This is a genomic window from Jeotgalibacillus soli (genome assembly GCF_000829435.1).
Lineage (GTDB): Bacteria > Bacillota > Bacilli > Bacillales > Jeotgalibacillaceae > Jeotgalibacillus > Jeotgalibacillus soli.
Window position 1 is genome coordinate 56565 of the sequence record NZ_JXRP01000017.1, and the last position, 114649, is coordinate 171213.

Here is a 114649-nt window from a genome sequence, read left to right on the forward strand (position 1 = left end):
ATCGGGTGATCGGCTAATGAATGGTGACGTTTCAATCGATCCATATGAATTCAAGAAAAGAACACCTTGTCAATTTTGCTCGTACAGATCTGTATGTCAATTTGATCCGGCATTAGAGAATAATGAGTACCGTCGATTAATACCTAAGAAACCAGAAGATTTGCTCATGACGGTAAGAGAGGAGGAGTGGCAGCTTGATACCAATTAAACCGGCAGACGCCACATGGACAGATGATCAATGGAAAGCGATATGGGCAAAGGATCAAGACATACTGGTAGCAGCAGCTGCCGGCTCCGGTAAAACGGCGGTCCTTGTCGAGAGGATGATTCAAAAAGTACTGTCGCAGGTAAGCCCCATCAATGTAGATGAGCTATTGGTTGTGACGTTTACGAATGCATCGGCAGCAGAAATGAAACACCGTGTTGGACAGGCACTTGAAAAAGCCATCGAACAATTTCCTGAATCAAAACATTTAAGAAGGCAAGCGAGTTTGTTAAATAAAGCATCAATCTCAACTCTTCATTCCTTTTGTCTGGAAGTCATTCGGACTTATTACTATTTAATTGATATAGACCCCGGCTTTCGAATCGCGGATGATGCGGAGGCTGAGCTCTTAAAAGATGAAGTAATGGAGGAAATGCTTGAGCAGGAATACGGTCAGGCAGAAAACGAGCCATTTTTTCGCTTAGTAGATGCTTTAACAAGCGATCGAAGTGACCAGGACCTGCAACAGTTAATTAGAAAGCTTCATACTTTTTCACGGTCGCATGCAGACCCGGATGGCTGGTTGGATGAGCTCGTCCAGTTGTATAATGTTCCCCCGGATACCAAAATCGATGATCATCCATTAGCGCATTTTCTGCTTTTTCATATCCAGCTTGAGCTTGAAGGTGCTATTCAGCTGTGTAAACAAGCGTTGGAAACGACCAGAGTGTCTGGTGGTCCGTACCCAAGAGCGGAAAATTTTGAAGATGACATCAGACAGCTTGAGTCTCTAAAACAGACAGCTTCATGGTCCGATTTATACGATCAGATACATGCAGTCTCTTTTACTCGTTTAAAGGCTTGTAAAGGAGACGAATTTGATGAAGGGCTGCTGGAGCAATCAAAAAAATGGAGAGACCAGGCGAAGAAAATGGTGGATTCCATTAAGGATTCCTTTTTTATCCGAAAACCTGAAAACTATTTTCAAGACATGAGAGAAATGACGGACCAGCTAAAGCCTCTTGTTCAGCTCGTTAAGCAGTTCCATAAAGGATTTAGTATGGCAAAGGCGGAACGAGGCTTAGTAGATTTTGCTGATTTGGAGCATTTTTGCCTGGCAATTTTAATGGAGCAGGGGAGCAAAGAGTCTGTTGCATCAGAAGCTGCGATGCATTACCAGCGTAAATTTAAAGAGGTACTGGTTGATGAATATCAGGACACCAATATGGTTCAAGAAACCATCCTTCAGCTTGTAAAAAGCGGAAGCGAAAAAAACGGGAACCTATTTATGGTGGGAGATGTCAAGCAGTCCATTTATCGCTTCCGGCTGGCTGAACCAAATTTATTTCTATCAAAATACCGTGCCTTCTCATCCTCTGAAGGAATGGACACGGGATTAAAAATCGATCTTTCCCAAAATTTCCGGAGCCGTCCGGCGGTATTGGACGCAACGAACTATTTATTTAGACAAATTATGGGCGTGAGGGTAGGAGAGGTAGCATATAACCGTGAGGCAGAATTAAAAAAGGGTGCTCCTTATCCGGAAGACGTCGTTATGCCAGTTGAAGTGGCGATGATCGACCAGTCCTCGGACTCAGGTGACACAGAAGAGGCATTTGATGTGCCAGATGAAGTAATGGACGAAAGAGAGCTTGAGAAATCACAGCTTGAAGCAAGATATATGATTAAAAAAATTAGGAACCTAATTGATCAAGAAACGCTTGTCTACGACATAAAAAGCGGCCGTCATCGTCCACTGGAATATCGTGATATTGTCATCTTAACTCGGTCGATGACGTGGACACCTGATACGATGGAAGAATTTAAGCAAGCAGGGATTCCTCTTTATGCTAATGTCTCAACAGGGTATTTTGAGGCTACAGAAGTAGCAATCATGGTCTCATTGTTAAAGATTATTGATAACCCTCATCAGGATATTCCACTCGCATCCGTCCTTCGCTCTCCGATTGTTCGATGCAGTGAAGAACAGCTTGGAAATATTAGAACAGCAGCTTCTTCCGGAACTTTTTACGATGCTTTGCAAGCATATGCAATGACAGGTGGAAAGCAGGAGGACGATTTATTAAGAGGAAAAGTAGAATGGTTTATTCATCGTCTGAATGAATGGAGGAAAATGGCAAGAAGCGGAGCGTTAGCAGAATTGATTTGGCAGCTATATCGTGATACACAATTTTATGACTTTGTTGGCGGACTTCCTAGTGGAAAACAGAGGCAAGCAAATTTACGAGCGCTATATGATCGTGCTCGTCAATATGAGTCCACCTCTTTTAGGGGATTATTTCGATTTTTGCGCTTTGTGGAACGGATGAGGGAACGCGGTGATGACTTGGGTGCAGCAAGAGCATTAAGTGAACAAGAGGATGTCGTTCGGCTTATGACAATCCATTCAAGTAAAGGGCTTGAGTTCCCGGTTGTTTTCATATCAGGAATGGCACGGCCCTTTAATCAGATGGATTTGAGGAGCAAGTTGTTACTGGATAAAGATTTTGGACTGGCATTGCCCTATGTTCAGGCTGAAAAAAGAATCAGCTATGACTCTTTGCCGCAGCTCGCATTAAAAGAGAAAAAAAGACTGGAAAATCTTTCAGAAGAAATGCGTGTGCTGTATGTCGCGATGACACGTTCAAAAGAACGTCTCTATATGGTGGGGACGCTGTTAAACACAGCGGCATCAATAAAAAAATGGAATGCAGTAAGCAATCATTCGGAATGGCAGCTCCCGGACTATACGAGGAAAGCTGCAAAATCTTACTTTGACTGGATAGGACCGGCTTTAGTGCGTCATCCGCAAGCGTCAACCTTACGAGAAGGATTTACACAAAACGATCTTTCAGAAGCGTCTGATGATCCATCAAAATGGCTGGTTCAGGTGATACGTCCTGATGAATTAATACTTGATACAGCGATAAGTGGTCATGAGGCAGAATATCTTGATCTTGTGTCGGCCCATCACGAAGTTCCGGTGGAAAGCGACGATAAGGAAGCTATTTTACGTCGTTTAACCTGGAAATATCCATATCGGGCAATGACAAGTAAACGATCTAAACAGTCTGTTTCTGAAATAAAAAGAATGAATGAGGTCCAGGATGAACGTAGTGCTCTCGATTTGATGAAACGTTCGCAGAGAAAAGCATTTGATCGTCCCTCATTTTTACAGGAAACAAAAATGACTGCAACTGAAAAAGGAACGGTTATGCATGCAGTAATGCAGCAAATTCCTGTAACACATACTCCATCAGCAGAAGAACTTACTCTCTTGCTAGAAGACATGATTACAAGAGAACTAATCACACCGGAACAAAAGCTGGCGGTTAATCCTGAACAAATTTTAGCCTTCTTTGAAACAGACATTGGAAGACGAGTGGTGCAAGCCCAGTCGGTACAGCGTGAAATCCCATTTACTTATGCAACAACCTCTTCTGAGCTGGGGCTGCTGAATGAAGGGAATGACCCGCTTGATCAAGTTATTATTCAAGGGATCATCGACTGTTTGTTTGAGGATGAGAACGGTCTGGTTCTATTGGATTACAAAACAGACCGAATAACGGATCGGTTTGAAGGAGGGTTTGATCAGGCTAGACGAGTGATGGAGAGAAGATATACGACGCAGTTAAAAATGTACAAAAATGCCCTTGAGAAAATATTAGGCAGAAAAATTAATCAAACGGTTCTCTTCTTTTTCGATGGTGCACATGTCTTAGAGCTTTCTGAACTTTAAACCACCCTGTCAAAAACAGGCACAATGAAAATGAATTTTCATTGTGCCTGTTTTTTATGTTGGTCCAACAATGGGTTGGTCAATGCCGTTTATATCAAAGGTTTGATTGAGGCTAAAGCCGTTGTTGTTAACGTGAAATGGTCCGGTATTGAAACCGCCGGAACCGCCAGTACTTTTAGTTGAGCTTTTGGGAGCAACAATAGCGGCATCGCCGAATTGAATAACGCCTCCGCCGATATTAAGAATTTGTAAAGGGCCTATAATGGCAGGCAAGGTGATCACTTCTTTCTATTATTTCTTAAAACCATCTGGTGTATGATAAAACTGTCGAATATGTTTTGTTCGCGAAACCATACGAACATGGGAGCTGTCACCCACATGTAAAACGGATGAAGCAGATATCCCGACGATATTAATTGTTTCAGCATGATTTTCGGTTGGGTGAAGCAGGTGGTTGATCATTGTTAAACGTCCAGCAGCAGAAGGGCGATAGAAAATTGAATAGTGTTCAAAGGGAGCCTCCTGCCCGAAAAACACTTCAACCTCACGATGGACCGCGATAATATTTGAATGGCTGTCAATCAAAGCACTGTCACCAATTTGAATGACAGATGAAAAAGACAATGTATTGATTAAAACATGATTAACCGTTGAAGTCATATTTACCCTTCAGGTGTGAGAGGGACAAATGGACCGACAATAAGTGACTCAGGTGGCGTATCAAATGCTGAGTCGAGCTGGATTGATCCAATGTCACCAACATGTACGAGTGAGGATGATGAAACACCGATAATGTGAATAAGCTTGACGTGATTTTCCAGGTGTTGAATATACACTTTATTATTCTCCTTTCACATTAGGCTGCTGTGCATGGAGGGACTGAAGAGCGTGTGATAAATCTCGTTCAATAAGTGCTTTTAATAGCTCGTCTGATGGGGGAGTTTGTCCTTCGTGATTGGCTTTAAGGTGTTCGATCCGTCCTGGGAGCTGATTCATTAACTGGTTAATTAGCACATCCTCAGATAGTGGCGATCCATTTGGATCTACAATTTGACTATGCTCAGAAAATACGATGGGGATTTGCTCGGTCAAATAATTTCTTGCATGAGAGATCAACTGATCTTGTTGTACAGATTTTATCGGCCACCCTGGAATTTCAACATTTTCATGGTTTGATAGGTCAGAAGGTGATAATCCGATTGATAACGTCCCTTCGAGCGTTTCAATCTTTAATTGATCAAAATTATATTCTATTTTTTCTATGTGGATAGGAGGAGTGGAAGCGGACTGTCCCTGAAGCTTTTGTTCAATTTCTTGCAGACGCTTCGTGCAGTCTGCGAGCTGCTGCTGGAGTACGGAAAGCTGATAGTATAATTGCTGAATAACAAACACCTCCAGGGTGATTAGGGATTTGTTAGTGGAACAAAGACATCTTGAACAGCTGGCGTTAGTGAAGGAGCGGGCTTTGTGAATCCGCCGCTGTTGGATAGTTCGGCTCGAGCTTGAATCGTGCCGACAGTTCCGATCTGTAAAATGGATGAATTAGCCATACTGCCAATTTTAATCATATTGATCGTGATATGCTGATGAATGATCCAATTAGGTTCCATTTTTACCTCCAGCCAGCAAAACTTTGGTCAATTTGATCTTGATCCCAAGTATTGGTTACGGATTGATGATTTTCTACATATAAACCATCGCCAGTGTTAAACGATCCCGCACCCGCAAAGGTTTTAGTAAAAGATAGAGGCTGTATTGAGAAGCAGTCACCGATATGCATAACTCCGCTTGAACCGAGAGAAGTAATATGAATAGCTCCAACAAATGCTGGCATTAATGGCACACCCTTTCGCCAAATAAACGAAATGATGATACATTATATGAGTGAACGAACGAAATGTGCAAAGAATAGTTGAAATGGAGGAGTAGACTTGAATGCAATTCAACCTGTAGATGCAACCAGCAGGATCGCATCCTTAGATGTTATGAGAGGTTTTTCTCTATTAGGTATTTTAATTGTAAATATGATTGCTTTTCATTCACCCATGTATTATTACGACCCTTATACATGGTGGGGGGATACAGCTAATCGTACAGTATATTGGTGGATCGATGTTTTTGCCCAGGCAAGCTTTTACCCATTATTTTCAATGATGTTTGGATATGGGTTGGCCATACAATATCGCCGGTCTGTTGAAAAAGGTTCGAATTTTATGCCATTTGCTATAAAGCGATTATTGATTTTACTTGGCATTGGAATCATTCATGCTTTTGTTATATGGTCGGGGGATATACTCATCAGTTATGCTGTAGTTGGATTGCTATTGATATGGATGCTGAAACTTGATGGGAAATGGCTTCTGATCTTAGGGTTAATCTTATTTTTGCTGCCTCAGGTGTTGCTCTCAGGCATTATGATTCTAGCGTCATTCATTGATCCAACAGGCATTACCTATTTTTCAGCGCCGCAAGCAATACAAAGCTCGATAGAAGCATATGGGTCTGGAAGTATTCAGGCGATTTTTGAACAAAGAACGAGCGACTGGATGTATGCAAATAGTCCGGCAGCATTTGTCACTCTTATGATCACGATTCTGCCTTTAATGATGATAGGAGCAGGTGTATCAAAGCTCGGTTTGCTTGAAAAAGCCAAGGAAAAGAAAAAAATGCTCTGGACCATTGCGCTGATTACGCTAACGGCTGCATTAGCACTAAAAACAGCTCCTTACTGGGGAGAACAAAACCTGGCATATGTATTTATTCAAGACTTTGTGGGCGGGCCCATTTTATCGATGTCGTATATGGCATTAATTGCTCTTTATATGACAGGAGAAAAACGAGCTGCTCTTTTAAGACCAATCGCACAGGTCGGAAGAATGTCATTAACCAATTATTTAATGCAGTCGATCATTGGTACGCTTATTTTTTACAATTATGGACTTGGACTTTATGGAGAAGTAAATCTTAGCACGAGTGTTCTACTTGCACTTGGGATTTTTGTTATTCAAGTGATCCTTTCAGAGCTTTGGCTCGCAAAATATAAACGTGGTCCGATGGAAACGCTGTGGAGGAGGTTATCATACGGAAAAATGTAAAATAACAGTACACGAGCACCTTAAAGAATGTATAATAGAATAATAATTCAGACTTTAAGGAGTGTTCACCTAATGAAATTTCTATCTTTTCGTTTTGAAGACAAACTGCTCTACGGAGTGAAAGTGAAAAAGGAAGAGGCCGCATGGAATATTGTACGTATACATAAGGAGCTCCTTCCAAATGAAAACGTCCCAGCCAGTCTTCTAGAAGGCATTCAAAACGGAATGGAGCTGCAGGAAACAGTACGAAAATGTATCAGAGCAGCAGAAGAAAGTGATCATGTGTCACGCTATAAAGTGAAATTTACCGACTTGGTTTGGGAAGCCCCAATTCCAAGAACTCCTAAAAATGTTATTTGTATCGGTAAAAACTACCGTGATCACGTGATGGAGCTCGGCGGTGATGGAAATGTACCAGAAGCGATAGTTGTATTTACCAAAGCAGCCACATCGATTACAGGTGATAATTCTCTGATCCCTTCCTATGAAGAGATCACTAAGGAACTAGATTACGAGGGAGAGCTTGCGATCGTAATCGGTAAAAAAGGTAAAAACATCCCGAAGCAGCAAGCCATTGATTATGTATTTGGCTATACAATAGTTAATGATGTTACGGCAAGAGATCTGCAATTAAAGCATAAGCAATTTTTCCTTGGGAAAAGCCTGGATGCAACATGCCCAATGGGACCGTATCTTGTATCAAAAGACGAAATCCCAAATCCAGGTCAGCTGAGTATTGTTACGAAGGTGAATGATGAAATTCGTCAAGACGGTAATACGAGAGATATGCTGTTTTCAATTGAAGAAATTATTGCAACGCTTTCAAGAGGAATGACGCTCGAGCCAGGCGACGTTATCGCTACGGGAACACCTGCAGGCGTTGGAAAAGGGATGAATCCACCTGAATTTCTTAAAAAAGGGGACCAGGTCAAGATTTCGATTCAAGGAATTGGAACTCTATTTAATGAAATAGGGGAATAATGATGATAAGGCCGCTAAATGCGGCCTTTAGTATATAGACAAAGGAAAATTACTCCCCCTTCAGGCTGTTGAAGGCAGTAAGGGGAAGTTTTTGAAATAGACAAGGTTTGTGATTATCTCCAAGTGAAATTATGGTACGATAAGAGCAGAATGAAGATAAACAGATAGGAGGTTTACAATGCTTGATTCAACACATTTGCACATCACATCATGGGTGATCGCCCTTATTCTCTTTTTCGTAGCGCTGGCACTACATAATAGCGGACAGGCAAAAGGAAATAAAATTGTCCATATGGTACTTCGCTTGTTTTATGTGGTCGTCATCTTTACAGGAGGGTATCTTTTCTTTGAGTACTCGGATATTAATGCAGCGTTATATGGCGTGAAGTTCCTGTTGGGTGTATTGGTTATTGCTTTTATGGAAATGATCCTTGTACGCCTGAAAAAAGGAAAATCAACGAAAGTAATGTGGATATTATTTGTCATTTCACTTCTTTGTACGCTGTATCTTGGATTCCGTTTACCAATAGGATTTAACTTTTTTATGTAATAAAAGAAAGAGGATAATTTGTTTAAACTGGTACCTATGTCAAGGACACAGTAAAAAAAAGAGATTAAGCAGCTACAAGATGATTCCTATATTGAATAGGGGTCATCTTTTTTAAATTCCATTGATAGCGGTAATTGTTATAGTAAACCATATAATGATTTATTTTCGACTTCAATTCATTTAATGTTCTTGCCGATTTATAATCGACGTCATCCTTCAAATGGCCAAAGAATGACTCTTGAGGGGCGTTATCCCAACAGTTACCTCTCCGTGACATGGGCTAGCCTAGACCATATTTTTTTAATAGCTTCTGGTAACGTGGGCTTGTGTAATGACTACCTTGGTCCGAGTGAATGAAGGCATCTTCATGAAGTGTAACTTTCTTGTTGTTCATCAATTTTTGAATAGTCTTGGTTGCGATATCCAAAGTAATGCGATCAGACACATGGTAAGCCAGGATTTCATTGGTGGATGTATCTTTAATGATCGACAAATAGGCCATACTATTACCGTTATATGGAAAATAAGTGATGTCCGTTAGTAACACTTTTCCGGGGACCCCTTGTTTAAATTCCCTATTTAATTTGTTTGGGACGACCTGATGCTCTTTGGTTGCTTTTGCGATCTTTTTATAAGGATTAGGCCTTCTATGAGGGCAGATAGTCTCATATTTCATCATGATCCTTTGTATCTTCTTACGGCTGAAGACAATATTGAAATCGTTCTCTAAAATCATTTTGATTGAACGTGACCCTTTCTTGTACCCCCGTCGATCAAATGCCATTAATATGATTTCCTTCGCTTCCAGGTCTAATTTCTCTCTTGCTTCCCGGCTGGTGGAGGACTTTAGGCAGCTGTAATATCCAGAATGGGAGACGTCTAAAAGTTCACAAAAATATCTGGTCACTCGTTTGAATCCATTCTGCTCAATGGTCTCATAAATCAATTGATATGCTTTATTTGGATTTAGATTTTCGCTTTCGTTTAACAGCCTCCTTTCTGTCACTTCTAGCTTTTTTAACAGCTCTACCTGCCCCTCTAAAAGCTTGATTCTGGCATTCTGCCTTTCAATTACTTCAGATGGTGTAAGTTCTCGTCTCAAAGGTCTTCCGGAAGCTGTTTTCCTCGAATCTGTAAGCCCGATCAACCCTTTGTCTTCATACGCTTTCTTCCATCGGAAAGCTGATTGTTCAATTCTTTTCATTCCAATCATGTCAGTGTCAAATCCGTTCTCCGCGAAAATTAGCCGAGGCAATTTCCCAGCCAGATATTCATCCATAAATTTATTTTTAAAAGCATCCGTATAAGTAATCGATTTTTCGCTGACACGGTGAACATTTGGATTCTTTTGAAGTAATTTTATCTCTGTAGTTGAAAAAGTTATTTTACTCATATTTTCTCCTAAGCCCTATCTTATGAAATATAAGTATATAAAAAATACCTGTAGGTGAAACACTCTTTTTCGAGTGTCCTACCTACAGGTACCAGTTTAAATAGAGGCTCTTTCTTTTTTTTAGATAAAAGATCAGTAACGAAGCTATACGGTTTTCCTAGCTTTTGGATTTTGTACAGAGGAACCAAGCTGATTAAGACGTTCAACCAAATCTCCTCCATTTGTTGCAGTTTCCGTTAATGTTGGAGATGAGAGGAGTTCTTTAAACTCGTAAGCATTCGATCCGTGCTCAGCAAAATCAAGACCAGCAAGCTCCTCTTCTCTTGTAACACGAATGCCCCCAAGAGATTTCATCACCCAAACAGTAGCTCCTGCTGCTAGTGATACCCATGCAATAACAGCTAATACGCCAATCGCTTGAACACCTAACAGTGAAGCTCCGCCGCCGTAGAACAGGCCATTTGCTGAATCAAATAATCCTACAGCTATGGTTCCCCAGATTCCACATATACCATGGACAGCAATTGCTCCAACAGGATCGTCCAGTTTTAGTACAGTATCAAGTAGACGGATGCCTTCGACAAGAATCACACCTGCAATTAAGCCAATAATCATTGCACCGACTAGCGATACATTTGCTGTACCAGCAGTAATCCCAACTAGTCCGCCTAACGCACCATTAAGTGTAATAGATGGATCAATCTTTTTAAAGCGAAGCTTCGTGTATAAGGCAGATGAGATAATACCACCAGAAGCTGATAATAGAGTAGTAGATAATACCACAGGTACAAGTGTAGGATCAGCTGCCAGAGAGCTTCCTCCGTTAAATCCAAACCAGCCAAACCATAAAATAAATACGCCTAGTGCACCAATCGGAATGTTATGACCAGGAATAGCGTTCACCTGTGTGCCTTCGTATTTACCAAGGCGTGCTCCTAAGAAGATAACGGCCATTGTTGCTCCGACAGCTCCTGTTAAGTGAACAACCGTAGAGCCGGCAAAATCAACAAAACCTAGTGATGAAATCCAGCCCCCACCCCAAACCCAGTGGCCGACAACAGGATAAATAAAACCAGCCATCATGATTGTTAAAAGAACATAGCTGCCAAGCTTCATACGCTCCGCTACAGCACCTGAAATAATTGTAGCGCAAGTTGCGGCAAAAACAGCCTGGAATAAGAAGAAACCAATATCTTCTACTCCATTTAAGGCAAACCCGCTAGTTCCCATAAATCCATTCGAGTTACCGAACATGATTGCGAAGCCGACTAAGAAATAAAGAAATGATCCGATTGCAATGGTTAGAACGTTTTTCATTAAAACATTTAATGTATTTTTAGCTCTGCTAAATCCGGATTCAACCATGGCAAACCCTGCATGCATAAAGAATACAAGCATAGCCGCGATCATAACCCACATTGTATCTAATGAAAATTGGACACTTTCAGCTGTTACTGGTGCAGCAAATACAGAAGTTGAAAGCATGCTGCCTACGATAACGATGGATCCGATTTTCTTTTTCATTGGAGCACCTCCGGTAAAATAATAAATAATTTAATATTCCGATTTATAAAACGGCTTCTTTTCCTCTTTCTCCGCTTCGAATACGAATCACTTCTTCTATAGGAGAAATAAATATTTTTCCGTCTCCGACTTGGCCGGTGCCACATGCCTCAATGATAACGCTAATGATCTCATCTACTTTATGATCCTCAGACACCATTTCGACTTTGATGCGCGATACTAGCGGCAATTCGTACGTTGTTCCGCGAAAAGCCCCTTTTTTCCCTTTTTGGTTGCCGCATCCAGCAGCTTCAAAAACAGTTAATCCGCTTATACCGATATGAACAAGTGCTTGCCGAAGTTCTTGAAATACCTCAGGCCTGATCACTGCTTCAATCTTCTTCAATAAGACCACTCCTTGTGTTATGTTTTATAACATCGTCTTCTACACATCTAATAATATTCAGAAAATTAATAAATTGCAACACTTTTTTTATAAATAAACAAAATAATGTTAGGTTTTATAACATGGAAAAGGGTCTGCACCTATGCAGACCCTTTGTTTTCATTATGTTTATAAGGTTGAAGAAGATTTTTCATCATGTACAAAATGTTTCTTCGACCAGACTCTGGATTTCCATCTTCTCAGCATCAGTAAGCCTCGAATCCATTCGTCTAAAATAAATGAAATCCACACGCCGATTAATCCTAATCCAAAAACAATACCAAGGACATAAGAAAGCATTACACTTATTCCCCACATAGAAGCAATTCCGATATAAACAGGGTAACGTACATCTCCTGCAGCACGCAAAGCGTTAATAATAACAAGATTAAAGCTTCTTCCAGGCTCGAGAACAATGGTGAGCAGAATTAAAATGGTTCCCAGCGCAATAATGTCAGGATTGTCTGTAAATATTCCAAATAATTGACTAGAAAAGAGTGAGAAGGAAATGGCCATGATCAGTGAAATAGTCATCGCGAGCTTAAGACTGCGAATACACCGCCTGTACGCCTTTTCATATTGCTTTGCACCTATCATATGCCCAATTAAAATCTGAGTTCCTTGTCCAATCGCAACAGCAAATAAAAAAATGAACATCATGATATTTTGTGTATACACCTTGGTCGTAATGGCTTCGGTCCCAATCGCTGCAATAAACGCGGTGATCATTAACTGTGATCCATTATATGATAAATGTTCTCCGGCAGAGGGGATTCCAATTCTTAACAGGTTTTGTATATGTGCTTTCGGTAATGAAAATAGTTCTTTAATTGGCAGTGCATTTGGCATCCGCCTAAACAAAACGATTAAGATAATGATAAGGCCAATGAGTCTGCTGACGCCAGTGGAAATGGCTACTCCCTGCACACCTAATATAGGAAATCCAAAAGGCCCGAAAATAAAGAGATAGTTACCTACTATATTAATCACATTCATGCCAAGTGTTACGTACATGGCATCTTTTGTATACCCATAGCTTCTTAGAATTGCGCCTGTTGTCATGATGAGTGCCTGGATAAAGGATAGCCCGCCTACAATTTGAAGATAAGTGGTGGCTTCAGGCATAAGCTCCGCGGGGATATCCATAAAATGTAACAATTGCTCATCAAAAATAAAGAGTAATACGCTTAACAGAATACCGAATCCAAGGTTCGCAGCCAAGGAAATAACAGAAATTTCTGCTGCGCTTTTCGGTTTTTCTGCTCCTATATTTTGAGCGATCAAGATCGCAGTACCCGTAGCAATAAAGCCAAACATAACAATAATCAAGGAAAGAATCTGATTGGAAATTCCCACGGCAGCTACGCTATTATCGGAATATTGACTGAGCATAAGGGTGTCCGCATTACCCATCAGCATATGTAGGGAGATTTCGATGAAAATCGGCCAAGTTAAGGCAAACAATGTTAATTTTTTTGTTGAGTTATTTTTCACTTGTCGATCTCCTTGTTGAACCAACATATAAAGGGCTGACAGTGTGAGGCAAGAGAGGATTGCCAGCCCTTTATTTGCTTGTTATGAGTGTATTTTTAACAATACAAAGTCCATAGCGTCAATTTTTATTTTTCCTTTTTTCCACTTGTGCCCGTCACCGGTACGTAAATTTGTGACCTTCTTTTCACCAATTACAAGTGGAAGCTTTACTGTTTCTTTTTTTGAAGAGCTATTAATAACGACAATAATCGTATCCTCACCGTCTGTACGTGTGTATCCAAAGCATTTCTCACTAAAATTGGCAGGAAGGAATGCGAGATTTCCATCATTAGCGAGGAGAGGCTCTTGCTTTCTGAGCGTCAGTAATTGCTTAACATGCTCACGAAGATCGGTGTTTTGCTTTGTTGGATCCCATTCCATACATTTTCTGCAGCCAGGATCCTGTGTACCTGTTATGCCAATTTCATCTCCATAATAGATGCATGGGGTCCCGTAAAAGGTGAGCAGGGTAGTGAAAATCTGTTTTAGTCTCTGCACATCCTCCTGGCACTCTGTCAAAATTCTCGGGGTGTCGTGACTGCCAATTAGATTAAAGGTCACCTGATTAATATTTTCTGGATACATATGCTGAACCTTTGTCATGTTCTCAACGAAATGCTTGACGGATAAGTCCTGCTTAGCAAAAAGACGAAGTACGTTATTCGTAAACGGATAGTTCATAACGGCATCGAATTGATCGCCTTTTAACCAAGGAATTGAGTCATGCCATATTTCACCGAGAATATAGAGATCAGGGTTAATGACTTTTACTTCTTTACGGAATTCTCTCCAAAAAGCTTGATCTACTTCATTTGCCACATCAAGCCGCCATCCATCAATGTTAAATTCACGTGCCCAATATCGTCCGGCCTCCAGTAAATAATTCTTTACTTCAGGATGCTCTGTATTAAGCTTAGGCATCATGTAGGTAAAGGCAAATGTGTCGTAGTTAGGCTGCGGTTTTGTTTTAACAGGGAAATCCCAGATATGAAACCAATCTTTATAACGTGATTCTTCGCCTTTTTCTAAAACATCTTGAAAAGGAGGGAAGAAGAAGCCGCTATGATTAAACACGGCATCTAGCATGACGCGAATATTTCTTTTTTTACACTCATCTATTAATGTACGAAAAACCTCCTTATCACCAAAATGCTGATCTATTTCGAAATAGTCGATTGTGTCATATTTATGGTTGGAGGTTGCTTGGAAAATTGGTGTGAAATAAATGCCGTTAATACCTAGTTCTTGTAAATAATCAAGATGATGAATGACCCCTTGAAGATCACCTCCGAAAAAGCTGTCCACTTTAGGATCTTCGCTGGCCCAAGGTTTTGTGCCTTCGGGATCATTGGATTGGTCGCCGTTTGCAAAACGTTCCGGAAAAATTTGATACCATACCGTATTTTTCACCCAGTCGGGCGCAGCAAAGATATCGGCGCGATTTAAATAGGGGAAGCAGAAGTAGTTGGCAACGTCTTTTGGGGGAGTATCAAAAAAGCCTTTTTCACCAAAGAAAACGTTTTCTTTCTTATTGTATAGATGGAAGCCATATCGTAATCTTTTGAATTCCGGCTCAGCAACGGAAAACCAATAATCAAACAAATCATCTGAACCGCTAATCGTCATATTTACACAAGTGTAATTCCACGAATCACCGCTCCAATCGTATGGATCTCCAATTAGAAGTTTAACCTTTTCTACATCTCCTTTTTTTGTTTTCAAACGAATGTGAAATTCTTTTTCATTCATCGCGTACGCATCTACTCGATCAGCACGGTGTTGGATCGCTTCTTTTAACATATGAACAGCTCCTTTTCGGCATTCTAAAAACAGGTTAGTAATAGAGTAATAAAATAGTTAAATTGTAGCAGAAAATGATTATAACCAATCGTATTCCAAACGAATTACGAAGTCAATGCATGGTACTGATTTCATTAGAACGTTTATATTTGATGAAAAAATCTAAAAATATACAAAAAAGTATTGTAAATTGGTGAAATATGATTATAATAAAAATAGGTTATGCAATCGTTTTCACAAAAATTGAAAACGCTTTAATGAATGCGGGTACATGAGCTTCATTTTTTTTAATAGATTTTGTGCAAACGTTTGTTCAAACCGCGGAAAAAACTTTTAGGAGGGGTTAATTTGAAAAAATATCTATCCATTTTAGCTATGGTACTGCTTTTAGTTGGCGTTCTGGCAGCCTGTGCACCTGATCGAGAAGAATCTGGTGAATCAACAGACAGTGGAGGAGATTCAAGTTCTGATGCAGCCACTGAAGGTGATCAGCCTGAGGTGTTAAAGGTTTGGGTGAATGATGATGAAGATCAGACAGCAGCAGCAACGCAGGTCTTCGAGAAATTCACAGAAGAAACCGGAATTGAAATTGAAGCAACACCGATGAACATGTTAGATGCAGTTCAAGCACTAGATCTTGATGGACCTGCTGGTAACGGACCGGATTTATTCTTCCAGCCTCATGACCGTATCGGTGATCTTGTTAACCGTGGACTTGCAGCACCAATTGATCTTGGGGATGCAGAAGGGGAATATTCTGAAACAGCGATTAAAGCGGTTACGTTTGATGGTGCAACATACGGAGCACCTCTAGTCGTTGAAACATATGCTACTTTTTACAATAAAGATCTAGTTGAAGAAGCGCCTGCTACAATGGACGAGCTAATGGCAATTGCTAAAGAGCAAACAGATGCATCCGCTCAAACTTATGGATTCTTAATGGAAGCAGCAAACTTCTATTTCTCATATCCTTTCTTTGGCGCTAATGGAGCTTACGTTTTTAATAATGAAGGTGGAACGTATGATGTTACTGATATTGGACTTAATAACGAAGGCGCTGTAGCAGGCGGCCAGTTAATCCAATCATGGTATGAAAATGAATACATTCCTGTTGAAATTAATCCAGATATTATGAACGGTCTTTTCACAGATGGAAAAGTAGGAGTAGTAATTTCTGGACCGTGGAGTATCCCGACATATAGTGAGGCTTTAGGCGACAGCCTTGGTACAGCGATTCTTCCCACTGTTGACGGTACTAACGCAACATCATTTGTAGGGGTTAAATCTTGGATGGTTTCTGAATACTCTGAACATAAAGAAGCGGCAACTGAACTTGCATTGTTTTTGACTAACGAAGAGAATTCAACATTGTATTACGAACAAGCTGGTGAATTACCTGCAAACCAGGCTGCACTGGAAAGCGAAGCGGTTACATCTAATGAACTAATCGCTCCATTCGCAGAGCAGATTCAATATGGCACACCAATGCCTTCAACACCTGAAATGCAGCAAGTTTGGGAACCGATAAATAACGCCCTTCTGTTTATAGCTCAAGGTGATGACGTTCAAGAAGTACTTGATGAAGCTGTACAAACAATTCAAGATAATATCGAAATGTCTCAACAATAGATCTACATTCATGACCGACAGTGGATAGAAGGATTCCCTCCTTCTATCCACTGCATTTATAGAATAGAAATTGTAATATTCATCTTGAACCTCGCTAGGAGGCGATGACATGTCAACTGCAAATCCAACAGCTAAACATAACCATAACCCCAGAACAGCAATTATTTTATCTATTTTACTCGCTGGTTTAGGTCAGTTGTACAACCGCAGGTATATAAAAGGTTCGATTTTTATCCTTTTAGAAATCTCTTTTATTCTGACACTTGGTGAGTTTTTAAACTATGGAATTTGGGGAATTCTGACGTTAGGTACACTTCAAGGTGTAGACCATTCTATTTTCCTATTAATTTATGGTTTAATTTCAATTATTTTAATTGCTTTTGCGATTGTACTTTATGTAGCAAATGTTAAAGATGCGAAGAAAGACGCGATTCGACTTCGTAATGGAGAGAAAATTCCTACGTTTAAAGAAGCAGTGAAGAATATTTGGGACGTTGGCTTCCCTTATTTTTTTGTTACTCCGGGTCTTATTATGCTGGCGTTTATCGTAGTTTTACCATTACTATTTACAGTCGGGCTTGCCTTTACAGATTACAGTCAGAGTAATCAGCCACCACGTAATCTATTAAATTGGGTCGGATTTGAGAACTTTGGAAGACTTTTCTTTGAAACAGGTGGAGCCGGAAATAATATTTGGCAGGATACATTTATTAGTGTATTTACATGGACCATTGTTTGGACACTTGTTGCTACAACATTGCAAATTGCGCTAGGTTTATTTTTAGCGTTAATCGTTAATGATCCTCGAATTAAATTTAAACGCTTAATTCGCACGATTTTAATTTTGCCTTGGGCAGTACCTGCATTCGTTACAATTTTGGTATTTGCTGCTATGTTTAACGACCGATTTGGTTCTATAAATACGGATATTCTAGCAATTTTCAATCTTTCAATCCCTTGGTTGCAAGATCCTTTCTATACGAAAATTGCGTTAATTATGATACAGACTTGGCTTGGATTTCCATTTGTATTTGCACTCTTTACTGGTATCCTTCAAAGTATTTCGAAGGATTGGTATGAAGCGGCAGACGTGGATGGAGCGAGCCGGATGCAAAAATTTAGAAGCATTACGCTTCCGCATGTTCTTTTTGCAACAGCTCCATTATTAATTATGCAGTACGCGGGTAATTTTAATAACTTTAATATTATTTATTTATTTAATGAAGGCGGACCAGCTGTTCGCGGGCAAAATGCAGGTGGGACCGATATCTTAATTTCATGGGTATATGACTTAACATTTGAATTAAATCAGTATAGTATGGCCGCTGCCATTACGATTATTCTTGGTTTAATCGTAACTGGATTTGCCGTCTTCCAATTTAGGAGAACGCGTGCCTTTAAAGAGGAGGAGATCTAATGAGCCAAAAAGCAAAATCCCGTTTAGAGGTTACATTAATCTATTTATTCCTGGCGTTCATGGCTGTTGTGATTGGATATCCACTTCTTTGGACAGTTGGAATGTCATTAAATCCAGGAACAAGTCTTTATTCAGCCCAATTAGTTCCAGATAACTGGTCGCTTGTTCATTATAAATGGCTATTTACGGATCCGGCGAGTAATTATCTGATATGGTACAAAAATAGTGTTATCGTAGCGATTGCTAATGCCTTTTTCTCCGTTGTTATTACATCATTTGTGGCCTACGCGTTTTCACGCTATCGTTTCGTTGGTCGCAGATATGGTTTATATGCATTTTTATTGCTTCAAATGTTCCCGGCAATCATGGCCATGGTTGCGATTTACGTTATGTTAAACATGGTTGGCTTGCTTGATTCACTATTTGGACTAACTTTAATTTATATTGGCGGGCAAATTCCGTTTAATGCTTGGCTAGTTAAGGGATATTTTGATACAATACCACGTGAGCTAGATGAAGCGGCACGTATTGATGGAGCAGGCCATTTAGGTGTATTTTTCAAAATCATGCTCCCGCTTGCGAAACCTATTTTGGGCGTTGTGGCGTTATTTAACTTCATGGCACCATTCGTTGACTTCCTACTCCCGCGGATTATATTACGTGATCCAGAGAAGTTTACATTGGCCCTTGGGTTATTCAACTTTATCAGCAATCAATTTGATAACAACTTCACACGATTTGCAGCAGGCTCAATTTTGATTGCAATACCGATCGCACTCGTATACCTTTTATCCCAGCGTTTCCTCATTGCAGGACTAACGGCTGGAGGTACGAAAGGGTAGAGAGAAAAGCGCAGGCGGCTCCTACAGCCTCGACAAGCAGCCTAAGATGGCGGTCCAACATAGTCAGAGTGGCTTATGACCTAGAGGGGCTAGCTGGTGGAGCTGGACAATGAAAGTAAAGGAGGGGCAGGGATGAGAAGAGTAAACGGAGCTCTTTTTCTCATCACTATCCTCCTTTTTAATAGCGTTTTTGCTACAAGTGCTGGCGCTGTTGAAAAGGAAGAGAGAAAATGGCAGGATGAAACAATTTATTTTTTAATGGTGGACCGTTTTGCAAATGGTAATTTTTTAAACGATGACAACGTAAATACGCAGGATCCGCTCGCTTACCACGGCGGTGATTTTCAAGGGATCATTGATCGTTTAGATCATATTGAGGAGATGGGATTTACCACAATATGGATGACTCCCGTTTTTAAAAATGATGATTGGGGATATCACGGTTACTGGATTAATGATTTCTATGAAACGAATGAGAATTTTGGTACGATTGAAGAATTTAAAAAGTTGGTCGATGAAGCTCATAAGAGGGATATTAAGATTATCTTGGATTTTGTCGTCAATCATACTGGGCCAAACCATCCATGGGTCAATGATCCGGAGAAGGAAGACTGGTATCATGAAGAGCAGGAAATTTTAGATAACAATAATCAAGAACAAATTCAAAACGGATGGATCTATGGACTGCCTGATTTAAATACAGAAAATCCAGAGGTCAAAACGTATTTATTTGATGCAGCAAAGTGGTGGATAAAAGAGACCGATATTGATGGTTATCGTCTTGATACGGTAAAGCACGTCCCTGAAGAATTTTGGGAGGAATTCTCTGCGGAAGTGAAATCTGTTAAAGAAGATTTCTATTTGATTGGGGAAGTGTATGACACCGATATTCGTAATATAGCTGCTTATGCAGACACTGGAATCGATGGCTTTGTCGATTTTCCACTAGCAGAACAGATGCGCTCAACCTTCCAGGATGTTGATCTTAATTCATCACGATTATTCAGTTATTGGGATTATAATCAGCAGTTTTTTAATAATCCTTATTTAATGGGAAATTTCATTGATAATCATGATATGTCACGTTTTACAAGACTATCAGTAGAAAACAATATGTTTCCAGGAACACGCTGGCAGCTGGCGTTAACTTTTATGTACACGGTACCTGGAATCCCGATTATGTATTATGGGACGGAGATCGCGCTTGATGGCGGTGAAGACCCGGATAATCGAAGACTGATGAACTTTAATGAAGATGAAGAATTAAAGAATTTTATTTCGGATCTTGGACGTCTTCGTCAGGACCTGCCTGCACTGACACGCGGCACACTTGAAGTGCTGCATAATGAAAACGGGCTGCTTGTTTACAAAAGGGAATATAAAGAAGAAACAATTGTGATCGCCATTAATAATACGAGTCAAACGCAGTCATTTTCGATTTCAAACGAGGAGCTTCGTGAGAATGCAGAACTCCGCGGTTTACTTGCAGGAGATTTAGTGCGTGAAAATAGTGGAGATTTTCAAATTGTGATTGAACGGGAAGAAGCTGAAATCTATGCTCTTGCTGATAAGACAGGAATTAATTATGGATTAATTTCAGCGATTGCAGCTGTGTGGATCTCGTTTTTTATTCTTCTATATATCATGCGTAAACGCAGCAAGAATAAAAAATAGAGAAATCTTCTTAATATAAAGCTATGTTTAAGTCCATTGTTGATTTTTGCACTGCGTTGATTGTAGCGGATACGCGAGACTCCTGAAGCGGGACAGGTGAGACTCAAGCAGGTGCGTCTGCGACCTGGGAGGCTCAACCGCTCACCCCGCGGAAAGCGAGCTCCTGCATTCTGCAATCAACAGACACGCTTAACAAAACCTAATATAAAAAATAGCCCATACTTGAAATTCAAGATCAGCTATTTTCCTTATTAATTTGGAAGCGTAATCATGGCGGGAGTGGTTATATGTCTATAACAATTAAAGATGTTGCAAAGTATGCAGATGTAGCGCCTTCAACCGTGTCTAGGGTAATTGCTAACAACCCTCGTATAAGTGAGAAGACGAAAGAAAAGGTTCGCGCAGCGATGGATGAGCTTGGCTACCATCCGAATTTTATTGCAAGAAGTCTAGCAAATCAGTCTACACAGGTGATCGGTTTGGTCACACCGGGGTCTTCCGATGTATTCTTTCAAAATCCATTTTTCCCTACCGTTTTGAGAGGGCTTAGTGAGGGAGCGCATGAAAAGCAGTATGCACTTCAGTTAGTCACAGGACAAAACGAAGAGGAAATTTACAACGGAGTCGTTCAAATGGTACAGGGCGGCCGAGTGGATGGAGTGGTTTTACTCTATTCGAAGGTAGAAGACCGCATTCTCATTTACCTTAGGGATCGTAAATTTCCTTTCGTTATGATTGGTAAGCCTTTTAATTTTGTAGATGAAATTACTCATGTGGATAATGATAATTTTCAGGCAGCGAAAGAAACGACAGAGTATTTAATTGAAATGGGGCATGAAAGGATTGCTTTTATTGGTGGAGATAAAGATCTTGTTGTAACGGTTGAGCGGCTACTTGGATATCAGGGTGCTTTAAAGCAAGCAGACATCGACCAAAAAGAAGAGTATATCCTTCATCAGAGCTTTTTACGTGAAGGCGGTCAGGATGCAGTGTGCGAGCTGATGGAACTACCGTTAGAGTTCAGACCTACAGCAATGATCGTTGCGGATGATTTAATGGCTCTGGGAGTTTTAAATACACTAAATGAGCTTGGGATTTCAGTTCCAGAAGATATTTCAATTATTAGCTTTAATAACGTGCTTATGTCAGAAATGTCTCGTCCTCCACTCAGTTCGGTGGATATTAATATTTTTGAACTGGGTTATGAAGCTTCAAAAAGCTTAATTCAGCGAATTGAGAAGCCCGATGAACCATTTAAGAGAGTCATTGTTCCGCATAATATAGTAAAACGCTTTTCAAGCGGTTTTATAAAATTATAAAATCATCGGTTTGTGATAAATGTTGTTTCACAAACCGGTGATTTTATTTGTTTTTTACGATAGGATACGCTTTATAGCCAATCATGTTAATCGGATCCTTTGGAGCTGAAAATGGAGGGGCATAAGCAACTTCTATTTCCTGCAGGTCTGTGACAGAAAGTCCTGCTTTAATTGCGGTTGATAAAATATCCATTCTTTTATCAACACCATCTTTTCCGATTATTTGTACCCCGTAAATTTTCCCATCCTCTTCTGAGAAGTGAACCTTTATGGTTAGTTTCTCAGATCCAGGGTAATAGCCCGCATGCTGTCTGGAGTAGTGTGTAATCGTTTTAAAAGGAATACCCTGTTCAGTAAGCGACTGCTCGCTATGGCCTAGCATTGAAACCGTCAGATCAAAAACTTTGCAAATAGATGTACCTAGTACTCCTTTAAATGGTAGCGGCTGCTCAGTGATGTGACGTGCCGCTATATAGGCCTCTCGATGGGTCACCCAAGCGAGAGGAACACGCTTAGGTGCATGAGTAATAAAATCAATCGTTTCAATTGCATCACCTACTGCATAAACATCGGGGTCACTCGTCTGCATAAAGCTATTTACCTTTATTCCGCCTGTTATGCCAATTTCAAGATTACTTTGCTCAGCAAGGGCTGTGTTAGGCTTTACTCCTACAGCCAGAAGTAAAAAGTCTGTATGAATAGTAGCTCGGTTCGATAGATGCATGGTTCGTCCATTATTTTCGATCTGCTTGATCGTCGTGTCTGTATAGACATGAACACCTTGATTTACAATTTCTTTTTCAATCATTTCTCCCATGTCGTTGTCCATAATTTTCATAACATGAGAAGAGCGTTCGAGAAGAAAGACCTCGAGGCCCCGGGCTTTAAAATTTTCAGCCATTTCAAGGCCGATAAATCCTCCGCCCACGATACAAACGGATGAGAAGTTATTCTCTTTTATCTGTTGATCAATCCGGAGCATGTCTTCGAAGGTGCGAAGTGTGTAGCAGCGAGCATGTGCAAGACCTTCTATTTCTGGTACAACTGGGGTGGCTCCTGGAGATAAAATAAGCTGATCATACGTTTCTTCATATCGGAGATTTTTAATATGATCCTGGACTATGATTTTTTTTGCAGGACGATCGATTTTGATGATCTCATGTCGAACTCGCACTTCTATGTTTTTATTTTGTGAAAATGATTCTGGTGTAGCAGCAATTAATTGCTCTTCTTTTTTCACGACGCCTCCCAAGTAATAGGGAAGGCCACAGTTGGCGAAAGACATTGTACCATCCTTCTCAAAGACAATGATTTCGGCTTCATCGTCAAGGATGCGCAGCTGTGAGGCAAATGTTGCACCTCCAGCTACACCGCCTATAACAAGTACTTTCTTTTTCATAAGATCCTCCTTCAATTAAGAAGAGTGTTGTTTTGGCAGTTCATTCAGGAAGAAGATTGCAAGTGTTCCTGTACCAGTATGTGCCCCGATTGCAGAACCTATCATATTGACATAAAATGATTCGACGCCGAATTCTTCTTTAATCATCACAATCATTTCATTTGCTAGCTCTTCATCATCTCCATGGCTGATTCCAATCATTTGCCGATCAAGAGAAGCGCCTCGGTCTCTCATTACTTCTATAATTCTCTTAAGCAGCTTTTTACGCCCGCGCAGCTTTTCAAGAGGAACAAGCTTTCCATCTTCAACATGAAGCAATGGTTTGATATTAAGTAGTCCACCTATAAATGCCGAAGCTTTTGACACACGGCCTCCACGTGCTAAATAGTCCAAGTCTCCTACTGTAAAAAGATGCTCCATATGCTGACAATGAAATTCCGCATCCTCTACAATAAGATCTCGTGACTTTCCTTCTTTCGCCAATTGAGCGGCTCTGTGAACAACTAATCCGTAGCCGAGTGAGGCACACATCGAGTCAATAATCACAAGGTCTAATGATGGATGCTCTTCCTTCACTTGATCTCGTACCATCACAGCTGTTTGATAAGTCCCTGATAGTTGGGAAGAAAATGCTATATAAAGTCCAGGGTTACCCGATAAAGCTAATTCAGTAAAGTATTCTTGCATTTGCTGAGGACTAGCTTGTGATGTCTTAGGCTGCTGTCCGCTTCGAATGGCGTCAAATACCTGTTTTGATTGGATTGTGACCAAATCTTCATGTTCTTCATCATCGATATGTACACGCAGCGAGAGTAAGGCAACCTCGTTTTCTTTAAAAAATTCTTTTGGTAAATCCGATGCACTGTCAGCAAATAATTGCAGTTTCATTTTACATCACCCTTTTTCTTTTCATTATTCTTTAAGTGTAGCGATTTCAAGAGGATTTTACAATCATATGGTGTAGCAGAAGAAAGAATAGGTTATGTAATAAAGGAAAGAATGATAAAAAGGAGGGCTATGCGTGCCAAAGAATTCAAAAAAATTCAGCTTATCGAGTGTATCAAATGAAACACTCTGGCTCGAAACTAGAAAAATGATGATCATCATTATTGGAGCGGTATTAAATGCAGTCTCACTTAATTTCTTTTTAATTCCTGCGAATGTCTTTGCGAGCGGTTTCACAGGACTTGCGCAGCTCTTATCCAATATTTTAAGTGAATTTACTCCGTTCTTTCTTTCAACAGGAATCCTGCTCATTGTATTAAATATACCAGCGTTCATTCTTGGATGGCTTAAGGTCGGAAAGATGTTCACAATTTACAGCATAGTATCTGTTGGATTTACGACGCTATTTTTATCCATCATTCCAATTATGGAATTGTCATCTGATATTTTACTCAATGCGGTGTTTGGCGGTGTGATTGTCGGTGTCGGTGTTGGCTTCACGCTTAAGTGGGGAGCTTCAACAGGCGGGATGGACATTATCGCAATGGTTTTGTCACGCATGCATGATAAACCAGTTGGAATATACTTTTTTAGTATGAACGCTGTGATTATCGGGACAGCCAGCTTGTTATTCGGATGGGAAGAAGGTCTGTATACACTGGTTGCACTATACGTGTCTACACGTGTGATCGACTCAATTCATACACGTTATGAAAAGCTGACTGCAATGATAGTGACAAAGAAATCGGAAGAAGTTAAACAAGCCATTCATGAAAGGCTTGTTCGCGGAATTACCATTGTACCGGCAAGAGGTGCATTTACGAATGAAAACAAGGAAATGCTTATAATTGTTATTACTCGCTATGAATTGTTTGAACTGGAACGAATTATTCATAAGGTAGATCCACATGCTTTTACAAACATTGTTGAGACTGCTGGGATTTTTGGTTTCTTTCGTAAAGAACAATAAAAGCTGGCTTTCTTGCCTATCTTTTGTGCAAGAAAGCCAGCTTTTATTAGGTCAGCTCTGGTAATGAACGAGCCGTTTTGTGTATTAAAGATTTAGTTTTTCCTCAAGGAAAATAGCAATTCCATTTTCTTCGTTGGAAGCCGTGACAGCATTTGCGATAGATTTTACCGATTCAATTCCATTTCCCATCGCAACACCAGTTCCGGCGTATTTCAGCATCTCCAAATCATTATCCTCATCCCCAAAGGCAATAATATGATCTTGAGAGATTTGCATAGATTCAGCTACTTTTTGTATCCCAACTGCTTTATTCAAGCCGCTTTTTACAAGCTCGATTACATGCCACGGAGCACCCCATCTGCGGTGATCAATTACCTCTGCATGGACATCACTTAAATGCTGGCGGATGTCCTGTACATGCTCTTCTTCTGCATGGATAAGCAAGCTGGTGGGATTACCAGGAAGATATGTGCGAAGATCTCCGGTTTGAATAGAAGGATTGCCAAAATTAAAGATTTCTAATAGTTTTTCATCATGATAATGCAAATACACATCATCTAAAATCTCTGCAATAATGTTATGAAATTTAAAATCCTGGCAGGCTTCGATGATTTCTTTTACAACATCAAGACTCATTGGTTCATGATGAATGCCCCATTGTGTATTTAGCGGATTATGAACGAACGCTCCATTGAAATTGACAATGGGTGTGGACAAGCCAAGTTCTTTATAATATTGCTCGCTCGCACGATAAGGACGTCCCGTCGCAATCATCACTTCATGTCCGTATTCTTTCGCTTTTAAAAGCGTGCGTTTTGTACGCTCGGAAATCATTTTTTCTTCGGTCAATAATGTTCCATCAAGATCGAGTACAATTAGATGCTGTTCCATTTGCTAGGTTCTCCTTTAGTCGCTAGTAATATAGTAAAATTTGGTATTAAATTTATTCGATTTTTCTTTCATTTGTATTGTACCATTTTTATGGATGTTTACGCATTTCCCCTGATTTATACATGTATGCGGCATGCCAGAAATTGTCTTTTATGATAAGATGATTGAAATGTAAGTGCAGTAATGAAAGGAGTAAAAAAGATGATCACGGTGGAGAGACAAACCATGCATACGATTCCCTATTTACATATTGTGAAAAATGAAGCTCGATCAAGGCAGAAACCAACGATCTTTTTTATACATGGTTTTACTAGTGCAAAGGAGCACAATCTGCATTACGCTTATTTATATGCAGAGAAAGGGTACAGAGTCATTCTGCCGGATGCGCCTCTGCATGGTGAACGCGATGAAGGACTAGATGAGACCACACTGAGTACTCGATTTTGGAACATGGTCATAAAAGCGATTCATGAGGTAGAACTGATTAAAAATGAATTATGTAGACAAGAATTAATTGATGAGAGCCGTATTGGACTAGCAGGTACGTCTATGGGCGGGATCATAACGCTTGGAGCGCTTACTCAATATGATTGGATCAAAGTAGGTGTCAGCCTTATGGGATCACCTGCTTATGTAGGATTTGCACAAGCACAGATCGATCACTTTAAGAAAAATGGGTTCACGCTTCCGATGTCAGAGGAAGAAATTCAGCATCAGCTTCAAACTCTTGCTTCCTATGATTTAAGTCTTCATAAAGAAAAGCTCAACAATCGCCCGCTTCTTTTCTGGCATGGTACGGCTGATACGGTTGTCCCATTTGGCCCAACCTATGCGTTTTATAAGTCGATCCTTCCAGATTATGAATCACATCCAGAGCACCTTCGTTTTATCACAGAAGAAGGGGAAGGACATAAGGTATCGAGAGAGGGGCTTCTTCAATCGGTAACGTGGTTTGAACGCTATCTTTAATCCATAACGTTTTGACTGTGGGTGTAAGTCTGATATGATAGCTATATAGTATATGCATAAGGAGTGATAACATGGATCAAGAAATAAAAGACAGCATTATGGGTGCGCTTGAACAAGTAATCGATCCTGAGCTGGGTATCGATATCGTTAACCTTGGCTTAGTTTATGATGTTAATATGGACGAAAATGGAAATACCGAAGTCAAAATGACGCTTACTTCCATGGGTTGTCCATTGGCTCCGGTTATTGTCGATCAGGTCAAAGCAGCATTAGCGGATGTTCCTGAGGTGAAGGAAGTTGACGTAAACATCGTTTGGAGTCCACCTTGGAATAAAGACAATATGTCACGCTACGCAAAAATTGCATTGGGCATTACCTGATTGAATAGGGGGGAGATCACGCCAAATGGCGTGATCTCTTTTTTATTTTTTAAATTTTTATCGAGGCTCAGTGGTATTTATCGAAGCGCACCAAGTCAGATGTTCAACACTATCCTTTCACCCGAAAAATAGATAAACTTACATAAAAAAATAGACTGCGCTACCAGCGCAGTCTATTTTTTTATAGGTTAATTACTAATAGCACAATAGGACCTACAATTAAGCAATAGATCGCAAAATAAATCAGGTTGCCTTTGGCCATAATACCCATAAACCATTTTAATGAAAAATAAGAAGCAATTAGAGAGGCTAGGAACGCTAGTACATAAGGCAGCCACAGTTCAGCTAGTCTAGGGTCATTAATGAAATCGGAGATACTTAGGATCATTCCCCCAAGGCTTACCGGTATAAACAATAGGAAAGAAAAACGAAGAGCCGTTTCTTGATGAATGCCTCTTGCGATTGCGGCAATCATCGTTGCCCCGCTTCGACTGATACCAGGTATAAGCGCAACCGCTTGTACAAGACCAATTATAACAGCATCCTTCATTGTTAGTCCGGCCTCGCCCCGATTGCCTCGCATATTTCGAATGATAAACAGGGCGATCCCTGTAATCATTAGTGTTATTGCGACAACGGTAACAGTGGAAAATCGAGAAATATCCTCATTGAACAGTAGACCCAATACACCTGCTGGAATTGTTCCGATAATCAAAAATATAATGAAATTGAATTCTTTCTTATCTTCAGGGTTACGCGTTTTAACAAAAGAAAGTCCCCTTACGACTAGACGAGAAATATCGTTTCGGTAAATGATTAGGACGGCAATTAATGAAGCTGTATTTACAAGTAATTCAAAAGTAAATGAATCTCCACCAATATCAATTCCTAAAAAATGCTGTGCGAGCTGTAAGTGCCCGCTTGAAGAGATGGGGATTGGTTCGGTAAAGCCTTGCAATAACCCCAGAAACACGTATTTTAAAATTATGTATAGTTGTTCTAACTCCATAAAAACCTCCATTAATCATGATCTCAAAATAAACACTAATCCTAATTTAATCATCTAACTTGTATCATGTAAAGTTAATACTCTTTACAATTTCGTGAAGAAGATGATACGATATTCAAAAGGTCAAAATAGGTCAAAGAGGTGATAATATGAATCCGGAACAAATGACGATGAAGGTTCAGGAAGCATTTACAAACGGTCAAAAGCTAGCTGTTGAACATCGACACACGATCATTGAAGTCGAACATTTATTTCTCGCCATGTTACAAGATTCAGACGGACTCGCTCGTCAAATTTTAAATAAACTCCAAATAGAAAGCTCTGATCTTATCCAATTTATTTTAACAAAGATAATGAATCTTCCCGTAGTAAGCGGTGAACAAGTGAAATATGGTTCGCATGTATCAAATCAGGTTCAACAATGGTTTCATTACGCGACGGAGGAACAGCAGGCATATGGGGACGAATATGTTTCTGTTGAACATATGATGCTTACACTAATGAAACTTCCCTATACATCACCCGTAAATTATTTAAAGAAACAGAAGATTGAAGAACATCAAATACGAGAAGTAGTTAATGCGATTAGGGGGAACCGGAAAGTGACATCACAAAATCCTGAAGTTACATATGAAGCTTTGTCTAAATATGGACGTGATCTCGTTGAGGAAGTACGTCTTGGCAAGGTGGATCCAGTCATCGGACGTGATGCAGAAATCCGTCATGTGATAAGAATTTTATCGAGAAAAACAAAAAATAATCCTGTCTTAATTGGTGAACCAGGTGTTGGGAAGACAGCGATTGTTGAAGGATTAGCCCAGCGAATAGTGCGAAAGGATGTACCGGAAGGACTTAAGGGGAAGACCGTGTTTGAATTGGATATGGGTGCACTTGTAGCAGGTGCGAAATTCCGAGGTGAGTTTGAAGAACGATTAAAGGCTATACTCGCAGAAGTCAAAAACAGCAATGGTCAAATTTTATTGTTTATTGACGAGCTTCATACCATCGTTGGTGCAGGGAAAACGGAAGGCGCAATGGATGCAGGAAATATGCTTAAGCCAATGCTGGCCCGAGGAGAAATTCACTGTATCGGGGCTACAACATTAAACGAACATCGTCAATATATTGAAAAAGACCCTGCTCTTGAACGCCGCTTTCAGCAGGTGTTGGTTCAGGAGCCTAATGAAGAGGATGCCATTTCAATTTTAAGGGGATTAAAAGAACGTTTTGAAATTCACCATGGAGTCAATATACATGACCGTGCATTAGTTGCTGCTGTATCGCTATCTAACCGATACATTACCGATCGTTTTCTCCCCGATAAAGCCATTGATCTGGTGGACGAAGCATGTGCCATGATTCGTACTGAAATTGACTCCATGCCTTCAGAGCTGGATGAATCTACAAGAAGGGTCATGCAGCTTGAGATTGAAGAGGCGGCCCTGTCAAAAGAAACAGACCTGGCAAGTAAGGAAAGATTAGTTGCTTTACGTAAGGAATTAGCCGATTTGAAAGAAAAAAGCGACGCAATGAGAGAAAAATGGGAGCATGAAAAGCAGTCTCTTAAAACACTTCAGCAAAAAAGAGAAGAACTCGAGCAATTAAGAAGAGAGCTGGAGGAGGCGGAGGGAGATTATAACTTAACGAAAGCTGCTGAACTAAAACATGGCCGTATTCCTATTGCTGAGAAGGAGCTTGCAAAATTTGAACAGGAAATTTCACAGCATAAAGGGGAAGACAGACTTGTACGTGAAGAGGTGTCTGAGGATGAAATTACAAGTATCGTAGCAAGGTGGACGGGAATTCCAGTTGATCGATTAATGGAAGGTGAGCGTCAAAAGCTACTTAAGCTTGAGGAGCTTTTAGCCCGAAGAGTGATCGGTCAGCCTGAAGCAGTTCAGCTTGTTAGTGAAGCCGTTATTCGAGCACGTGCCGGAATAAAGGATCCAAATCGTCCAATTGGTTCTTTTATCTTTTTAGGACCTACCGGAGTTGGAAAAACAGAACTGGCAAAGACGCTTGCGATGACGCTTTTTGACAGTGAGCAGCAGATGATTCGCATTGACATGTCCGAATATATGGAAAAACATGCGGTGGCCAGATTAATTGGGGCACCTCCTGGATATATTGGGTACGAAGAAGGCGGCCAGTTGACTGAAGCGGTTAGAAGAAAACCGTATTCTGTCATCCTTTTGGATGAGATTGAAAAAGCCCACCCGGAGGTTTTTAACATTTTACTTCAAATGCTGGATGATGGTCGAATTACTGATTCGAAAGGAAGAACGGTCGATTTTCGCAATACCATTATCATAATGACTTCGAATCTTGGCTCGTCCTATATGCTTGAAAAGCCCGGTGAAGAAGTTTTATCTGCAGTACGCGATCAAGTGATGGCAGAACTTAGAAGGCATTTTAGGCCTGAGCTGTTAAATCGAATCGATGATATCGTGTTATTTAAACCATTGTCGACTCAGCATATGAGTGGTATTGTTCAAAAGCTCGTAAATGAATTAAGCACTAGGCTTTCTGAACAGCATATTAACTTAGTTGTTTCTGATGAAGCAGCAGCATTTATTGCTGAAGCTGCCTACGATCCTGCTTTTGGTGCAAGACCATTGAAGCGATACATTCAACGGGAGCTTGAAACGGTTCTTGCTAAGGAATTAATTAAGGGGAAGATCCAATCTCATCAAACCGTCTATGTGGAACTTGGGAATAATGGCCTGACAGTAATGCCGAAAGATAAATAAAAAGCCATGATTCCGCTTAATCAAAAGCGGGATCATGGCTTTTTTAATGTTCTTCTGCTTGTGGTGCTGGGATGATCGCTCCAAGAACGAAAATCATCACCGTCGTGAGAACAGAAAGAATAAGACCTGTCATAAAATCAAACGGCACTCCGTTCATAGAACTTACAACATATGTGGTCATCTGAATAAGTAGAAATGACCAAATAAATGTCCAAATATACGGCAAGGAAGTCACCTCATTTCTTATTCCTGCTATAGCTGGGTAAAATACTCGTCTCTTATTTTATCACAAGTTTGATCAAAAGAAAGAACGACAATCGTAAAAAATGAAAACCTTTTCGCTGTTTTGTGACAATATTCGTAAGCTTCGTCAGGAAGTAACTCTATCTAAAATCAGTAAGCACTAGTACAATATACTTGAATAAATGGGAATTAAATGTAAGGGGTCTACAAATGAATTTATTTAAATGGTTCTTTATGCTGATATTCGCTGTATGGTTGGCAGGCTGCTCTTCAATCTCGTCAATTAACGAACCACAAGCGGTTGGCTTATTAGTTCCAGGAACAATCGATGATCAAGTGTGGGGTGAAAAGGGCTATAAAGGATTACTTTCCATTTAAAATCAATACGGTCATAACATTTATTATAAAGAAAATATGACATCAGAAGAAGGGGTTCGTCACATCGTTGAAGAATATTCAAAAATGGGCGTCTCAATTATATTTGGTCATGGTGAAGAATATGTCTCTCCATTCAACAAAATTGCAGTCGACTACCCGGATATCCATTTCGTCAGCTTTAACGGTGAAGCAACAGAAGAGAATACTACAACGTTAAACTTTGAAGGATATGCAAGGGGATTTTTTGCGGGAATGGTCGCAGCACACCAATCAAACAGCAAGCAAATAGGTGTGATTGCGGCTAAGGAATGGCAGCCTGAAGTGAAGGCTATATGGATGGAGCACAAAAGCAACATCCTTCCATAATGGTATCCATTCACTATACAGATGACTGGGACAATCAGGAAGCAGCGCTAAATGCCTTAGAAAATATGAAGCAAAATGATGTTGATGTTGTTTATCCAGCAGGGGATGGTTTCAACATTGAAGTTATCCAGCAATTAAAAGAAGATGGTCTTTTTGCGATTGGTTATGTGGCAGATCAAGCTGAACTTGGAAGTGGAACGGTATTAACCAGCACTGTTCAGCATGCAGGAAAAGTGTATAATTGGGTTATGGAAAGACAAATGAATGGTACTTTGCCGTCCGGTTTGTTATCGTTTGATTTTGAGGATGATATGATTACACTTGGAGCATTCAGTCCCGAGGTTGATCAAGCCTTTAAGGAAGAAATCCTAACGGCCGTAGAGCATTACCGTGAGACGGGGCAATTGGAAGCCTCCGCTGTTCGTCCATAATTATTAAAGCAGAAAGGTGAGAATAGAATGTCACAAGATAAAACAATGGAATTTATGGCAATTGCAATGAAATATTTGCCTGAAGCAAAAGAGAGAATGGAACAAGCAGGCATTGAAGTATCCATTGAAGCACTGCAGCCGTTTATGGGTATATTTGCTAAAGCAATGAACGATGCCTATGAACTAGGTCGTAAAGAAGCAACAAAATAATGAATATGTTTAGAGCACAAGGCTATAGATCAACTTTGGAAAAGGGGAACAAACCGAATTGATCAGATGAGCTTTGTGCTCTTTTTTTGATATACAGAGTTGAAATAAAGAACAGGATCATATAAAATTAGGACCAAGTCATAATAATTGATAATAGTTTTTTACTATACATCATTTAGGCTTGGTCCTAAATGGGAGAAAGAAGGAATTTGTATGCGAGCAGGCGTACTGGGAATTGGGCGCTATCTTCCGGATACCGTTGTAACAAACCTTGATCTTGAAAAAAAAATGGACACAACAGATGAATGGATACGAACACGTACAGGGATTGAGGAACGCCGTATTGCTGGAGACGATGTAAACACTTCAGATATGGCCTATGAAGCAGCTTTAAAAGCGCTAGAAGATGCAAATGTTCAGCCAGAGGAACTCGACATGATTCTAGTCGCAACTGTTACGCCTGATAAGCCGTTTCCATCTGTTTCAAGTATGCTGCAGGAACGATTAGGGGCAAAAAAAGTTGCAGCCATGGATTTATCAGCTGCATGCGCAGGCTTTATGTATGGGATGGTAACAGCTAAGCAGTTTATAGAAAATGGGGCTTATAACAAGGTGCTAATTATAGGCGTTGAAAAGCTGTCTAAAATTACAAATTGGGATGACCGTAATACAGCCGTTTTATTCGGAGATGGTGCGGGGGCAATGGTCATGGGTCCAGTTAGTGGTGATCGAGGTGTATTGTCGTTTGAACTAGGAACAGATGGTTCCGGCGGTAAGGAGCTTTACCAGGGTCCAGATGGTATTGTGATGAATGGGCGGGAAGTCTTTAAATTTGCTGTTCGCCAAATGGGTGAATCAAGCATTAATGTCATAGAAAAAGCGGGTTTGACAAAAGACGATGTAGATTATTTAATCCCCCATCAGGCAAATATTCGCATTATGGAATCTGCTAGACAACGACTCGACCTCCCTGATGAAAAGATGTCAAAGACCGTTCAAAAATATGGAAATACATCATCTGGATCTATTCCGATATCGATTGTTGAAGATCTAGAAAATGGGAAAATTAAAGATGATGATGTGCTGGTAATGGTAGGTTTTGGCGGAGGACTATCGTGGGGAGCGGTTGTACTGCGTTGGGGTAGATAGACAGGAAAAGCTAGGCTATATAATAGGATAAGATGATCAGAAAATAATGGTAAGGAGATGACGGTAGAAATGTCTAAACGGCGCGTAGTAGTCACTGGTTTAGGAATGGTTTCTCCATTAGGTAATGATGTTGAATCTACTTGGACTAATATCATTGCAGGAAAATCAGGAGTCGGTGAGCTAACAAGATTAAATAGAGATGATTTTCCTGCGAGAGCAGTGGCAGAGCTAAAAGACTTTAATATAGAAAATTATATGGAAAGAAAAGAAGCACGTAAGATGGACCGGTTTACTCAATACGCAGTTGTTTCCTCGAAAATGGCTGTTGAGGACGCAAAACTCGAAATCAATGAGTCAAATGCAGAAAGAATCGGTGTTTGGATTGGATCTGGAATTGGTGGGATGGAGACATTTGAACAACAATTCGAAACCTTTTTAAATCGAGGATATCGTCGCGTAAGCCCATTCTTTGTCCCAATGATGATACCTGATATGGCAGCAGGACAAGTGTCGATTGCCTTAGGAGCCAAAGGGATGAATTCTTGTACGGTAACTGCCTGTGCAAGCGGAACGAACTCAATTGGAGATGCGTTTAAGGTCATCCAGCGTGGTGATGCAGATGCCATGATTACGGGTGGAGCAGAAGCACCAATATCACAAATGGCGATGGCCGGATTTATAGCAAATACTGCGCTGACGTTAAACCAAGATGTGTCTACTGCAAGTCGTCCATTTGATTTAAACCGTGATGGCTTTGTAATGGGAGAAGGGGCCGGTATTCTCGTATTAGAAGAGCTTGAGCATGCTGTTAAGCGTGGTGCTCCTATTTATGCGGAGATCGTAGGGTATGGATCAACCGGAGATGCCTTTCATATTACGGCCCCATCTCCAGGAGGAGAAGGCGGCGTTCGCGCAATGAAGCAATCTCTTGAAGATGCTGGAATCAATCCTGAAGAAGTAGGCTATATTAATGCCCATGGCACTAGCACTCCTTATAACGATAAATATGAGACGATGGCAATTAAAGAAGTCTTTGGAAAGCACGCGAGAAAGCTTCCGATAAGCTCAACCAAATCAATGACTGGACATCTTCTTGGAGCGGCTGGAGGAGTAGAGGCGATTTTTACCATTCTAGCTTTGAAGGAAAAAATTCTTCCTCCAACCATAAATTTGGAAACACCGGATCCGGAATGTGATTTAGATTATGTCCCGAATAAAGCAAGAAAAGCCGATATTGACGTAGCAATGAGTAATTCTCTCGGTTTTGGCGGACATAATGCAACGATTGTATTTAAATCCTATTCAAATTAATAGATAAAGACATATATGTAATAACCGGGATGCAACTAATGTTGCATCCCGGTTTTTTCTATGAATGGATATTCATACATTCTATTGTAATATAACTCCAAAGTTTTACTCTATTCAAAACAACAAGTTAATATATTAACGATTTAAAGCTTTTATGCACAAAAGTGAAAGAAATTCATAATTTAATTTATCGAAAGCCCCCAATATTACCAAGGGTTTCATTTGGTTGAATAGTATTAATTTTAAAAATTATCAAAAAAAAGTTGAAAATGTAATCTATTTGTAATAGTATTTTATACAAATAATATAAATTGTTTGAAAATAAGAAATATTAGAGGTGTTCAAATGGCTAGACTAACTTCAGTACAGAACGATACACCACTTCTAGAAATAAAGGACCTTCAAACTGGTTTTAAAATAGGCAAGAAATATTATAATGCCGTTGAAAAAGTGTCGTTTAAGGTTGATCGGCGAAGAATTGTCGGAATAGTCGGTGAGTCCGGATGTGGAAAAAGCGTTATGTCACTGTCCATCATGCAGCTCCTTCCAAAGGGTATTGGCGAGATTCGCGGAGGAGAAATAAAATTTGAGGGTAGAAATATCGAAAAGCTATCTGAACGCGAAATGAATAAAATGCGCGGTAAAGATATTTCAATGATTTTCCAGGAGCCAATGACGGCTTTAAACCCAGTATTTACAATCGGATATCAGCTGGAGGAAGTACTGCTGAACCATGAGAATATTAGTAAAAAAGAAGCAAGGTTAAAAAGTATTGCTCTTTTAAAAAGCGTCGGGATCCCTCGTCCAGATAAGATCGTGGATGAATACCCGCACCAGCTTTCAGGCGGGATGAGACAGCGTGTCATGATTTCAATAGCTATTGCATGTCAGCCGAAGCTTTTGATCGCAGATGAGCCAACCACAGCTCTTGACGTAACAGTTCAGGCTCAAATACTTGAGCTTTTAAAAGACATTCAAGAAGTAAACGATATGTCCATTATTATGATCACGCATGATTTAGGCGTCGTCGCTGAAATTTGTGACGAGGTCATTGTTATGTATGCAGGTAAAATTGTTGAGCGCACAGACGTGGAAACATTATTTTATGATCCTAAACACCCATACACTCGTCTTCTAATGGGTGCTATTCCAAAAATGGATGAGAAAAAAGAGAAGCTTGAAACGATTGAGGGACTGGTGCCATCTATTCAAAAAATGCCACAGGATGGATGCAGGTTTGCCAATCGTTGTCCAAAAGCGATGCCTGAATGCTTTACAATAACCCCATTGCTCGCAGAAGATGAGCTGGGGCATGAGGTTGCTTGCATCCTTTACGACAATAGCAGGCAAGTGGAAAGGGTCGGTGAGCGATGAGCACCACAGAAACAAAACAAGCTATTCGGCAAGACGGTAAGGTTGTGAAGGATACCCTTTTAGATATTCGTAATCTAAAAACCTACTATCCTGTTAAAGGTGGATTTCTTAAAAGGACGGTCGGTCATGTAAAGGCTGTCGATAATATATCATTTGAAATTAAAAAAGGTGAGACCCTAGGACTGGTCGGGGAATCGGGCTGTGGTAAATCAACGACAGGAAGAACGATTTTACGTCTATTAAAACCGACTGAAGGTCAAATTATTTTTGACGGCAAAGATATTACAAATATTACCGGTGCTGAACTTCGAAAAGCAAGACGTGATTTTCAAATGGTTTTTCAGGACCCGTACGCCTCACTAAATCCGACTCAAAGTGTTGGAAGTATTATTTCAGAACCAATCCGAAACTTTGAAAAACGAAACAAAGAAGAACTGAAAGAGGAAGTCTTAGAACTTCTTTCACGCGTAGGGCTTCCTCCTGAAGCTTATGACAAATATGGACACGAGTTTTCAGGTGGACAGCGTCAGCGCATCGGTATTGCGCGAGCGCTTGCACTAAAACCGAAGCTGATCATTGCGGATGAACCAGTTTCAGCTTTAGACGTGTCTGTACAATCACAAGTATTGAATCTATTAAAAGAGCTGCAAGGCGAATTCGATCTCACGTACTTGTTTATTGCTCATGATTTAAGTGTTGTTAAACATATGAGTGACCGAATTGGTGTGATGTATTTAGGTAATATGGTTGAAATTGCTTCAAATGAAAGCTTATATGCAGAACCTTTACATCCTTATACGCAAGCATTAATTTCCGCTATACCAGAAGCAGATCCAAAAAAGAAAAAGGAGCGCATTGTCCTGCAAGGCGATGTACCGAGCCCGCAAAACCCACCAACAGGATGTGCGTTCCATACTCGATGTCCAATGGCAAAAGAAGAATGTTCGAAGGTTAAGCCTGTATTAAAGGAGGTGAAACCTGGTCATCAAGTAGCATGTATTCTTTATTAAATAAAATCATTTTAGGGGGAAAGACATAATGAAGAAAAAGTCACTATTACTTATGCTTTCAATGCTGTTAGTGCTTTCTGCTTTCTTAGCAGCTTGTAGCTCAGACAGTGGAAGCGACACGAATGACGGAGACGCAGATGGCGATCAAGCGGAAGCACCTGCTGGAGAGCCTGCTGAAGGCGGTACAATTACTTATGGTATTGAAGCAGTTCCGGAAGGTCTTTTCAACTGGGCATTTTATGGAATCGCTACTGATAAAGAGGTCCTTGACCTATTTGATGAGTCACTTATCACTTATGATGAGAACTTAACTCCACAGCCGCATATTGCCTCATGGGAAACTGAAGATAATAAAGTTTATACGTTTACCTTTGAACAAGGGGTTAAATGGCATGATGGCGAAGAACTAACAGTGCATGACTGGGTATTCGCGCTAGAAACAATTGCAGATCCAGATTATGACGGTCCGCGTTATACGAACGTACAAACAATTGAAGGTGCTCCAGCAAAAAATGATGGCTCTGCTGAAACCATTTCTGGTATTAACGTTATTGACGACTACACTGTTGAAATAACATTTGACGAAGCTCGTGTGAACAACCTTGAGAATGTTTGGCAATACCCAATGTCTCGTGCACAATTTGCTGACATTCCTGTAGCTGAAATGTCAGCTTCTCCACAGGTTCGCCAAAATCCAGTAGGTATCGGACCATTCAAAGTTGAAAACATCGTTCCTGGTGAGTCAATTGAGCTTGTGAAATTCGATGATTATTGGCAAGGTGAACCAAAACTTGACAGCATTATTGTACAAGTCCTTGATAGCTCCACAGTAGTTGGTGCAATTGGACAAGGCGATATTGATATGATTGATCTTGCGCCAGTAAATGGACAAGAAGTAGAAGCACTTGATAACATAACTGTAGAAGTATATCCTGCTTTAACTTATTACTACGTTGGTTTTAAATTAGGTACATTTAACGCTCAAACAAATGAAATCACTGAAGACAAAGATAAATACGCTGATTTGAACCTGCGTAAAGCAATGGCACATGCAATTAACCGTGAAGAGTGGATCGAGGCTTTCTTCTTCGGATACGGTTTGCCTGTTAATGGTCCAGTTCCATCTAATCACTGGATCGCAGCTGACTCTGAAGATGTTAATGTTTATGATTATGATCCAGAGCTTGCAAAACAATTGCTAGAAGAAGCTGGATACGTAGATGTTGACGGCGACGGTTTTGTTGAAGATCCAAATGGAGAGCCTTTTGTAGCAAAATTTTCTCACTATGCAACTTCGAATCCAACATTTGAAGCTCGTTCACAAGCGATCGTTCAATATTGGAATGATATCGGAATCAATGCTGAACTTGAAATGACAGAGGTTAACCTTTACTACGAAATGGTAGAAAAAGATGATCCATCAATTGAAACATTCTTTGGCGGATGGGGAACTGGTACTGATCCGGATCCAACAGCACTTTGGGGTTCTGACCAAATTTGGAACTACCCACGTTGGAAAAATGAAGAATCAGACAAACTTCTTGCTGACGCCCTTAACTTAGAAATCGTTGGAGAAGATCAAGATGTTCGTAAAGATCTTTACGTTCAGTGGCAGGAGCTTGTAACATCTGAAGTTCCAATGATCTTCATTGCTGAACTGCAAGATATTACTGCGCTTAGCAACCGTATGGGTGGCGTAACTTTCGATGTCTCTGGTAAAAACAGCCCTTATGAGTGGTTTGTTACAGAATAATTGATGCAGTAGTAATGTTAGATAAGGAGAGTATCCATGTTAAAGTATACAATTCGACGCATATTAGGAATGATTCCAATGCTTCTCCTTATCTCCATTGTAGTGTTTCTCCTGGCGAAAGCGATGCCAGGAGACTCTCTCAGTGGGGAAATTGATCCAAATAATACTGATCCTGAGTACATAGAAGACATGCGTGAGCGTTTAGGATATAATGATCCGCTTCCGGTACAATATTTTAATTGGATTAGTAATTTTGTTCAGGGTGACTTTGGGAAATCAACACGATATAAAATGCCTGTTTCTGACTTGATACTAGAAAAGCTCCCAAATACAGTTTTTCTAGGTGTATCATCATTGTTAATTACGTATATTTTAGCCTTTTCAATGGGGATCATTGCAGGTCGAAAACCTTATACAATTGGTGACCATATAATAGGAGGATTAAATTACTTAGGTTTAGCAATCCCGTCGTTTATTGCGGGTGTGTTTGCGATTTATATCTTCTCCTTTAATTTGGGGTGGATTCCATATAGCGGTTCGGTAGATATTAGACTCACGCAAGGCACGTTTGAATATTGGATGAGCCGTATCCATCATGTTATTATGCCTGCTATCGTTCTTGGAGCCTTGAGTACAGCAAGTTATACGCAATTTTTGCGTAATGATATTATAGAAAATAGCCGAAAAGACTTTGTTCGTACTGCTCGTGCCAAGGGTACACCGACGTCTAAAATCTATAACGTTCATATTTTGCGTAATTCGATCATCCCATTAGTCACGTTTCTTGGGTTTGATATTGCCACAATAATTAGTGGAGCGATCATCACGGAAACCATTTTTACTTATCCGGGCATTGGACAGCTATTTATTGATTCCGTATTTAATCGTGATTATCCAACGTTGATGGCGATAACAATGATGTTATCGGTTCTGACGCTTGCTGGAAACCTGGTTGCCGATATTTTGTATGGTGTTGTTGATCCAAGAATTCGTCTAGATTAATGGAGGAGGAGTCGAACTGTGGTGAACGTAACAGCAGATTCAAATAAGCCGCAAGAGAAAACAGTTAATATGTCTCCTTGGGCAATTGCTAGACGGAAGTTTTTTCGTAATAAACTAGCAATGATAAGCAGTTTTTTTCTGCTTGCAATCATGATTGTATCATTCTTAGCCCCTTATATTACGACGCAAGATATTTCGCGCGTAAATATAGGGCAAATGTCGCTAGAACCTGGCGGTGAGCACATTTTAGGAACAGATAAAGCCGGTCGTGATGTGTTCACTAGACTGCTTTATGGCGGGCGTATTTCTTTGGTAGTGGGAATTTCATGTACTGCGCTTGTAATCTTGTTTGGAACCCTTGTAGGGTCAATAGCAGGCTATTATGGCGGAAACATAGATACGATGTTAATGCGTTTTACTGACTTTGTATTAACATTCCCATTTCTCGTATTCGTTATTGTATTAAATACAATTCTATTTGGTATTGTGGATGGGCTTTGGGTATTAATTGCAGCTATCAGTCTGCTAAGCTGGGGTGGCGTTGCTCGTATTGTACGAAGTAAAATTTTGGCTGAAAAAGAGAATGAGTACATCCTGGCAGCGATCTCAATTGGCTGCAAGCCTTCAGCTGTTATCATTAAGCATCTATTGCCTAACGTGTTATCTACAATTATTGTTCAAGCAACAATCTTATTCGCTACTTTAATCGTAGCAGAGTCTGCCCTGGGCTTTTTAGGTATAGGGGTTCCTCAAAGTATACCAAGCTGGGGGAATATGCTTACCGCTTCACAAGAGGCGGATGTTCTTCGTAATAAACCATGGATTTGGATGCCGCCTGCTATTATCTTAACCGTGACGATCCTTTCCATTAACTTTATTGGTGAAGGATTAAAAGATGCTTTAAACCCTAAATCTTTCCGTTGACAGAGGCGTTTTCTAAAAGCTTACATTGACTCGATCCGGGTCAATGTAAGCTATTTTTGTATGTAATACATAAGGGAATAATACTAGTTTCTTCTATTTATCTATGCATGTAATAGGATAATTTTTAAGAAACGAGATATAGATATCGTTAAATCAACTTTAATGCAGTTTTTTGAATTGGGAAAAAGCAGAGTGTGAAGGAGCTTTCTGCTTTTTTGTTGTTCTCATTTATCATCTATGGTTAATTGCCAGTATAGAAAAAACAAAAATAATAGAATTAAACGGTCAATGTATATCTTATGAATAAAGGTCTTTTAAAGTCCATTGTTGATTTTCGCACAGCATTGATTGAAGGTGAGGAGGCGCTCGCGTTCCGGGGGGCGGACAGTGGGCCTCCTCACCTCCAATTAACAGACACGTTTAATAAAGTCATGAATAAGAGTAATGATTGCACGCCATATTATAAAAGGATCGTCTGATTAACTAATTAGGAATAGTAAACGATTAACGCGATGATCATAACGGCGTATATGACACTCCCTGACATTAAAAATGGTGAAATTCTTATAACTGAAATTGCTTCAGATACTGAGCGCATGCTATCAAATTCTTCCTTATCTAGAGGTTTTCCTCTAGAAAAAGCTTTTCTAAAGCTATTGGTAACAAGATCGAAGAATCCTGAACTTAAAATAAATACAGAAATGGAGAAAAATAAATAAAAACCACCTAAAAAAAATGAAATATTAATAAAATTTAATAAATTCAGATTTTCGTAATACAATATTGATATAGCAAAAATAGAGAAATATCCGATAAATAATAATAGTATGAAGTATAAAAACAATTGCAATCCCTCCTGCTTTTAATTATTTTACCTTATATTAATTAGAATGATAAGAGCAATTAGTAAAGAAACATAGTTAAATGCGCTTTCAATTTGATAATAAAGGAATAATTTGAAGGAATTTAACAAAAAAGAAAATTTTTCAGGAAAACTCTTTATTACTTTTTAGTGATAAAGTAATTTTTTCAATTTTACGGAACAAATTATGTACAAAACTCAAAAAAGTTGTATAATTATTTTTGTAACTATTTTCAGAAAAATTAAGGGGGCCAATGAAAAATGAAGAAGTTTATACCATTTTTAGCTTTAACACTTGTACTAAGTGTATTTCTTGCTGCTTGTTACGGCGGCGATAACGCTACTGAAGAAAACGGCACAAGCGATGACGCTGAATCAAGCGCACCACAAGAATTACGTGTTATTGAAACCGCTGAAATTCCATCAATGGATACCATGCTGGCTTCAGATACAGTGAGTTTCTCAACAATGAACAACGTAATGGAAGGGCTATTCCGTCTAAATAAAGATCAGGAAGCAGTTCCTGCACTTTCTGATGGTGAGCCGGAAGTAAGCGAGGATGGCCTTGTTTACACCTTTAAAATTAAAGAGGATGCTGCATGGTCAAATGGTGAACCTGTAACAGCAAACGATTTTGTATTTGCATGGCAACGTTCATTAGACCCTGATAGCGGTTCAAGCTATGGTCCTTACTTAATGGAAGGTAAGATCAAAGGCGCTTCTGAAATTTACAATGATGGTGCGGAACCAAGTACACTTGGTGCAGTTGCAGTTGATGAAAAAACTTTAGAAGTTACACTTGAAAAACCAATTTCTTTTTTCACTTCTCTAATGGCGTTCCCAACGTTCTATCCACAAAACCAAGCTTTTGTTGAAGAACAAGGAGATCAATTTGCAGCTAATGCAGAGTCTCTTCTATATAATGGTCCATTCGTTCTTGAAAATTGGACAGGCAATACCGCAGCAGAATGGACTTATGCTAAAAACGAAAACTACTGGGATGCTGAAAATGTATCTTTAGAAAAAATCACATTTAATGTTGTAAAAGATCCACAAACGGCTGTTAATTCTTACGAATCTGGTGAAGCTGATATTACAAGCAAGCTATCGTCAGCATTAGTACCTCAGTACGAAGGTGACCCTAACCTTGTTTCATGGTTAGAGCCAACAATTTTCTGGATTAAAATGAATCAACAAAATGAAGCTCTTGCAAACGAAAATATTCGTCGTGCTTTGGCACTATCAATTGATAAACAATCTTTAACAGACAATATTTTGAACAATGGTTCAATTCCAGCTAATTATTCAGTACCTAAGGAATTTGTACAAAACCCTGAAACCGGAGAAGATTTCCGCGAAGGAAATGGAGACCTTCTTGAGTATGATCCTGAGGCTGCAAAAGAATTCTGGGCTCAAGGTCTTGCTGAGCTTGGAACTGATACGGTAGAACTTCGTTACCTAGGTGGAGACACAGATACAGCGAAGTTAACGGATGAGTTCATTATTGATCAGCTGCAAACAAATCTTGAAGGCTTAACAGTAAATCTTGAAAGTGTACCATTTAGTGTACGTCTTGAAAGAGATACATCAATGGATTATGATCTTCAGTTTGCTGGTTGGGGACCAGATTATCTAGATCCTATTTCTTTCTCTGATCTTTGGATTACAGATGGCGGAAACAACCACATGGCTTACTCAAGTGAAGCATACGATAAATTGCTGAAGGATGCTGAATCAACTTTAGCGAATGATCCAGCTGCTCGTTTTGCTGCTCTTCAAGAAGCTGAGCGTGTGCTGTTAGAAGAGGATGCAGCAATTATCCCTGTTTACCAGCGCCAAGCTAACATTCTTGTTAATGAAAAAGTTGACGGATTTACTTATCACTTTGTAGGTCCTGAGTACAGCTACTTCCCAATTTCAATTAACGAATAAGAATGGTTCAAACCAGTTATTAAGTCAATATTGGATAATTAGAGGGAAGAGAGAGTATATCAATCAAAATACTCTCTTTTTCTCCGTTATCCGAATTATCAAATTACGGAGAATTATATGACGTTTTAAGAATGGAGGTATTTTAATGTGGAAGTATTTGCTTAAGCGAGTGATTTTAATGCTGATTACTCTATTTCTTATAGCTTCTTTAACATTTTTTCTTATGAAGCTGATTCCAGGATCTCCGTTTTCAGCAGCGAGTAAGTTATCAGAATCACAGCTTGCGATTATGAATGCAAAGTACGGACTTGATCAACCGATTCCTATCCAATATGCAAACTACATGATCAACATCCTAAAAGGGGATCTGGGTATTTCTTTCCAATTTAATAATACAGATGTAACTCAATTAATTATGAACCGTGTGGGACCTTCAGCTACTTTGGGTCTGCAAGCGATGATTTTTGGTACCATTTTTGGCATTTTCCTTGGAGTGATTGCTGCTCTAAGACAAAACACATGGCTTGATTATGGATCTACACTAGTTGCAGTTTTAGGAAAATCGATTCCATCATTCGTTTTTGCCGCTATGCTGCAATACTATATTGCGGTTAAACTCGGATTGCTTCCAGTCGCTTTTTGGCGTGGGTGGGAATATTCAATATTGCCAACCATCGCACTTTCCATTTTCCCAATTTCCATTGCCGCCCGTTTTATGAGAACAGAAATGGTTGAGGTTATGGGCTCTGACTATATCACGTTAGCGCGAGCAAAAGGTGCATCTTCTTTTGAAGTTGCGTTCAAGCACGCACTGCGCAACGCGTTGATTCCGGTTATTACGGTGCTAGGTCCATTAGCAGTAAGTTTGATGACTGGTTCGCTTGTAGTTGAACGAGTTTTTGCAATCCCTGGGCTGGGTGAACAATTTGTTAAATCCATTCAGGTAAGTGATTATCCAGTGATTATGGGAACTACTCTTCTATTTGCTGCGTTATTTATCTTTATTATCCTGGTGGTTGATATTTTATACAGTATTATTGATCCTCGTATCAGATTGTCAGGGGGGAAAAATTGATGGTGAATCATCCAGAAAAACGTTTCCCGAAAGAAATGTTTGAACCTGCACAAATAGATCAATCTTTGATTGAAAAAATTGAAAAGCCAAGCCTGAGCTTTTGGCAAGATGCATGGCTGCGTGTCCGTAAAAATAAAGCGGCGATTGTCAGCTTAGTACTATTAATTTTATTAATATTTATGGCGTTAGTTGGCCCATTTTTAAGTGGTTATGATGGCGAAGTTCAAAGAGCAGAACATTCTAATCTGCCTCCGAGAATTGCCGCGCTAGAAAACATAAGCTGGTTACCCTTTGATGGTACATTAACGAGCCGTAACGGTGATACTTTAACTCCTTATGAAGATAAAAGAATTGAAGAATACTATTGGTTCGGTACAGATGGACTGGGAAGAGACCTTTTCACTAGACTATGGGAAGGTGTACAAATTTCATTATTAATCGCATTTTTAGCTACAGCGCTTGACATGATTGTCGGGGTATCTTATGGTGCAATTTCAGGATATTTTGGTGGCAGAGTTGACAGTGCTATGCAGCGTGTTATTGAAATTCTTAACGGAATTCCTAATCTTGTCATTGTTATCTTACTGATTCTTGTATTAGAGCCAGGGATTCTTTCCATTACCTTAGCCTTGGCGATAACAGGATGGACGACGATGGCCAGGGTGGTTCGAGGCCAAGTGTTAAAAATGAAAAATCAGGAATTTGCTCTTGCGTCAAAAACGTTAGGTGCAACAGATTTGCGAATTATTTTTAGACACTTATTACCGAATATGGTTGGTGTAATTATCATTAATACAATGTTCACAATTCCGAACGCAATTTTCTTCGAAGCATTTTTAAGCTTTATTGGACTTGGTCTGCAGCCGCCGGATGCTTCTTTAGGTACGCTAATTGAAGAAGGCTTTAAAGTAATGCTTCTATACCCGTACCAATTGCTGTTTCCTTCGATCGTGATCAGTTTGTTAATGATTACATTTAATCTGCTCGCAGATGGACTGCGCGACGCGTTTGATCCAAAAATGAGAGACTAAAGGCTGGTGGGAAGTATGAAAAACATTCTAGAAGTGCAAGATTTAACGATTTCATTTCATACATTCGCTGGAGAAGTACAAGCGATTCGTGGAGTGAATTTTGAATTAAAAAAAGGTGAGACACTCGCTATCGTTGGAGAATCTGGATCTGGAAAATCCGTAACAACGAAATCAATTATGCGTCTTCTTCCGAAATCTAACTCCGAAATCAAAGCAGGCAGCCAAATATTATTTGAAGGAAAAAATTTGGCTGAGCTATCAGATAAAGAAATGGAAAAAATTCGGGGGAAAGAAATTTCAATGATTTTTCAGGATCCTATGACATCATTGAACCCAACAATGAAAATTGGGAAACAAATCGCTGAACCTTTGATTAAACATCAAAAGGTTTCTAAGCAGCAGGCGAAAGAGCGTGCGTTAGAGCTGTTGAAGCTTGTAGGGCTTCCTCAACCAGAAAAGAGGATTAATCAATATCCTCACCAATTTTCTGGTGGACAAAGACAGAGGATTGTTATCGCTGTGGCGTTAGCCTGCAATCCCAAAATACTAATAGCGGACGAGCCGACTACAGCATTAGACGTAACCATTCAGGCACAAATCCTTGATTTAATGAAGAATCTTCAGAAGAAAATTGATACATCCATTATTTTTATTACACATGATCTTGGTGTAGTAGCTAATGTGGCAGACCGTGTGGCAGTAATGTATGGGGGGAAAATCATTGAAGTGGGTACTGTAGATGAAATTTTCTACAATCCTCAGCATCCTTATACATGGGGACTCATAAGTTCAATGCCGAGCTTAGATACAATGGATGAGAATTTATATGCGATTCCTGGTACACCGCCTGATTTATTAAATCCTCCAAAAGGAGATGCATTTGCGGTCCGCAATGAGTACGCAATGAATATTGATTTGCTAGAAGAACCGCCAATGTTTAAAGTGTCCGACACTCATTATGCAGCAACTTGGCTTTTACATCCGGATGCACCGAAAGTAGATCCTCCTGTGGCTGTTAAACGCAGACAAAATAAATTCCCTGAAATGAATTCTGTAAAGGGGGGAAAGTAAATGGCAGAAAAGTTATTGGAAATCAATGATTTGAAGCTTTATTTCAACAAAGGTACTGCAAATGAAGTGCGTGCTGTTGACGGCATCAGCTTTGATATTTATAAAGGAGAAACGCTTGGTTTAGTCGGTGAGTCCGGCTGCGGTAAGTCAACAACCGGCAGGACGATTATTCGACTTTACAATGCAACTGACGGAGAAGTGCTTTATAAAGGTGAAAATGTTCATAAAGCGAAAAATAAAGCACAGCTGCTGAAATTTAACCGTACGATGCAAATGATTTTCCAGGATCCTTATGCTTCCCTAAATCCTAGGATGAAGGTTTTAGACATTATAGCAGAAGGTATTGATCTTCATGGGTTAGCTAAATCAAAGGAAGAGCGTACAAAAAAGGTCCACGAGCTGCTTGAAACGGTTGGTTTAAATCGTGAGCATGCCGGACGCTATCCACATGAATTTTCAGGTGGTCAAAGACAGCGTATTGGTATTGCACGTGCACTGGCTGTTGACCCGGAATTTATCATTGCTGATGAACCGATTTCTGCGCTGGATGTATCAATCCAGGCTCAGGTAGTAAATCTTTTGAAAAAACTTCAGCGTGAAAAGGGTTTAACCTATCTGTTTATTGCCCATGATCTATCAATGGTAAAATATATCAGTGACCGTATTGGTGTTATGTATTTTGGGCGTCTTGTGGAGCTTGCGACAAGTGAGCAACTGTATAACAACCCTTTGCATCCATATACAAAGTCTTTATTATCAGCGATTCCGCTGCCTGATCCTATATATGAACGCAATCGTAAAAGGGTAGCCTATGATCCGGCCAGCCATCAGTACACAGACCAAGAAGATGTGAAAATGCGTGAAGTCACACCAGGTCACTTTGTTCTCTGTTCTGAAAAAGAATACCTAGAGATGAAGAAGACTTCCAGCGTAACTACTGAGTAATTGTTTGCCAAAAAACGTACTGTTTTAACATTCAATGTTAATAAATTTATCCACCAGGGAATTATTACCGGGTGGATATTTTTTTGTAAGGAGATGGGGATATCCTGAAAACTCTGGCCTTGCATTGAGAAATACCGGCTATTAGCTAGAGGTATATGATATTTACTAGCAATGTACAAGGTTCTTTAAGTCGTTAATTTACTTGCTTAAAAGATAGCCTCTTTTTTTTGTCAGAAATATGAGGTTAGCGCATAGGATAGGACAAGACGTTCTTACATAATGAGGTGAATACATGTTCTATCGCTTAACAGTTTATCTGGTAGGATTTATCATGCTGTGCATGGGAACCATTCATAGTGCAGTGTATTTAAATTTAATTCCTTCTGGGTATACCATATCGGAATATTTTCTGTTTATTTTTAGTCACATAGAAACGTACGGCATTCCAATAGGTGCCATCCTAATTCAATTGTCGACTATTCAAAAAAAAGCTGATTGATTCACATGTTATAAATGTGAACCAATCAGCTTTATCATTGTAGTATCACTAGTGTTGCACTAATTAAATTTAACTATTTTAAATATTCAATTTTATTATTTTATACAAAGAAAAAGTTCTTTATAATGGATAAATCAGGTGACAACCCGTCCAAATCCACTAAAAAAGGACTCAAACATGGACAATATTACACGAAAAACTTCATTTGGACAATGATTTTCACCAATAAATCTTCCTCTTTTTGAAGAAAATGTGAAAACGTTAAAAATAGATGTCTATACGAAAAAATTAACGACAGAGTCATTTTCAAAATTACTGCTTTTTGCGCAGCTGCAAGAAATAAAAAGTCTGCATGAACTGAGCGATGGTCTTTTCGATGACCAGCTTCAAAAAGAAATCGAGCTTGATTCAATCAGTATTTCACAGTTGCACGGCGCTTAAATGGGGTGAATCCAGATCTTTTTCAACGGCTTTTCCTTGACCTGGTATCACAAATTCATGCCAAACACACGATACAAAACTCGTCATGCCATTAAAATCATTGATTCAAGCACTTTGCCCCTTAATTTAACAAATCATAGATGGGCAAAATTCCGGAAAACAAAGGCGGGTGTGAAGGTGCATTTACGCCTTGTGTTCGTGGAAAAGGGAGTATCTTACCCTGAAAAAGCCGTTATGAACACGGCAAAAGAACATCTTTGTGGTCAGCTTGAAATCATGGTGGATGACAAAGCATGCATCTATGTGTTTGATCGCATGACAGATGATGGCTATTTTTTTCTTTCAAGATTACGGAAAATGTCGTCGTCATTTAGGTCTAATTATAAATATAATCCAAATGGATAGAACCACCTTTGATTGGGTATTTCTATTTTTGGCTCTAAACTAAAAAATATTTCGACTGAAAATTCAGCTATTATTTATGCTTACTAGTGAAGTAGTATAATTATCTTTTTCTTCCTAAACCCATTGCATTTTCCATCTTCTTAAGCATTTTACCGGCGGATTGGTTGGCCTTTGCTGCTCCAGCATCCAATAGCTCATCAAGTTCGGTTGATGCCATCAAAGCTTTGTAGCGATCTTGAATTGGTTTAAGATGCTGTACCACGACTTCAGCCAAGTCTCCTTTAAAATCACCATACCCTTTACCTTCATACATGTCTTCAATTTCTTCAATCGTTTGTTCAGAAAGAATGGAGTAAATGGAAAGCATATTTGAAATGCCAGGTTTTTTTTCCTTATCATATTTCACAATACCCTCAGAATCTGTTACAGCACTTTTAATTTTCTTGATAATCTGTTTAGGTTCATCAAGCATGGAGATAAAGCCTTTTTGGTTAGGATCCGATTTGCTCATTTTTTTTAGTGGATCCTGTAAAGACATAACCCTTGCGCCAACCTTAGGGATACGTACCTCAGGGATTGTGAAAATATCATTAAATTTTTTATTAAATCGTTCAGCTAAGTCCCGAGTAAGCTCCAAGTGCTGCTTTTGATCCTCACCAACAGGAACAAGATCTGTATTATATAAAAGAATATCTGCTGCCATTAAAGGCGGATAAGTTAAAAGTCCGGCAGATACAGCTTCTTTCCCGTCAGATTTGTCCTTAAACTGCGTCATACGCTCAAGCTCGCCAATGTAGGCAACACATTGAAGCATCCAGCCTGCCTGTGCATGTGCAGGAACTTCAGATTGAATGAACAAAGTAGATTTGTTAGGATCAATTCCTACCGCTATATACATAGCAGCAAGGCTTTTAATATTTTGTCTGAGAGCAAGACGCTCCTGTGAGACTGTAATAGCATGCTGGTCTACGATACAGAAGTAGCAATCGTAATCTTCTTGGAGATCGACAAACTGCCTCATAGCGCCAATGTAATTTCCAAGCGTGATCGTTCCGCTTGGTTGAATCCCAGAAAAAATGGTTTTCATAAAATAACCTCCTAAAGATGTTGGATGAATTTCTAAAAATGAACATAAAAAAACATTCATCCCCGAATATTAAGGGACGAATGGTACGTTTCCGCGGTGCCACCCTTTATTGTCGTGGATAAATATGCCTTATCCTACAACCACTTAGCGGTTTATGGTCACTCACAAACCATCTCTTTAACGCAGAGCTACGCCCTTAGCTACTAATTCATTGTTCACCTAGGAGCTCAGAAGTCCATTCCATCCATTTGTGCACCTGTTCACACCAGCCACAGGCTCTCTAAACCACATTTTGAATGTACTACTCTTCCTCATTGCTTTCTTATTATTACTATCCATTATAACCAGGCAGGGAATAGGAATCAAGATTTATTGCCAATAGGGTATTATGTCACGTTTTCTAGAGGGAAAAGCTTGATGTGCTTGAAAATATTGTGTCTTTAACCAACAATTTTTATAAAATCATTGAAACGCCCTTTTCAAGTGATTCCATAACTTGTTAGAATAAGAGAGTACATATGATGTGCGGAAATAAACGAGTAGGAGAGATAAGCAGTGGCGCTGAAACAATTTTTCGCATCAATTGGAGCGGTAGTGATATTAACATTACCATTCCACACATCCGTTCAGGCAGAAGGATCAGATTCATCAACTGCTGAGCAGCATCAGCACAGAGAAACCGTTCATCCAGCAAAGGAATTTCCTAGTTCTATGCCGAGATTTGTCTATGATTCCGGACTGACGTTTGAATATCCAGATGCGGTTCGCGGTATTTATGTGACAGGTCACTCTGCTGGTGGAGCACGTTTTGATACACTGGTTGATCTCATGAATTCAACAGATCTTAATGCAATGGTCATCGATATTAAGGATGACTTCGGTTACTTAACATACGTGCCGGAAGAAGGTTCTAAATTTGAGAATATAGGACAACCGTATATCTCAGATCCAAGAGCCATGTTAGAGGTAATGGAACAAAACGAGATTTATCCCATTGCACGTGTTGTTGTTTTTAAAGACACAGTACTAGCTGAAGAAAGACCAGATTTATCATTCGTTGACAATGGCCAGGTTTGGGCAAATGGACGAGGCGAATCTTTTGTCAATCCATTCTCAAAAGAAGTATGGGATTACAATGTTGAGATTGCGATTGAAGCGGCGAAGATGGGCTTCAAAGAAATCCAGTTTGATTACGTACGTTTTCCTGAAGGCTTTGAAACAAGAGACACAACGCTGCAATATGATTTAGGGGAATATGGCGGTTCGGAATACGATGATACACAGCGCCGAGTTGAAGCGGTAACAGACTTTGTCGAGTATGCTTCTGAGCAGCTTAAAACTTATGATGTAGAGGTTTCTGTTGATATCTTCGGCTATTCGGCTACTTTGCCTGAAGCGCCAGGAATTGGTCAAAATTTCAATAAAATTTCTGAGCATGTGGACGTTATTTCATCCATGATTTATCCAAGTCATTGGACTTCTTATTTCGGGATTGATAAGCCTGACTTGGAGCCGTATAAGCTTGTAAGTGAGTATGCTAAGGTTGAAAATGCTAAGTTAGCGGAATTAGAAGAACCACCAGTCTCTAGACCATGGCTGCAGGATTTTACTGCTTCTTATTTAGGCGCAGGAAATTATATGGTGTATGGTCCAGCAGAGGTAGAGGCTCAAATTAAGGCGTTAGCTGATAACGGCATACACGAATACCTATTATGGAATGCGGGCAATACGTATACAACAGAGGGTGTAGATTTTACACCTTAAAGTAGCGATCTAAATTCACTTCACTGGCGGCTCAGGAAATGAGCCGCTTTTTTGTTTTGGCTAAGTTATAGATCATTGTTGATTTTTGGACGATGTTGATTGGAGCGGAAATCAACTGGCATGTTTTACAGAGCCTTTGTTTTAATCGTAAATAATCAGGGTATTGAAACATTCGGTTAGTACAATACTACACATACCTCAGCTCCTCGCATTTAATTAACTATTTCAAACCATTGATTTCGAAAAAGAGAAAGGAGGGTCGACATGCATTGGTATGAAAAATTAAATGAATATTTTCCTATCGAAGAAATGAAGTCGAAGGAGCATATGGAAACCCTATTAAAAGAACGAAGTGATATATACTATAAAGAAGAAGGGCCTCATTATGTGTTAATGTATGTAGAAACAGAGGATTTCACCTTTGTAGATTATCTGTTTGTTTCCAACGAAGCCAGAGGAGAAGGATTAGGGCATAAACTCATTCAAAAGCTAAAGGATAAAAATAAGCCAATTATACTTGAAGTCGAGCCAGTGAATTATGAAGATAGTGACACGGAAAAGCGGTTGCGATTTTATAAGCGCGAAGGATTCAGGCATGCTAAATCGATTGGATATAGGAGACGCTCTTTAGTAACAAACGAAGTAAATGGAATGGAAATCCTTTACTGGGCTCCAAAGAATGCCTCAGAGAAAATGGTTTATGAAGCGATGAAAAAGACATATGAAATGATTCATACCTATAAAGATAAACTATTCTATGGAGAACAATACGAACCAGTTGAAGAGGTTTTAACAATTAATAAACAAAATGAACAGGATGTATTAAAAAGGGTATAACCATTTTCAATAAAAACAGCTAAATGAGAATATAAATAATAGAATGTTAAAATGAGGTTTATTTGGATCTTAATAGGGAATACTTACATATGGGCAAGTTTTTCCCATGAATATTCGATTTGTAGAGGAAATATGACAATTTCGTTAAAAGTCTATTCATTCATTTAATAATTGTGTATAATGAATACAAGATATCTCTTTAAAACGATTTTAAATAAATTGCTTTTGAGGTCTCTTTTAACAAGTACGTAAACTACATTAAATATAAATTATAAAGGGAGTGTGAATGGTTCATGGTAACGTTGTTCACTTCACCTAGTTGCACATCATGTAGAAAAGCCAAAGCATGGTTAGAGGAACATGAAATTCCTTATTCAGAGCGGAATATTTTTTCTGACAATTTAAGCATCGACGAAATTAAAGAAATTCTTCGTATGACTGAAGATGGTACAGATGAGATTATTTCAACAAGATCTAAAATCTTTCAAAAGCTTGATGTGGATCTAGATTCTTTGCCTTTACAAGATTTATTCGAGCTAATACAACAAAATCCTGGTTTGCTTCGCCGTCCGATTATTATGGATGAGAAGAGACTTCAAGTTGGTTACAACGAAGACGAAATCCGTCGGTTCCTTCCGCGGAAGGTTCGCACGTATCAGTTATTAGAAGCACAAAGAATGGTCAATTGATGATAGTAATCAAAAAGGCTTGTCCCATTTTATGAAACAAGGGACAAGTCTTTTTATATGATTAATAATCACATTATTTTACTGTTCACATTATCGTATAAAGACTGAACAAGTTCCCTCAATCCTTGTGCTTGAAATTAAGACCTGAATAGTCTACACTCTAGGAACAATGGGTGCTTCTATTATATTTAATTAAATAGACAGAATATGATTTCCCTTTATCTGCTTTTTGTCATACAATAATGTAGAAAGATCACCCTATGATCTATACAAATGGTTTGCATCAGAGCTATGCTCGAGGGGGATTCCCTTCATCCACCACACAGGAAGGGAGAGTTGAAAGATGGAAATAGAACGTATTAATGACCATACAGTTAAATTTTACATTTCTTACGGTGATATTGAAGAAAGAGGATTTGACCGTGAAGAAATCTGGTATAACCGGGACAAAAGTGAAGAACTCTTCTGGGAAATGATGGATGAAGTGCATCAGGAGGAAGACTTTGCAATTGAAGGACCTCTATGGATCCAAGTCCAGGCACTCGAAAAAGGGCTAGAAATCCTCGTCACAAAAGCTCAAGTGACAAAAGATGGACAGCGTTTTGAGTTGCCAATTCCTGAAGACAAACAACGTGATGGTTCAGTCAATGACCAGATTGAAGAATATTTAGAGGAAAATTTTGATATGGATGACCATGAGGCCGAGGAGATCCTTGATTTTACAATGAAATTTAAAGATTTTGAAGATCTTATTTCATTGTCAAGGCGATTTGATCATGATCAAATCTTCACAAAATTGTACTCCTTTGAAAATGTTTATTATCTATATGTAGAGTTTTCAGAAGAATTTTTTGAAGAAAGCGATGTAGAAAATATTTTAAGCATCTTACTTGAATACGGTTTAGATACTCAAATAACTTCTCATCGTCTACAAGAATATGGTAAAATCGTAATGAATGAAGACGTTTTCCAAACCGTTCGCAAATTTTTTGCATAGCTAATCGCTCCTATGAGACGTTGTCTTGTAGGAGTTTTTTTGATCCTCAATAGTTTGCTGTATTTATACATTTACAAAAAATGAAAGCAGGAATTATGGAAATGAATGTAGAATTGGACAGGTGGAGGTGATAATAATATTAATCGCAAATAAACGTTCCGGTGAGTCTGTCCTATTGGATGGACGATTTTCAAAGGACGAGCTTTTGGCTGCTAAAAAAATGGGGGCCTTTTATTGTCCGCAGTGTCAAGGCAGTGTTATCCTTAAAGTTGGAAACGTCAAGATCCCTCATTTTGCCCACCGTTCATCCTCAAACTGCCATTCCTTCAGTGAAGCAGAGTCAGCACTTCATTTAGAGGCAAAGCTCCAGCTCTATCATTGGTTTAAAAAACAAAATTTTATTTGTGAAATTGAGAAAACTTATTTCGGAATTTCTCAACGGTCAGATATAGGTGTCTTAGTAAATTCAATGGAATATGCAGTCGAGTTCCAGCGGTCGTCTATCTCGATTGAAAAATGGATGGCACGTACAGAAGGCTATGAAAAAAAAGGAATTATTCCTTTGTGGCTCCTCTCGCATGACCGTATTTCGTCCCACACCTTAAATCACATTACGTTAACATCCTTTCATCAGCTTTTTATTCGCTTTTCCCCGTATACAAATCAATTTTATCTCATAAGCTATGATGTGAATTCGAAGCAATTTTACGTTTTTGAACATTTAAAACCAATTACAAAGAATCAATTTTCGTGTATCCGACATTATTATCGATTACAAAGCATTAAATTTCCCTATTTTCCGCTTCATCAAAAAACACAGAAGCCCGTCTTTTTAGAAAAGCATCTAGTACAACTGGAGAGATGGAGAAGTGCCAGGTATTATTCGGCTAAAGGCCTGCAGGATTCCTTTTTATCTGGCTTATATGAAGCAGGTGAGCCATTGCTGTTATTACCGGCATGGGTAGGGCTTCCACTGCAATCCTCCATGTATTTGAGAGAATTCGCAGCTGAATGGCAAGGATACATTTATTTAGTAGTGCGAAAGGCCTCTCGCTTGAATCGAAGCATTCATATTGAGGAGGCAGTAGGTGAAATCGCTTTGCGTCTAAGAAGACAAGAGCTTCGAATTAGGCTGACGGGTGCATCAAAAGGAATTGATATTGCAAATACGATCGTACGTGACTATTTCATTTTACTTGAGAAAATAGGAGTGGTGAAAAAAATTAGGGAAGAAGAATATCGGCTTCAGCAGCTTCCCGTATTTTCTCCTCCTGATCATATTGATCAAAAGAAGGAGAAGGATCGTTTATTTTGGGATTATGCAAAGCTCATCGTGTTAAATTACGAATCGTTACGGTTGCAAGAATAGTGAAAAAAAGAGAAAATAAAGGAAGTTCAATTTAAAAAATGGAGGGTCACAATGAGCAACGAATCTGCAGTAAAAACATTACCAGAACGCAAGGTTATTCCTGAGGATCAAACTTGGCGGTTAGAAGATATATTCGCGACAGATGAGGAATGGGAAAAGGAATATAAAGCACTGCAGGAAGAAGCGAAAAAAGCACAACCCATCCAAGGTACACTCGGTGAGAGTGCAGCTCATTTTTATGAAGCATTAAAGCTACAGGATGGTATCATGGAACGTTTAGGTAGGCTATATACCTATTCTCATATGCGCTATGATCAGGATACGACCAATTCCTTCTATCAGGGACTTGATGATCGCGCTAAAAATCTGGCTACCCAGATTAGCAGTGCTTTTGCTTTTGTTGTCCCAGAAATTTTATCCATTGATGAAAACAAAATTGCATCCTTCCTAAAAGAAAAAGAGGAGCTATCCCTTTATAAGCATGCGTTAGAGGAAATTAATCTGCAGCGCCCAAACGTCCTTTCAGCAGAGCAGGAAGCATTACTTGCAGAGGCGTCTGAAATAATGGGGGCTTCAGGTAACACATTCAGTATGCTAAATAACGCAGATCTTGAATTTCCGACCATCAAGGATGAAAATGGAGAAGATGTTCAAATTACTCATGGCCGCTACATAAGCTTTCTTGAAAGTGATGATCCACGCGTGCGTGAGGATGCATTTAAAGCGGTGTATAAAACGTACGGAAACTTTCGTAATACTTTTGCCAGCACACTGAGCGGACAAGTGAAATATGATAACTTTTCTGCAAGAGTTCGTCACTACGAATCGGCTCGTCACGCTGCTCTGTCTAACAATAATATTCCCGAAGAAGTCTATGAAAATTTGGTGAATACCGTTAATAAAAATCTCCACTTACTTCATAGATATGTTAAACTTCGCAAAAAAGTGCTTGGCCTAGATGAACTGCATATGTATGATCTGTTTACGCCATTAGTAAAAGAAACCAAGATGAACATTCCATATGAGGAAGCGAAAGAGCTTATGGTAAAAGGGCTTGAACCTCTTGGAGAAGATTATCTTCGTGTTGTGGAGGAAGGATTAACAAACCGTTGGGTGGATGTTCAAGAAAACAAAGGAAAACGCAGTGGGGCTTATTCATCAGGTGCTTACGGTACCAATCCATATGTTTTAATGAACTGGCAGGATAATGTAAACAACTTATTTACATTAGCGCATGAGTTTGGACATAGTGTACACAGCTATTACTCACGCAACAACCAGCCATATGCCTATGGAGGATACTCAATCTTTGTAGCAGAGGTAGCCTCAACATGCAATGAAGCACTATTGAATGATTATCTATTAAAAACAATAGATGATGATAAGAAACGTCTTTATCTATTGAATCACTTCCTAGAAGGGTTCCGTGGAACAGTCTTTCGTCAAACGATGTTTGCTGAATTCGAGCATATCATTCATCAGAAGGCGCAGCAGGGGGAAGCGTTAACGGCTGACTCGCTGACTGAGGAATACTACAAGCTCAATAAAAAATATTTTGGTGAAGATATTGTCGTGGATGAAGAAATTGGTCTGGAATGGGCGAGGATTCCACATTTCTACTACAATTATTATGTTTATCAATATGCAACAGGCTACAGTGCCGCAACCGCTCTAAGTAAACAAATTCTTGAAGAAGGAAAACCGGCAGTGGATCGTTATATAAATGATTTCTTAAAGGCTGGAAGCTCTGACTATCCAATAGAGGTATTGAAAAAAGCAGGAGTAGACATGACGACTTCAACACCAATTGAAGAAGCATGTAAAGTATTTGAAGAAAAATTAAATGAAATGGAAGCATTGCTTTCTTCATAACAAAATTAGAAGCTAATCGTGGTTATTTCTGCAGCAAATCAGATTGCAGGGAGCGCTCCTTTAGCTTCTTCTTTTTTTAAAATATGAACGGGAGGATGAAAAACCACGGAAACGATTTTTACTGGTTGCCCAAATAATAAAGAGGAAAATGACGACGAAAAGGATCACTGAAGAAAAAACTAAAGAGTAAATTTCAAGAAGAGCAAAGAGGTGCAGAAAAAATGCTCCCATAATGGCAAGCAACCAAAATAAGAAAATCCATTTTCGCATATGCAGTCCCCCTTATCATAGTATATGTATGTGAAAAAGGAGAGTTTATTCCAATTGTTTGACTAAAATGTGAAACGTGTTTGTCGTGCTTGTTATACTTGTAAATACATGATACACTATTAGTGTGAAGTTGATCACAAACAAACATATACCCCTTTGTTTGACCGTGAAAAATTTCTCCCATCCCCTTTGTTCGTAAGGAAAAGCCCTTATCACTAGTTGATAAGGGCTTTTTCTATTGTGTATTATTTCATGAATTATGATGAAGGAAGAGAGCGCCAAAAAGTACCGTGCTTTGCATTTATACACTCTATTTTTTGTTGAAACATTCGCTTCTTCAATTCTTTTTCTGCTTCTGAAATACTTAGATTGTAGACAACTGCAACTTCAAGTGTCGCTACAAGCTGAAACCGTTCAATAAATTCATCAATAGTTGGCAGCTCTTGTTTTTCTGGTTTGTTCATCAGCATTTCCTCTACAATTTGTTCATAGACATCATATGGATAAACACCTGAAATTTTAATTCCCTCATCCTCAATATTTTCATTAAAAAACACGAGAGTCGGCGTTTCCTCTACATCCATTTCAGAAGCGATCTTTACATCACATTGAAACGCTTTTGTAGCAGATGCAGAATGGATATCCTGTACAAATTCGTCTACATCAAGACCGGTATACTGTGCACAGTTTTTTAACACTTTAAAATCTGATACATCTTGTTTTTCAATAAATAATACTTCTTGAATTTTTCTGAGAAATCGACTGCCGGCTCGTTTTCCTTGCAGCTCTGCTGCCTTAATGGCAATCGAGGCAAGAAAAGGAGAGTCGATTGGATTATTAAGCCACAGTGAGCCGTCGCAAGACATCCCGCTTCTACTTGCGATTTTATCCCAATTTTGCGCTAGTGCGAGCTGACGTTTTTTTGTTAAAAAATTCAAATTTTCTAACTTCCCGCTAAGAACATGTTTAATACGGATATAAGGCCCATATTCCATCATCAGCTTTTTCATAACGGGTTCTAATGCCCAGCACTCAGGGCAAATAGGGTCCACAAAAACGTAGATTTCTAACGGCTTTTGCTCCAGTGTTTGCCAGCTGACATCTGTCCAATAATTCGCTGTCAATCTTCATCACCCTCTGCTCTATCAGGAGTGTTGACCATGTGTTGTGCGGTTAAGGAAAGGCGGTGAAACAATGCTTCACGTAAATCTCCCTCTAGACCGACTTCATCCATGGCAACCGTCATGCATTGCAGCCATGCATTTGCACGTGTTGGTGTAATCACATGAGGCAGGTGTCTTGCTCTCAGCATTGGATGCCCATGCTCGTGTGTATAAAGGGATGGTCCCCCAAGGTATTGAGTAAGAAACTGCTTTTGCTTTCGAATGGTTTCAGTAAAATCATCAGGGAAAATTTCAATTAAATCGGGATGCTTTGCAACCTGATTATAAAAGGCATTTACAAGCGCGGAGAGTCTTTCTTCACCTATTATTTCATAGGGTGTAAGCGACTGATCAACCATAAACGTAGACTCCTTTTTGCTTTGTTTGTATGTACATTGTAGCAACGCTTTTCTTTTTTCTCAAATAAATAGCCTTGCTGGAGATAAAAAATGACAAAAAAATGACCAGCAATCTCCCCAAATAATACTAAATTGGGGGGGATTGCTAGCTGTATTAATCAGCCTAAGTAGCTGTTCATAACCTTTTTTACATAATTAGTGGTCTCTTTAAAAGGAGGGATTCCCCCATATTTATCCACATTGCCAGGTCCTGCGTTATACGCAGCAAGCGCCAGCTCTGGATTATCATTATACCGGTTTAGCATATCTCTCAGGTAGCGGGCTCCGGCATAAACATTTTCCTCAGGGTCGAAGATATCTTTTACCCCCAGCCATTTTGCAGTACCAGGCATAAGCTGCATTAATCCAGATGCTCCGGCATGACTGACAGCAGAGGGATCAAAATTAGATTCGTGTTTAATAACCGAACGAATTAGCCCTTCAGGTACATTATTTGTAGCGGCAGCTCTTGAAATAATTGAATCAATGCTTGAATCCCCTGACGAGGTGTTAGTTGAAGCTGTTGTATTACTGGATGCTGCCATCAGCTTACTGATTGAAGAATTCACGGTTTGCTGAGGTTGGGAATTTGGTAATAAATTTCCCCGAAGCGATACGCTTGGAGTTGTTTTATCATTAAGAAAAGAAGCCACTGCGCCCAACTGATTGCTTTGAGGCAGGGTCTGTAAGATTTCCTGCATCATTTGACTAAAGAGATCTGATTGATTTGAGTTTGATGAAGCTTGCTGTGAAGAGCCTAGTCCATAAAGAGTCTGGATCTCCATAAGCATTTTCAACGAATCAACATTCATAGAAAGCCTGCCTTTCCTTTTATAATTTAAGCTGTCTGATTTTTTCTTTATAAAATCGTTTAATCTTACTATCGGTTTCTCTTACAGGAATATTGTAGGTCGAAAGTAGCTTTATAAACGCCTTTTCTCCCTCATCCCGATCTGTTACCTCGTACTCCACTTCGTAGTCCTCTTCGTCTAAATAAAAACTTTGATCAAGAACAAGCAAGCCATTTTCATAATGGGTCTCGATTCTATTTGTTTTTAAACTGCCAAATAGGACAACGTCCCGGACAGGAATATTCATGATTTCTAAAAGCTCATACACTTCACCTTCTGGAGGGCCGCCGCCCATCATCATATCCTTGGCGATAAATGTATGTAAAGATTGGTGAGTTTCCAGGATTCCTTCCTCTACCGGCTGCTTCAATGTGAGCTGGTAGGAACCGTCCTTCACTCGGATTCGCAGTGCGCAGCCCTGTTCCTTCAGCTGGAAAAGAGGAGTATCAAAATAATGATTCTCCTGTGAAATGATCTGCCCATCCTCTGGGTAAAACGAAGATTTTAACCGCAAATATTCATTCTTTGTTAGGAGATTTTTAAATTCAATTTCAAGCTCCTGTGACATTTTGTTCGCTCCTTTTTTACTCGCTGCTACTATTATCTACTTCTTTTCCTCTCTCTGCAATGACGAGATGAAAGATCACAAGTTTTTATGCTAAAATGGAAAAGATAATAGGTTGGAAGGAGTCCCAATTGTATGAGAAAAAAAGTATGGTTAAATAAGACAATTCAAGAAGCGAGTCAGCTTGTATTGCAAGGGGAGTCAACTGACGTTATTGGCACTCTTAATCCAAGTGGCCAAATGGTTGTCGATTCAGATGAACTAGCTTTTGTTTACCTAGCCGAAGAAGGAGACGAATTTACATATCTTTATTTGCCGGATTTTATTTGGCCGGAATTAAAAATGGCTGTTGAAGCAGATCAAAATGTTGTGGTTCGATTGGGTCGAAGTGACATGACGTTACTGCAATTAAAAGATGAGTTAGCGTATTTGGTATCGAATATAGAGGGAAACGGCAACTATGGTGAAGCGATGGTTCAGAAAGTAGAATCCGTTTTTTTGGCAAATGAAAAAATGGAGCAGGCAGAATAAAACTCATTCGACCAATAACATTGAGGTGATGCGGATGAACCACTGGGAAACATTCCTTGAACCATACAAGCAGGCGGTAGATGAATTGAAAATTAAGCTAAAAGGGATGAGAACACAATTTGAATTGCATAATTCTCATTCTCCTATTGAATTTGTCACGGGACGTGTGAAGCCGATTGCCAGTATTTTAGATAAAGCAAGTGAAAAAGGGGTTCTTCTTGAAAACTTGGCTACAGAAATTCAGGATATTGCAGGATTAAGAATGATGTGCCAATTTGTAGATGATATTGAGTTTGTGGTCGAGTTACTGAGGCGGCGAAAGGATTTTAAAATTATTGAAGAGAAGGACTATATCTCACATAAAAAACAAAGCGGTTATCGTTCTTATCATGTAGTGGTAGAATACCCAGTTCAAACAATAAATGGAGAGAAGCGTATATTAGCTGAAATTCAAATACGTACACTTGCCATGAATTTTTGGGCAACGATCGAGCATTCTTTGAATTATAAATACCGTGGTCAGTTTCCAGAGGAAATCCAAAACCGTCTTCAGCGTGCAGCTGAAGCGGCATTTCGCTTGGATGAGGAAATGTCCGAGATCCGTGAAGAAATTCAAGAAGCACAAGCCTTTTTCTCAGAAAAGAAGGAGGATGTGATCAAGGAAAGGCAGAAGGGGAATTCGAGACGCCGGCGAAACTATAATGAGCGTCAAGATAAAGGGGGCAAGGAGTCATGAAATTTGCAATCACATCAAAGGGGGACGCAAAATCTAATGCCCTCATGCATAAGATGAGAACGTATTTAAGAGAATTTAATCTGGAGTACGATGAAGATGAGCCTGAGATTGTGATTTCGGTCGGAGGCGACGGCACCTTGCTCTATGCCTTCCATCGTTACAGCTCTAGACTATCAAATACTGCCTTTGTCGGTGTTCATACTGGGCATTTGGGATTTTATGCGGACTGGGTACCAGATGAAATTGAAAAGCTTGTGATTGCGATTGCCAAAACACCTTATCAAATTATAGAGTATCCTCTAATAGAAGCGATTATTCGCTATAAAAATGGCGGCAAGGAAACAAGATATCTTGCGCTAAATGAATCAACAGTAAAAAGTGTTGATGGCACACTCGTAATGGATGTTGAAATACGCGGTCAGCATTTCGAGGTATTTCGCGGTGATGGATTATGTTTATCAACACCTTCCGGAAGCACCGCTTATAATAAAGCACTTGGAGGTGCCATTATTCATCCTTCCCTTCCATCGATTCAATTGGCGGAAATGGCATCAATTAATAATCGGGTATTCCGTACGGTTGGCTCACCTCTTATCATGCCGGCTCATCATACCTGCATGCTAAAGCCTGTAAATCGGGATGATTTTTTAATTACAATTGATCATTTGACACTTTTACATAAGGATGTAAAGTCAATTCAATATCGGGTAGCAGATGAGAAAATTCGATTTGCCCGCTTTAGACCATTCCCGTTTTGGAAACGAGTTCACGATTCATTTATCGACGGGTGAGGAGGAAGAAGGAATTTGTCTTATTCAATGCAGTGGACGGTGAATGAAATAGAGGAAAGTACCCTCTTGCGCAGCTTCCTTCAGCAAAAAAATATTTCAAAGCATGCATTAACAGAGATAAAATTTGAAGGCGGGCGTATTGAAGTAAATGGTGAGGAAGCAACCGTTCGAAAAATATTAACACAAGGTGATTGCGTGAAAATCACCTTTCCAGAAGAAAAAAGGAGTAATTCACTGATAGGGGAATCTATTCCATTATCAATTGTATACGAGGATGAGACTGTTCTTGTGGTAAATAAACCTCCATATATGAGTACAATTCCGTCAAGAGAGCATCCTTCAGGCAGCTTGGCCAATGCCTTAATCGGCTACTATGATGAACAGGGTCTTTCTTCATCTGTACACATTGTCACACGCCTGGACCGGGATACATCCGGTCTTTTACTTGTGGCAAAGCATAGCCATGCCCATCACCTTCTGAGCCAGTCCCAGCAGAAAAGAGAAGTGAAACGGACCTATTACGCAGTTGTTCATGGTATGGTGAAACCACTTGTAGGAAGCATTGATTCGCCAATTGGCCGGAAGGACACGAGTATTATTGAGCGAGAAATAAGGGCAGATGGGCAAACGGCGCTTACACATTATGTGGTTGAAAAATATGTGAATGATGATAGCCTTGTCTGTCTTCGCCTTGACACTGGAAGAACCCATCAAATTCGCGTTCATATGAGCTCAATTGGCCATCCTCTTCTAGGGGATGATCTATATGGTGGACGAATCGATCGGAGTCTACGGCAGGCATTACATTGTGCAGAGCTTGCATTTATTCATCCTCTCACTGGAGAAGCTTTGTTGTTTAAGTCTGAGCTTCCACAGGATATGAAAGATCTTTTATCGTAAATAAAGAAGCCGAAGACAAGGAGTTTTGAAATCCCGTCTTCGGCTTCTTTAATGGAGAGATTATGGAAGGGATGAGCGAGCCGCCTGCGCTTTTCTTATAACTCATCATCTCTGAATTTTTCTGGTATATAGGGAAGAGAGGATGGGACGGATACGGTTTCCATTTCGGGATATCTGAGTGCTGTAAGTTTATTGCCAAAAACAGCTCCTGTATCAATGTTAACGGTCCGGTTCATGAAACGGGCGTCATGTATGGGGGTATGGCCATAGACAACCCATGCATCTCCATTATATTCCTTAGCCCAGTCTTTTCGAACAGGAAGCCCTTTTTCAGTTTTTTCGCCTGTAGTATCGCCATACAGAACAAAGGAAGCTATTCGTTTATTCATTTGACCAATATCCTGATGCCTTATTCCAGCATGTGCAATGACTAATTTTCCTTCATCTAATACGTGATAAAGAGGAGAATTTCTATATAGGTGGATGAATTTACGAGAGATTTTTGTTCTTTCTTTCGGAGTGAGCTGATCGAGTTCAGCCACAGTCGTTTCAAGACCGTGAATGATTTTCACATCATTTCCCTTTAAGTAGCGATAAAGCTTATTGCAGTGATTGCCAGGAACATAAAAGGCTGCCCGCTGATTGAAAAGCTGGTAGACATCCTCTATAACACCTAGGGAATCCGGACCTCGGTCCGTTAAATCTCCTACAAACCCAAGCTTACGTCCTTCAGGATGAACAGGAATACCACCCTTCCAGTGGTAGCCAAGTATTTTGGTGAGTTCTACCCACTCTTGACGGCAGCCGTGAATATCTCCAATAATATCTAATTGCATTTTCTATCTCCTCCAGAGTGCAAGAAATCATTAACAAAAAGTTTACCATGTATCTTGCTGAAAAATAAGCGACAAGCTCAAAAGAATCTGCTACCATAGTGTAGAATTTAAAGGTATTTTTGAGAGGAGTGTGAGAAAAATGGCAGAGCAGGCACAGGATAAAGAACAAATCATGTTTGATAAGGATTTACTCGAAAAGGCGCTCCTAAATGGTGAGCTTGAAGTTTTTAGAGAAGAGTATTTTAATCTGCATCCTTATGATCGAGCTAAATTTTACTTGAGGTTAGAGCCTGAATCGCGAGAGCGTATCTACCAATTTCTATCTCCGGAAGAAATGGCAGACATTTTTGAAAATATTGAGCCAGAAGATGATGAATATAAAGATATATTGGCTGAAATGAATCCGCATTATGCAGCAGACATGCTTTCAAATATGTACACGGATGACGCAGTTGACGTATTAAACGAACTGAGCAAGGATCAGGTAGCTAGTTACTTAACCATCATGAATGATGAATCCGCACAGGAAATTAAGGACCTTCTTCATTACGAAGAATATACAGCGGGTTCCATTATGACAACCGAATTTGTCTCCATTCCATCCAATTCAACCGTTCGATCTGCAATGGCGATCCTTAGAAAACAGGCACCAAATGCTGAAACCATTTATTATACGTTCGTGATTAACGATGAAAAGAAACTTGTTGGCGTTGTTTCATTAAGAGATTTAATTGTCTCTGAGGAAGATGCACTAATTAAAGACATTATGTCCGATCGAGTTGTATCGGTTTCGGTAAGCGACGACCAGGAGGATGTAGCTAGAACAATGAAGGATTATGACTTTTTAGCGCTGCCTGTTGTCGATTTCCAGAACTATTTATTGGGAATTATTACAGTAGATGACATTATTGATGTATTAGATGAAGAAGCCTCAGAGGATTATTCAAAGTTTGCCGGGGTTTCTGATATGGATTCAAAGGATCGTACATCCTTAGGAGCGGCAAAAAAAAGATTACCATGGTTGATTATTTTATTATTTCTTGGCATGCTTACGGCCAATTTGATTGGCCAGTTTGAAGCAACCTTGGACCAAGTAGCAATATTAGCGGTTTTTATTCCACTTATCGCAGGTATGGCAGGAAATACGGGAACACAGGCCCTCGCTGTTGCCATCAGAGGGATTGCAACGGGTGATATTAAAGAAGAAAGCAAATGGAAGTTAATCATGAGAGAAGCAGGGACTGGTCTTATTACAGGCACAACCTGTGGTATAATTGTGATCGGTATTGTATATATATGGCAAGGGTCTTTTTTTCTCGGGATACTTGTAGGCTGTTCCGTTCTCGTCTCTCTAGTGGTTGCAACTTTAGCTGGATCGTTTGTGCCACTTATTATGCATCGTTTCAATATCGATCCGGCAGTTGCCTCGGGTCCATTTATTACAACTATCAATGATATTTTTAGTATTCTTATTTATCTTGGCTTTGCAACATTATTTATGAGTCATCTTATGTAATAACGGACAAACCCTTTAATCATTGAAAGTAGCGGATCATTTCCTGGGGAATGATCCGCTTTTTCTTTCGTTGATTGTTTGAAGCATTCATGTTAAATTAGTATCAGGTACTAATAACTTGTTATAAAACAGGAGGATATGAATATGACATTGTCATTAAAAGGGAAAACATTCGTTGTCATGGGTGTCGCAAACAAACGAAGTATTGCATGGGGGATTGCACGTTCTCTTGACCAGGCGGGTGCTGCGATCATTTTTACATATGCTGGTGAACGCTTTGAAAAAGGTGTACGCGAGCTTGCTGATTCACTTGAAGGTGATCACAAGTATGTATTGCCATGTGATGTTACAAATGATGAAGCGATTCGTGAATGCTTTGAAACAATCAAAAAAGAAGTTGGTGTTATTCATGGTATTGCGCACTGCATCGCTTTTGCAGAAAAGGAAGAGCTTCAAGGAGAGTACTTGAATACAACTCGTGAAGGCTTTCTGCTCGCACATAACATCAGCTCCTATTCATTAACGGCTGTAGCGAAAGAAGCAAGAGGATTAATGACTGAGGGTGGAAGCATTGTAACGTTAACCTACCTTGGCGGAGAAAGAATTCTGCCGAACTACAATGTAATGGGTGTTGCAAAAGCATCCCTGGAAGCAAGCGTACGCTATTTAGCAGGAGATCTAGGTAAAGATGCAATCCGCGTTAACTCTATTTCAGCAGGACCTATCCGTACACTGTCTGCTAAAGGAGTCGGCGATTTTAACACCATTCTAAAAGAAATTGAAGAAAAAGCACCTCTTCGCCGCAATACGACGCAGGAAGAAGTCGGCGATGCAGCTGCATTCTTGTTCAGTCATCTTTCAAGAGGCATCACAGGAGAAAATATTCACGTCGATTCAGGCTATCATATCGTAGGATAAATTTATGTTTCAAGGAGAACCACATATCGTGGTTCTTTTTTTGTGAAAAGGGAGAGTATTGGCATGTCCAATACATCATTTTTATTTAAAGGACATACAATGAATAGAAATGTAATGGAAATGGAGGGGAAGGAATTTGGACAAAAACAATCAGCAGCGCAAACGTCACGACCCCTTATTATACATTGATCAACCCGCATTTGAACGTCCTAAGCCTACAATGCAGCAGGTGTATCAATCAAGCAGAGCACCGGAAAAAGAGAAAACTGAAGAGAAAAAACTGAAAAAAAAGAGGCATCCGTCTCAACCTAGCTTCGATTATGTAGAAGAAAGTCCTATTGATGTTAAGTCGAGTGATGCTGAGGTCCTTGGGGATGAGGTAAAAGCAGAACATGACGAGGTGAAGCCTAAACGAAATTTATCACCGAGGCAGCGCTTCAAATCTGTCAAATCATTTAAGGATATGGATGTTGATGAAAGACTGAATTATCTTATACCCTTCATAGGGAAGCAGGCACCATTTGTATGTACATTTTCTTTAAAAGAAGGTCGGAGCTTTAAAGGGATTGTAACGAAAAATGAAGATCCAAGCTTTATTGTTTTAACCACAACGGGAACGGAAGAAAAAATAAATAGGAACGATCTTCTTAGCATCCATATAAACTAAACCATTTTCTCTTCAGCGACCATCGTTGATCGCTGAAGAGGCTGGTTTTTTATTCATTACATGATTAAAAGATCTACCCTATTTCATTCAAAAAGTCAGGTCAATCAGGGGGTTCGCTTCATCCTTAGTCGCAAATGTTTAAATCTACATCTTTTATGCATTGAACTGCACAGAAGCATTTTAAATCAACGGTAATACAGCTGTCTGTTCTCTCGAAGTTTTCAACCTTGCAAAGTTTGCCAAGATTTATTTTACTTCCGTCATCCGACAATAGATTTACGTCTTTACGATCACGATCCTTTGGCTCTAAAACGCGAAGTGTTGCACAACAATTGTCAAAAACATCTTCTACTCTGAAAAAGACAGAAATGCAGTCTTTATCATGTGGATTGTTTTCATCCTTAAAAAATGCATGGAATAACTTTCCATCATCGTTTTGAAGTGTAAACACTCGAGTATCTGCACGTTTATTTCTTCTTGAAGGGCTTACAAGAGTTCCTAGCGGCTCAAGGAAACAGCTTGTTAAGCATGGAATACATTCATCCTCAACCGCCTCATCCTGAATGTCTTTAATCGCACGTACTACCTCACAGACACAGCTGTTAACATTACGAATATTATCATCCTCATCTCTAATACTACCTCTTCCACAACCACTCATGATCTTTCCTCCTTTACTTTGGATTCTCTACAAGATATTCATCCTTACAGGGCATTGATTGGTCAATTGCCATCCCTTTATGAAAATAGGCATAAAAAATATAAAGTGTTACACACTACGAAAAAGAGCTTCCATATTGCCATTTAGAAGTGAGGGAACAAGCAATGAAACAAACGAAATGGGTTGCGGTTCTCATGGTCTTCCTGTTGAGCGGCTGTGCAATGTTTGAAGAAGTAGGGCCGGCAGAATTAGCAATTGATGAGGACAAAAGGGAAATTATCACAGCAATCAATCAAAAGCTTAAAGAAACAGAAGAACTGTACGACACCATCGTAATAGCAGCAGATGATCAGATTTTAGTATCGTATAAAGTGAAGCATATGAACCGGTTTAAAATGAAAGGGATCGAGAAAAAGCTCAATAAATGGTTTGAAAAAAAGTATCCAGATGAACAAATCGACGTATCGAGTGATTACAAAATCTTTTTGGAATCCTACAATCTTATCCAAAACTGGACTGAAGATAAGCTGACAAAAAAAGAAGCAAAAAAGAAATTTGATAAAATTATTAAGCTGAAAAATGAAATGACATAAGGGTGGCAGCAATGAAAAAAAAGACGTTATCACAGCAATCCTATCAACAGCTGGCGGATGCACATGAAAGAAAACGCCCAGTTTTAATGAATTGTATTAAGGCTTTTTTTGTTGGCGGGCTGATTTGTGTGATTGGGCAGGCGGTAACAGTGCTATTCATTACGTTTTTTCCTTTTACCGAGCAAACCGCGGGCAATCCATCTGTATCAGTTATGGTCTTTTTATCGATGATTTTAACTGGCATCGGTGTTTATGATCGCCTTGGACAGTTTGCTGGAGCGGGAAGTGCGGTGCCTGTAACAGGGTTTGGAAATGCGGTCATAAGTGCAGCGATTGAGCATCGCACTGAAGGATTTGTGCTTGGCGTCGGGGGGAATATGTTTAAGCTTGCTGGATCTGTCATTGTTTTTGGTGTGGTGTCTGCTTTTTTTATCGCAACCATTAAAACATTGCTTATTCAGTGGGGGATTATCGGATGAAGCAAGAGTCAACATGGTTTTTTCAAAATAAGCCTTCCATTTTAGCCACTGGAGTAGTGGGCGGACCTTTTGAAAAACAAAGTCCGCTGGCAGAAAAATTTGATTTGTGCATGGATACTCTTTGGATGAATGAAGCAAGCTTCGAAAAAGCAAACAGACTGCTTATTGACCGATCGATACAGACGGCCCTAAACAAGCTTTCACTTCACCCTTCTGACATCGATGCGCTTTTACTTGGTGACTTAATCAATCAAATAACCCCTTCAAGCATGGCTGCCCGCTCATTAAATATCCCATACCTCGGTTTATTCAGTGCATGCGCGACCTCCATGCAGGGATTGTCGCTGGCTGCGGCCTTAGTAGATGGAGGGTTTTGCGAAAAAGTTATAACGGGGGCATCAAGCCACAATGCAGCTGTTGAAAAGCAGTTTCGTTATCCAACGGAATATGGCGGACAAAAGCCTCCTACTGCACAGTGGACGGTTACAGGAGCAGGATTTGCCGTTGTTGGACAAGCTTCTGATGAAGGAGCATCAATAGCGACGATTGACAAAGCAACTATTGGAAGGGTAAGAGATCCTGGGTTAAAGGATCCGTTTAATATGGGAGCTGCTATGGCACCTGCAGCGGCAGAGGTGATTGAACGACATTTCCTAGATACAGGAATGAAGCCAGTTGATTATGATGTCATTGTGACAGGGGATCTTGCCTGGATTGGACATGGCATTGCGGAGGATTTACTGAAGAAAAAAGGGCTAACTTTTTCAGAAAATCAATTTCTGGATTGCGGGAAAATGATCTACGCCCAATTGGATGGTGTTCAAGCAGGAGCTAGTGGTCCAGCCTGTTCGGCCATGGTAATTTATGGACATTTTTTAAGCCTTCTTCAAATGGGGAGCATTAAACGGATGCTCGCTGTTGCAACAGGTGCGCTTTTATCACCCTTAACCTTTCAACAGGGAGATTCCATTCCCTGTATTGCGCATGCCGTCGCGTTATCAAGTCCTGTTTCTACATTATAGCGTTGAAAGGAGTACAAATCATGTGGCCATTTTTCTTTTGGGCATTTGTCGTAGGAGGAGGAATCTGTGTCATCGGGCAGCTTATGATGGATGTTGGAAAGCTTACACCTGCTCATACGCTTAGCACACTGGTTGTTTCGGGTGCGTTATTAGAAGCATTTAACTTATATGAGCCTTTGATTGATTTTGCCGGTGCAGGTGCGACGATCCCGATTACATCCTTTGGAAACTCATTGCTCCACGGGGCGATGCAGGAGGCAGAAAAGCACGGAATCATTGGTGTTCTCACTGGAATGTTTGAAGTGACAAGCTCTGGTATATCAGCTGCCATTATTTTCGGTTTTATCGGAGCGCTCATTTTTCGTCCAAAAGGGTAACAAGAAAAAACCTCTATTTGCCCATACCTTTTAATAGATCTACTCATAGAATATTTAAGAGATGTAAGGGGGAGGTGAAGCTCATGTTTGGAGGATATCCTGGTGGGATTGGTGGATATGGAGGATGTGGCTACGGTTATGGTGGCCCTGTTCAATGTTGTGGATACGGTGGTGGTCACTCCACATTCGTATTAATCTTGGTTCTTTTCATCTTGTTAATTATTGTAGGTGCGAGCTTCTGCTAAATAATAAGGTGGGATCCAAATGGAGTGCACTTTTTGTTTTGATTCCTATTTTTATGAAGACATTATCTTCATTTGACTTGAATGAAAGCTAGCTTTTTAAAAAAATAAATGCACGGTAAAAACATGGGTTCTGTATCCCCATGTTTTTTTTAATGGAATCGAGTGCTTCATATTCCATTGCACAGAAAAGTGGCTGAATTCATACACTACTATGGACGACAAAGGAGGGAAATGAAAATGAATGATGCTTTTTTTAAAAGAATCGAACAAAAAACAGGTGTAAGTATGGACAATATCTTTTCACTTGCGCAAGCTTTTCAAAATGCTGATTTTAAAGACCCAATTACAGTAAGAAAGCTGATCAAGCAGGTTTCTGCAGCAGCAAACAAGCCAATTACAAAAGAGTTAGAAGATAAAATTGTAGAAACCATTACAGCAAAAGGAAAATCAATCGATTTCAGCACGCTTGCTGATATGATGAATAACAAAAAATAATTCTCTTTTAAGAACGTTTTTTGTTACTTTGCGACATAAAAAGAACGCTTCATACAAAGTCTTTAGTAAAGTTTAAAAAATTGGAGAACGGGTAAAAAAAAGTAACACTTATCCAAAACTTATTAGGGGGTGAGGAGCATGGGATATATTGCACCTGTCAATAATAATCAATATCAACTGTATGCCGAAAGAGTTACGATGAAAAGGTATGATGCTTATAACCTGGTGCCTACTCATCGTATTACTCCGCAATCAAGGTTTCACAAAGAACTTCAAAATCGTTTGGAACGAGAGTCCGAAGTGAAAGAAAGTCTTAATAAATCAAATTTTCAACAGCAATCTTATAGTAAAGAGGCAGCACCGTCCACAATGCCTCAAGTTTCGTCCCACGCCATTACGAAATTTACTGGTAAGGGCCGACACATAAACGAAGTGATTTAACGAAAGCCCTCAGCGATATTTATCACTGAGGGCTTTTATCATACAAGGTTTTTTTGCATTGATTTATGAAGAATTCCAGCGTCCATGAATTCATCCGAAGTAACAGTGAATCCTAATCGTTCATAAAAGGGAATAGCATGTACTTGTGCATTAAGCTTTAGGGTTGAGAATCCTTTCGAAGCAGCATATTTCTCCATCGCATCCATCATCAGAACGCCGGCACCTTTCCCACGCTGGGCAGCGTGCACACAAATGCGTTCAAGCTTCCCCACTCCATCAACTGAACGAAAGCGGCCTGCTCCAACAGGGATACCTTCATGATACATCACAAAGTGCACTGAGGTTTCTTCGTATTGATCAATTTCTTCTTCTTCAGGCACTTTTTGTTCTTCTACGAAAACGAGCTTGCGAACCTCAAACGCGTCTTCCTTTTGTTGTTCCGTTGCAGCAAGAATAACGTTCATCTTATTGAGATTCCTTTCCAAGCCTAAAGGTCTCATATACTGTCCACGAACCATTTTCGAGCTGATACAGCAAGTGAAAACGGTCAATCGTTTCTTCGTGATTCACACCGGCCATTCTTAATGACTCATATACATCTGAATGCTCATCATCGGATAGCTTTTGTGCGATGGTAATGTGTGGAACGAAAGAAAACTCTGGAGCTCCTCCGAACTCTTCAGTGTGTAAGGCATTATGAAGAGTCAGTAACTCAGGCGTATTGTCTACCTTCATATAAATTACGTTATTAACAGGTTGAAAAGAACTGATTTTATAAGCGCGTAACGTAAAAGGTTCATGTTGTTCACTTGTTTTAGCAAGCTTTTCAGCTATTTGACGGATTTCCTCATCTGTTGCTTCAACCGGATTTTTTAACGTTAAATGTGGTGGAATTAATGAATAATGCGGGTCATAGCGCTTTCGGTAAGAATTCGCAAGATCCTGCAATTTTTTAGATGGAAAAGCGACAATGCCATATTTCATCATCACATAAACCTCCTTCTATAGTGTGTGGAACTATTATAGCAAATTGTTGAAAAATTGAATAACGTTTAATAAGAAGCTTTCTTGAACATCAATTTAAGAACTCGTTCTAGATCAGGCTGCCAGAATTTCCACGTATGATTCCCTTCAAACTCTTCATAAAACACCGAAAAGCCTTGTGAAGTCATTTGTTCGTGAAGCGCTCTGTTCGGAGCCAAGAAGTCCTCTTCCGCACCGCGCGTTGTTTTCACTGTGGTTTCTTCAGTTCCAATTATATGATAAATATTAAGTAAATGTACGTCCTTGAACGCACGTGTCGCACAAAGAATGGCATCATTGACATAAGGAGATTGCATAACGACGCGTCCAAATGTATGCGGGTAGGCTAGAGCAGTCGAATAAGAAACTGTCCCGGCAAGTGAATCGCCAATTAACGCGCGGCCTAGGCCCATTTGATAGGTAGGGTATTCCTTATCGATAAAACGGATTAGCTCATGAGCTAAAAAGCGAATATAGCCCTCATATTGCTCACCATCCGGATGGTACTTTTTTCTGCGGTCCTCAACATCCTTATAAGGCACCGCAACGATAATCATCTTTTCAATTTCATCTTCAGCGAGCAATCGGTCAGCTAATCGAGGGAGGCGTCCAAGCTGAAAATAATCCTTCCCATCCTGGGCTATGAGAACAGTATATTTATAAAGCGGCGAAAAATTAGCCGGCAAATAGACAAGCAGCTTCATGTCTTCTTTCAGTGCTTCACTATATAGCGTGCGTTCTTGAATGGTCCCTCTTTCAGTCATTATAACTTCCTCCATTTCACTTTCGTATGAAAAATTAATTTGAAGCGATTACTGTTAGATTGTATCATAACTTGTGTAAGGAACCGTCAATGGAGGTTACAGGCAGAGTAGAAAAATCGCGGACGACAGGGAGAGGGAGACATAATGGCAAACGAAAGAGTTCATTCACGCGAAGTAACAAAGGCAGCTCAGGATTGTTTATTGGATAGAGGTGTGACCATTCAGGACATTGCCGATATCGTCATGCAAATGCAGTATCCGTACAATAATCAATTAAAAATAGAAGAATGTATCGAAAGTGTTGAAAAGGTATTATTAAAAAGGGAGATACAGCATGCGCTATTGGTAGCAGTAGAGCTTGATCGTTTAGCAGAGCAGAAAAAGCTTTCAGAACCGCTGCAATCATTAATTGAATCAGATGAAGGATTGTTTGGTGTGGATGAGACCATCGCGCTAGGTGCAGTTCTAGGATATGGCAGCATTGCTGTAACCACATTCGGTCATCTCGATAAAAATAAAATCGGAATTATAGCAAAGCTTGATACAAAGACTGGCGGAGGCGTTCATACCTTCTTGGATGACATGGTGGCTAGTATCGCAGCCAATGCTTCTTCGAGACTGGCCCATCGCCAGCGCGATATCGAGGAGAACTTGCCCCAGGAAGAAAGAAGAATTATTGAGGATGAATAAGTAATTAAAAAAGAGGCTGACGAGATATTACTTCGCCAGCCTCTTTTTTTAAGAAATAAGTGAGCTGGTGTGTTTAAGTCGGGTTGGCTGTGAAGATAAAATATTGGATAGAAGAAAGGTTCGCTGAGCGCGGCGTTTGTGACAGTAGGCATAAAGAGAATCTGGTGTCATACGAATAATCGAAATGGTTCGTTTGCTAATATGCCCATCAGCTGATTGGTAAATAATATCCACGGACAGCTGCTGCTCCAAACTGCGCTTAAAAAGACCGGTCTGCATAGGGTCACCTCCTGATGTTGCTTTTATTATATGAGAACGTACGTTCTTTATGCAACTGGAAATAACTGAAGGTAAAATGCTCAGCAGGCTGATTATTATTCAGGAGGGAGATGTTTTATTACAAAAAGGAATTGACGAAAGAAGGTATTTCTATTAAAATAAAACATGTCGCAAGTACTACATAAGCAATATCCCAGATCGTGATTCCGTAGCTCAGCTGGGAGAGCGCTACCTTGACAGGGTAGAGGTCGCTGGTTCGAGCCCAGTCGGAATCATACTCAAAACCCCTTGAGCCTGTTGGCTTCGAGGGGTTTTTTCATTCTTACCAAAAACGAGTGATTCCCCGTTTTGCTTACCTCTCGCTTACCATTTTTCAATTTACCTGTTTTCTCGGGTTAAATTGCTCATTCAATTTTGCTGCTGCATCCTGGTCAGCTTCGATGATTTGGTGACCATAAATATCGATTGTTGTTTTGATACTGGAATGCCCTGCACGTTTACTTGTGGTATTAGGATCGATTCCTGAATAAAGACAAATTGATACATGGGTATGTCTTAAATCGTGTATGGCAATATAGCGCATATCATTTCTTAGGCAAAACTTTTTCCACCACTTGTTTGGAGAGGTAGGATAATAAGCATGGCCATATTCATTACAGATTAACCAGTTTTCTTTTTGATTGTAGGAAGGACCCATTTTTATTTTGTTTATCTTCACTTCTTTTGATAATAAGAATAGAGATTCCACAACAAATTGAGGAACGGAGAGGGTACGGCCACTCTTTTTCGTTTTCGGTTCTTTTACTTTTCCTTTCCCTTTTTCACCTCTTACGATCGCTTTTGAAACAGTTATCGTTCCTTTTTCTGTGTCAATTGAATCTAATTCCAGCGCTAAAGCTTCACTTCGTCTCAAACCCCCATAAAGGGCTAAATAAATGAAGCATTTCCAGTGTAAGTATTCATGTTGTAATTTCTCGGTTAATTCTTTGACCTCGGCAATCGAATATACATTATCCACTTTCATCGTTTCTACCTTTGGCATCTTAATTTTTTTCACCGGATTATTTTTAATAACTTCCCAGTCTTCAGCTCGTTGCATGACATTTCGTAGCACTCGATAAATATCCCTTTTCGTACTACTTGAAAGCTCACCGTCTTTTTTAAATGCTTTCACATTGTCCAAAAAATGAATGACTCTCATCGCATTAATATCTTTGACTACCATTGATCCGAATTCAGGGATTAAATAATTTTTAATCACACTATCATACAATTCTCTTGTACTTTCTTGAAGGATCTTCCTAGCATATTTTTCTTTCCACTCGGTTACAAAATCCGCAAACTTAATTTTCTCTGGCGCTTGATAGGAACCGGTCATGACCTCATACTCGTACTCTAGTAAAAGCTTATTAGCAGCTGTCTTATTTTTCGCCTTGACCGTCTTGGTACGGATGATTCGTTTACCTTTCCCGTCTCTCCCTAAATCGACGCGCAACTCCCACTTATCATCCCCGCGTTGCCTAACACTCCCCATTTTAATCACTCCTTAGATCCATTATTTCATAAAATAACTTTCTTATGGGTAGGTTTAATGGTGTCTCTAACCTGATATGGTAGTATATTGGCCTATTGTAAACCATCTAATTAAATAAATTTAAGGTGTAGGTATTCGTCAATCATTATAGACCGGTAAGTGGTTTACTCATTACGATATCTCGGATCTATATTTTAGTGATCTATTTTTTGGTTAATACGATCTTCAAATTCGTCATCATCTAACCAATGGCACAGTAATATATATAAATGTATATCAACTTTGATAATTCTGTTAACTAAACTTTGAACAGACATATCAAGTTGCTCTACTTATAGTTTAAATCCTTGTTTTGTTCTTCGTACTTTACAAGGTGTAAATCGACAGGTTGATAAAAGAAGCTCTCGCTTTTCTCATTACCATTATTTCCATCTTTATATTTAACAGTAAATAACTTACCCTCTGGACAGTCCTGGCGCGCATCTTCGTATATTTTTTAAAATTCAAAGGAATATCTTCAAAAATCAAATCCCAAAAAATTTGGTCATTTTATCACTCCTTTATAGGTTAATTAATTGACTTTTTTTGATAATTACCCTGCCTCCTTTTATCAAGGTCTTGGATCTTAAATACCATCTAAAATTTTAAAGGAATATTGAATATTCATTCAATTATACCATTTGAAAATTTAACATCTTACTATTAAAACCTATACATGTCAAGAACTATAACGTATAATAATATATAAGTAAGCTAAAAACCAAGCTTATCTTGACACAGGAGGTGTTAATGTGGTAAAGGCTATTGAAGTAGCCAATTTTCTTTTGAATTTAAGTAAACCAAACACAAAAGAAAGCATATCTAACTTAAAACTACAAAAGCTTCTTTATTATGTACAAGGATTTCATTTAGCATTTTATAACGATCGACTATTTGAGGATGATATTCAAGCGTGGTCTCATGGACCGGTGGTTCCTGATGTATATCGCGAATTTAAAGGTAATAGTTATCGGGATATACAGCCTAGCCCTTTAATTAAAGAGAGTGATTTAGATAGAAGGAAAGAAGACTTAATTCGTGAGGTTTGGGAAGTTTTTAAAGGATTTGATGGCAAGGAATTAGAAAAAATGTCCCATGAAGAAACTCCTTGGAAAAACGCGAGAGGTGATTTACCTGAGTACGCATCTTCAATGGAAACAATTCCAATAGAAAATATTAGAGACTTTTTTAGGGAAGAGTACGTTAAGAATTAAAGAGTGAATTTGTCACTCTTTTTTTTTCGGAGGTAGAGAAGTGGAAATAGTCATTCAATTTGTAATGTTTTTTCAGAAATCTATGAATTTGATTATACCTTTAAGCTTTACCATCTATTTGTTTGCTTATAAAGAACAAAAAGATATAGCTTATTCTTTATTTAAGCAAAAAATACATATTTTATATACTGGTTTTGTTCTCATTTCATTACTATTTCTAACGATTAATATTATATTTCCAATAAATATTGAATCCCAAAAAGGAACAAATAATGAGAGTTTTTGTTTAATTATTGTAATGATTATAATTGATTTTTTATGGATAGCTATTGCTTTTTTCGCATATAGACATTTGTTAAATACATTAAATATTTATAAAAATTTCAACGGTAACCTAAACTTAGTTAAAAAGGATCTCGATGCTATTAAAGATGTGTTTAAAAAATATGAAAATAATGAAATAGATAAGTATAAACTCCAGAAGTTCTTAGAAAATAAATTTAAGAGGATAAACATCTGTAGCGAAATATTGTTTCAAATTATGTTAAGTAAAAAGAAATATAACCTAAATAATGATTTTACTAATTCAGTTGACCAAATAAGGAAAAATTTATTGGATCCTGTTAAAGATATAACTTTAGATTCAAATGTTCATACAAAAATAGTGAGTTATTCGAATCGTTATTTCATCACACTAGAGAAGGTTGTATTAAAAGGATTAGTGGATTTGATTAATGTAGCATTAATAAATAATAATTATAAAGCCTTGGATCTGCTGCTGGATTGTTTTGAAAATGCTAAACCAGGATATTATGAACCTCCAACACCTGATATTAAAAGGGATTGGAAAATCGCTACTAAATCCAATGACGATCTTGAAAAACAATTAAATCAGATGTTTGATGAATATTTTTATGCATCTCACCGAGTATTGGATAGCTTATATGCCAGTAATAACAGCAGATCTCAAATATTACTTAGAGATCTTGAACAATGGCAACATCAGAGTGGAATTTATTCTTATAGTAAAGATTTCGTTACACTAGTGACATCATTAATAATTAATTCTATTGAAAAGGGTGATTTGAAAAAACTTACAGACTCCTTTAATATTTTGCTTGACCATTATAATAGTTTTAAATCCAAAACTATAGATTCAGGAAGTAACAGAATAAAAATCCAAAACATTAATCTTCTAAGGCAAAAAGTTAATTCAGAAGGTTTTGATGAGATTGAAAAAGTGATATATAAGTTTACTTATTTATCAATAGTAAAATCAATAGAATTAGGAAGATATAGTTGCGCTGGATTTCTAATAAAGACTTCTCTTATAAACTTGGATTCATCTAAATTTATGCTACACATATATCAAATTAACAATGATACTACAAATACCCTATATGAAATGGGATTAAGTAAAAGTTTATCCAAAACATTTTCTGTAATGTTTCCATTTAGTGATTCTTCGTATAAATATTGCTTGTTAAAGGCGAATTTTTTAATTTTCTTTCAGTATTACTATGCAAATAAAATCAAAAAAATTAGTAATCAAAATATTAATAATCTATATCCTATGTTATCTCTTCTTAGAGATAACAATTACTTTGAATATCTAAGTCATAAGGTGAAAGAAATGAATAAAGAATATGGTATGATTTTTTTGAAGAAAGATCACTTTGATGATCTTTATGCTGAAATTCGGATATTGGTTTCAACTAGAGGAAATGAAAAATATTTATCAAACTACGCATCTCTTATTAAAATGTGAATGTTGACAAATTTAAATGATTTTAAATTATTGTAGACAGCATGATGTCGACATTAAGTCAGATTTTACACTTTTTGCTTGCTTTCACTTTACATTTTACTGGAAGTTAGAGTATGCACTTTGTCACTTTACTTGGAGCCTCTGTGGGCAAGAGATCGAGCCAAGAGAGGGATATTCTCAGCCAACAAGGCTATCATGCCGCCTCTCCAAATAAAGTGCGCATCTTTTCTGGTAATGAAGTGTAAAGCTCTATTAAGCAAAATATTTAAAGTTTTTATGAGCGTTTACAACAAGTGAGCGGGCATAAAAGAATAGGATATTGAAAATCACGTTGAAGAAGTATTTTTTTATAGCGTTGAGAACGATAACCTGCAAATTATGTCGAATTTAAGAAGCAACGGAACGATATAATACTCTACTATTTTTTAAAAAAGAGGTGGGAAGATGGATTCAGTTGTCCATGATTCAGTTAAATTTTTAGGAAAACATGGTGTAAAATCAGAAATAGAATTTCATAGGTATACAGGATTATACATTTTGAATATATACGAAGATAATAATGGAGAGTGTCTGAAAGAAGCTATTACAGAGACTGTATTTACTAAAGAGGATTTAGTTGAGTTTGCTTCTGAAATACTACGTTTTGTTGAAAAAAGCGAAGGTACAATAGATTAAATCAAAAACTAATAAGAATTTAATTTGAAACTATGAAAGAATGAAACCATTTGAGAAGGTATATTGATATAGAACTAAATGCCTCTAAAGCTATATTCTTTAGGGACAAGCATGGAAAGAGTATTGAAGAGAAGATAATAACAGAATGTTCACTATAAACATTTATCAAATAGATGATATGGAGCAAATCCCAAGGAACCAACTGCTACTGTTTATTATAATACTTATGAAATGAAGAAGATAATAAGTGAATTAGCATTTTGTAAATTAAGTCGCTCCTGACTTTGAAGAATGAGAAAAACATAAGCGTACCTAGTAGCCATTGTATTGGCAAGGTACGCTTTTTTATTTGAATTTATCAATCCACATTAACATAGGAGAGAGGCTGGATTGAAATATATAATTATTTTTTATGTTTGTTTAAGGTTCAAATATCACTTGGATTACCTTTCCAATGATACGGACTTTATCTTTATGAATAATTATAGGTTCATATTGGTCATTTGATGCAGTTAATAGTAATTGATCATCAATCAACTTTTTGATTTTTCTTAGTGTAGCATGTTGATCATCGATATTCACCACAACAAGATCACCGTCTTCAAAATCTGTCTTTATTTTTACTACAGCTTTATCGCCCGAATAGATTCGACTACCAGACATAGATGGATCGTTTACATTAAGTATTATTAGATCGTTTTCTTGATATTCAGCAGGGTTTGCTAAATCTATATACCCCTCAATATTTAATTTGCTAAAAACAGGTGCATTGGAGGGGATGTTTTTAATCAATGGAATTGAAATTGCTGCTGGGAATGCCTTTTCTTGGTTAATGGCATCAATTGAGTTATTGAAATTAACCATTTGTTGATTAATTTTCTTTATTATATTTTCAGGAGTTTCTTTTTCAAAATCAAAACCCAAATTTTTGTAGATGGCAGTCATTATCTTGTTAGGTTTTTTAGTAAAGTTCAAAAATTTTTCTGGTGTATCAGTTTTTTCTAAAAATTCTTCTTTCAGATCATCTGGGCAATTGTCATAATAACTTTTTCTTCTGTCCTTAACAAACTCTTCTTCGTTTTCGTAAACTGATTCTTTCATGTTATTAAGGGTGTTATTTAATAAACGATAATTCTCGACGTCAAAATTATTAAAAAACTCTTTCATGTGGTCGGGAGCTTTTTCTAAGTAAGCAGCCAATAATAAATTATCAGGATCTCCTCCAGTTATTTCTGCTATTACTATTGAAACTTCTTTAGATGGAGGTGGGGTATCACCTTTTAATAATTGACTTATATAAGCTTGAGAAACTGAGTGACCTTTATCTTTGGATCTTCTAGATATCTCTCTAAGCGACAATTGACTTTGTTTTATATATTTGTTTAATAAATCGTTATAGCGCAAAATAACTCCTCCTAACTTTTCTATTATACCTAAAATTATTGATAAAAAATAATCAACTTAGATTAAAAATAATTTGATCAATTTTTATTTATCAGATCCATTGACATTTGATTGATTATTATTTATTATACAAATAACGATTGATAATTATTAATCAATCATTAATAATACAAGGAGGTGAGTGATTTGAGCATATATTCGGAAATGCTTTCGAAATCTGTTGAGGAAAGTGGATTAAAGCTTGATAAAATTGCAGATTTAATAGAAAACCAAATTGGATCAAAACCATCAAAGGAATATTTAAGTAGACTTAAAAACGGAAAAACTTCGCCTGCGAGTAATAAAATTAATGATGCTTTAGCAAGGATATTGGGGATAGACCCTTGGGATTTAAAGACAGCTGCGTATCGAGAAAAAGTTCCACACGAAGTTATAAAAAGGTTTCAAAAAACATCATAAATTTAATATTTTACTTTCTATCAACAATTATATAATAAATATTTATTTAGGTTGGCAGAAAAAGGAGGAGAAAATCATGAGCTATGGCAGTGTTGGGAAAGCTGTAAGAACATTGCGTGGTAAGGATTCACAACTAAAATTCTCCCTAAATCGAAATGTATCTAGGGAGAGCATCTCAGCTTATGAAAGAGGGGTGACTAAATTACCCAAGGATATTTCAAAGGGATTGATGGAGGAATATGATGATCCATTCTTTGCAATGGTTGTACGGCAGAATTACACCGGAACTGGCCCCGTCTATTTAGATGGGGAAGCAGTCGATCTTCATCGATCAAGCGTAAAGGAAAAAACGATTGAGGAAATGGAAGAGGCTCTTGCAAAGCTAAGAAGCTTTTGTATGGCTAAACCATTACACCTTTTAACGGAATGGGAAAAAGACGAACTTAGATTTGTACTGGAGGAAGTAGCAGAAGCAGAGGTTGCCATGAATCACTTAATGGCCGTAGTTTGCAAAGAAAGTAATATCAGTTATTCGAGCATCTGGAAGCGTATATACGATAAATTTGCCTCTCTCAAATACATTACAAAGGCGACATTTGCACAAGTGAAAAAAGCAACCACATGAACTGCCGACCAAAGCAAGGTTCAGTGACTGCAAAATATTTTATACATCAATTATAACACAATTCATCAAAAAATAGGAGGAATTACAATGACAACAACCACAATGGAGCGTAAAACAAAGGTTAAAAAACAGGAAAGTAACGAGAGAGTAATGGATCTGCTAGCACCAGTCCTTCGAGAAAGATATAATGTGAAATTTGTTCTTGTAGCATTATTTGATGCAGCAGCTAATCAAGATCTTACTGAAAAACGAGTGAAACACATTCTTGAGGAAGAGCTGCCTAAAATGAATGAACTCATTGAACTTTTGAAAGGTATTAAGACTCCTAAAGTTGTTAGCTTAATGGAAGCAATGGTGAGGCAGGGATGCGATCCAAGGACTTTACTTCTTGCGTTATTAAAAGAACTCGTTGATAACAAGTCTCTTACTTATGATCGTGTTCGCCAAATCATTGAGAAAGATTTTTCTGATATCGAAGAATTGTATAAGAATATCTTGAATAAGAAAAAAGCGAGAAGAGGAGTACTGGTCTAATGGTAGATGTGGTGCAACTTCAATCGGATGTTCTTCACTTAGTTCAATCGGATGTAAAGCGTGCAGAAGAGTTCTTCCGTAAGAATCAGAACAAAAGAATGGATGTCGAGGTTCGCAGTGGAGATGATATTTGTTCCTTCATTACTTATAAAGACCAGGTTCAATCAGTCTTCTCTAGCTATATAGATAAAGAAACAGGTATGGCTTTAGTCGTTGGGTTTACGAGTTCCAAATTTGAGGCAGGAGATGCGGAATTTAATTTTTATGCTGATGCACAAAATACGACCCTGGTCTGCGAACGGAAGGACAAACAGATCAGCATTACATTCGAGAGATTACTAGGGAGGTAGTGTATGTCATTGCAAGTTATTAATCAAAACGGTCAGTTACTGATAGATAGTCGGGATGTGGCAGAAATGATTGACCGACCTCACAACGATTTAATGAAAACCATCCGGGGATATATCAAGCATCTTACTCAGGGAAATTTCTCCCTCAGTGATTTCTTTATCGAAAGTACTTATAAGGACAGTACTAGCCGGTTATTGCCTTGTTTTCTTCTTACGAGAAAAGGCTGCGAAATGGTGGCCAATAAAATGACTGGTGAAAAGGGGGTCCTGTTTACCGCTGCTTATGTTACTAGATTCGAAGAAATGGAAAGAGCGTTAACAAGCACCGCGGGGTTAAGTCCGGAGCTTCAAATGTTTAAGCAACTATTCGATGTAGTTGCAAAAAAAGAACTGGAAGACAAGCGACGTGATGAAGAAATAAAGGCTCTATCTACCAATGTGGTTCAGATAAAAGAAACCTTTTTGCAACGTGATGATGATTGGAGAGATGCTATCAATCGAATGATGAAAAGAGCTGGATTCATAGCCGGTGGAAACTATAGCGATCTACGTAAAATGAGCTACGAGCGCCTAGAAGAGCGAGCAAAGTGTAACATTAATATTCGTTTAGCAAATCTTAAGGATCGTTTAGAAGAGGCAGGAGCTACTAAATCGAAGGTCAGTAAAACAACCAAAATGGATGTGATCGAGTCCGATGTTCGTTTGAAGGAAATCTATATGACCATCGTAAAAGAGATGTCTATAGGATCAATGAGAGCATAAAAAAGGCCACTGCAGCAACAGTGGTCCATTTCGCAAAATACCTTACACCAAGTATATCAAAAGAGGAGTGGTTCGTCACTCCTCTTACAGAAGAAGGTGAAGTGTGTGCATGGCTACGTCAAATTGTATCGTAAAACGTTAGCCTCCTCTATATGGCAGGATCCAGACTTATTCAGGTTATGGATGTTCTGCTTAATGAAAGCCAGTCACAAGGAACGAACTGTTATGGTTGAGAAAAAAGAAGTTGAACTTGATCCTGGACAATTTTATACTGGCAGATTTAGCTTGCATCAGGAGTTTAATAACGGGGTTCCTCCTCGTAAACAAGTGAAGGACACAACGTTATGGAGTTGGTTAAAGAAGCTCGAAAGCATGGGCAACCTTGACATCAAAACTTATAACAAATATAGCGTAGTATCAATCGTTAACTGGTCTGAGTATCAGGATACTTTGACAACAGAACCACAACAGATTGACAGCAAAATGACAGCAAAACCACAGCAGATTGACACAAACAAGAATGTAAAGAATGTTAAGAATGTAAAGAAAGATAAGAATGTAATTAATACTACTGAGGACTCCGTCGACTTAATCGCTCAGCGATTTGCTGACCTTAAAACAATACAAACAGGTCGTCCTTCTCATCCTAGTACTGAAGATTATCAAGCAATCGTCCAGATAGTCGTCCGTGGAGTGTCAGTCTCCCAAACTATCGAATTGCTTGAACAGTGCTTTAAGGAGTTTGAGGAACGGAAACCCAATGGGAAAATCACTAGCTTTAAATACTGTGAGAGTTATATACTCGATCGTTTAGAAGCAGAGCAAAAAAAGGAACAAATACTTGCCAAAAGGAGGATAACAAGTGACCAGAACAATGGCAGAGATACTGGCAGCACTCCAAAACAGGAATCTCTCACAAACGGTCAGGTCGGAAGATTCCCAAGACGTAAAGCATGAATGTTCCAAATGCCTCGATAAAGGAGTTATCATTTTTCGGGTCCATAAAGATACAGAATGGCAAGGTTTTACACCCAAAGAAAAGGTACTTGAAGAGGATTTTCTTTCAGGTAGCGTATGTAGTCCAGATCGAGCTAAGGAGTGGTTGACAACCTTTTCGCAACGCTGCAGTTGTATTGCGGAGAAAAGAACCGAGCGATTGATGAAGGCCAGTGAAATTACTGAAGAATTTAAAAGGTTAGGCTTTCAGAACTTCGTAAGAGAAGGGAAGCCAAAGATTATTCAAGATATTTACGAGGCTGCGCTTGAATATTATCAGGACTTCAAAGAGATTCGTAATGTTCGCGCTAATAGTATTGCGTTACTTGGTCAACCAGGTACAGGAAAGACACACTTGCTTACTGCTATTTCAAACAACTTGCTCCAGCGACAACAAGTGCCGGTTCTCTATTTTCCTTATGTGGAAGGCTGCAATAATTTGAAGGATGATTTTAGCAAGCTTGAGGCTAAATTAGAGCGTATGAAACAGGTGGATATATTGTTTATCGATGATCTTTTTAAACCGGTTAAGGGCAATCCTCGAGCTACTGATTGGCAAGTTGAACAGATGTACGCTGTGATCAATTATCGTTACTTAAACCACAAGCCGATCCTTGTTTCATCAGAACTAACGGTTGATGAACTGGTGGAAGTGGATGAAGCGCTAGGCACTCGCATTTATGAAATGTGTCAGGATTTTACCGTTGTGATTCAAGGTGACCGAAAAGAACTCAATCACAGACTGGAGGCGTTAAAACATGTATAAAAACATGACGGCCGAAGAATGGAGAAAATCATCCGCCCCACTGCCTAGCTGCCTGAAATGTTTGGATGAAGGCGCGTTCTATAAATTTTATTCGTACGGATACAAGATGATTCCATGTCCTGAGAAAGCCTGTCAGGAACGGAATTTGCGTGAAGCGGAGAAAAGCAAAAGAGAGCTTGAGATAAAGCTTGAAGATGAGCGGATAAGGTTTGGCATCGAGAAGGAAGAACTTGGGTTGGATGCGCATTTGAGGAGACTAGCTAGAAAACAAGCAATATGACATTTAAATATAAATTAGGAGGAAACAAGATGATTACTAAAGATTCTGCACTTCATTTTGGGCATTTAAGTTTGGAAGTAGGCTCTAATAGTGAGAATGATGCAACAATGATCACGGTAACCGAATACGAAGAAGTTTCACCAAAACATTATAACGAATCCAATAAATATGAGTTTTATTTAGTTGATGAGGAAACAGAAATGTTTATCAAGGCACTACAAGAAAGAATCAGACTTAATGATTGATCCTTATAACAGGCTGGAGGGTGTTGTGGAATGAATCGACTAAACGTAGAGCAAGCAGCTGAATATTTAGGAGTATGTACCAAGACAGTATATGCAATGGTACAGGAGAAGCAAGTCCCTCATGTAAGAGTTCGAAAGCGTATTTTTTTTACGCAGGACGGATTGGAAAAGTGGGTCAAGCAGCAAGAGATTGAATCAACTGGGGCGCTTGATATAGTTTAAACTCCATGAAAAAAGCCAGGATTCCTCCCGGCTAATAATAGAAGCTGGTACTTTTATTATAGCATAGGGAGGTCCCAATTATGGAGAAAAAGATCAGTTTAATGGAGAATGCTGTCTATGTTGTAAAGGATGGACAGCTAACAAAAGTTACTGTACCGTCTGGAGGGTTTGGAACTGACGAAGTTGTATGGCAAAACGGTACAGTAATTGATGTAATTCGTAGCCAAAGACAGAGAATATCAGGACAAAGTGAAATATAGAATAGATCTAATGACAAACAGTTTTGTGAACACTCCGAAAAGACCGTTTTAAATATTTTGTTTAGGTGGTAATCTAATCACAAAGAGAAAAGAGAAGGTGAGTAATAATGAGAAAGCTAAAAGACCATGACATTAGAGAGGTTCTTTTAGAACATTTAAATATAAAATATGCTAATGATCATAATACTCGTATTGTAAATGAAATGGGTGTGATTCATGGTCAATCTCGAGTTGATATAGCTGTCATTAATGGAGTTTTACATGGCTATGAGATTAAAAGCGAAAGCGATAATTTATTAAGATTACCAAGCCAAATTTTAGACTATAATAAAGTTTTTGATCGAATGACTATAGTAGTCCAAAGAAAGCATTTCGAAGGTGTTCGTGAGATGATACCGAAATGGTGGGGGATAATTCTTGTCAGCAAAATTAAGGATGAGATTTCCCTTAGAGAAGTAAGAAAAGGAAAAGTGAATAATAATATTGATCCCTTTATTCTTAGCCAACTACTTTGGAGAGATGAAGCTTTGAATGTGTTAAAAGAACGAGGCTTACAAAAAGGTTATTTAAGCAAGCCTCGGAATGTTATATATAAAAGATTGTCTGATTCATTAAGTGTGAATGAGATAAAAATTACCGTGAATCAACAGTTGAAACAGCGTGTTGGTTGGCGAGATCATAAGCCACCAATGTTAGATGATGGTTTACTCCAACATTAACCCATCTTTCTGCATTACCAGGTGAATTAACTGAATTAGCACAATTGTAAATGTATTCGTCACCAGCTGAAAATGTTCTTCCATAATATGAAGGATGATTTAATACTTGTTGACACAAGTGGACCATTTGCCCGAAACCATTATTCTTCACTCCAATTCCCCGGAATATTAAATATTCATTAGCAGTAGTATATTTTATTCCTGCTGCCATGTTGATAATTCTTGGGTCTAAATTAACAAAATCAGGATGAGAAATATTGTAATCACTAAAAGAAGGTATACGAGCTAGTCCAGTATTTCTTAATGACTGATACACCGTCCATTCGGTTCTTGGTAATGTTCCATTAGAGTTGGTTGGAATTTGTCTAAGATTACTTGGATATGCTGTGCTCGCTAATATTAGTGATCGCCATTCTTGTAGATAAGGCAATTGAGCAATTGTTAAGATAAGATTATTTAAATGAGACTGCTCCGTCTGAGAAAGAATTTGTTTGTAATCAAGAATTATATCGACAGATTCTTTTTCAATTTCCAAAAAATTAATTAAGTTATCTATATTTACCCTTAATACGGATATATCAACTAAGTCGCTTTCAACCAATCTGATACAAACTCCATGTTGATAAGAATTATTAACATCTTTAACAGCTTGGTGAAATTCAACATATCGAAAAATACCAGTTACAGGAATAGCAGGAATACCCTTTGATTCAATTTCGCTTACAACAAATTCAACAAAATGATTACCAGTTGATAATGAATCATCAGTAAAATCTTCATTATTATAAAGAGTATTTAGATCCACAAATACAGGAGAAGACTGATTCCATGATGTTTGAACTTGTTCTCCTATATTGCTTAAATGTTCATCTAGAGATTTGCTAAAATCTCCACTTGGATGATCAAATGGGACTGGTTGAATTTCAATGAGTGGTGTCATATTGTTTTTCAGATCAGAACTTACGTTTTCTAAAGCAGACCTTTCACCTCTTTTCCATTTTAAAATGGGAACGTAATGGTCTTTGCTTAACATAATAAATCTCCTCCTAGTAATTTAGTCTTGTGAAGTTGATCTAGGTAGTTAAATAGGAATACGTCTAAAAATTGTGAAAGTTTCAAATTTTATATCTTTTGTCTAACGGAAAAACCGAGGACACGAAGCAAGAGCATCTCGCTCTTGGTTTGTGTCCTCTTTTTTATTTTCTATTAGGGGGTAGGGGGTTAATGGATGAATAGACAACAGATTGAAAGCGCATTGAAGGATTATCGGTGGATGATGAACAGCATCCTTTTGCTTGAAGAAGAATTGAAGCATCCTAATGCGAAAGTAACTGCCCTTTATGGAATTGAAGCAGCTATGCCAAAAGCGCAAGGCGGCCCCTCTGATCCTGTTTTACAAGAGGTATGCAGACGAGAGAAGAAATGGAATCGATTAGATAACTACCGTGAGAAATGTGCCTTTATTACGTCCAGGATGCACCTTATTACCAACGATAGAGAAATTGAAGTATTAAACCTTACGATGGATGGATTGAGCAACAGGAAGATAGCTGCACACATGGGATTCTCACATACTCATATTAAGAGGATTCAAGAGTCCATTGTGGCGAAGTTAGTAGACAAAAGGGAGCATGTGGCTTAGGTTCCAAATGTTCCATTAGTACCATAATTTTTCTTTTTAAAATTTTCTTGTAAACTTAAAGGCAGGTTCGGGGAGTCGTGCAGTAGGTCGCGTAAGTGACCGGAAAGAATCACTTCGGGCCTTGAACAATAAAAATTGAATGCTCTTAAAGAACGCTATCATATCCGGTAGCGTTTTTATTATGTCTGAAATGAGTGATCACGTGAAAATCAGCGATAAAACATATGAGAAGTTGTGTAAGTCGTGTGTATGGGTGAATAAAGAATCTGGCAAGGTTCTTTGTCCGTTTGTGAAGTGTGTGAAAGGGAATTTGAAGTAGATGGAGGTAAATGGAACCTTTTGGCGAATAACATGACAAAAGGAGAGTGATTGAGGATGGACATCGCAAAAGAATTGAGAGAAAAAGGTTGGAAGACGGTTGATATAAAAACTCTCTCTAGAGGTGACGAAGAACATCATAAAAACGTTATTCTGGAAGACTTTAATTTTGACGAAATAGCAATTTACCCATTTAGTTTGAAGAAAGTTGCTGAAAAAGAAAATACAGTTGAGTTAACAGGTCTTTGGATTGAACTTGCCCCTTTGGTTTCGTACCAGGATGAGATACCATCCCAAACATTAGACGATTCCTTAGTGCAAATCACAATCGATCGTGTTAAATAGAAGTGGATAACTAAAGGCTTTGTAAGTGGACGAAAAATGAAAGATTTTAGAAGGAAAAACGAAAGAAAAATGAAAGATTTTTAAAAGGACGTTTTGTTTAAGATGGATTATAGTTATAGCATAGAAAACTGACAAAAGGGCAGATCATTTTTGATTTGCTCTTTTTATTTGTTTTTTGTCAGTATTTGACGAGTGATAGAGATTGTTCTCAAACTTTCATTAGTTAATAATTAAATGGGAGGGGATGGAATGTCTAGAGTAAAAAGAATTGGTTTTAATTTTTTTAGGAGTATAACTCAAAATGAGGAAGATCGGACTGTTTGGTTAAATTTGAGTGAAATATTTGATCATATTATTGCTCAATATCAGCATGCAAGAGACAATGATACTTCTGAATTTAAAAGAGTCTATACTTATAACTATGAACCGGCAAGACTGTCGCAGATAAATATTGATTATAATACACAATACTATCATTTAACTTTTGAGAGGTTGAATTATGCCCTACCGAATAGAACAACACTTCACGGTGATTCTGAGATGTTGGATTTAGAATCCGACGAATTCATTGGGCATGAAGCAACGGTTCTATACGATCCAGTAAATCACATCCTGATGATACAAAGAAATAGAGATTCACTAGGGCCTACAGCCATAGGTGCATTCATTCAATCATTAGTAATAGATGCGGGAGCAGCTCGTAATTCTTCCATTGCAATGATAACTGACAACACTGCACAGAGAAGAGCTTTTAATCAATCTGCATACAGAAAGGTCTATACAAAGATAGTTGGTGCAAAAGCAAATGGAATGATCGAACGATTATTTGGTCGAAATCCTAACGTTGATTCTATTGAAATTTCCTTCAATTCTCGGTCTGTAAGAGATTCCGAAATCGATCAAGACTTCACAGTAGGATTGCTTGAAGAGTTTATTAATGATCCCGAAGTTGAGAAATTAAGAATAAGATCCAGAGAACATGAGGAATCACCTGTCGAACCAATTGATTTGATAAATCATAAATTAGAAGCATCGCAAACAGTTGATTTAAGAAATGACAGACAGTTAAATTCTTACAGGGTTTTTGAGTATATGGTTGAACTATACAACGGAGAAAATGGGGGCTATAGAAATCGAATACTAAGGATGGATTGATATGCGCTTAAGCTATTTATTTATTATCATTGCTTTTGTTTTATCATTAATAATAAGTGGGATTGTATTTATGTATTTCCCTATTTTTGAATTCAAGGGGTTTGAAAAAGCTTTGGATGGAATACTACTTCTTTCGAGTATTTGCTTAGGTTTTTATGGCGCCTGTTTAAGTGTATTAGCATCTATATTTAATACCAAAATAGTAAAAGAAGTAATGAATGATAGAAGCTATAGGTCAGAATTTATTATGATTTCTGTTTTTTCATTATTAACAGGATTCGTCTTAGTACTGACAACTATCGTTTACCAAGTCCTATTTGCAAATGGGAATGTTGACTTTTTTATTATGAATTTAATTAATTCAATCTGGCTATTTCTCCTAATTATATTTCTATCCTTTAGTGTCTTGTTTATTCTAATTTCATTTTTTATCTTCTTTCAAAATAAAAGTGAGGAGGAAGGTACATCGGTTAAAGCTGGTAAAATTACAAATCCAAATTTTTAATTATGACTTCCGAAAAGGATGTTTTTTAAAATTTTTTCTTAAAAGAGAAATTAACATAATTTAAAAAACAAAGAAACCTGTACACTGTACTCACAAGCGTGAGTGTCATTGAATTTGTTAAAGGGATACAGTTCCTATTGAAGAATTAATAGTAGAAAGGAGGGAGGGATGGACGATGATATTAATCATTGAGTATAAAGATCAAGAAATACCATTAGTTGTATCAAGTAGTCCTAAGGAAGTTTTACAGGCTATTGTCGACAGTAAAGATAATACATTGGTTTATAATAATAACAGTACTCTTAACATCAATCAAAAGTTTGACAAGATTAAATCTATAACAATTACATTTGAATGACAATCAAGCATTCCTTCGGGGTGCTTTTTTCTATGTCTGAAAAAGGATTTAATATATAAAAAATTTGAAATATTTAAAGGATTTTCCTGTTTTTTCTCGAATTTATGAGAAAAAGGGGGCGAATAACATGAAAAATTACAAATTAATTATCCATTTCAGTGACAGTTCATCTTAGGGAGAAGAAACGCATAATGTTAATCTAAACGCAGATCAAATTGCTTTTATGCTCAAAGAATACGAAAAACCAAATGCAGAAATTCAAAGCCAAAAAACCGGTGAATCTAGAAAAATAAGTGAAATTAAATCTATTGAACTTTTATTTTGATTTAAGAGCATCCTAAAAGGGGTGCTTTTTTTATGTCTGAAAAAGCGAATAGCGTGAGAGGGGTGAGAGGATGTGAAGTTCACAGATAAACAACAGATGTTCATTGATGAGTATTTAGTAGACTTAAACGCTACACAAGCAGCAATAAGAGCTGGTTATAGTGAAAAGACTGCATATTCACAAGGACAGAGATTGTTGAAGAAAGTTGAAATCTCCGCGCGTATAGAAGAACTAAAGAAAACGCGTGCCGATCGATTGAATCTCGATGCTTATTGGGTGCTCAAACGCTTGATGGATATATCTGATCGATCAATGCAGGCTGAACCTGTTTTGGAATGGGATCCAGTCGAAAAGATGATGGTCGAAACTGGCGAATATCAATTCGATTCAAATGGTGCTAACAGGTCCACTGAGTTAATCGGTAAGCATTTAGGTATGTTCAAAGACAATAATAATCTTAATGTGAATGTGGGAGTGCAGATCGTCGACGATATACCGGACGATGATGACGATGAATAAGGTCAGAATGTCTGAGATCATCAGCCCTCACTTTTTGAAGTTCTGGAAAGCCTCGCGCAAAAAGAAACATTTACGCTATGTCTTAAAAGGCGGTCGTGGATCAGGTAAGTCATTTCATATTCCTCTAAGGATTGTCAATGACATCATGGAATACCCTGTTTCAGCTATCTGTATGCGTAAAGTCCAGAACACGATTAAGAAGTCTGTATTTGAACAAATCAAAGCAGCCACAATCGTCATGGGGGTCAGTCATCTTTTTAAGTTTGTTCCGTCAAATCTAGAAATTACGTATTTGCCTAGAGGGAATAAGATTTATTTTGCTGGCGCTGATGACCCTGAGAAACTGAAATCCATTAAAGATGCTGAATATCCTGTATCGATCCTATGGATTGAGGAATTAGCTGAGTTCAAAACAGAAGATGAAGTCACGACGATTGAAAACTCAGTTTTACGTGAAGAGCTAGTCGGAAAGATTACATCTGAATCAGCAAGAAAAAAAGCATATACGTTTGATTACTCATTCTATTACTCTTACAATCCTCCAAAACGAAAGCAATCATGGCTGAATAAAAAGTATGAATCAGTCTTTATTGATGCAAACACATTCGTTGACCATTCAACATACTTGGATAATCCTCACTTATCGAAACGCTTTATTGAAGAGGCTGAGAATGTTAAAGCTAAAAAGCCTCGTAAATATGACTGGGAGTACATGGGGAAAGCCATTGGTTCCGGTGTGGTTCCGTTCGATAACCTAACGTTTAGAAAGATAACCAATGACGAGCTCCGTTCCTTTGATAATATCGTTCAAGGGATTGACTGGGGTTACGGTCCAGATCCATATTGCTTCCTTCGCTTGCATTACGACAAGACGAGAAGGAGGCTTTTTCTATTGGATGAACATTATGGCCAGAAAATCAGCAATCGTGAAGCAGCAGAATGGATTGTTAAAAAAGGTTATCAAACCATCATGATCATAGCTGATAGTGCTGAACCAAAGTCGATCAGTGAAATGAAAACGTATGGAGTGAGAATCAAAGGAGCTGTTAAAGGTCCGGGTTCGGTTGAGTTTGGTGAAAAGTGGCTTGATGATCTTGAAGAGATCGTGATTGATTACGAAAGAACACCTTTTGCTGCTAAGGAGTTTGAGGATATTGATTATCAAACTGATTCGAATGGTGATCAAAAAGCAAGATTAGAAGACAAAGATAATCATGCGATTGATACAACACGCTATGCTACTGAGCCATTAAGGAAGAAAGGTATGAGCGTACTAACATAAGGAGGTGAGCCAGTGGATCCATTCAGCAAGACTCATGGCGAGGAATTAATTGAACTAATTAAGACTAACGCACCAACTGATGTGCAACTGCTAAGACGTTTATATGACGACTTCGACCCTTCGATCTATTCAGAAGGCGTTGAATACTACTTTAATCAATCGGAAATAAAGAGACGCATAATCAAGGTGCCTGACGACAACGGAAACATGGTCGCTGATCCAGATGCAACCAATCATCGTTTAGCATCCGGCTTTCACAAGCTCCTGGTCGATCAAAAGACTGCTTATTTATCAGGTGAACCAATGACATTTGGCTCTAAATCCAATGACAAAAAATTCCTTGATCTACTTTATGATTTGATTGGCGAGGATTTCGAGGACACGTTGCCGGAGCTTATTAAAAATGCCAGTAATAAAGGCAGAGAATGGCTGCATCCATACATCGATGAAGATGGAGTCTTCCAGTTTATTATTATTCCTGCTGAACAGTTCATTCCAATCTATGAGCCGACTAAGCGTAAAGAGCTGCTTGGAGGCATTCGATTCTATGAATACAGTGAATCAATCATCAAGCTTGAATGGTGGACTGATACTGACGTTTCGTACTACGAGATAGTAGAAGGGGAACTGGTACCAGATGCAATGGAAGAGGTCAATCCAGCACCTCATTACAATAACGGCAACCAATCCAGAAGTTGGGGTAAGGTGCCTTTTATTGAGTTTGCGAATAATGAGGAAAGAGTCAGTGATCTATTGTTCGTGAAGGACCCGATCGATGCGTTTGATCTGTTGTTCTCCGATATTACGAACACACTAGATGATATGCAGTCTCTAATCTACGTCTTAAAGGGCTATGAAGGCACGAACTTGGCTGAGTTTTTAAAGCAATTAAAGCGTTATAAAGCGATCCCGATTGATGCTGCAGAAGGATCAGGAATCGATACATTAAAAGCAGAAGTACCCGTCGAGGCTGTGAAAACTCAGATTGAAGAGTTGAAACAGTCTATTTTTGCGTTTGGTCAAGGTGTGAATCCTAATCCTGATATTATCGGTGATGCGCCTTCTGGTGTAGCTCTGCAAAATCTTTATTCTCTACTAGACATGAAATCTAGCATCCTAGAAAGAAAGTTCACACGGGCGCTTAGACGCTTTATGTGGTTTGTGACGGAATATCTCAAAATATCTGGACAAGGTGAGTTTGATTATCGGGATATTACCTTCTCGTTTAATAAGATGCTACTAACAAATGAACTTGAAATCATTCAAATGGCTCGTGATTCTGTCGGCATCATTTCTAATGCAACAATCAGAGAGAATCACCCTTGGGTTAAAGATCAGCAGACGGAGAAAGACCGATTAGAAAAAGAACAGGCTGAATTTGATGCCAGGCTTGAACCGTTAGGCGGTGAAGATGAGGATGAACCAATTAGAGATTGAAGCTCTCTTGGATAAACTTCTGGCACAAACCGAGGATGATCTAGAAAAGGTATTTAACAGGCGTTTAAAAAGCATTCAGTTCCGCATCTCTGAAATGTTCCGTAAATACGAAAAGAATGGTGAGCTTGGATGGACTGAAGTGAACCAACAGGATCGATTAGCGATAGAACTGGCTAACATAGCGAAAGAATTGACTGGTGATTATCGTTTGATCATTCGAGAATTACAGCAATCTTTTCAATATCAATACCTTGAAGGCTATTTACGTACAGCGTATTTACTCGAGAAGGCAGCAGGCTCAGAAATGGGCTTTATGATTCCATCTGTGGCAACTATTAAAGAGGTTCTTCTCAATCCAATTGCTGAATTAACCTTATCAGCCGTTCTGCAGCAACACCGCAATGAGATTGTTCGAAAGATCAATATAGAAATCGCACAAGGGTTTCAAAATGGAGAGAGTTATTCGCAAATTGCGAAAAGGATTGAGAAAACAGTAAACTTCCGCAAGAACAGAGCGTTGGTTGTGGCTCGAACTGAAGGTGGTCGAGTACGTAGTTTGATAGGCGAAAAAGCTGAAGAGACAGCAAAGAAATTTGTTGAGATTACAGGAGTATGGATGAGCGCGCTTGATTTTAGTGTGAGAGATTCTCACAAGACGCTCGACGGTCAAAAAACGGATAAAGAAGGCTATTTCCGTTACCTTGGATTGAAAGCGAAAGGACCGCATCAGTGGAATGTTCCTTCAATGGATATTCAGTGTAGATGCGTTAAGCTCAGACTGGTCAATAATATGCTGCCAGAATATCGTCGAGGTCGTGACTATATGGACCCGAACTATCAACAGAAACTCGCTAATCGCATTGACAAGTTGATGGCTGATGAATCACTTACGTATAAACAAGCTCTTAAAAAGGCTCAGAAAGAGATTTCACCACCTTCAGTAATGAGAGAATATGAAACGTTTGAGCAGTGGCACGGAAGGCTTAAAAAGGCATCTTAGGAGGTGGATCAGATTGGATAAAAACGAAAAACTCTTAAAGTCGATTGACAAAACGCTCACAGAGATTTTAAGAGAATTGAAAAAAGGTAATCGCCCAACACCTCAAGTCGAATCCGAGAAAGGGTAAGGTGATCCAACATCTCCCGGCTCAGGGTTAAGAGCAAATATGAAGTAGGAGTGATTGAATTGGGTTTGAATAAAAATTCTTTAAAAAGCACTTTTGATGCGGCAAGGGAGACTGATTCCCCTTTCGTATTTGTAGCTATCGTCGCAGAGGGTGTTGAAGAGGTAATTGTGGTACCAGAAAAATCATTCGATGCAAAAGAAGCCTTTTACAATAACGCTTATAACGATGAATTAACTCATGTTATGAATAGCAAGGTCTATATTCGTGGTCTAGGTTACGGAGAAGCAACAGAATTGAAAAATATTTCTTAATTCTTTCTTGGTATAAAACCCGGTCGTTTAAAGGTTCGACTCTAAATAAACGTATTCCTTATGCGTGAGGTGGACACGTAAACAAAACATTAAAAGGAGCGTTCAACATGGACTTAAAAGAATTGCTAGGAGAAGAACTTTACAATCAGGTGATGGAAAAGGCTGGTGATAACAAACTTGCAGTGGTTTCGGATGGGAATTGGTTTCCTAAAGATAAATTCGATGCGAAAAACGATGAAGTGAAGGATTTAAAGAATCAACTAAAAACTCGTGATACTCAGCTTGATGCTTTAAAATCATCTGCTGCCGATCATGATGCATTGAAACAGCAAATTCAAACCCTGCAGGATGAAAATAAAAACAAAGATACCGAATACCAGGAGAAATTGGACAAACAATCATTTGACTTTGCTCTAAAGGATGCTTTGAGGGGTGCTCAAGCCAAGAATCCAAGAGCTGTAACTGCATTATTGAACACGGAAGCCATCAAACTCGATGGAGATAAGCTACTTGGGCTAGAAGAGCAGCTTAATTCTCTAAAAGAGTCGGATGGTTATTTATTTGCAGAAAAAGAAGAACCAGCAGGATTATCTGGTCGTTCTCCTAAAGGTGCAGGACAACAACTACCTGGCACTTATAACAAGCCAAACCCATTTAAAAAGGAATCGCTCAACCTAACTGAGCAAGGAAGGCTATTCAGGGAAGATCCTGATTTAGCTAAAAAACTACAAGCGCAAGCTTAGGAGGTAATAATCAATGACAAGAATTGCAGACGTTATTGTACCACAAGTATTTAACCCTTATGTCATCGAACGCACAGCACAATTATCGGCATTCGTCCAGGCAGGAATTGCAGAACGTGATCCTGCATTTGATGCGTTAGCCCGTTCAGGTGGTAAGCTATTAAACATGCCATTCTGGAAAGACCTTACTGGTGATGATGAGGTCCTTTCTGATACGACTCCATTGACACCGGATAAAATCACTGCAGCTCAAGACGTTGCGGCACTACTAGCCCGTGGTCGCGCGTGGAAAGCGAATGACCTTGCTAAAGCATTGTCTGGTGATGATCCTATGGGTGCGATCGGAGATCTTGTGGCTGCTTATTGGGCACGTCAACAACAAAGGGTTGCTCTATCTGCGTTAGGTGGCGTGTTCGCTTCTGCTTCTATGAGTGGAAACGTACATGATATTTCTGCAGATGCAACTACTCCGAATTTTGTTGGAGAAACATTCATTGATGCGTCTTACAAACTCGGTGATGCAGAATCTAAATTAACTGCGATCGCTGTTCATTCAGCGACATACGCATCGCTGAGAAAGCAAAATCTCATTGAGTTTCAGATGGATTCAAACAACACCCAAATTCCATTTTACATGGGTAAACGTGTGATCGTGGATGATTCTATGCCTGTAAGTGCCGGAAACTACACAACATACATTTTCGGGTCTGGTGCTTTTGCACTTGGGAATGGTGCGGCGCCTGTGCCAACTGAAACGGATCGTGATTCATTGCAGGGTGATGACATCTTGATTAACCGTAACCACTTCATCATGCATCCACGTGGCGTAGCATTCACAAATACGTCTGTTGCTGGTGCTACACCATCCAACACTGAACTTGCTACTGCTGGTAACTGGAACCGAGTTTACGAAAATAAAAATATCCGCATCGTCAAATTCGTACACAAAATCGCGTAATAGTTGGGGGCTCAGGCTCCCTTTTATTATGCCTTGAGAGGTGAAGAGAATGGGTTTAGCTGCATTTAATCGTATGAGGCGCTTGGCTGCTGAGAAGGAAGAAAAGAAAGTAAAACAAGAGCTTGCTGAGAAAGAAAAAACAGAAGCAGAGCGAATCGAAGTCGAAAAAAGGTTGTTGGCCATCGAATATGAACTAAATTCAACTCCTGCGGAGGAAAAGAAAAAGGCTGCACCAAAGAAAGGTTCTCCTAAGAAGGAGGAATAATCTATGACCATCGAAGAAATCAAAGCGATGATTGGTCTGACAGGTACAACACAGCATGATACCTATTTAGACATCATGGTGCCGATGTTAGTCGAGAGAGCGAAGGAATATTGCAATAATGCATTCCTAGATGACATGGGAGTTGAAAAGTTGCCTGCAGGTGTCAAAGTATTCGTCGCAAAAGGTTGCCAGTTCAACATGAATAAATCTGGTTTGAAATCTCGCTCGATGGGAACTGTTTCGTATTCGTATGAGACTGATTTTCCTATTAGTTATTACAAAGAGATCCAAACCTATAGGAAAGTGAGGTTTAAAGGATGATTAGAGTCGTGAGTCCTGACAGAAAGCCTTATATCATGACAGAACGATCGTTCAAAGAAATATATGAGCCGCAGGGATATAAGCGAGTAGATCCGGAAGAAATGCCTAAGAAAGCTGAATCAACCGCAAAGAAATCGACCGCAAAAGGGAAGTGATCGTATGTATGATGAATTTCCGCATGCAGTCAGATTTCAATCCGTTCAGCGTGTTCCAGATGGCGGTGGAGGGTTCACAAATACATTTGTACCTTACACAACGATTTACGGCTTTTTAGACACTCCTACAAGTAATGAGCGCTATCAAGCTCATCAACTAAGTAATCCTTTAGATCGTTACCTTTACTATCCGTATCGTAACGATATAACCTCTGCGATGCGTGTAGTGTGCGAAGGCGAAGTATATGAGCTTGGCGGAAAACCAGAAGATCAAGGCGGCCAGCATGAGATCATGAGGGTTGCGCTGAAGTTGGTGCAAAATGGCTAGAAACTCGAAAGTACAGGTAGGAAATAAATTACTACAGCGCGCTTTAAAAGAGTTTGGAGACGAGATCCTAGAGCGTGTTCGAGAGATTGTTCAGGAAACTGGAATGATCATCTATAACAACGCTATTGCAACTGTTGCAGTTGATTCTGGTGATACTCGTCAATCGATTACGTTTTATAGTAGCTTGGATGGTCTGACTTGCACCGTCGAAGTTGGTTCTTCCATAGCAATTTACTTGGAGTTCGGAACAGGCATATACGCCGAGGGCGGCGACGGCAGAAAAACACCGTGGGTCTACTGGTCCGACAAATTAAATCGTTGGGTATTCACTCGAGGAATGCCAGCTCAGCCGTTTTGGTTCCCTTCAGTCGATAAAGGTCGAAGGTACTTCTCACGAGAGATAAAGAAACTGGGGTGATGTGATGGCGAGAAAAACCGCGTTATGGCCATTGCAAGTTGCAATTTTTCAGAGGCTTTCCAATGATGCAACAGTAACCTCATTAGTCTCTGGTGTATTTGATCATGTTCCTAGCAATCAGCCTTTTCCGTACATTCGTATTGGGGAACCTATCAAGGAACCATTCACGGATAAGACTTCAAACGGAGAAGAGGTTTCGCTTGTTATCCATACCTGGTCAGATGCGATGGGAAAAAAACAAAGTTATGACATAATCGAGGCTGCTGAAAATGCGTTATATGGACAACCACTGTCATTAAGCAGTGGTTTTTCTATTGTCAAAATGGATGAGCCGAGGAGTCAGGTGTTCGATGACATTGACGGAAAAACAAATCACGGTGTCATCAGGGTAAAATTCTGGATTAAATAAAAGGAGTGAAGAGAATGGGAATGGAACAAGGTAAAGACATTATTTACTTGGTACAAAGAGTAAATGTACCACTTGGATCACCGCCACTTGCTGTGGGTCATCAGACAGAAGGTTCACACTCTCGAGAGCAAGATATGATCGATGAGCAGACGAAATTCGGTCGAGTTGTCGGATATGGTCCTAAATCGGAGAACTTCGAGATAACTTTTTATTCAGAGATAGGCGATAGCGGTCAATCTGCTTTAGAGGATGCATATGACAATGAAGAACAGTTGAAAGTTTGGCGCGTGAATACCAAATTAAACGCAACCAACAAGCACGATGCACGCTTTGCTTATACAATCATTGAAAATATTGAAACGTCTGAGCCGACTGATGGCTTTGTAGAAGTTTCTACTTCGCTACCGATTTATCTGAAGTCTCAAAAAGGCGAATTACCAGCACTGTCAGCTGACCTTATCGAATTTGCGCAATACGGGTTCGAAGCACCGGGCGAGACAACGGGATCTTTCCCTAACCAAGAAACAGCACCAGCACCAGCAGGATAAAACGAAGGGCGAGATCATTCTCGTCCTTTTTTCTATGAATTTATTTAATGAAAACGGAGGAATCATACATGCCAATTTTAAACGTGAACGGGAAAGATTATGAAGCTAAGGTGACATTTAAATTTAACAGTCTGGCGAAAGACAAGTATTACGGGCAGGACAAAGAAGGGAACAAGTCTTCCGGCATCAATAGCATCTATGAAAAATTGCTGAATTTTGATCATGATGGCTTGCTGGGGTTTTGGGATTGCGCTGTGAATCATCTTAAAGACCGTCCGATTCTAGCAGACATTGAAGCAGCATTAGAAAAACGCATCGAAGCTGATGATGACACAGAAGATTTATTCAAGGAAGCATTTGCGGTGATGGATAACTCGGGTTTTTTCAAAAAACAAGCGAAGAAATACTGGAAGGACCTCGAGAAGGTGCCAGAGTTCGCGAAGGACGAGAAGGAAAAAACTCAGATGCAAACATACGTGCAGCGCATGAAGGACAGCAAGGCGGAGCTTCTAGGGACGAAAAAGAAAACGGCATAGACATGCTGAAGGTGTACGAGTTATGCGCTCGTTACCTGCAAGTCTATGACAATGATGTGATTGGATCATGGACCATGAATGAGTATAAAGCCAAATTAAAGGGTGCTCATCTTCGTGAGATCGATAACATCGAAAACATGAGCAAAGGCGCCATGATGAACGCGATTGCTGCTAATAAGAAAGGCACAACGGCTAAGAAGCTGTTTGATGCTCAGAAGGCACGAAGAGAGCTTGAAAAAGGGTCTCTACAATATACACGTCAAGAGGTTAAGCAACCGATGGACAAAACACGCTATAACCGTATGAAAAATGCGATGTCTTCTTATCAGATGCCGCAATAGAAGAAGGGAGGAATTGCTTATGCACGAAAATTTCATGGCTCGAATCGGAGCTAGAATTAAAGAGTTTCAGGCAAAAATGAAGCAAGTAGATGCTCAGGTAAGAAAAACGGCTATGGGTACAGATAAGCCGATTGGTGCAGACATTTCGGAGTTTTTACGCAAAGCTGCGTTGGTAGCTGCTCAAGCAAGAGCCTTAGCCCGAGACAAGGTGATCATTCCTGTAGAGGTGAGAGTAAATAACTTCCAACAAAGAATGGACCGTATCGCTAATACAATTCGATCTTTAAGTACCGTTATTCAAAACCAATTAGGCGGGGCTTTCTTATCTATAAGCCCAACTCTTGCACCTATTATCGCTACATTAACAGGGGCTTTAGGCAACCTAGGTCCGATGATCGGAACACTTGGAGGATCAACCTTCGCTCTTGGATCTGCATTTGGTTTCGCTGGTACTGCAGCTATTGGATTTGGCGCTGCGGCTATTCCAACAATTAAAGCGATCTTTGGAGAAACTGAAAACCTCACAGTCGCGCAAGCAGCTGCCAGAGCAGACTTTGATAAAACCGAGTCCGTATGGCAAAGAATCGTCAAAACAGTTGAACAGCCAGTTATGGATGGATTCACAAAGGCAATGGAGATCTCAAGAAAAGTATTGTCCTCTGTGGAGCCGATGTTTTTAAATACAGCTAATGCTGTAAATGGCTTGCTTGATTCACTGAATAAAGAAGTGGGAGGCGCAGAGCTTCAGAATTTCTTTAGAACGCTGAATGACTACGCTGGACCGTTTACGAAGGTATTAGGTGAAGCTTTAGGGTTACTTGGAAAAGGATTTATGAACATGATGGTTGCTTTTGCACCGTTATCTCTTCAAACGGCTGAGGGCTTTCGTGCAATGGCTGAGCGATTTGCAGAATGGGCAAATGGTCTTTCGGCAAGCGATAAGTTCCAATCATTTGTCGATTATGTAAATACGAATATGCCGAAGATGAGAGCGATTTTTAGAGATGCAATCGCAGGGATCGTATATTTATTTGCAGGATTCGGAGATTCATCTGCTGGAATGATGGATGGACTCGTTAATATGATGTCCAGATTCAAACAATGGGCTTCTGAATTAGGAAACAATCAGAACTTTCAAATGTTCTTAGGTTATATAGCGGATAATGCACCTAAAGTAATCAGCTTGATCGGCAACATCACCACTTTCCTCGTCAATTTAGGAATTGGATTAGCGCCAGTTGGGTCTTTGCTATTGGATCTTGTTAATCGTTTCTTGAGCTGGACTAATAGTCTAATGGAAAATAACCGTGTAGTCGGTGTAATCATATCAGTCATCACAGTTTTAGCAGGTTTGTTTCTAGCTTTAGTACCTACGATTGTGGCTATAACTACGCTGTTTAGTGGTTTCGGAACAGCTTTAATGGCTGGTGTAGGTAAAGCTTTCACTTTTGTAAAACCACTATTCACAAACTTTGGGGCTACCATAGCAAAGGTTGCACCATTCATTTCTAGTTTAGCTTCAAAAGCTCTCCCACTTCTCTCTAGAGCTTTCATGTTCTTAGGTGGTCCAGTTGGAATAATCATAGGGGTTCTATCATTACTGATCCCCGTATTTATTCGTCTATGGAACGAAAATGAGAAGTTTCGTGAAGGTGTAATAACCGTATGGAACGCTATTAAAACCACCATTTCGACCGTAGTCCAAGCAGTTTCAGATTTTGTCATGTCTGTATGGGGAGCGATAGTTGTTTGGTGGAATGAAAATAATGAATCAATAAAAACTACCGCCAAGAGTATTTGGGATGCTGTCTATAACACCATTGTGACTGTCTTGACTACAGCATGGGGCTTCATAATGCAGGTCGTTACACTTATACAAGAATATTGGGCAGAACACGGGGATTCTATACTTTCTAATGCAAAAACGGCTTGGGAAGGTATTAAAACTGCCATAACCACTTTCCTTTCGGCAACTTGGGAATTCATAAAAGAAGTAGTTACGAGGATACAAGAATTTTGGAACGAACACGGAGAAACCATTTTATCCATAGCTAAAGCCGTTTGGGAGGATATCAAAACTGCGATATCTTTAGCGATAGATGTTGTTTGGTCAGTTATTAAACTTGCCCTGGAATTAATTCAAGGCATTTTTGAAACTGTTTGGCCTATTATTTCAGGTGTCGTTGAAATAGCTTGGGCTGCAATCACTACAGCTGTAGAAATCGCTACAGATTTAGTATTCGGAATAATTGATACAATCATGAATTTAATCAAAGGTGATTGGGAAGCCGCGTGGGAATCGATCAAAGAAACCGCAAACAGTATTTGGGATAGCATAGTAAGCATTTTTGAAGGTATTGATTTAGTTCAAATCGGTAAGGACATCATACAAGGATTAATCGATGGTATAGCGTCAATGGCGACAGCAGTTTGGGATACGGTTACCGGAGTAGCTGGAAATATACTTGACGCGATTACCAAAAAGACCGATACCCATTCGCCATCTAGAGAAACTCATAAATTAGGGGAATTTATCGGTCAAGGTTTAGTAAACGGACTCGCCTCAATGGGCAGAAAAGTCAGAGATACAGCCATTGGAATAGCCGGAATTATGACGGATAACTTAGCTCCGAAAATCGCTCTCGCTGACATGGGTGTATCAGCGTCCCTAGACACATCAATTAATAACAGCGATATGAGAGGCGTCAAGCATGCGTTTAGTGCTGAGTTGGATAAATTCGAGCTGCCTGATCGTGACATTATCCTTGTAATGGATGGTCGGGAAGTGGGGCGTGTAACGGCTCCATACGTCAAAGATGAAAATGATATGCGCAAAGATATGATCCGAATAGGGAGGGGGTAGCTATGTCGATTAGAAATATTTTAGACGAAATAATAGAAGATAGTTTCCCTATTTATTTTAATGGCGTGGATTTAAGCCAATTCTTCTACATTAAATCAGACAACGGGCGTGCAATTTATGGTCGGGAAGTGGAACTGTTTTCAGTTCCTTCTCGTCCTGGCGCTTTAATTAAAGGGGTAAAGTACCCTCCTAGAACGATAACAATGGAAGTGTTATTCGCTTGCGATTCAGCAGAAGAATTAAGAAAAAAGCTAGAAGATTTAAATGATATTTTATCATTAGAGGAACCAGCACCTTTAATTTTTCATGATGAGTACGACCGTACCTATTACGCGATCAGCGAACGAGTGACGGAAGGTTATGAATGGAATGGTTTTCATGTTACCACGATCACATTTATTTGCCCAGATCCTCACAAATACGGCCATGAAAATAAGGAGAACTTCGTTAATGGCTTAGCAACCGTCAGAAATAACGGATATAGAGAAGCAGCACCAGTATTTGAAATCGAAGTCTTAGAAGATATCACCTACATGGATATCATCTGTAGTGATGCTTATATGCGCATCGGTGAGCCTGTCACAGTTGAGCAGACTCCGATACAAAGAGAAGAAGTCGTGATGAACTATAAAGCTGATAATACAACAGGATGGACCACTGGAACCGATGTGGATGGTGGTGTTCCGGCAGGGAATTTTCAGACAAACGGATTCTCGCTCAATGTGCAATCCTACGGCACAGGAAGCACATGGCATGGGCCGACGATAAAAACAAGTGTCCCACAAGCGCCTTTACAGGATTTTATTGCAGAGTTTTTACTAGGTTTCCCGTCCACATCCTACGATAAGCGAAGTCGGGTTGAATATTATCTTTTAAACGATTTAAGCGATGCTATTGCGAAAGTCGCGATGAAACGGATCGGAAATGAAGGATTAGGGAATACGGTCGAGATCCGTCTAGGTGGCGGTCTTGATACAGAATTTCTTTATGTCGGCAAGGGTGAAGGTGCAGGTACCGCGTGGGCAGACTTTAGAGGGATTATGCGGATTGGCAGAATAGGGAACGAGTGGTTTTTCTATGTTGCTAAATTTCATCCGGAGACAGGCGCTCATGTTAATCGTATGTATAGGACTTACACAGATGCCGAGTTGCGATTTACTGGTAACTTATCTCAAATACAATTACATGCCGGACAGACAGGCACCGTGCCTACTGAAGCAGTTAACATCGATGACGTCCTGATTAAGCGCGTTAATACAGTCACAGATAATCAAGTACCTTACATCGCATACGCTGGCGACATCATTCAGATAGATATGCGTGACAGCAGCATTAAAATAAACGGAGAATACAGAAGCGACCTGAAAGATTTCGGGGCTTCTTTTTTTATGCTTCCAAAAGGCAAGACCGACTTAGTCTTGGAGCCTTCTACAAAATTATCCGGCAAGGTCACGTTTAGGGAGAGATTCTTATGACAGTTATTCATGCGCTTCATCATCACGATGATCGTTTGCTTGGTTATTTAAATAATGAGGGAGAAAAGCTGTTTTGGGACGACCTTCATGTTCATGAAATCAGCGGAGAAAATTCATATAGTTTTTATATGCCAGCGAATATTCCGGAAGCAGAATTTTTTTCAGAACGTGGACGTCTCCTTATCCCATCTGAAGATCGAGGATATGAAGAATTTATTATTTATAACGCAGCCACCTACATGAAGAATGAGAAAGTGGTGCGTGCTGTCGCGACTTATACAGACTTAAACGCACTGAAAACATTAAATCCTACTACTTATCAAAGTTATACTTTGAGGCAATATGCGAATGCTGCTCTAGTCGATACAGGATGGCAAGTAGGTGAAATTCAGTATGAAGGGATCCGCACGAAAACCTTTAATCAGCCGTTAGGTGCGTATAGTTTTTTAGTCCAAGTCGCGAATGAATTTGACGTGGAACTAAGATTTCGCGTTGAAACATCAGGAAACCGGATCACAGGTCGTTACGTGGACTTTATCAAACGAATAGGGCGTGACAACGGCAAAGAGATTGTGCTTGGCAAGGATTTAGTCGATATCGAAAAGGTTGTCCACAGTGACCGCGTAGTGACCGCCTTGGATTGCTATGGTCCTGAACGCGATGATGGTACGAGGTTAATTACAACTGTTACGGATGCAGGTGCTTTTCAGGCATGGAATTGGAAAAAGAAACATATTCGCGACCGATATGAACCTCAATCAGACCGTCAAGAGATGACGTTAGAAGAATTACGACAGTATGGCACAACCGAGTTAAAAAAGCGTATCGCATCTGTTACGGACTACTTTATCACTGGTGCCGATTTAGAAAGTATTTTTCCGCATGAAGCTACGCGACTCGGTGATCGATTAGGTATAAAAAATCCAGATTTTTCGCCGCCTTTATATGCTCATGCGCGAGTGATACGGGTTGAGCGATCAATCGTAGATAAAGCGAGTAAAGTGTATAAGATCGGTGAGGTTGTGACGTACACGGAGGACGAAGTTTTTCAGACGTTCAGGCAGCTACAAGACTTATATGCCATAAAAGTAATTAAATCGAACAGCGCACCACCTGGACGGATAGGAACCTTATGGATTGATACAAGTGGAACAGTTGATGTGCCGCATACTTGGAATTCAACTACTGCTGTTTGGGATAAATATTCTCCTACCCAAGCTGCTGACATTGGAGCTGAGACACCTGCAGGAGCTCAGGTAAAAGCTGATCAAGCAAAGGCTGCAGCTGACGCCTATACTAATCAGCAATTAATCAATTATGTTGATAAAACGCTCTATAATCAAGAACTAGCCGACATACAAGGTCAGATTGATGGGAGTATTACCACATGGTTTTATCCTTACGTGCCGACTCTTGAAAACTTGCCAGCAAGTGACTGGACCACCAACGAATTAAAGAATCAACACTTGGGCGATCTTTTCTATGACGATTCTACGGGCTATGGATATCGATTTAAGTTAAATGCCGACGTTTATCAATGGAAACGCATTGAGGATACAGACGTTACAAAAGCCCTCGCTGATGCTCAGAGAGCGCAGGACACAGCAGATGGTAAGCGGAGGGTATTTGTTAATCAGCCAATTCCGCCATACGAAGTTGGCGATTTATGGAGTCAAGGGGTTAACGGTGACTTAATGCGATGCTCAGTATCGAGGTCAACCGGCGTCTATAATGCGGCTGATTGGGTTTTGGCTTCGAAGTATACAGATGATACTAGAGCTGTTGAAGCTGAAAACAATGCGAAGGAACACGCTAACCTTGTTAGTGGTCAAGCATATCAAGATGCAGTGGCTGATGCTCGAGTCTATGTCGATCAGAATGGTGTCCTGCAGGGGTCTACTTATAATGGTGTAAGTATCTCCAATACGGATGGTTTTGTCACTGTTCGTGGAGATCAGCTCGTTCGAACGGTCCAAAACAGCACAGTCGGGATCGTAATCCAGCGCAGAGCCACGGTTAATGATCCTTGGATAAACATGTTTTATGTCGATGCTCAGACAGGGAACCTTAAGCTAGCAGGTGATCTAGACGGGGCAGGCGGTACGTTTAGAGGTCGTGTGGAGGTACAAGCAGGGGAAAATAAAACGGTCATTGAAAACGGGATTGTCCGGCAGGAATATGCGTCAACAGACGGTCTTTACACGTATCTCATCCAGATAAAAGATCACATCATCGAGTTAACAAGTGCTGATCCAGGAGGCACAAGCCGATCTTTTTTCAATGAACAGCGAGTTTTTTTATCACGTACTGATAATGTTGAAGGCGAATCGTCTGTTGTATACGAGGCTAATAACGTCAACGGTCAGTTACATGGCACGGCGAGGTCAACCAATGAATTTTACATTGATCCTAAAGGTCATCATGAAGTTTTCCTTTTCGATGTGGATGCGGCAGATCCTTTTCACCGTTCGATGAGTACCGGTACAGTAAGATTAAAATTTTTAAATGGTACCGCAGCACAACTGCAAGTAAGAAAGGCTGACGATAGTGCTTACGCTCCAATTGCAAGTAGTGACTTTGTCACCGCATCGAGAAGAGAGTATAAGAAAAATATCCAATCGATGGAGTGCAAGGGATATAACGCTACTGAGCGTTTAAAACTCCTTATCCCTTCTTTTTATCACTTAAATGGAGATTTAGACAGCGAGCCTTTGCGTGCAGGATTTATCCTCGACGAAGCTGTTTGGGAGATTGTCGACCCATCTGGTGAAGGATTAATTTCCATGCAAGCTGTCGCTTTGCTTGTTAAAGGTTTTCAGGAACAACAAACAATCATTGAGCAACAACAGTTAGCAATTAATGATCTTATCAAACGAGTAGAAACACTGGAGAAAGGGGGAACTGCATAATGTACTTGCCTATAAATCGAGCAGAATTTATAGCAGGAAATATCGCCAAAGCTGGTGATACAAAAAATGAATTTGTCATCCAACTATTAGACAGAAACGGAGCTAGAGTGGATTTAACCGGAGCTACAGTTACATGGACAGCTGCTAGCAGATTAGGGAGGTTGATCGCACCTAGAGCAGCTACAATTCTAACAGACGGTCAAGTTTCGGTAAAATTTCAGGATGCTGATCCAATAGGAGTTGGCGAAATTTTTATTGAGCTAACCGTAACTCGTGGAGACGGGCTAGTCGAAAAATTTCCGGCTGAAGATAACTTGATCATGCGCGTGACTAAATCTCAGGATGATGTCACTTATACGCCTGTTAATTTCGCAACGATCGATTACTTGTTAAATCTCATTAATACCATTGTCCAGCGTGAAACCGATTCGAATGCCGAATCTGCACAGGCGAGGGTACGAGCTAACGGAACGACCTATCCAACATTAAAAGGCAGGCTTGATAACGACGATACTCAGTTTAATGCTCATACAGCAGCATTGTTTTCTAGCGGTGTTCACGGCATGGGGCGTATCGCTTCGCAAGATTACGAAGAAGGAGTATGGACGCCTGTGATCCAGGGTTTAACAACAGCAGGTAGCAACACGTATTCTACACAAGATGGTAGATATGCGAAAGTTGGTGGTCGTTTATATTTCGATGCTTTCGTTTCTTTGTCTCTAAAAGATGTAAATATGGCAGGTGAAGTGGCTATATCGGGTTTACCTTTCGTAGTCAGAAATACCATCGGATACAGACCGAATGGTGTCGTTCCGATCTTTTCTAGCTTAACACTTGATGCGACTCGTCCGTATTTAGGATTTTTAGCATTGCCTAATGAGAGTAGAGTTAGGTTGAGGAAAAGTGGTGATAATGTATCAAATGTTGGGTTAGTAGCGACCCAGATTAATAATACGACATTTTTTCAAATTTCGGGATCGTACCTAATATAAGGGAGTGTTTAAAAATGATTGAAAAATACACAATAGATGCACTTTCTCAAGACAGCGTAAGTATTAAAAAACAGCAATATGCGGTTGTAGAAGGTGCTGAATACCCCATCGGAGAGCCTTGGCGCAAAGCATATACGAATAGCATTTCAGGGCGAGAAGAGTTAAAAACCGAGGTACCAGCTGATTATTCAAATGCTATTTTAATGATATGGGGAGAAACTCCAACAGTAGTAGAAGCACCTATAGCATAGGTGTATTTTTTATGCCTGTACCTCCACATAAGAAAATTGTAAGATGGATTTAATAATAACAAGTGTGGGGGATGTTTTTTGAAAAAGCATAATGAATTAAAATCGATTTTACAAGAGCCAAAATATTATCTAGATTACAAACAGAAAGATCTAGAGAGGAGGTTAGATGAAATAGCATTATCTCCTGAAACAGAAAAGCAAATAAGAAATGAGCACACAAAAGAAGTCGCTAAATCAAAAGCTTTATCCTTGTTAGGGACGTTTGGAGAGGTAATTACTACATTTCTAGAATGGAACGATGGTGTAAACAAAGATATAACCGAGGCAAAAAAATCATTGCTACTGGCTCATTATATGGACAAAGTAGACGATCATCGTTTATCGATTGACAAACTTAAAGAATTTTTAGTAAATCCACAAGGCAATACGCTGTTTAATAAAATATTGAGGATTTTGGATGACTCTCCTCCTGATGGTGATCTCATTGAACATCTATCATCTGCTTTAAAATTCATTATTAATAATGAATCGTTCTCAAAGCTATTTGATATCCATAAGTTTTCTCTTTCGCAAATAGAAAGATTATCTCCTCAGGCATTAAGTGTTTTATCTGATTATAAAAACTTTCCGATTTTCAAAAAGTTCGAGATGGTTCAAGAAGGGAATAAAGTTAAAGAAGAATATCATCATGAACTAGCAAAAGCTTATTGCCACACAAAAGGGATAAAAGAAGAGTTAATAATTAACAGAGTCGGATACTCATTTTTCGAACTTAAAAGAGCAGGGTTTATAGATGCTAAAAGGCTAAATGGTGATGGTGCAGTTGAAGTGTTTTTAACTACTCCCGGAAAAGAAATCACTCAATATTTAACTATAAAAGAACGACATTAACTAATGAATTATAGAACTGTTGGAACAAACTGCGCAGCAACAAAAATAAGAATTAATCAAGGATTACACAATAATGTGGAGTCCTTTTTTTGTCGAAAAGAGGTGAACCTTGTTAAAAATTACAACACCAGTGCAAAGCTAGGTGTATTTTTTATGTCTAAAAAAGGAGGTCAGTATGCAAATAGCGCATGAAGTAGCAACATCCCAAGTGGTCTGGGCGATCCTTTGTATCTCCTTGGCCTTTTTAGTGATCAGAGAAATGAGGAAAGAGAATCTGGAACGAGAAAAACAATTACAAGACTTATATAAAGAATCTCGTGTGGAATCAAAAGAAAGAGAAATGAGATTAATGGAACATTTGGAGCGCTCTAATGAATCACAGGAGCAAACTGCAGAAGCTCTTAAAGGTATTCAAAACACACTCGGTACGATCGAAGGTCGCGTGGATCGGATGGAGAAGAAAATTTATAGAAGGAGTGAACAGTAATGGAAAATCAAGAATTAATGGTCGAAGTATTGGTATTCGCCACGGTTTTGGCACCGATTGTTTTAGCAGTAGTAGAGCTTTTAAAACGGTCAGGACCTATTAAGAAAAACTACATCCCACTCATCGCATTCGCGGTGGGTATTTTTATTGGCTTTGCAGCATCGCCATTTACTGATTTAGACACTGTCTTGCGATTGTGGGCAGGGGGTTTTGCCGGTCTGTCAGCCACTGGACTTTTTGAAATCGGGAACAAGCGCACTGGATATACAATTAAGGAGGATGAAGAATAATGACATACACATTTGAAAATCTACCACAATTGGTTGATATGAGAGGGAAACTGGCTTCCAAAGGTTCTTATGCTGATCGAAGAACTCCTTTGTCTCAGTGTACTAGAGCTTGGCATCACAGCCTTACACGAAAACATCTTGGCGGATCAGATGCTGCAAGCTTTGCCAAGTACCATGTTGAAACACTTGGTTGGCCAGGTGTAGGATATCATCTTGTCATCGAGCCTAAAAACATCATTCAAACGCCTAAAGGACCACGTGCACGTATCGTGTATGCTAATGACGTAAATAAGAGGACTTATAATGTCGGTGATAGCAATGACCATGCGGTTGGGATTTGCGTTGCTGGTGATTATCGATATGAGGATTTAGTCGAAGCAACTAAGGCAACAATTGACGAGCTGCAGGAAGCTCTTGAAAAAGATCGGATCGGTAAGGCTGATAAATCTCACCATGAGTTTCCGGGCTATTCTTGGAAAGCATGCTGCGTATTCGATTACAAAGCGACATTTAAATTTCTTGATCACAAAGCACCTGTTACGGCTGTTCCTGATACGTATAAAATCCAAGAGGGAGACACCTTATGGAATATCGCTAATAACGAAGAAGGGATCACCGTTGCTGATCTATTAGCAGCTAATCCAGGTATCGATCCTTCTAAATTAAAAATTGGACAAGTTATCAATCTTGGTAAGGCGAAAGGAGCAGATAAACCAGCACCTGTTACGCCGGCTACTCCAACAATTAATAGTCCAGCTGTTAAAATCGGACAAACAATTACACTTAAATCATCTGCTTCAAAATATGCAACAGGACAAACAATCCCGAAAAATGTGACAGGTAAGAAATATACTGTAATGCAAGTTGCAACGGGAAGAGTGCTTCTTAAAGAGATTCTTTCATGGGTATTTACTTCTGATGTCACGACAGCATCACCTAAACCAGCCTCGTCGTTAGCAGGAAAACGAGTAGAAGCTATTGTGGGTTCGGTGAATTTCTACAATACTCCACGTTGGGCGAATCCAAGTGGACAATTCACACGAGGTCAAGGATGGACGATCATTGAACAAATCACAACAGAGGGTTCTCTACAACTGAAGGTTAAAAATTCAAGAGGTCAGATCTATTACGTTACAGCTCGTAAGGATCTAGTGAAAATCATTTAATAATTTAAAGCCCTCGGCCGGTCGACCAGGACATTAAAGCCCCTCTACCAATCGGTACAGGGGCTTTTTTTATTTATTCTATTGTATCTGCCATCACAGCAGGGACTGTAATTTCCCATCCTGCTTGTGAAGTATAACTGTATCCTCCATAGACTTCTCCATAAAAAGTTACTACATCTTCAGCAACAAATTCTGTATATCCTGCATACTCAACCCAAATAACATCATTAAAATCATAGCCGTATGAAGATTCTGTTACGGCTACACGCATGATCGTATAATCGTCACTTTCATTTATTTCAAGAATTTCACCCGTATAAGTCACATATTCACCTGTGTAACGATCTGGATTTTTTTCCATTTGTGCGTATTCTATGGTTTGTGCATTAGCTTTTTTGTCAGCTAGTTCTTGAGCTGCGGCTGCCTCTGCTGCAGCGGCTTCTTCAGCTGC

At 39.2% G+C, this 114649-nt stretch carries 129 protein-coding genes, 1 tRNA gene, 2 pseudogenes and 1 other annotated feature (2 of these 133 only partly in view); of the genes and pseudogenes, 99 read left to right on the forward strand and 33 right to left on the reverse strand.

Annotated elements, in window-relative coordinates; all coding sequences use genetic code 11:
• Positions 1-208, forward strand: partial view of a helicase-exonuclease AddAB subunit AddB gene (addB, locus tag KP78_RS09270; protein WP_041088329.1) — the final stretch only. 3281 nt of this gene lie to the left of the window's left edge; 208 of the gene's 3489 nt are visible here — the last part of the coding sequence; its start codon lies beyond the left edge, outside the window; the stop codon is at positions 206-208.
• Positions 195-3944: a helicase-exonuclease AddAB subunit AddA gene (gene addA, locus KP78_RS09275; RefSeq protein ID WP_041088331.1), complete on the forward strand. Its 3750-nt coding sequence runs from the start codon at positions 195-197 to the stop codon at positions 3942-3944. Before addB ends, addA begins: the two co-directional genes overlap by 14 nt.
• Before the next feature lie 54 nt (positions 3945-3998).
• Here the strand turns inward: addA and KP78_RS09280 are convergent, their stop codons facing one another.
• From KP78_RS09280 to KP78_RS09305, 6 genes are read right to left on the reverse strand one after another with little or no spacing between them, the layout of a single operon-like run.
• Entirely contained in the window at positions 3999-4226 is a 228-nt protein-coding gene (locus KP78_RS09280) for a spore germination protein (protein WP_422723704.1), read from the reverse strand.
• Positions 4227-4235: 9 nt separating this feature from the next.
• Complete coding sequence (locus tag KP78_RS09285) at positions 4236-4604, reverse strand: spore germination protein GerPE (RefSeq protein WP_041088335.1); 369 nt, start codon at positions 4602-4604, stop codon at positions 4236-4238.
• Positions 4605-4606: 2 nt separating this feature from the next.
• The gene (locus KP78_RS09290) at positions 4607-4780 is read right to left on the reverse strand and encodes a spore gernimation protein GerPD (RefSeq protein ID WP_052474734.1); all 174 of its coding nucleotides are present in this window, start codon (positions 4778-4780) and stop codon (positions 4607-4609) included.
• A gap of 4 nt (positions 4781-4784) precedes the next feature.
• Positions 4785-5336: a spore germination protein GerPC gene (gene gerPC, locus KP78_RS18625; protein ID WP_052474735.1), complete on the reverse strand. Its 552-nt coding sequence runs from the start codon at positions 5334-5336 to the stop codon at positions 4785-4787.
• An 11-nt stretch (positions 5337-5347) separates the two neighbouring features.
• Positions 5348-5554, reverse strand: a complete 207-nt coding sequence (locus KP78_RS09300) for a spore germination protein GerPB (RefSeq protein ID WP_041088336.1) — start codon at positions 5552-5554, stop codon at positions 5348-5350.
• A 2-nt stretch (positions 5555-5556) separates the two neighbouring features.
• Entirely contained in the window at positions 5557-5778 is a 222-nt protein-coding gene (locus tag KP78_RS09305; RefSeq protein WP_041088337.1) for a spore germination protein, read from the reverse strand.
• 97 nt (positions 5779-5875) lie between these two features.
• Between KP78_RS09305 and KP78_RS09310 the strand changes: the two genes are divergently transcribed.
• The 3 genes from KP78_RS09310 to KP78_RS09320 all read left to right on the forward strand — a co-directional run bounded on the left by KP78_RS09310 (position 5876) and on the right by KP78_RS09320 (position 8570).
• Complete coding sequence (locus tag KP78_RS09310; protein WP_041088339.1) at positions 5876-7039, forward strand: DUF418 domain-containing protein; 1164 nt, start codon at positions 5876-5878, stop codon at positions 7037-7039.
• Between the two features lie 72 nt (positions 7040-7111).
• Positions 7112-8020 carry a fumarylacetoacetate hydrolase family protein gene (locus tag KP78_RS09315; RefSeq protein ID WP_041088341.1) on the forward strand — a complete coding sequence of 303 codons (909 nt, stop codon included), beginning with the start codon at positions 7112-7114 and terminating at the stop codon, positions 8018-8020.
• A 178-nt stretch (positions 8021-8198) separates the two neighbouring features.
• Positions 8199-8570 carry a YisL family protein gene (locus KP78_RS09320; protein WP_041088342.1) on the forward strand — a complete coding sequence of 124 codons (372 nt, stop codon included), beginning with the start codon at positions 8199-8201 and terminating at the stop codon, positions 8568-8570.
• A gap of 64 nt (positions 8571-8634) precedes the next feature.
• Here the strand turns inward: KP78_RS09320 and KP78_RS09325 are convergent.
• The 5 genes and pseudogenes from KP78_RS09325 to KP78_RS09345 all read right to left on the reverse strand — a co-directional run bounded on the left by KP78_RS09325 (position 8635) and on the right by KP78_RS09345 (position 15244).
• A pseudogene (locus KP78_RS09325) lies at positions 8635-9963 on the reverse strand (IS3 family transposase).
• 144 nt (positions 9964-10107) lie between these two features.
• Positions 10108-11487: an ammonium transporter gene (locus KP78_RS09330; RefSeq protein WP_041088344.1), complete on the reverse strand. Its 1380-nt coding sequence runs from the start codon at positions 11485-11487 to the stop codon at positions 10108-10110.
• A gap of 43 nt (positions 11488-11530) precedes the next feature.
• On the reverse strand, positions 11531-11872 hold the full coding sequence (locus tag KP78_RS09335; RefSeq protein ID WP_041088346.1) for a P-II family nitrogen regulator: 342 nt from the start codon (positions 11870-11872) through the stop codon (positions 11531-11533).
• A 168-nt stretch (positions 11873-12040) separates the two neighbouring features.
• A complete protein-coding gene (locus tag KP78_RS09340) occupies positions 12041-13432 on the reverse strand; it encodes an MATE family efflux transporter (protein WP_052474736.1) in 1392 nt (463 codons plus the stop codon).
• A 54-nt stretch (positions 13433-13486) separates the two neighbouring features.
• Positions 13487-15244 (reverse strand): glycoside hydrolase family 13 protein, encoded by a 1758-nt coding sequence (locus KP78_RS09345; RefSeq protein ID WP_041088350.1) that lies wholly within the window; start codon positions 15242-15244, stop codon positions 13487-13489.
• Positions 15245-15592: 348 nt separating this feature from the next.
• Between KP78_RS09345 and KP78_RS09350 the strand changes: the two genes are divergently transcribed.
• The 5 genes from KP78_RS09350 to KP78_RS09370 all read left to right on the forward strand — a co-directional run bounded on the left by KP78_RS09350 (position 15593) and on the right by KP78_RS09370 (position 22125).
• Positions 15593-16873, forward strand: a complete 1281-nt coding sequence (locus KP78_RS09350; protein ID WP_041088352.1) for a sugar ABC transporter substrate-binding protein — start codon at positions 15593-15595, stop codon at positions 16871-16873.
• Positions 16874-16982: 109 nt separating this feature from the next.
• On the forward strand, positions 16983-18290 hold the full coding sequence (locus tag KP78_RS09355) for a carbohydrate ABC transporter permease (RefSeq protein ID WP_041088353.1): 1308 nt from the start codon (positions 16983-16985) through the stop codon (positions 18288-18290).
• The gene (locus KP78_RS09360; protein ID WP_041088355.1) at positions 18290-19132 is read left to right on the forward strand and encodes a sugar ABC transporter permease; all 843 of its coding nucleotides are present in this window, start codon (positions 18290-18292) and stop codon (positions 19130-19132) included. The genes KP78_RS09355 and KP78_RS09360 overlap by 1 nt, the downstream gene beginning before the upstream one ends.
• Before the next feature lie 132 nt (positions 19133-19264).
• On the forward strand, positions 19265-20806 hold the full coding sequence (locus KP78_RS09365; protein WP_041088356.1) for an alpha-amylase family glycosyl hydrolase: 1542 nt from the start codon (positions 19265-19267) through the stop codon (positions 20804-20806).
• 287 nt (positions 20807-21093) lie between these two features.
• Positions 21094-22125: a LacI family DNA-binding transcriptional regulator gene (locus KP78_RS09370; protein WP_041088358.1), complete on the forward strand. Its 1032-nt coding sequence runs from the start codon at positions 21094-21096 to the stop codon at positions 22123-22125.
• Positions 22126-22168: 43 nt separating this feature from the next.
• On the opposite strand, the gene KP78_RS09375 is transcribed toward KP78_RS09370, so the two are convergent.
• Positions 22169-23524 (reverse strand): CoA-disulfide reductase, encoded by a 1356-nt coding sequence (locus KP78_RS09375; protein ID WP_041088361.1) that lies wholly within the window; start codon positions 23522-23524, stop codon positions 22169-22171.
• A 15-nt stretch (positions 23525-23539) separates the two neighbouring features.
• A complete protein-coding gene (locus KP78_RS09380; protein WP_041088363.1) occupies positions 23540-24412 on the reverse strand; it encodes a DegV family protein in 873 nt (290 codons plus the stop codon).
• Positions 24413-24617: 205 nt separating this feature from the next.
• Between KP78_RS09380 and KP78_RS09385 the strand changes: the two genes are divergently transcribed.
• Complete coding sequence (locus KP78_RS09385) at positions 24618-25439, forward strand: YitT family protein (RefSeq protein WP_041088693.1); 822 nt, start codon at positions 24618-24620, stop codon at positions 25437-25439.
• Between the two features lie 84 nt (positions 25440-25523).
• On the opposite strand, the gene KP78_RS09390 is transcribed toward KP78_RS09385, so the two are convergent.
• Complete coding sequence (locus KP78_RS09390) at positions 25524-26330, reverse strand: Cof-type HAD-IIB family hydrolase (RefSeq protein WP_041088365.1); 807 nt, start codon at positions 26328-26330, stop codon at positions 25524-25526.
• Between the two features lie 201 nt (positions 26331-26531).
• Between KP78_RS09390 and KP78_RS09395 the strand changes: the two genes are divergently transcribed.
• Positions 26532-27299: an alpha/beta fold hydrolase gene (locus KP78_RS09395; RefSeq protein ID WP_041088367.1), complete on the forward strand. Its 768-nt coding sequence runs from the start codon at positions 26532-26534 to the stop codon at positions 27297-27299.
• A 71-nt stretch (positions 27300-27370) separates the two neighbouring features.
• Positions 27371-27679, forward strand: a complete 309-nt coding sequence (locus KP78_RS09400) for a metal-sulfur cluster assembly factor (RefSeq protein ID WP_041088369.1) — start codon at positions 27371-27373, stop codon at positions 27677-27679.
• A 181-nt stretch (positions 27680-27860) separates the two neighbouring features.
• On the opposite strand, the gene KP78_RS09405 is transcribed toward KP78_RS09400, so the two are convergent.
• The gene (locus KP78_RS09405) at positions 27861-28688 is read right to left on the reverse strand and encodes an undecaprenyl-diphosphate phosphatase (protein ID WP_041088370.1); all 828 of its coding nucleotides are present in this window, start codon (positions 28686-28688) and stop codon (positions 27861-27863) included.
• Between the two features lie 149 nt (positions 28689-28837).
• Between KP78_RS09405 and clpB the strand changes: the two genes are divergently transcribed.
• Entirely contained in the window at positions 28838-31438 is a 2601-nt protein-coding gene (gene clpB / locus KP78_RS09410; RefSeq protein ID WP_041088372.1) for an ATP-dependent chaperone ClpB, read from the forward strand.
• Positions 31439-31481: 43 nt separating this feature from the next.
• Here the strand turns inward: clpB and KP78_RS09415 are convergent, their stop codons facing one another.
• A complete protein-coding gene (locus KP78_RS09415) occupies positions 31482-31664 on the reverse strand; it encodes a YjzD family protein (RefSeq protein WP_041088374.1) in 183 nt (60 codons plus the stop codon).
• Positions 31665-31891: 227 nt separating this feature from the next.
• On the opposite strand from KP78_RS09415, the gene KP78_RS20655 reads away from it, so the two are divergent.
• The 11 genes from KP78_RS20655 (at position 31892) to opp4C (ending at position 41589) form a co-directional block, all read left to right on the forward strand.
• Positions 31892-32059, forward strand: coding sequence for a hypothetical protein (locus KP78_RS20655; protein WP_235420890.1), 168 nt, complete (start codon positions 31892-31894; stop codon positions 32057-32059).
• A 36-nt stretch (positions 32060-32095) separates the two neighbouring features.
• The gene (locus tag KP78_RS20975) at positions 32096-32425 is read left to right on the forward strand and encodes a BMP family ABC transporter substrate-binding protein (protein WP_268747519.1); all 330 of its coding nucleotides are present in this window, start codon (positions 32096-32098) and stop codon (positions 32423-32425) included.
• A complete protein-coding gene (locus KP78_RS20980) occupies positions 32392-32856 on the forward strand; it encodes a BMP family ABC transporter substrate-binding protein (RefSeq protein WP_268747520.1) in 465 nt (154 codons plus the stop codon). The genes KP78_RS20975 and KP78_RS20980 overlap by 34 nt, the downstream gene beginning before the upstream one ends.
• A gap of 27 nt (positions 32857-32883) precedes the next feature.
• Entirely contained in the window at positions 32884-33066 is a 183-nt protein-coding gene (locus tag KP78_RS09425; RefSeq protein WP_041088375.1) for a ComZ family protein, read from the forward strand.
• Between the two features lie 213 nt (positions 33067-33279).
• Positions 33280-34215, forward strand: coding sequence for a beta-ketoacyl-ACP synthase III (locus KP78_RS09430; protein WP_041088376.1), 936 nt, complete (start codon positions 33280-33282; stop codon positions 34213-34215).
• A 69-nt stretch (positions 34216-34284) separates the two neighbouring features.
• Positions 34285-35526 carry a beta-ketoacyl-ACP synthase II gene (gene fabF / locus KP78_RS09435; protein ID WP_041088378.1) on the forward strand — a complete coding sequence of 414 codons (1242 nt, stop codon included), beginning with the start codon at positions 34285-34287 and terminating at the stop codon, positions 35524-35526.
• Positions 35527-35871: 345 nt separating this feature from the next.
• Positions 35872-36900, forward strand: coding sequence for an ABC transporter ATP-binding protein (locus KP78_RS09440; RefSeq protein WP_041088380.1), 1029 nt, complete (start codon positions 35872-35874; stop codon positions 36898-36900).
• Positions 36897-37910 carry an ABC transporter ATP-binding protein gene (locus tag KP78_RS09445; RefSeq protein ID WP_052474737.1) on the forward strand — a complete coding sequence of 338 codons (1014 nt, stop codon included), beginning with the start codon at positions 36897-36899 and terminating at the stop codon, positions 37908-37910. The genes KP78_RS09440 and KP78_RS09445 overlap by 4 nt, the downstream gene beginning before the upstream one ends.
• Positions 37911-37938: 28 nt before the next feature.
• Positions 37939-39663: an oligopeptide ABC transporter substrate-binding protein gene (gene opp4A / locus KP78_RS09450; protein ID WP_052474738.1), complete on the forward strand. Its 1725-nt coding sequence runs from the start codon at positions 37939-37941 to the stop codon at positions 39661-39663.
• Between the two features lie 36 nt (positions 39664-39699).
• Positions 39700-40665 (forward strand): oligopeptide ABC transporter permease, encoded by a 966-nt coding sequence (gene opp4B, locus KP78_RS09455; RefSeq protein WP_041088384.1) that lies wholly within the window; start codon positions 39700-39702, stop codon positions 40663-40665.
• A gap of 69 nt (positions 40666-40734) precedes the next feature.
• Positions 40735-41589 carry an oligopeptide ABC transporter permease gene (gene opp4C, locus KP78_RS09460; protein ID WP_084219966.1) on the forward strand — a complete coding sequence of 285 codons (855 nt, stop codon included), beginning with the start codon at positions 40735-40737 and terminating at the stop codon, positions 41587-41589.
• A gap of 487 nt (positions 41590-42076) precedes the next feature.
• Here opp4C and KP78_RS21205 read toward each other — a convergent pair whose 3' ends face one another.
• Positions 42077-42439 (reverse strand): DUF3899 domain-containing protein, encoded by a 363-nt coding sequence (locus KP78_RS21205; protein ID WP_084219935.1) that lies wholly within the window; start codon positions 42437-42439, stop codon positions 42077-42079.
• A 273-nt stretch (positions 42440-42712) separates the two neighbouring features.
• On the opposite strand from KP78_RS21205, the gene KP78_RS09470 reads away from it, so the two are divergent.
• The 7 genes and pseudogenes from KP78_RS09470 to KP78_RS09500 all read left to right on the forward strand — a co-directional run.
• The gene (locus tag KP78_RS09470) at positions 42713-44383 is read left to right on the forward strand and encodes a peptide ABC transporter substrate-binding protein (RefSeq protein WP_041088388.1); all 1671 of its coding nucleotides are present in this window, start codon (positions 42713-42715) and stop codon (positions 44381-44383) included.
• Positions 44384-44528: 145 nt separating this feature from the next.
• Positions 44529-45458 (forward strand): oligopeptide ABC transporter permease, encoded by a 930-nt coding sequence (gene opp3b, locus KP78_RS09475; RefSeq protein ID WP_041088390.1) that lies wholly within the window; start codon positions 44529-44531, stop codon positions 45456-45458.
• Between the two features lie 2 nt (positions 45459-45460).
• Complete coding sequence (opp3C, locus tag KP78_RS09480) at positions 45461-46489, forward strand: oligopeptide ABC transporter permease (RefSeq protein WP_327063173.1); 1029 nt, start codon at positions 45461-45463, stop codon at positions 46487-46489.
• A 15-nt stretch (positions 46490-46504) separates the two neighbouring features.
• Positions 46505-47560 (forward strand): ABC transporter ATP-binding protein, encoded by a 1056-nt coding sequence (locus tag KP78_RS09485; RefSeq protein WP_041088392.1) that lies wholly within the window; start codon positions 46505-46507, stop codon positions 47558-47560.
• Positions 47561-48505: an ABC transporter ATP-binding protein gene (locus KP78_RS09490; protein ID WP_041088394.1), complete on the forward strand. Its 945-nt coding sequence runs from the start codon at positions 47561-47563 to the stop codon at positions 48503-48505.
• 292 nt (positions 48506-48797) lie between these two features.
• Positions 48798-49004, forward strand: a complete 207-nt coding sequence (locus tag KP78_RS09495) for a YuzI family membrane protein (protein ID WP_041088396.1) — start codon at positions 48798-48800, stop codon at positions 49002-49004.
• Between the two features lie 225 nt (positions 49005-49229).
• A pseudogene (locus KP78_RS09500) lies at positions 49230-49802 on the forward strand (DUF4372 domain-containing protein); the annotation flags it as partial.
• Between the two features lie 148 nt (positions 49803-49950).
• On the opposite strand, the gene trpS reads toward KP78_RS09500, so the two are convergent.
• The gene (trpS, locus tag KP78_RS09505) at positions 49951-50937 is read right to left on the reverse strand and encodes a tryptophan--tRNA ligase (protein ID WP_041088398.1); all 987 of its coding nucleotides are present in this window, start codon (positions 50935-50937) and stop codon (positions 49951-49953) included.
• Positions 50938-51006: 69 nt separating this feature from the next.
• Positions 51007-51261: a binding site (T-box leader), on the reverse strand.
• A 231-nt stretch (positions 51262-51492) separates the two neighbouring features.
• On the opposite strand from trpS, the gene KP78_RS09510 reads away from it, so the two are divergent.
• The 6 genes from KP78_RS09510 (at position 51493) to pepF (ending at position 58465) form a co-directional block, all read left to right on the forward strand.
• The gene (locus KP78_RS09510) at positions 51493-52701 is read left to right on the forward strand and encodes a putative glycoside hydrolase (RefSeq protein ID WP_084219937.1); all 1209 of its coding nucleotides are present in this window, start codon (positions 51493-51495) and stop codon (positions 52699-52701) included.
• A 264-nt stretch (positions 52702-52965) separates the two neighbouring features.
• Entirely contained in the window at positions 52966-53538 is a 573-nt protein-coding gene (locus KP78_RS09515; RefSeq protein ID WP_041088400.1) for a GNAT family N-acetyltransferase, read from the forward strand.
• A gap of 293 nt (positions 53539-53831) precedes the next feature.
• A complete protein-coding gene (spxA, locus tag KP78_RS09520; protein ID WP_041088401.1) occupies positions 53832-54227 on the forward strand; it encodes a transcriptional regulator SpxA in 396 nt (131 codons plus the stop codon).
• A 343-nt stretch (positions 54228-54570) separates the two neighbouring features.
• Positions 54571-55224: an adaptor protein MecA gene (gene mecA, locus KP78_RS09525; protein WP_041088403.1), complete on the forward strand. Its 654-nt coding sequence runs from the start codon at positions 54571-54573 to the stop codon at positions 55222-55224.
• Positions 55225-55345: 121 nt separating this feature from the next.
• A complete protein-coding gene (locus KP78_RS09530; protein WP_235420891.1) occupies positions 55346-56593 on the forward strand; it encodes a competence protein CoiA in 1248 nt (415 codons plus the stop codon).
• Between the two features lie 51 nt (positions 56594-56644).
• On the forward strand, positions 56645-58465 hold the full coding sequence (gene pepF / locus KP78_RS09535; protein ID WP_041088407.1) for an oligoendopeptidase F: 1821 nt from the start codon (positions 56645-56647) through the stop codon (positions 58463-58465).
• Between the two features lie 60 nt (positions 58466-58525).
• Here the strand turns inward: pepF and KP78_RS19755 are convergent, their stop codons facing one another.
• The 5 genes from KP78_RS19755 to KP78_RS09560 form a co-directional block, all read right to left on the reverse strand.
• Positions 58526-58735, reverse strand: coding sequence for a hypothetical protein (locus KP78_RS19755; protein WP_041088409.1), 210 nt, complete (start codon positions 58733-58735; stop codon positions 58526-58528).
• Positions 58736-58992: 257 nt separating this feature from the next.
• Entirely contained in the window at positions 58993-59859 is an 867-nt protein-coding gene (locus tag KP78_RS09545) for a ClpXP adapter SpxH family protein (RefSeq protein WP_041088411.1), read from the reverse strand.
• Positions 59856-60257, reverse strand: coding sequence for a globin domain-containing protein (locus KP78_RS09550; protein WP_041088413.1), 402 nt, complete (start codon positions 60255-60257; stop codon positions 59856-59858). The genes KP78_RS09545 and KP78_RS09550 overlap by 4 nt, the downstream gene beginning before the upstream one ends.
• Positions 60258-60415: 158 nt before the next feature.
• Positions 60416-61108 (reverse strand): lytic transglycosylase domain-containing protein, encoded by a 693-nt coding sequence (locus tag KP78_RS09555; protein ID WP_041088415.1) that lies wholly within the window; start codon positions 61106-61108, stop codon positions 60416-60418.
• Positions 61109-61127: 19 nt separating this feature from the next.
• The gene (locus KP78_RS09560; RefSeq protein WP_041088417.1) at positions 61128-61715 is read right to left on the reverse strand and encodes a CYTH domain-containing protein; all 588 of its coding nucleotides are present in this window, start codon (positions 61713-61715) and stop codon (positions 61128-61130) included.
• 132 nt (positions 61716-61847) lie between these two features.
• Here KP78_RS09560 and KP78_RS09565 point away from each other — a divergent pair, with 132 nt between their 5' ends.
• Genes KP78_RS09565 through KP78_RS09580 form a run of 4 tightly spaced genes read left to right on the forward strand, consistent with a single transcriptional unit; the run spans position 61848 to position 64670 of the window.
• Positions 61848-62243, forward strand: coding sequence for a UPF0738 family protein (locus KP78_RS09565; RefSeq protein WP_041088419.1), 396 nt, complete (start codon positions 61848-61850; stop codon positions 62241-62243).
• Between the two features lie 34 nt (positions 62244-62277).
• A complete protein-coding gene (gene yjbM / locus KP78_RS09570) occupies positions 62278-62979 on the forward strand; it encodes a GTP diphosphokinase (RefSeq protein ID WP_052474741.1) in 702 nt (233 codons plus the stop codon).
• On the forward strand, positions 62976-63770 hold the full coding sequence (locus tag KP78_RS09575; protein WP_041088420.1) for an NAD kinase: 795 nt from the start codon (positions 62976-62978) through the stop codon (positions 63768-63770). Before yjbM ends, KP78_RS09575 begins: the two co-directional genes overlap by 4 nt.
• 27 nt (positions 63771-63797) lie before the next feature.
• Positions 63798-64670 carry an RluA family pseudouridine synthase gene (locus KP78_RS09580; RefSeq protein ID WP_041088699.1) on the forward strand — a complete coding sequence of 291 codons (873 nt, stop codon included), beginning with the start codon at positions 63798-63800 and terminating at the stop codon, positions 64668-64670.
• A 95-nt stretch (positions 64671-64765) separates the two neighbouring features.
• Here KP78_RS09580 and prpE read toward each other — a convergent pair whose 3' ends face one another.
• Positions 64766-65506 carry a bis(5'-nucleosyl)-tetraphosphatase PrpE gene (gene prpE, locus KP78_RS09585; RefSeq protein WP_041088422.1) on the reverse strand — a complete coding sequence of 247 codons (741 nt, stop codon included), beginning with the start codon at positions 65504-65506 and terminating at the stop codon, positions 64766-64768.
• Between the two features lie 139 nt (positions 65507-65645).
• Between prpE and mgtE the strand changes: the two genes are divergently transcribed.
• The 3 genes from mgtE to KP78_RS09600 all read left to right on the forward strand — a co-directional run bounded on the left by mgtE (position 65646) and on the right by KP78_RS09600 (position 68607).
• A complete protein-coding gene (gene mgtE, locus KP78_RS09590; protein WP_041088423.1) occupies positions 65646-67022 on the forward strand; it encodes a magnesium transporter in 1377 nt (458 codons plus the stop codon).
• A 144-nt stretch (positions 67023-67166) separates the two neighbouring features.
• Positions 67167-67940, forward strand: coding sequence for an enoyl-ACP reductase FabI (fabI, locus tag KP78_RS09595; protein WP_041088426.1), 774 nt, complete (start codon positions 67167-67169; stop codon positions 67938-67940).
• A gap of 136 nt (positions 67941-68076) precedes the next feature.
• Positions 68077-68607 (forward strand): CotO family spore coat protein, encoded by a 531-nt coding sequence (locus KP78_RS09600; protein ID WP_041088428.1) that lies wholly within the window; start codon positions 68077-68079, stop codon positions 68605-68607.
• A gap of 124 nt (positions 68608-68731) precedes the next feature.
• Here KP78_RS09600 and KP78_RS09605 read toward each other — a convergent pair whose 3' ends face one another.
• Positions 68732-69268, reverse strand: coding sequence for a CotY/CotZ family spore coat protein (locus KP78_RS09605; RefSeq protein WP_041088430.1), 537 nt, complete (start codon positions 69266-69268; stop codon positions 68732-68734).
• Between the two features lie 164 nt (positions 69269-69432).
• On the opposite strand from KP78_RS09605, the gene KP78_RS09610 reads away from it, so the two are divergent.
• The 7 genes from KP78_RS09610 to KP78_RS09640 all read left to right on the forward strand — a co-directional run bounded on the left by KP78_RS09610 (position 69433) and on the right by KP78_RS09640 (position 72920).
• Positions 69433-69861 (forward strand): hypothetical protein, encoded by a 429-nt coding sequence (locus KP78_RS09610; RefSeq protein ID WP_052474742.1) that lies wholly within the window; start codon positions 69433-69435, stop codon positions 69859-69861.
• Between the two features lie 11 nt (positions 69862-69872).
• Complete coding sequence (spoVAC, locus tag KP78_RS09615) at positions 69873-70340, forward strand: stage V sporulation protein AC (protein ID WP_041088432.1); 468 nt, start codon at positions 69873-69875, stop codon at positions 70338-70340.
• Complete coding sequence (gene spoVAD, locus KP78_RS09620) at positions 70337-71362, forward strand: stage V sporulation protein AD (protein WP_041088434.1); 1026 nt, start codon at positions 70337-70339, stop codon at positions 71360-71362. Before spoVAC ends, spoVAD begins: the two co-directional genes overlap by 4 nt.
• 20 nt (positions 71363-71382) lie before the next feature.
• Positions 71383-71739 (forward strand): stage V sporulation protein AE, encoded by a 357-nt coding sequence (spoVAE, locus tag KP78_RS09625; protein ID WP_041088436.1) that lies wholly within the window; start codon positions 71383-71385, stop codon positions 71737-71739.
• 83 nt (positions 71740-71822) lie between these two features.
• Positions 71823-71984 carry a YjcZ family sporulation protein gene (locus KP78_RS09630; protein ID WP_041088438.1) on the forward strand — a complete coding sequence of 54 codons (162 nt, stop codon included), beginning with the start codon at positions 71823-71825 and terminating at the stop codon, positions 71982-71984.
• A gap of 237 nt (positions 71985-72221) precedes the next feature.
• On the forward strand, positions 72222-72479 hold the full coding sequence (gene spoVIF / locus KP78_RS09635) for a sporulation-specific transcription regulator SpoVIF (RefSeq protein WP_041088440.1): 258 nt from the start codon (positions 72222-72224) through the stop codon (positions 72477-72479).
• A 138-nt stretch (positions 72480-72617) separates the two neighbouring features.
• Complete coding sequence (locus tag KP78_RS09640) at positions 72618-72920, forward strand: hypothetical protein (protein WP_041088442.1); 303 nt, start codon at positions 72618-72620, stop codon at positions 72918-72920.
• 38 nt (positions 72921-72958) lie between these two features.
• Here KP78_RS09640 and KP78_RS09645 read toward each other — a convergent pair whose 3' ends face one another.
• The 3 genes from KP78_RS09645 to KP78_RS09655 all read right to left on the reverse strand — a co-directional run bounded on the left by KP78_RS09645 (position 72959) and on the right by KP78_RS09655 (position 74707).
• Positions 72959-73384, reverse strand: a complete 426-nt coding sequence (locus KP78_RS09645) for a GNAT family N-acetyltransferase (protein ID WP_041088443.1) — start codon at positions 73382-73384, stop codon at positions 72959-72961.
• 1 nt (position 73385) lies between these two features.
• Positions 73386-73904, reverse strand: coding sequence for a YjcG family protein (locus KP78_RS09650; protein WP_041088701.1), 519 nt, complete (start codon positions 73902-73904; stop codon positions 73386-73388).
• 68 nt (positions 73905-73972) lie between these two features.
• The gene (locus KP78_RS09655) at positions 73973-74707 is read right to left on the reverse strand and encodes an alpha/beta hydrolase (protein ID WP_041088445.1); all 735 of its coding nucleotides are present in this window, start codon (positions 74705-74707) and stop codon (positions 73973-73975) included.
• Positions 74708-74851: 144 nt separating this feature from the next.
• Here KP78_RS09655 and KP78_RS09660 point away from each other — a divergent pair, with 144 nt between their 5' ends.
• Entirely contained in the window at positions 74852-75397 is a 546-nt protein-coding gene (locus KP78_RS09660; RefSeq protein ID WP_041088447.1) for a phosphatidylglycerophosphatase A family protein, read from the forward strand.
• A gap of 48 nt (positions 75398-75445) precedes the next feature.
• On the opposite strand, the gene KP78_RS09665 is transcribed toward KP78_RS09660, so the two are convergent.
• Complete coding sequence (locus KP78_RS09665; RefSeq protein WP_041088448.1) at positions 75446-75676, reverse strand: WYL domain-containing protein; 231 nt, start codon at positions 75674-75676, stop codon at positions 75446-75448.
• Between the two features lie 202 nt (positions 75677-75878).
• Here KP78_RS09665 and KP78_RS09670 point away from each other — a divergent pair.
• Positions 75879-75951 (forward strand) — tRNA-Val (locus KP78_RS09670).
• Between the two features lie 98 nt (positions 75952-76049).
• On the opposite strand, the gene KP78_RS09675 is transcribed toward KP78_RS09670, so the two are convergent.
• Positions 76050-77210, reverse strand: a complete 1161-nt coding sequence (locus KP78_RS09675; protein WP_041088450.1) for a tyrosine-type recombinase/integrase — start codon at positions 77208-77210, stop codon at positions 76050-76052.
• A 791-nt stretch (positions 77211-78001) separates the two neighbouring features.
• Here KP78_RS09675 and KP78_RS09680 point away from each other — a divergent pair.
• The 3 genes from KP78_RS09680 (at position 78002) to KP78_RS09690 (ending at position 80906) form a co-directional block, all read left to right on the forward strand.
• A complete protein-coding gene (locus KP78_RS09680) occupies positions 78002-78463 on the forward strand; it encodes a Panacea domain-containing protein (protein ID WP_041088452.1) in 462 nt (153 codons plus the stop codon).
• A gap of 40 nt (positions 78464-78503) precedes the next feature.
• Positions 78504-80231 carry a hypothetical protein gene (locus KP78_RS09685; RefSeq protein ID WP_041088454.1) on the forward strand — a complete coding sequence of 576 codons (1728 nt, stop codon included), beginning with the start codon at positions 78504-78506 and terminating at the stop codon, positions 80229-80231.
• A gap of 444 nt (positions 80232-80675) precedes the next feature.
• Positions 80676-80906 (forward strand): hypothetical protein, encoded by a 231-nt coding sequence (locus tag KP78_RS09690; RefSeq protein ID WP_041088456.1) that lies wholly within the window; start codon positions 80676-80678, stop codon positions 80904-80906.
• A gap of 420 nt (positions 80907-81326) precedes the next feature.
• Here KP78_RS09690 and KP78_RS09695 read toward each other — a convergent pair whose 3' ends face one another.
• A complete protein-coding gene (locus KP78_RS09695) occupies positions 81327-82310 on the reverse strand; it encodes a LexA family transcriptional regulator (RefSeq protein WP_041088458.1) in 984 nt (327 codons plus the stop codon).
• A gap of 186 nt (positions 82311-82496) precedes the next feature.
• Here KP78_RS09695 and KP78_RS09700 point away from each other — a divergent pair, with 186 nt between their 5' ends.
• The 12 genes from KP78_RS09700 (at position 82497) to KP78_RS09760 (ending at position 88528) form a co-directional block, all read left to right on the forward strand.
• Entirely contained in the window at positions 82497-82769 is a 273-nt protein-coding gene (locus KP78_RS09700; protein WP_052474743.1) for a transcriptional regulator, read from the forward strand.
• Between the two features lie 76 nt (positions 82770-82845).
• Positions 82846-83394, forward strand: coding sequence for a hypothetical protein (locus KP78_RS09705; protein ID WP_041088460.1), 549 nt, complete (start codon positions 82846-82848; stop codon positions 83392-83394).
• Positions 83395-83481: 87 nt separating this feature from the next.
• Positions 83482-83928, forward strand: a complete 447-nt coding sequence (locus KP78_RS09710; protein WP_041088462.1) for a hypothetical protein — start codon at positions 83482-83484, stop codon at positions 83926-83928.
• Positions 83928-84278, forward strand: a complete 351-nt coding sequence (locus KP78_RS09715) for a hypothetical protein (protein ID WP_041088464.1) — start codon at positions 83928-83930, stop codon at positions 84276-84278. Before KP78_RS09710 ends, KP78_RS09715 begins: the two co-directional genes overlap by 1 nt.
• Positions 84279-84281: 3 nt before the next feature.
• Entirely contained in the window at positions 84282-85040 is a 759-nt protein-coding gene (locus KP78_RS09720; protein WP_041088466.1) for a Rha family transcriptional regulator, read from the forward strand.
• Between the two features lie 105 nt (positions 85041-85145).
• The gene (locus KP78_RS18630; protein ID WP_052474744.1) at positions 85146-85997 is read left to right on the forward strand and encodes a hypothetical protein; all 852 of its coding nucleotides are present in this window, start codon (positions 85146-85148) and stop codon (positions 85995-85997) included.
• Entirely contained in the window at positions 85915-86802 is an 888-nt protein-coding gene (locus KP78_RS09735) for an ATP-binding protein (RefSeq protein WP_052474745.1), read from the forward strand. Before KP78_RS18630 ends, KP78_RS09735 begins: the two co-directional genes overlap by 83 nt.
• Complete coding sequence (locus tag KP78_RS09740; RefSeq protein ID WP_041088468.1) at positions 86795-87082, forward strand: hypothetical protein; 288 nt, start codon at positions 86795-86797, stop codon at positions 87080-87082. Before KP78_RS09735 ends, KP78_RS09740 begins: the two co-directional genes overlap by 8 nt.
• 29 nt (positions 87083-87111) lie before the next feature.
• A complete protein-coding gene (locus tag KP78_RS09745; protein WP_041088469.1) occupies positions 87112-87327 on the forward strand; it encodes a hypothetical protein in 216 nt (71 codons plus the stop codon).
• A gap of 30 nt (positions 87328-87357) precedes the next feature.
• Positions 87358-87549, forward strand: coding sequence for a helix-turn-helix domain-containing protein (locus tag KP78_RS09750; protein ID WP_041088471.1), 192 nt, complete (start codon positions 87358-87360; stop codon positions 87547-87549).
• 80 nt (positions 87550-87629) lie between these two features.
• A complete protein-coding gene (locus KP78_RS09755) occupies positions 87630-87809 on the forward strand; it encodes a DUF3954 domain-containing protein (RefSeq protein WP_041088472.1) in 180 nt (59 codons plus the stop codon).
• Positions 87810-87916: 107 nt separating this feature from the next.
• Entirely contained in the window at positions 87917-88528 is a 612-nt protein-coding gene (locus KP78_RS09760) for a sce7726 family protein (protein WP_041088474.1), read from the forward strand.
• Here KP78_RS09760 and KP78_RS09765 read toward each other — a convergent pair.
• On the reverse strand, positions 88443-89561 hold the full coding sequence (locus tag KP78_RS09765; protein WP_041088476.1) for a beta family protein: 1119 nt from the start codon (positions 89559-89561) through the stop codon (positions 88443-88445). The two genes, KP78_RS09760 and KP78_RS09765, sit on opposite strands and share 86 nt — an antisense overlap.
• A gap of 195 nt (positions 89562-89756) precedes the next feature.
• On the opposite strand from KP78_RS09765, the gene KP78_RS09770 reads away from it, so the two are divergent.
• The 30 genes from KP78_RS09770 to KP78_RS18635 all read left to right on the forward strand — a co-directional run bounded on the left by KP78_RS09770 (position 89757) and on the right by KP78_RS18635 (position 114198).
• The gene (locus KP78_RS09770) at positions 89757-90170 is read left to right on the forward strand and encodes a LuxR C-terminal-related transcriptional regulator (protein ID WP_041088478.1); all 414 of its coding nucleotides are present in this window, start codon (positions 89757-89759) and stop codon (positions 90168-90170) included.
• 375 nt (positions 90171-90545) lie between these two features.
• Positions 90546-90833, forward strand: a complete 288-nt coding sequence (locus KP78_RS09775) for a hypothetical protein (RefSeq protein WP_041088480.1) — start codon at positions 90546-90548, stop codon at positions 90831-90833.
• A 249-nt stretch (positions 90834-91082) separates the two neighbouring features.
• Positions 91083-91988, forward strand: coding sequence for a DUF6731 family protein (locus KP78_RS09780; protein WP_041088482.1), 906 nt, complete (start codon positions 91083-91085; stop codon positions 91986-91988).
• A 1-nt stretch (position 91989) separates the two neighbouring features.
• A complete protein-coding gene (locus KP78_RS09785) occupies positions 91990-92493 on the forward strand; it encodes a hypothetical protein (RefSeq protein ID WP_041088484.1) in 504 nt (167 codons plus the stop codon).
• Between the two features lie 175 nt (positions 92494-92668).
• Positions 92669-92851: a hypothetical protein gene (locus KP78_RS09790; protein ID WP_041088486.1), complete on the forward strand. Its 183-nt coding sequence runs from the start codon at positions 92669-92671 to the stop codon at positions 92849-92851.
• A gap of 397 nt (positions 92852-93248) precedes the next feature.
• Positions 93249-93695, forward strand: coding sequence for a terminase small subunit (locus KP78_RS09795; protein WP_235420893.1), 447 nt, complete (start codon positions 93249-93251; stop codon positions 93693-93695).
• Positions 93688-94977 carry a PBSX family phage terminase large subunit gene (locus tag KP78_RS09800; RefSeq protein ID WP_052474761.1) on the forward strand — a complete coding sequence of 430 codons (1290 nt, stop codon included), beginning with the start codon at positions 93688-93690 and terminating at the stop codon, positions 94975-94977. Before KP78_RS09795 ends, KP78_RS09800 begins: the two co-directional genes overlap by 8 nt.
• Positions 94978-94989: 12 nt before the next feature.
• Entirely contained in the window at positions 94990-96414 is a 1425-nt protein-coding gene (locus KP78_RS09805) for a phage portal protein (protein WP_041088488.1), read from the forward strand.
• A complete protein-coding gene (locus tag KP78_RS09810; RefSeq protein WP_041088489.1) occupies positions 96395-97414 on the forward strand; it encodes a phage minor head protein in 1020 nt (339 codons plus the stop codon). Before KP78_RS09805 ends, KP78_RS09810 begins: the two co-directional genes overlap by 20 nt.
• 186 nt (positions 97415-97600) lie before the next feature.
• Positions 97601-97852: a hypothetical protein gene (locus tag KP78_RS09815; RefSeq protein WP_200889221.1), complete on the forward strand. Its 252-nt coding sequence runs from the start codon at positions 97601-97603 to the stop codon at positions 97850-97852.
• Positions 97853-97959: 107 nt separating this feature from the next.
• Positions 97960-98595 carry a phage scaffolding protein gene (locus KP78_RS09820; protein ID WP_041088491.1) on the forward strand — a complete coding sequence of 212 codons (636 nt, stop codon included), beginning with the start codon at positions 97960-97962 and terminating at the stop codon, positions 98593-98595.
• A gap of 13 nt (positions 98596-98608) precedes the next feature.
• On the forward strand, positions 98609-99553 hold the full coding sequence (locus tag KP78_RS09825; RefSeq protein ID WP_041088493.1) for a major capsid protein: 945 nt from the start codon (positions 98609-98611) through the stop codon (positions 99551-99553).
• Between the two features lie 49 nt (positions 99554-99602).
• Positions 99603-99818, forward strand: a complete 216-nt coding sequence (locus tag KP78_RS09830; RefSeq protein ID WP_041088495.1) for a hypothetical protein — start codon at positions 99603-99605, stop codon at positions 99816-99818.
• A gap of 3 nt (positions 99819-99821) precedes the next feature.
• Positions 99822-100139 carry a phage head-tail connector protein gene (locus KP78_RS09835; RefSeq protein ID WP_041088497.1) on the forward strand — a complete coding sequence of 106 codons (318 nt, stop codon included), beginning with the start codon at positions 99822-99824 and terminating at the stop codon, positions 100137-100139.
• On the forward strand, positions 100136-100294 hold the full coding sequence (locus KP78_RS20060) for a hypothetical protein (RefSeq protein WP_157841482.1): 159 nt from the start codon (positions 100136-100138) through the stop codon (positions 100292-100294). The genes KP78_RS09835 and KP78_RS20060 overlap by 4 nt, the downstream gene beginning before the upstream one ends.
• Positions 100295-100298: 4 nt before the next feature.
• Positions 100299-100622: a phage head closure protein gene (locus tag KP78_RS09840; protein ID WP_041088499.1), complete on the forward strand. Its 324-nt coding sequence runs from the start codon at positions 100299-100301 to the stop codon at positions 100620-100622.
• Positions 100615-101040, forward strand: coding sequence for an HK97 gp10 family phage protein (locus KP78_RS09845; RefSeq protein ID WP_041088501.1), 426 nt, complete (start codon positions 100615-100617; stop codon positions 101038-101040). Before KP78_RS09840 ends, KP78_RS09845 begins: the two co-directional genes overlap by 8 nt.
• A gap of 4 nt (positions 101041-101044) precedes the next feature.
• A complete protein-coding gene (locus KP78_RS09850) occupies positions 101045-101449 on the forward strand; it encodes a DUF3168 domain-containing protein (protein WP_041088503.1) in 405 nt (134 codons plus the stop codon).
• Between the two features lie 20 nt (positions 101450-101469).
• On the forward strand, positions 101470-101997 hold the full coding sequence (locus tag KP78_RS09855; RefSeq protein ID WP_268747522.1) for a phage major tail protein, TP901-1 family: 528 nt from the start codon (positions 101470-101472) through the stop codon (positions 101995-101997).
• A gap of 68 nt (positions 101998-102065) precedes the next feature.
• A complete protein-coding gene (locus KP78_RS09860; RefSeq protein ID WP_041088506.1) occupies positions 102066-102533 on the forward strand; it encodes a tail assembly chaperone in 468 nt (155 codons plus the stop codon).
• A 2-nt stretch (positions 102534-102535) separates the two neighbouring features.
• Complete coding sequence (locus tag KP78_RS09865) at positions 102536-102874, forward strand: hypothetical protein (protein ID WP_052474746.1); 339 nt, start codon at positions 102536-102538, stop codon at positions 102872-102874.
• 19 nt (positions 102875-102893) lie between these two features.
• Entirely contained in the window at positions 102894-105737 is a 2844-nt protein-coding gene (locus tag KP78_RS09870) for a phage tail protein (protein ID WP_041088508.1), read from the forward strand.
• A gap of 2 nt (positions 105738-105739) precedes the next feature.
• The gene (locus KP78_RS09875) at positions 105740-107212 is read left to right on the forward strand and encodes a distal tail protein Dit (protein ID WP_041088510.1); all 1473 of its coding nucleotides are present in this window, start codon (positions 105740-105742) and stop codon (positions 107210-107212) included.
• On the forward strand, positions 107209-110121 hold the full coding sequence (locus KP78_RS09880; RefSeq protein ID WP_041088512.1) for a phage tail spike protein: 2913 nt from the start codon (positions 107209-107211) through the stop codon (positions 110119-110121). Before KP78_RS09875 ends, KP78_RS09880 begins: the two co-directional genes overlap by 4 nt.
• Positions 110121-111113 (forward strand): hypothetical protein, encoded by a 993-nt coding sequence (locus KP78_RS09885; protein WP_041088514.1) that lies wholly within the window; start codon positions 110121-110123, stop codon positions 111111-111113. Before KP78_RS09880 ends, KP78_RS09885 begins: the two co-directional genes overlap by 1 nt.
• A 14-nt stretch (positions 111114-111127) precedes the next feature.
• Positions 111128-111364, forward strand: coding sequence for a hypothetical protein (locus KP78_RS09890; protein WP_041088516.1), 237 nt, complete (start codon positions 111128-111130; stop codon positions 111362-111364).
• A 78-nt stretch (positions 111365-111442) separates the two neighbouring features.
• Positions 111443-112255, forward strand: a complete 813-nt coding sequence (locus KP78_RS09895; protein WP_041088518.1) for a hypothetical protein — start codon at positions 111443-111445, stop codon at positions 112253-112255.
• 175 nt (positions 112256-112430) lie between these two features.
• The gene (locus KP78_RS09900) at positions 112431-112742 is read left to right on the forward strand and encodes a hypothetical protein (protein ID WP_041088520.1); all 312 of its coding nucleotides are present in this window, start codon (positions 112431-112433) and stop codon (positions 112740-112742) included.
• 17 nt (positions 112743-112759) lie between these two features.
• Positions 112760-113032 (forward strand): holin, encoded by a 273-nt coding sequence (locus KP78_RS09905; protein WP_041088710.1) that lies wholly within the window; start codon positions 112760-112762, stop codon positions 113030-113032.
• A complete protein-coding gene (locus KP78_RS18635) occupies positions 113032-114198 on the forward strand; it encodes a LysM peptidoglycan-binding domain-containing protein (protein ID WP_052474747.1) in 1167 nt (388 codons plus the stop codon). The genes KP78_RS09905 and KP78_RS18635 overlap by 1 nt, the downstream gene beginning before the upstream one ends.
• A 73-nt stretch (positions 114199-114271) precedes the next feature.
• Here the strand turns inward: KP78_RS18635 and KP78_RS18640 are convergent, their stop codons facing one another.
• A protein-coding gene (locus tag KP78_RS18640) for a hypothetical protein (RefSeq protein WP_052474748.1) crosses the window boundary here: on the reverse strand, positions 114272-114649 show its 3' portion. 348 nt of this gene lie beyond the right edge of the window; 378 of the gene's 726 nt are visible here — the last part of the coding sequence; the start codon falls outside the window, past its right edge; it ends in the stop codon at positions 114272-114274.

What these genes read in the sequence shown, in the direction of transcription:
- KP78_RS09285 (WP_041088335.1), bottom strand. Translation starts at nt 4,604, where the DNA reads ATGACTTCAACGGTTAATCATGTTTTAATCAATACATTGTCTTTTTCA.
- KP78_RS09300 (WP_041088336.1), bottom strand. Translation starts at nt 5,554, where the DNA reads ATGGAACCTAATTGGATCATTCATCAGCATATCACGATCAATATGATT.
- KP78_RS09305 (WP_041088337.1), bottom strand. Translation starts at nt 5,778, where the DNA reads ATGCCAGCATTTGTTGGAGCTATTCATATTACTTCTCTCGGTTCAAGC.
- KP78_RS09315 (WP_041088341.1), top strand. Translation starts at nt 7,112, where the DNA reads ATGAAATTTCTATCTTTTCGTTTTGAAGACAAACTGCTCTACGGAGTG.
- KP78_RS09320 (WP_041088342.1), top strand. Translation starts at nt 8,199, where the DNA reads ATGCTTGATTCAACACATTTGCACATCACATCATGGGTGATCGCCCTT.
- KP78_RS09330 (WP_041088344.1), bottom strand. Translation starts at nt 11,487, where the DNA reads ATGAAAAAGAAAATCGGATCCATCGTTATCGTAGGCAGCATGCTTTCA.
- KP78_RS09340 (WP_052474736.1), bottom strand. Translation starts at nt 13,432, where the DNA reads ATGTTGGTTCAACAAGGAGATCGACAAGTGAAAAATAACTCAACAAAA.
- KP78_RS09345 (WP_041088350.1), bottom strand. Translation starts at nt 15,244, where the DNA reads ATGTTAAAAGAAGCGATCCAACACCGTGCTGATCGAGTAGATGCGTAC.
- KP78_RS09355 (WP_041088353.1), top strand. Translation starts at nt 16,983, where the DNA reads ATGTCAACTGCAAATCCAACAGCTAAACATAACCATAACCCCAGAACA.
- KP78_RS09360 (WP_041088355.1), top strand. Translation starts at nt 18,290, where the DNA reads ATGAGCCAAAAAGCAAAATCCCGTTTAGAGGTTACATTAATCTATTTA.
- KP78_RS09365 (WP_041088356.1), top strand. Translation starts at nt 19,265, where the DNA reads ATGAGAAGAGTAAACGGAGCTCTTTTTCTCATCACTATCCTCCTTTTT.
- KP78_RS09370 (WP_041088358.1), top strand. Translation starts at nt 21,094, where the DNA reads ATGTCTATAACAATTAAAGATGTTGCAAAGTATGCAGATGTAGCGCCT.
- KP78_RS09375 (WP_041088361.1), bottom strand. Translation starts at nt 23,524, where the DNA reads ATGAAAAAGAAAGTACTTGTTATAGGCGGTGTAGCTGGAGGTGCAACA.
- KP78_RS09380 (WP_041088363.1), bottom strand. Translation starts at nt 24,412, where the DNA reads ATGAAACTGCAATTATTTGCTGACAGTGCATCGGATTTACCAAAAGAA.
- KP78_RS09385 (WP_041088693.1), top strand. Translation starts at nt 24,618, where the DNA reads ATGATGATCATCATTATTGGAGCGGTATTAAATGCAGTCTCACTTAAT.
- KP78_RS09390 (WP_041088365.1), bottom strand. Translation starts at nt 26,330, where the DNA reads ATGGAACAGCATCTAATTGTACTCGATCTTGATGGAACATTATTGACC.
- KP78_RS09395 (WP_041088367.1), top strand. Translation starts at nt 26,532, where the DNA reads ATGATCACGGTGGAGAGACAAACCATGCATACGATTCCCTATTTACAT.
- KP78_RS09400 (WP_041088369.1), top strand. Translation starts at nt 27,371, where the DNA reads ATGGATCAAGAAATAAAAGACAGCATTATGGGTGCGCTTGAACAAGTA.
- KP78_RS09405 (WP_041088370.1), bottom strand. Translation starts at nt 28,688, where the DNA reads ATGGAGTTAGAACAACTATACATAATTTTAAAATACGTGTTTCTGGGG.
- clpB (WP_041088372.1), top strand. Translation starts at nt 28,838, where the DNA reads ATGAATCCGGAACAAATGACGATGAAGGTTCAGGAAGCATTTACAAAC.
- KP78_RS20655 (WP_235420890.1), top strand. Translation starts at nt 31,892, where the DNA reads ATGAATTTATTTAAATGGTTCTTTATGCTGATATTCGCTGTATGGTTG.
- KP78_RS20975 (WP_268747519.1), top strand. Translation starts at nt 32,096, where the DNA reads ATGACATCAGAAGAAGGGGTTCGTCACATCGTTGAAGAATATTCAAAA.
- KP78_RS20980 (WP_268747520.1), top strand. Translation starts at nt 32,392, where the DNA reads ATGGATGGAGCACAAAAGCAACATCCTTCCATAATGGTATCCATTCAC.
- KP78_RS09425 (WP_041088375.1), top strand. Translation starts at nt 32,884, where the DNA reads ATGTCACAAGATAAAACAATGGAATTTATGGCAATTGCAATGAAATAT.
- KP78_RS09430 (WP_041088376.1), top strand. Translation starts at nt 33,280, where the DNA reads ATGCGAGCAGGCGTACTGGGAATTGGGCGCTATCTTCCGGATACCGTT.
- fabF (WP_041088378.1), top strand. Translation starts at nt 34,285, where the DNA reads ATGTCTAAACGGCGCGTAGTAGTCACTGGTTTAGGAATGGTTTCTCCA.
- KP78_RS09440 (WP_041088380.1), top strand. Translation starts at nt 35,872, where the DNA reads ATGGCTAGACTAACTTCAGTACAGAACGATACACCACTTCTAGAAATA.
- KP78_RS09445 (WP_052474737.1), top strand. Translation starts at nt 36,897, where the DNA reads ATGAGCACCACAGAAACAAAACAAGCTATTCGGCAAGACGGTAAGGTT.
- opp4A (WP_052474738.1), top strand. Translation starts at nt 37,939, where the DNA reads ATGAAGAAAAAGTCACTATTACTTATGCTTTCAATGCTGTTAGTGCTT.
- opp4B (WP_041088384.1), top strand. Translation starts at nt 39,700, where the DNA reads ATGTTAAAGTATACAATTCGACGCATATTAGGAATGATTCCAATGCTT.
- opp4C (WP_084219966.1), top strand. Translation starts at nt 40,735, where the DNA reads ATGTCTCCTTGGGCAATTGCTAGACGGAAGTTTTTTCGTAATAAACTA.
- KP78_RS09470 (WP_041088388.1), top strand. Translation starts at nt 42,713, where the DNA reads ATGAAGAAGTTTATACCATTTTTAGCTTTAACACTTGTACTAAGTGTA.
- opp3b (WP_041088390.1), top strand. Translation starts at nt 44,529, where the DNA reads ATGTGGAAGTATTTGCTTAAGCGAGTGATTTTAATGCTGATTACTCTA.
- KP78_RS09485 (WP_041088392.1), top strand. Translation starts at nt 46,505, where the DNA reads ATGAAAAACATTCTAGAAGTGCAAGATTTAACGATTTCATTTCATACA.
- KP78_RS09490 (WP_041088394.1), top strand. Translation starts at nt 47,561, where the DNA reads ATGGCAGAAAAGTTATTGGAAATCAATGATTTGAAGCTTTATTTCAAC.
- KP78_RS09495 (WP_041088396.1), top strand. Translation starts at nt 48,798, where the DNA reads ATGTTCTATCGCTTAACAGTTTATCTGGTAGGATTTATCATGCTGTGC.
- trpS (WP_041088398.1), bottom strand. Translation starts at nt 50,937, where the DNA reads ATGAAAACCATTTTTTCTGGGATTCAACCAAGCGGAACGATCACGCTT.
- KP78_RS09515 (WP_041088400.1), top strand. Translation starts at nt 52,966, where the DNA reads ATGCATTGGTATGAAAAATTAAATGAATATTTTCCTATCGAAGAAATG.
- spxA (WP_041088401.1), top strand. Translation starts at nt 53,832, where the DNA reads ATGGTAACGTTGTTCACTTCACCTAGTTGCACATCATGTAGAAAAGCC.
- mecA (WP_041088403.1), top strand. Translation starts at nt 54,571, where the DNA reads ATGGAAATAGAACGTATTAATGACCATACAGTTAAATTTTACATTTCT.
- pepF (WP_041088407.1), top strand. Translation starts at nt 56,645, where the DNA reads ATGAGCAACGAATCTGCAGTAAAAACATTACCAGAACGCAAGGTTATT.
- KP78_RS19755 (WP_041088409.1), bottom strand. Translation starts at nt 58,735, where the DNA reads ATGCGAAAATGGATTTTCTTATTTTGGTTGCTTGCCATTATGGGAGCA.
- KP78_RS09550 (WP_041088413.1), bottom strand. Translation starts at nt 60,257, where the DNA reads ATGGTTGATCAGTCGCTTACACCCTATGAAATAATAGGTGAAGAAAGA.
- KP78_RS09555 (WP_041088415.1), bottom strand. Translation starts at nt 61,108, where the DNA reads ATGAATGTTGATTCGTTGAAAATGCTTATGGAGATCCAGACTCTTTAT.
- KP78_RS09560 (WP_041088417.1), bottom strand. Translation starts at nt 61,715, where the DNA reads ATGTCACAGGAGCTTGAAATTGAATTTAAAAATCTCCTAACAAAGAAT.
- KP78_RS09565 (WP_041088419.1), top strand. Translation starts at nt 61,848, where the DNA reads ATGAGAAAAAAAGTATGGTTAAATAAGACAATTCAAGAAGCGAGTCAG.
- yjbM (WP_052474741.1), top strand. Translation starts at nt 62,278, where the DNA reads ATGAACCACTGGGAAACATTCCTTGAACCATACAAGCAGGCGGTAGAT.
- KP78_RS09575 (WP_041088420.1), top strand. Translation starts at nt 62,976, where the DNA reads ATGAAATTTGCAATCACATCAAAGGGGGACGCAAAATCTAATGCCCTC.
- KP78_RS09580 (WP_041088699.1), top strand. Translation starts at nt 63,798, where the DNA reads ATGCAGTGGACGGTGAATGAAATAGAGGAAAGTACCCTCTTGCGCAGC.
- prpE (WP_041088422.1), bottom strand. Translation starts at nt 65,506, where the DNA reads ATGCAATTAGATATTATTGGAGATATTCACGGCTGCCGTCAAGAGTGG.
- mgtE (WP_041088423.1), top strand. Translation starts at nt 65,646, where the DNA reads ATGGCAGAGCAGGCACAGGATAAAGAACAAATCATGTTTGATAAGGAT.
- fabI (WP_041088426.1), top strand. Translation starts at nt 67,167, where the DNA reads ATGACATTGTCATTAAAAGGGAAAACATTCGTTGTCATGGGTGTCGCA.
- KP78_RS09605 (WP_041088430.1), bottom strand. Translation starts at nt 69,268, where the DNA reads ATGAGTGGTTGTGGAAGAGGTAGTATTAGAGATGAGGATGATAATATT.
- KP78_RS09610 (WP_052474742.1), top strand. Translation starts at nt 69,433, where the DNA reads ATGAAACAAACGAAATGGGTTGCGGTTCTCATGGTCTTCCTGTTGAGC.
- spoVAC (WP_041088432.1), top strand. Translation starts at nt 69,873, where the DNA reads ATGAAAAAAAAGACGTTATCACAGCAATCCTATCAACAGCTGGCGGAT.
- spoVAD (WP_041088434.1), top strand. Translation starts at nt 70,337, where the DNA reads ATGAAGCAAGAGTCAACATGGTTTTTTCAAAATAAGCCTTCCATTTTA.
- spoVAE (WP_041088436.1), top strand. Translation starts at nt 71,383, where the DNA reads ATGTGGCCATTTTTCTTTTGGGCATTTGTCGTAGGAGGAGGAATCTGT.
- KP78_RS09630 (WP_041088438.1), top strand. Translation starts at nt 71,823, where the DNA reads ATGTTTGGAGGATATCCTGGTGGGATTGGTGGATATGGAGGATGTGGC.
- spoVIF (WP_041088440.1), top strand. Translation starts at nt 72,222, where the DNA reads ATGAATGATGCTTTTTTTAAAAGAATCGAACAAAAAACAGGTGTAAGT.
- KP78_RS09640 (WP_041088442.1), top strand. Translation starts at nt 72,618, where the DNA reads ATGGGATATATTGCACCTGTCAATAATAATCAATATCAACTGTATGCC.
- KP78_RS09645 (WP_041088443.1), bottom strand. Translation starts at nt 73,384, where the DNA reads ATGAACGTTATTCTTGCTGCAACGGAACAACAAAAGGAAGACGCGTTT.
- KP78_RS09650 (WP_041088701.1), bottom strand. Translation starts at nt 73,904, where the DNA reads ATGAAATATGGCATTGTCGCTTTTCCATCTAAAAAATTGCAGGATCTT.
- KP78_RS09655 (WP_041088445.1), bottom strand. Translation starts at nt 74,707, where the DNA reads ATGACTGAAAGAGGGACCATTCAAGAACGCACGCTATATAGTGAAGCA.
- KP78_RS09660 (WP_041088447.1), top strand. Translation starts at nt 74,852, where the DNA reads ATGGCAAACGAAAGAGTTCATTCACGCGAAGTAACAAAGGCAGCTCAG.
- KP78_RS09665 (WP_041088448.1), bottom strand. Translation starts at nt 75,676, where the DNA reads ATGCAGACCGGTCTTTTTAAGCGCAGTTTGGAGCAGCAGCTGTCCGTG.
- KP78_RS09675 (WP_041088450.1), bottom strand. Translation starts at nt 77,210, where the DNA reads ATGGGGAGTGTTAGGCAACGCGGGGATGATAAGTGGGAGTTGCGCGTC.
- KP78_RS09690 (WP_041088456.1), top strand. Translation starts at nt 80,676, where the DNA reads ATGGATTCAGTTGTCCATGATTCAGTTAAATTTTTAGGAAAACATGGT.
- KP78_RS09705 (WP_041088460.1), top strand. Translation starts at nt 82,846, where the DNA reads ATGAGCTATGGCAGTGTTGGGAAAGCTGTAAGAACATTGCGTGGTAAG.
- KP78_RS09710 (WP_041088462.1), top strand. Translation starts at nt 83,482, where the DNA reads ATGACAACAACCACAATGGAGCGTAAAACAAAGGTTAAAAAACAGGAA.
- KP78_RS09715 (WP_041088464.1), top strand. Translation starts at nt 83,928, where the DNA reads ATGGTAGATGTGGTGCAACTTCAATCGGATGTTCTTCACTTAGTTCAA.
- KP78_RS09720 (WP_041088466.1), top strand. Translation starts at nt 84,282, where the DNA reads ATGTCATTGCAAGTTATTAATCAAAACGGTCAGTTACTGATAGATAGT.
- KP78_RS09735 (WP_052474745.1), top strand. Translation starts at nt 85,915, where the DNA reads ATGGCAGAGATACTGGCAGCACTCCAAAACAGGAATCTCTCACAAACG.
- KP78_RS09740 (WP_041088468.1), top strand. Translation starts at nt 86,795, where the DNA reads ATGTATAAAAACATGACGGCCGAAGAATGGAGAAAATCATCCGCCCCA.
- KP78_RS09745 (WP_041088469.1), top strand. Translation starts at nt 87,112, where the DNA reads ATGATTACTAAAGATTCTGCACTTCATTTTGGGCATTTAAGTTTGGAA.
- KP78_RS09750 (WP_041088471.1), top strand. Translation starts at nt 87,358, where the DNA reads ATGAATCGACTAAACGTAGAGCAAGCAGCTGAATATTTAGGAGTATGT.
- KP78_RS09755 (WP_041088472.1), top strand. Translation starts at nt 87,630, where the DNA reads ATGGAGAAAAAGATCAGTTTAATGGAGAATGCTGTCTATGTTGTAAAG.
- KP78_RS09760 (WP_041088474.1), top strand. Translation starts at nt 87,917, where the DNA reads ATGAGAAAGCTAAAAGACCATGACATTAGAGAGGTTCTTTTAGAACAT.
- KP78_RS09765 (WP_041088476.1), bottom strand. Translation starts at nt 89,561, where the DNA reads ATGTTAAGCAAAGACCATTACGTTCCCATTTTAAAATGGAAAAGAGGT.
- KP78_RS09770 (WP_041088478.1), top strand. Translation starts at nt 89,757, where the DNA reads ATGAATAGACAACAGATTGAAAGCGCATTGAAGGATTATCGGTGGATG.
- KP78_RS09775 (WP_041088480.1), top strand. Translation starts at nt 90,546, where the DNA reads ATGGACATCGCAAAAGAATTGAGAGAAAAAGGTTGGAAGACGGTTGAT.
- KP78_RS09780 (WP_041088482.1), top strand. Translation starts at nt 91,083, where the DNA reads ATGTCTAGAGTAAAAAGAATTGGTTTTAATTTTTTTAGGAGTATAACT.
- KP78_RS09785 (WP_041088484.1), top strand. Translation starts at nt 91,990, where the DNA reads ATGCGCTTAAGCTATTTATTTATTATCATTGCTTTTGTTTTATCATTA.
- KP78_RS09790 (WP_041088486.1), top strand. Translation starts at nt 92,669, where the DNA reads ATGATATTAATCATTGAGTATAAAGATCAAGAAATACCATTAGTTGTA.
- KP78_RS09800 (WP_052474761.1), top strand. Translation starts at nt 93,688, where the DNA reads ATGAATAAGGTCAGAATGTCTGAGATCATCAGCCCTCACTTTTTGAAG.
- KP78_RS09810 (WP_041088489.1), top strand. Translation starts at nt 96,395, where the DNA reads ATGAACCAATTAGAGATTGAAGCTCTCTTGGATAAACTTCTGGCACAA.
- KP78_RS09820 (WP_041088491.1), top strand. Translation starts at nt 97,960, where the DNA reads ATGGACTTAAAAGAATTGCTAGGAGAAGAACTTTACAATCAGGTGATG.
- KP78_RS09825 (WP_041088493.1), top strand. Translation starts at nt 98,609, where the DNA reads ATGACAAGAATTGCAGACGTTATTGTACCACAAGTATTTAACCCTTAT.
- KP78_RS09830 (WP_041088495.1), top strand. Translation starts at nt 99,603, where the DNA reads ATGGGTTTAGCTGCATTTAATCGTATGAGGCGCTTGGCTGCTGAGAAG.
- KP78_RS09835 (WP_041088497.1), top strand. Translation starts at nt 99,822, where the DNA reads ATGACCATCGAAGAAATCAAAGCGATGATTGGTCTGACAGGTACAACA.
- KP78_RS20060 (WP_157841482.1), top strand. Translation starts at nt 100,136, where the DNA reads ATGATTAGAGTCGTGAGTCCTGACAGAAAGCCTTATATCATGACAGAA.
- KP78_RS09840 (WP_041088499.1), top strand. Translation starts at nt 100,299, where the DNA reads ATGTATGATGAATTTCCGCATGCAGTCAGATTTCAATCCGTTCAGCGT.
- KP78_RS09845 (WP_041088501.1), top strand. Translation starts at nt 100,615, where the DNA reads ATGGCTAGAAACTCGAAAGTACAGGTAGGAAATAAATTACTACAGCGC.
- KP78_RS09850 (WP_041088503.1), top strand. Translation starts at nt 101,045, where the DNA reads ATGGCGAGAAAAACCGCGTTATGGCCATTGCAAGTTGCAATTTTTCAG.
- KP78_RS09855 (WP_268747522.1), top strand. Translation starts at nt 101,470, where the DNA reads ATGGAACAAGGTAAAGACATTATTTACTTGGTACAAAGAGTAAATGTA.
- KP78_RS09860 (WP_041088506.1), top strand. Translation starts at nt 102,066, where the DNA reads ATGCCAATTTTAAACGTGAACGGGAAAGATTATGAAGCTAAGGTGACA.
- KP78_RS09865 (WP_052474746.1), top strand. Translation starts at nt 102,536, where the DNA reads ATGCTGAAGGTGTACGAGTTATGCGCTCGTTACCTGCAAGTCTATGAC.
- KP78_RS09870 (WP_041088508.1), top strand. Translation starts at nt 102,894, where the DNA reads ATGCACGAAAATTTCATGGCTCGAATCGGAGCTAGAATTAAAGAGTTT.
- KP78_RS09875 (WP_041088510.1), top strand. Translation starts at nt 105,740, where the DNA reads ATGTCGATTAGAAATATTTTAGACGAAATAATAGAAGATAGTTTCCCT.
- KP78_RS09880 (WP_041088512.1), top strand. Translation starts at nt 107,209, where the DNA reads ATGACAGTTATTCATGCGCTTCATCATCACGATGATCGTTTGCTTGGT.
- KP78_RS09885 (WP_041088514.1), top strand. Translation starts at nt 110,121, where the DNA reads ATGTACTTGCCTATAAATCGAGCAGAATTTATAGCAGGAAATATCGCC.
- KP78_RS09890 (WP_041088516.1), top strand. Translation starts at nt 111,128, where the DNA reads ATGATTGAAAAATACACAATAGATGCACTTTCTCAAGACAGCGTAAGT.
- KP78_RS09900 (WP_041088520.1), top strand. Translation starts at nt 112,431, where the DNA reads ATGCAAATAGCGCATGAAGTAGCAACATCCCAAGTGGTCTGGGCGATC.
- KP78_RS09905 (WP_041088710.1), top strand. Translation starts at nt 112,760, where the DNA reads ATGGTCGAAGTATTGGTATTCGCCACGGTTTTGGCACCGATTGTTTTA.
- KP78_RS18635 (WP_052474747.1), top strand. Translation starts at nt 113,032, where the DNA reads ATGACATACACATTTGAAAATCTACCACAATTGGTTGATATGAGAGGG.